This window comes from Grimontia sp. SpTr1, assembly GCF_947387585.1.
GTDB classification, from domain to species: domain Bacteria; phylum Pseudomonadota; class Gammaproteobacteria; order Enterobacterales; family Vibrionaceae; genus Enterovibrio; species Enterovibrio indicus.
The window spans coordinates 1-83,174 of sequence record NZ_CANDOD010000021.1 but is presented as its reverse complement, the minus strand read 5'-3'; the positions used below and the strand labels follow the sequence as shown (position 1 = coordinate 83,174).

General features: G+C 49.2%; 73 protein-coding genes and 1 rRNA gene. 41 read left to right on the top strand and 33 right to left on the bottom strand.

From position 1 onward, the window contains the following. Window positions 1-120: 120 nt before the first annotated feature. Window positions 121-236, top strand: a 5S ribosomal RNA gene (gene rrf / locus QL223_RS22725). 162 nt (window positions 237-398) lie between these two features. Continuing rightward, the gene (locus QL223_RS22720) at window positions 399-767 is read left to right on the top strand and encodes a DUF2799 domain-containing protein (RefSeq protein ID WP_281546050.1); all 369 of its coding nucleotides are present in this window, start codon (window positions 399-401) and stop codon (window positions 765-767) included. Between the two features lie 78 nt (window positions 768-845). Here QL223_RS22720 and dapD read toward each other — a convergent pair whose 3' ends face one another. Both dapD and QL223_RS22710 read right to left on the bottom strand, forming a co-directional pair. Further along, window positions 846-1,877, bottom strand: coding sequence for a 2,3,4,5-tetrahydropyridine-2,6-dicarboxylate N-succinyltransferase (gene dapD / locus QL223_RS22715; RefSeq protein WP_281546049.1), 1,032 nt, complete (start codon window positions 1,875-1,877; stop codon window positions 846-848). 227 nt (window positions 1,878-2,104) lie between these two features. Next, on the bottom strand, window positions 2,105-2,401 hold the full coding sequence (locus QL223_RS22710) for a YebG family protein (protein WP_002536299.1): 297 nt from the start codon (window positions 2,399-2,401) through the stop codon (window positions 2,105-2,107). Between the two features lie 81 nt (window positions 2,402-2,482). Between QL223_RS22710 and QL223_RS22705 the strand changes: the two genes are divergently transcribed. Beyond that, window positions 2,483-3,169, top strand: a complete 687-nt coding sequence (locus QL223_RS22705; RefSeq protein WP_281546048.1) for a DNA-3-methyladenine glycosylase I — start codon at window positions 2,483-2,485, stop codon at window positions 3,167-3,169. Here QL223_RS22705 and QL223_RS22700 read toward each other — a convergent pair. Then, the gene (locus tag QL223_RS22700; RefSeq protein ID WP_002536302.1) at window positions 3,166-4,074 is read right to left on the bottom strand and encodes a LysR substrate-binding domain-containing protein; all 909 of its coding nucleotides are present in this window, start codon (window positions 4,072-4,074) and stop codon (window positions 3,166-3,168) included. The genes QL223_RS22705 and QL223_RS22700 overlap by 4 nt on opposite strands. A gap of 166 nt (window positions 4,075-4,240) precedes the next feature. On the opposite strand from QL223_RS22700, the gene QL223_RS22695 reads away from it, so the two are divergent. Both QL223_RS22695 and recC read left to right on the top strand, forming a co-directional pair. After that, entirely contained in the window at window positions 4,241-5,164 is a 924-nt protein-coding gene (locus QL223_RS22695; RefSeq protein ID WP_281546052.1) for a TDT family transporter, read from the top strand. Between the two features lie 126 nt (window positions 5,165-5,290). Continuing rightward, complete coding sequence (gene recC, locus QL223_RS22690; protein WP_281546047.1) at window positions 5,291-8,686, top strand: exodeoxyribonuclease V subunit gamma; 3,396 nt, start codon at window positions 5,291-5,293, stop codon at window positions 8,684-8,686. 26 nt (window positions 8,687-8,712) lie between these two features. Here the strand turns inward: recC and QL223_RS22685 are convergent, their stop codons facing one another. After that, window positions 8,713-10,326 (bottom strand): methyl-accepting chemotaxis protein, encoded by a 1,614-nt coding sequence (locus QL223_RS22685; RefSeq protein ID WP_281546046.1) that lies wholly within the window; start codon window positions 10,324-10,326, stop codon window positions 8,713-8,715. Between the two features lie 444 nt (window positions 10,327-10,770). Between QL223_RS22685 and recB the strand changes: the two genes are divergently transcribed. Then, the gene (gene recB / locus QL223_RS22680) at window positions 10,771-14,352 is read left to right on the top strand and encodes an exodeoxyribonuclease V subunit beta (RefSeq protein WP_281546051.1); all 3,582 of its coding nucleotides are present in this window, start codon (window positions 10,771-10,773) and stop codon (window positions 14,350-14,352) included. Beyond that, window positions 14,339-16,336, top strand: a complete 1,998-nt coding sequence (gene recD, locus QL223_RS22675; RefSeq protein WP_281546045.1) for an exodeoxyribonuclease V subunit alpha — start codon at window positions 14,339-14,341, stop codon at window positions 16,334-16,336. Before recB ends, recD begins: the two co-directional genes overlap by 14 nt. On the opposite strand, the gene argA is transcribed toward recD, so the two are convergent. Continuing rightward, a complete protein-coding gene (argA, locus tag QL223_RS22670; protein WP_281546044.1) occupies window positions 16,302-17,657 on the bottom strand; it encodes an amino-acid N-acetyltransferase in 1,356 nt (451 codons plus the stop codon). The genes recD and argA overlap by 35 nt on opposite strands. Before the next feature lie 176 nt (window positions 17,658-17,833). Here argA and QL223_RS22665 point away from each other — a divergent pair, with 176 nt between their 5' ends. Next, the gene (locus tag QL223_RS22665; protein WP_002536313.1) at window positions 17,834-18,178 is read left to right on the top strand and encodes a DUF2850 domain-containing protein; all 345 of its coding nucleotides are present in this window, start codon (window positions 17,834-17,836) and stop codon (window positions 18,176-18,178) included. A gap of 7 nt (window positions 18,179-18,185) precedes the next feature. On the opposite strand, the gene QL223_RS22660 is transcribed toward QL223_RS22665, so the two are convergent. Continuing rightward, window positions 18,186-18,407, bottom strand: coding sequence for a hypothetical protein (locus QL223_RS22660; RefSeq protein ID WP_002536314.1), 222 nt, complete (start codon window positions 18,405-18,407; stop codon window positions 18,186-18,188). Window positions 18,408-18,643: 236 nt separating this feature from the next. Between QL223_RS22660 and mltA the strand changes: the two genes are divergently transcribed. Further along, entirely contained in the window at window positions 18,644-19,726 is a 1,083-nt protein-coding gene (gene mltA / locus QL223_RS22655; protein WP_281546043.1) for a murein transglycosylase A, read from the top strand. Between the two features lie 343 nt (window positions 19,727-20,069). On the opposite strand, the gene QL223_RS22650 is transcribed toward mltA, so the two are convergent. The 3 genes from QL223_RS22650 to QL223_RS22640 form a co-directional block, all read right to left on the bottom strand. Next, window positions 20,070-21,008, bottom strand: a complete 939-nt coding sequence (locus QL223_RS22650; protein ID WP_231590834.1) for a TAXI family TRAP transporter solute-binding subunit — start codon at window positions 21,006-21,008, stop codon at window positions 20,070-20,072. A gap of 151 nt (window positions 21,009-21,159) precedes the next feature. After that, complete coding sequence (locus QL223_RS22645) at window positions 21,160-21,993, bottom strand: 3-keto-5-aminohexanoate cleavage protein (RefSeq protein ID WP_281546042.1); 834 nt, start codon at window positions 21,991-21,993, stop codon at window positions 21,160-21,162. Between the two features lie 9 nt (window positions 21,994-22,002). Continuing rightward, window positions 22,003-23,322, bottom strand: coding sequence for an aspartate aminotransferase family protein (locus QL223_RS22640; protein ID WP_281546041.1), 1,320 nt, complete (start codon window positions 23,320-23,322; stop codon window positions 22,003-22,005). Window positions 23,323-23,436: 114 nt separating this feature from the next. Here QL223_RS22640 and QL223_RS22635 point away from each other — a divergent pair, with 114 nt between their 5' ends. After that, window positions 23,437-24,336 (top strand): LysR substrate-binding domain-containing protein, encoded by a 900-nt coding sequence (locus tag QL223_RS22635; protein ID WP_002536325.1) that lies wholly within the window; start codon window positions 23,437-23,439, stop codon window positions 24,334-24,336. Between the two features lie 88 nt (window positions 24,337-24,424). Next, window positions 24,425-25,225 carry a tRNA cyclic N6-threonylcarbamoyladenosine(37) synthase TcdA gene (tcdA, locus tag QL223_RS22630; protein WP_002536327.1) on the top strand — a complete coding sequence of 267 codons (801 nt, stop codon included), beginning with the start codon at window positions 24,425-24,427 and terminating at the stop codon, window positions 25,223-25,225. 60 nt (window positions 25,226-25,285) lie between these two features. On the opposite strand, the gene phaC is transcribed toward tcdA, so the two are convergent. From phaC to csdA, 6 genes are all read right to left on the bottom strand, one after another. Then, window positions 25,286-27,109, bottom strand: a complete 1,824-nt coding sequence (phaC, locus tag QL223_RS22625; protein WP_281546040.1) for a class I poly(R)-hydroxyalkanoic acid synthase — start codon at window positions 27,107-27,109, stop codon at window positions 25,286-25,288. Between the two features lie 64 nt (window positions 27,110-27,173). Then, window positions 27,174-27,521: a phasin family protein gene (locus QL223_RS22620; protein ID WP_002536332.1), complete on the bottom strand. Its 348-nt coding sequence runs from the start codon at window positions 27,519-27,521 to the stop codon at window positions 27,174-27,176. Between the two features lie 48 nt (window positions 27,522-27,569). Beyond that, window positions 27,570-28,781: an acetyl-CoA C-acetyltransferase gene (locus QL223_RS22615; RefSeq protein WP_281546039.1), complete on the bottom strand. Its 1,212-nt coding sequence runs from the start codon at window positions 28,779-28,781 to the stop codon at window positions 27,570-27,572. Window positions 28,782-28,798: 17 nt separating this feature from the next. Then, complete coding sequence (locus QL223_RS22610; RefSeq protein WP_046303005.1) at window positions 28,799-29,539, bottom strand: SDR family oxidoreductase; 741 nt, start codon at window positions 29,537-29,539, stop codon at window positions 28,799-28,801. Window positions 29,540-30,090: 551 nt separating this feature from the next. Beyond that, the gene (csdE, locus tag QL223_RS22605) at window positions 30,091-30,516 is read right to left on the bottom strand and encodes a cysteine desulfurase sulfur acceptor subunit CsdE (protein WP_281546038.1); all 426 of its coding nucleotides are present in this window, start codon (window positions 30,514-30,516) and stop codon (window positions 30,091-30,093) included. 40 nt (window positions 30,517-30,556) lie between these two features. After that, window positions 30,557-31,780 carry a cysteine desulfurase CsdA gene (gene csdA / locus QL223_RS22600; protein ID WP_281546037.1) on the bottom strand — a complete coding sequence of 408 codons (1,224 nt, stop codon included), beginning with the start codon at window positions 31,778-31,780 and terminating at the stop codon, window positions 30,557-30,559. A 384-nt stretch (window positions 31,781-32,164) separates the two neighbouring features. On the opposite strand from csdA, the gene QL223_RS22595 reads away from it, so the two are divergent. Genes QL223_RS22595 through rlmM form a run of 4 tightly spaced genes read left to right on the top strand, consistent with a single transcriptional unit; the run spans window position 32,165 to window position 35,198 of the window. Beyond that, entirely contained in the window at window positions 32,165-33,070 is a 906-nt protein-coding gene (locus QL223_RS22595) for a transcriptional regulator GcvA (protein WP_002536340.1), read from the top strand. Next, complete coding sequence (locus QL223_RS22590; RefSeq protein ID WP_281546036.1) at window positions 33,067-33,699, top strand: alpha/beta family hydrolase; 633 nt, start codon at window positions 33,067-33,069, stop codon at window positions 33,697-33,699. Before QL223_RS22595 ends, QL223_RS22590 begins: the two co-directional genes overlap by 4 nt. Continuing rightward, window positions 33,699-34,073: a DUF423 domain-containing protein gene (locus QL223_RS22585; RefSeq protein ID WP_281546035.1), complete on the top strand. Its 375-nt coding sequence runs from the start codon at window positions 33,699-33,701 to the stop codon at window positions 34,071-34,073. The genes QL223_RS22590 and QL223_RS22585 overlap by 1 nt, the downstream gene beginning before the upstream one ends. Window positions 34,074-34,130: 57 nt before the next feature. Next, the gene (rlmM, locus tag QL223_RS22580) at window positions 34,131-35,198 is read left to right on the top strand and encodes a 23S rRNA (cytidine(2498)-2'-O)-methyltransferase RlmM (RefSeq protein ID WP_281546034.1); all 1,068 of its coding nucleotides are present in this window, start codon (window positions 34,131-34,133) and stop codon (window positions 35,196-35,198) included. A 50-nt stretch (window positions 35,199-35,248) separates the two neighbouring features. Here rlmM and xni read toward each other — a convergent pair whose 3' ends face one another. The 5 genes from xni to queF all read right to left on the bottom strand — a co-directional run bounded on the left by xni (window position 35,249) and on the right by queF (window position 42,550). Beyond that, complete coding sequence (xni, locus tag QL223_RS22575; protein ID WP_281546033.1) at window positions 35,249-36,019, bottom strand: flap endonuclease Xni; 771 nt, start codon at window positions 36,017-36,019, stop codon at window positions 35,249-35,251. A gap of 63 nt (window positions 36,020-36,082) precedes the next feature. Beyond that, complete coding sequence (gene ppnN, locus QL223_RS22570; RefSeq protein ID WP_002536348.1) at window positions 36,083-37,453, bottom strand: nucleotide 5'-monophosphate nucleosidase PpnN; 1,371 nt, start codon at window positions 37,451-37,453, stop codon at window positions 36,083-36,085. A 209-nt stretch (window positions 37,454-37,662) separates the two neighbouring features. After that, window positions 37,663-39,219 (bottom strand): GGDEF domain-containing protein, encoded by a 1,557-nt coding sequence (locus QL223_RS22565; protein ID WP_281546032.1) that lies wholly within the window; start codon window positions 39,217-39,219, stop codon window positions 37,663-37,665. Window positions 39,220-39,350: 131 nt separating this feature from the next. Continuing rightward, window positions 39,351-41,621, bottom strand: a complete 2,271-nt coding sequence (locus tag QL223_RS22560) for a GGDEF domain-containing protein (RefSeq protein WP_281546031.1) — start codon at window positions 41,619-41,621, stop codon at window positions 39,351-39,353. Window positions 41,622-41,704: 83 nt separating this feature from the next. Continuing rightward, entirely contained in the window at window positions 41,705-42,550 is an 846-nt protein-coding gene (gene queF / locus QL223_RS22555) for an NADPH-dependent 7-cyano-7-deazaguanine reductase QueF (protein WP_281546030.1), read from the bottom strand. Between the two features lie 62 nt (window positions 42,551-42,612). Here queF and syd point away from each other — a divergent pair, with 62 nt between their 5' ends. Then, a complete protein-coding gene (gene syd, locus QL223_RS22550) occupies window positions 42,613-43,158 on the top strand; it encodes a SecY-interacting protein (RefSeq protein ID WP_281546029.1) in 546 nt (181 codons plus the stop codon). Between the two features lie 6 nt (window positions 43,159-43,164). Then, window positions 43,165-43,938: a Zn-ribbon-containing protein gene (locus tag QL223_RS22545; protein ID WP_281546028.1), complete on the top strand. Its 774-nt coding sequence runs from the start codon at window positions 43,165-43,167 to the stop codon at window positions 43,936-43,938. 16 nt (window positions 43,939-43,954) lie between these two features. On the opposite strand, the gene QL223_RS22540 is transcribed toward QL223_RS22545, so the two are convergent. From QL223_RS22540 to QL223_RS22525, 4 genes are all read right to left on the bottom strand, one after another. Further along, window positions 43,955-44,233: a hypothetical protein gene (locus QL223_RS22540; RefSeq protein WP_281546027.1), complete on the bottom strand. Its 279-nt coding sequence runs from the start codon at window positions 44,231-44,233 to the stop codon at window positions 43,955-43,957. Between the two features lie 57 nt (window positions 44,234-44,290). Further along, window positions 44,291-44,524, bottom strand: coding sequence for a DUF2789 family protein (locus QL223_RS22535; protein ID WP_165017678.1), 234 nt, complete (start codon window positions 44,522-44,524; stop codon window positions 44,291-44,293). Window positions 44,525-46,071: 1,547 nt separating this feature from the next. Further along, window positions 46,072-46,380 (bottom strand): DUF3301 domain-containing protein, encoded by a 309-nt coding sequence (locus QL223_RS22530; RefSeq protein WP_002536363.1) that lies wholly within the window; start codon window positions 46,378-46,380, stop codon window positions 46,072-46,074. Between the two features lies 1 nt (window position 46,381). Next, window positions 46,382-47,419 (bottom strand): DUF3549 family protein, encoded by a 1,038-nt coding sequence (locus QL223_RS22525; RefSeq protein WP_002536365.1) that lies wholly within the window; start codon window positions 47,417-47,419, stop codon window positions 46,382-46,384. A 229-nt stretch (window positions 47,420-47,648) separates the two neighbouring features. Between QL223_RS22525 and QL223_RS22520 the strand changes: the two genes are divergently transcribed. Together QL223_RS22520 and truC are read left to right on the top strand one after the other, a co-directional pair. After that, window positions 47,649-47,969, top strand: a complete 321-nt coding sequence (locus QL223_RS22520; RefSeq protein WP_281546026.1) for a YqcC family protein — start codon at window positions 47,649-47,651, stop codon at window positions 47,967-47,969. A gap of 11 nt (window positions 47,970-47,980) precedes the next feature. Next, a complete protein-coding gene (gene truC, locus QL223_RS22515) occupies window positions 47,981-48,712 on the top strand; it encodes a tRNA pseudouridine(65) synthase TruC (RefSeq protein ID WP_281546025.1) in 732 nt (243 codons plus the stop codon). Window positions 48,713-48,754: 42 nt separating this feature from the next. Here truC and QL223_RS22510 read toward each other — a convergent pair whose 3' ends face one another. From QL223_RS22510 to map, 3 genes are all read right to left on the bottom strand, one after another. Further along, on the bottom strand, window positions 48,755-49,132 hold the full coding sequence (locus QL223_RS22510) for a DUF3461 family protein (RefSeq protein ID WP_002536371.1): 378 nt from the start codon (window positions 49,130-49,132) through the stop codon (window positions 48,755-48,757). Between the two features lie 166 nt (window positions 49,133-49,298). Continuing rightward, window positions 49,299-51,920, bottom strand: coding sequence for a bifunctional uridylyltransferase/uridylyl-removing protein GlnD (gene glnD / locus QL223_RS22505; RefSeq protein WP_002536373.1), 2,622 nt, complete (start codon window positions 51,918-51,920; stop codon window positions 49,299-49,301). A 52-nt stretch (window positions 51,921-51,972) separates the two neighbouring features. Continuing rightward, window positions 51,973-52,770 (bottom strand): type I methionyl aminopeptidase, encoded by a 798-nt coding sequence (gene map, locus QL223_RS22500; RefSeq protein WP_002536375.1) that lies wholly within the window; start codon window positions 52,768-52,770, stop codon window positions 51,973-51,975. A 322-nt stretch (window positions 52,771-53,092) separates the two neighbouring features. Between map and rpsB the strand changes: the two genes are divergently transcribed. From rpsB to QL223_RS22400, 20 genes are all read left to right on the top strand, one after another. After that, on the top strand, window positions 53,093-53,821 hold the full coding sequence (gene rpsB, locus QL223_RS22495; protein WP_002536376.1) for a 30S ribosomal protein S2: 729 nt from the start codon (window positions 53,093-53,095) through the stop codon (window positions 53,819-53,821). 131 nt (window positions 53,822-53,952) lie between these two features. After that, the gene (gene tsf / locus QL223_RS22490) at window positions 53,953-54,795 is read left to right on the top strand and encodes a translation elongation factor Ts (RefSeq protein WP_002536377.1); all 843 of its coding nucleotides are present in this window, start codon (window positions 53,953-53,955) and stop codon (window positions 54,793-54,795) included. An 86-nt stretch (window positions 54,796-54,881) separates the two neighbouring features. Then, window positions 54,882-55,610 (top strand): UMP kinase, encoded by a 729-nt coding sequence (gene pyrH / locus QL223_RS22485; protein WP_002536378.1) that lies wholly within the window; start codon window positions 54,882-54,884, stop codon window positions 55,608-55,610. Between the two features lie 57 nt (window positions 55,611-55,667). Continuing rightward, window positions 55,668-56,225 (top strand): ribosome recycling factor, encoded by a 558-nt coding sequence (gene frr, locus QL223_RS22480; protein ID WP_002536380.1) that lies wholly within the window; start codon window positions 55,668-55,670, stop codon window positions 56,223-56,225. Between the two features lie 75 nt (window positions 56,226-56,300). Continuing rightward, window positions 56,301-57,071, top strand: coding sequence for an isoprenyl transferase (locus QL223_RS22475; RefSeq protein ID WP_002536381.1), 771 nt, complete (start codon window positions 56,301-56,303; stop codon window positions 57,069-57,071). 10 nt (window positions 57,072-57,081) lie between these two features. After that, a complete protein-coding gene (locus QL223_RS22470) occupies window positions 57,082-57,930 on the top strand; it encodes a phosphatidate cytidylyltransferase (RefSeq protein WP_281546024.1) in 849 nt (282 codons plus the stop codon). A 67-nt stretch (window positions 57,931-57,997) separates the two neighbouring features. Then, window positions 57,998-59,194, top strand: coding sequence for a 1-deoxy-D-xylulose-5-phosphate reductoisomerase (ispC, locus tag QL223_RS22465; RefSeq protein WP_002536384.1), 1,197 nt, complete (start codon window positions 57,998-58,000; stop codon window positions 59,192-59,194). After that, the gene (gene rseP, locus QL223_RS22460) at window positions 59,191-60,546 is read left to right on the top strand and encodes a sigma E protease regulator RseP (protein WP_281546023.1); all 1,356 of its coding nucleotides are present in this window, start codon (window positions 59,191-59,193) and stop codon (window positions 60,544-60,546) included. The genes ispC and rseP overlap by 4 nt, the downstream gene beginning before the upstream one ends. 37 nt (window positions 60,547-60,583) lie before the next feature. Beyond that, entirely contained in the window at window positions 60,584-62,983 is a 2,400-nt protein-coding gene (gene bamA / locus QL223_RS22455) for an outer membrane protein assembly factor BamA (RefSeq protein WP_039849606.1), read from the top strand. A gap of 21 nt (window positions 62,984-63,004) precedes the next feature. After that, window positions 63,005-63,514 (top strand): OmpH family outer membrane protein, encoded by a 510-nt coding sequence (locus tag QL223_RS22450; protein ID WP_002536390.1) that lies wholly within the window; start codon window positions 63,005-63,007, stop codon window positions 63,512-63,514. Window positions 63,515-63,526: 12 nt separating this feature from the next. Next, the gene (gene lpxD, locus QL223_RS22445) at window positions 63,527-64,552 is read left to right on the top strand and encodes a UDP-3-O-(3-hydroxymyristoyl)glucosamine N-acyltransferase (protein ID WP_002536397.1); all 1,026 of its coding nucleotides are present in this window, start codon (window positions 63,527-63,529) and stop codon (window positions 64,550-64,552) included. A 130-nt stretch (window positions 64,553-64,682) separates the two neighbouring features. After that, window positions 64,683-65,135, top strand: coding sequence for a 3-hydroxyacyl-ACP dehydratase FabZ (gene fabZ, locus QL223_RS22440; protein WP_002536399.1), 453 nt, complete (start codon window positions 64,683-64,685; stop codon window positions 65,133-65,135). Between the two features lie 2 nt (window positions 65,136-65,137). Further along, window positions 65,138-65,926, top strand: a complete 789-nt coding sequence (gene lpxA, locus QL223_RS22435; protein ID WP_002536401.1) for an acyl-ACP--UDP-N-acetylglucosamine O-acyltransferase — start codon at window positions 65,138-65,140, stop codon at window positions 65,924-65,926. After that, window positions 65,926-67,065 carry a lipid-A-disaccharide synthase gene (lpxB, locus tag QL223_RS22430; RefSeq protein ID WP_002536402.1) on the top strand — a complete coding sequence of 380 codons (1,140 nt, stop codon included), beginning with the start codon at window positions 65,926-65,928 and terminating at the stop codon, window positions 67,063-67,065. The genes lpxA and lpxB overlap by 1 nt, the downstream gene beginning before the upstream one ends. Window positions 67,066-67,068: 3 nt before the next feature. Beyond that, window positions 67,069-67,671, top strand: coding sequence for a ribonuclease HII (gene rnhB / locus QL223_RS22425; RefSeq protein WP_281546022.1), 603 nt, complete (start codon window positions 67,069-67,071; stop codon window positions 67,669-67,671). Between the two features lie 66 nt (window positions 67,672-67,737). Further along, window positions 67,738-71,217: a DNA polymerase III subunit alpha gene (dnaE, locus tag QL223_RS22420; protein ID WP_002536406.1), complete on the top strand. Its 3,480-nt coding sequence runs from the start codon at window positions 67,738-67,740 to the stop codon at window positions 71,215-71,217. Between the two features lie 60 nt (window positions 71,218-71,277). Beyond that, entirely contained in the window at window positions 71,278-72,240 is a 963-nt protein-coding gene (gene accA, locus QL223_RS22415) for an acetyl-CoA carboxylase carboxyl transferase subunit alpha (RefSeq protein WP_002536409.1), read from the top strand. Window positions 72,241-72,328: 88 nt separating this feature from the next. Continuing rightward, on the top strand, window positions 72,329-73,660 hold the full coding sequence (tilS, locus tag QL223_RS22410; protein ID WP_281546021.1) for a tRNA lysidine(34) synthetase TilS: 1,332 nt from the start codon (window positions 72,329-72,331) through the stop codon (window positions 73,658-73,660). Window positions 73,661-73,716: 56 nt separating this feature from the next. Further along, entirely contained in the window at window positions 73,717-74,028 is a 312-nt protein-coding gene (locus QL223_RS22405) for a c-type cytochrome (RefSeq protein ID WP_002536413.1), read from the top strand. 211 nt (window positions 74,029-74,239) lie between these two features. Beyond that, on the top strand, window positions 74,240-75,589 hold the full coding sequence (locus QL223_RS22400) for a sodium-dependent transporter (protein ID WP_281546020.1): 1,350 nt from the start codon (window positions 74,240-74,242) through the stop codon (window positions 75,587-75,589). A gap of 235 nt (window positions 75,590-75,824) precedes the next feature. On the opposite strand, the gene QL223_RS22395 is transcribed toward QL223_RS22400, so the two are convergent. The 4 genes from QL223_RS22395 to QL223_RS22380 form a co-directional block, all read right to left on the bottom strand. Next, window positions 75,825-76,013, bottom strand: a complete 189-nt coding sequence (locus QL223_RS22395) for a DUF4250 domain-containing protein (protein ID WP_002536416.1) — start codon at window positions 76,011-76,013, stop codon at window positions 75,825-75,827. Then, window positions 76,013-76,219, bottom strand: a complete 207-nt coding sequence (locus tag QL223_RS22390) for a YaeP family protein (protein ID WP_002536417.1) — start codon at window positions 76,217-76,219, stop codon at window positions 76,013-76,015. The genes QL223_RS22395 and QL223_RS22390 overlap by 1 nt, the downstream gene beginning before the upstream one ends. Before the next feature lie 81 nt (window positions 76,220-76,300). Further along, on the bottom strand, window positions 76,301-77,161 hold the full coding sequence (locus QL223_RS22385) for a GGDEF domain-containing protein (RefSeq protein WP_002536418.1): 861 nt from the start codon (window positions 77,159-77,161) through the stop codon (window positions 76,301-76,303). A gap of 102 nt (window positions 77,162-77,263) precedes the next feature. Then, on the bottom strand, window positions 77,264-78,415 hold the full coding sequence (locus tag QL223_RS22380) for a patatin-like phospholipase family protein (RefSeq protein WP_002536419.1): 1,152 nt from the start codon (window positions 78,413-78,415) through the stop codon (window positions 77,264-77,266). 201 nt (window positions 78,416-78,616) lie between these two features. Here QL223_RS22380 and QL223_RS22375 point away from each other — a divergent pair, with 201 nt between their 5' ends. After that, window positions 78,617-79,549: a diguanylate cyclase gene (locus tag QL223_RS22375; protein ID WP_281546019.1), complete on the top strand. Its 933-nt coding sequence runs from the start codon at window positions 78,617-78,619 to the stop codon at window positions 79,547-79,549. A 45-nt stretch (window positions 79,550-79,594) separates the two neighbouring features. Here the strand turns inward: QL223_RS22375 and QL223_RS22370 are convergent, their stop codons facing one another. Next, window positions 79,595-81,310, bottom strand: a complete 1,716-nt coding sequence (locus QL223_RS22370; protein ID WP_281546018.1) for a proline--tRNA ligase — start codon at window positions 81,308-81,310, stop codon at window positions 79,595-79,597. Between the two features lie 66 nt (window positions 81,311-81,376). Continuing rightward, window positions 81,377-82,081 carry a tRNA (N6-threonylcarbamoyladenosine(37)-N6)-methyltransferase TrmO gene (gene tsaA / locus QL223_RS22365; RefSeq protein WP_002536422.1) on the bottom strand — a complete coding sequence of 235 codons (705 nt, stop codon included), beginning with the start codon at window positions 82,079-82,081 and terminating at the stop codon, window positions 81,377-81,379. A gap of 128 nt (window positions 82,082-82,209) precedes the next feature. Between tsaA and gmhB the strand changes: the two genes are divergently transcribed. Continuing rightward, entirely contained in the window at window positions 82,210-82,761 is a 552-nt protein-coding gene (gene gmhB, locus QL223_RS22360; protein WP_281546017.1) for a D-glycero-beta-D-manno-heptose 1,7-bisphosphate 7-phosphatase, read from the top strand. Window positions 82,762-83,174: the final 413 nt, after the last annotated feature.

Sequence of the window (83,174 nt, the reverse complement as noted above, 5' to 3'; positions counted from 1 at the left end):
ATACTAATTGCCCGTGAGGCTTAACCATACAACACCCAAGGGGTTTTGACGGACTCGAATAGAACGTTGAATGTGTAGAACGAGCATTAAAAACAGCTTTCCAAGATTTTAACGAATTTGCTTGGCGACCATAGCGTTATGGACCCACCTGACTCCATGCCGAACTCAGTAGTGAAACGTAACAGCGCCGATGGTAGTGTGGGGTCTCCCCATGTGAGAGTAGGACATCGCCAGGCTTCCAATTTAGAAAAAGCCCTGACCTGACGGTCAGGGCTTTTTTGCGTTTTGGCGGTAATGAAATCTCTTTGGCTATATACTACGTAACCTATTGCTTAAGTGTTCAGCAACCGTTCATAAAAGTGTGTTAGATTAAATCTTTAGCGGAGAGGAGAGTTGTTATGAAAAAGCTGATAGTACTTTTGCCCGTTTTACTCGCGGCTGGGTGCACCAGCACTTCGACGCTTGATCTCGCACAAAACCAAGATTGGACTGGCCTAGCTGAAAGAGACGTTTCATTGCAATTGCCAAAGCGCTCCAATGAGTCTTTAGCAGAGCTTGGAGCTAACGATATGGGCGAAAAAGAAGTCTATTTAACTTCATACGAATCTTCAAAAGAGAAGTTCTGTGACCCATCCCGTGCATTCAAAATGGGATTTATGGGTGAGCGATATGACGGATTTTGTGATGATAGAAATGACGGCTGGATTTTCTATCAAAACTGGAACATCGGGCGCGGTTCATCGCAAATGGATCATTTTCCTTTCTAAGCTCTCGAACAACATAGATAGATATAAAAAAGGCTGACGAGAATGTCAGCCTTTGTTGTTAGTGCATATCTCAAAGCATTAGTTATTCGCGTGTAGCTCAGCGTTTAACTCAACCGCAGATTTGTTAGTCAGGCACTCAATCTTACCGGTCACTGAGTTGCGACGGAACAGAAGGTCTGTTTTGCATGCCAGGTCACGTGCTTTTACAGTTTCCACTTCTTGGCCGTTTGCATCCAGCATGGAGACTTTTGTACCTGCAGTCACGTACAGACCTGATTCGATGGTACAGCGATCACCCAGTGGGAAACCAAGACCCGCGTTCGCACCCAACAGGCTGTTTTCGCCGATAGAGATAACGATTTGGCCGCCACCGCTCAAGGTGCCCATGATTGAAGCACCACCACCGATGTCACTGCCGTTACCGACCATCACACCTGCAGAAATACGGCCTTCCACCATGCTGACGCCTTCAGTGCCTGCATTGAAGTTGATGAAGCCTTCGTGCATAACAGTGGTGCCTTCACCCACATGCGCACCCAGACGAACACGTGCGGTGTCTGCAATACGGACGCCTGCAGGAACCACGTAATCAACCATCTTAGGAAACTTGTCTACGCAATCTACTGTCAGGGTTTCACCTTTCAGGCGAGCTTCCATTTGACGTTCAGCAAGCTCTGGTAGATCGATTGGTCCTTGGTTAGTCCAAGCGATGTTGTGCAGTAGACCAAAAATGCCATCCAGCACTATGCCATGAGGCTTAGCAAGACGGTGAGAAATGAGTTGAAGCTTAAGGAAGCCCTCTGCCACGCTTGCTGGCTTTTCGTCAGTCGCAAGAATAGTCAGAACGAGTGGTTGGTTAGACTCCGCTGCTTTGGTCGCAAATGATGCTGCTGCTTGTTCGTCAGCTGCTGCGAAAGCAGAAGCGATAGCTGCGCATTGTGCTGCTTCCACTTCAAACGCTTCGTTACTGCCCTGGTAACCCACAACGTCAGCAAGAGCTGAAACCAGAGAATCTGAAGGGTTAAGAACTGGGGTTGGGAAAAATGCTTCGATGATTTTTCCGTCTTTGTTTTTGGTCGCGGTGCCAAACGCTAAAGCAAAACTGGCCATGATCCGGGAGTCTCCTTGTCTCTTACACCAGCATCGGTTGATATCAGATGCTGCATGATAATTGTGATAGCTGGAGACATCTTAAAGTGAAGTGCATCAAGATTGAAGGGTGAGTGGAGAGAATCCTTTAGATTAACGGCTCTTGCAGTGAATATGGGTTAAATAGACCGAAAATTAGGACAATGTTGAAATAAAAAACGCTCCGTATGGGAGCGTTTATTGAGAAGTTAAGCCGCTTCGGCGTCATCTTCCTTTGGGGCTTCAGCCTTTTTCTTTACTGGTTTTGGGGTGGGCTTGCGTTTAGCTCCCAGAGCATAGAGTACTTCTTCACGATTTTGCGCAAGGAAAAGGGACAGTTCTTCGCGTTGCGCTTCATCGCCTGTGACTTCGCTTTTACCCAGCAGCTCAAATAACTCATCTGCCATGTCGAGCATTTTGTCATACGCGTCAGCTTCCGCTTTAGAGGTAAAAGTCATCTTCTCTTCTCCGTTGCGTTCAACCACATATTTGACGATAACGGCCATGGTTAACCTCTCTTAATTTGTTTACTGTCTGTTTATACAGTAGAGTAAAGTTACCTGTCTAGTTTAACCGTGATTACTGTGATGGCATTGGAAAAATTCTCAGATATTTATCATCGAGCAGCAACAAGAAAGGGAAGTAACAGCGATCTGGAGCAGCGTCTGGCACACCCTAAGAGCGTAAAAGAGCTTAGCGAGATCCCGGATGATCGATGGCTAGCGACATTCAGTCAGAAGATCTTCCAGTCGGGAATGAATTGGCAGGTTGTGAGAAACAAGTGGCCAGGTTTTGAAGAAGTCTTCTGGGGCTTTGATATTGAAAAAATGTGCCTAACTCCGCCCGAAATGTGGGAGGAGAAAGCCACAAACCCTGCGATCATTCGCCATCTGGGTAAAGTCATGACTATTCCCCACAATGCCCAGATGATGAAAAGTGCAGCGAAGCAGCACGGCAGCTTTGCCAAGTTTGTCGCGGAGTGGCCGGAAAATGACATCATTGGCTTATGGGCACACCTGAAAAAGCATGGGAGTCGCTTGGGAGGTAATACCGGGCCTTATTCACTTCGTATGATGGGTAAAGATACTTTTATCCTGTCTGGCGATGTTGAGGGATATCTGCGGGCTCACAAGATCATTGATGGTGGCCGGGATACCCGAAAATCTTTGAATGCGGCGCAGGAAGCGTTTAATCAATGGCAGGAAGAAAGTGGACGTCCACTTTGCCAAATTAGCCAGATTATCGCTTTCAGCGTGGGTGATAACAGCTATTAATCGTTAACTTGCCACTCGCTGGTAAAGGTTAGAAAACGTTCAAACAGCAGCGAGTGGTGTTTGCTTTTGTGGTGTGCCAACCAGTACTGACGGCGCAGATCGAGTGGCAATGTCAGCTTATGAAGTCTTTTATTGCTGATGGCATGCCTGGCAGCCAGCGTTGAAAGGTAAGCCAAACCAAGCCCTGCAGCAGCACAATTGATGATGGCTTCAGTGGTTCGAAGCTCAAAAGCTACCGTCCAGTTCTCCAATCTAGGGGCAATTCGTGAGAGGAAATGCTCACGGGTGCCGGAGCCTGTTTCCCTCAACAACCATGCGTGATTTTCCAAATCAAACAGCGTAATACCTTCTTTTTGCGCCAAAGGATGGTCGATGGCGCAAACAATACACATTTCGTCAGAGAGCCAAGGCTGCATGTGTAAATCATCGTTTCCCAAATGGTGCTTACTTTCACCTTGTCCTTCAATCAGTCCGATATCGAGTTCAAATGCGAGCAATCTGTCGATGATCGACTGACTGTTAGATATCACCAGCTCCTGGTCAATATGATTGCTTTGTGCCCTGAAGTCCCTCAGCAAAAATGGCACCAGTTGGTTTCCTATTGTATCGCTTGCGCCCAACCTAAGGTGGCCAGAGAGCTCGCCATCAGAGTTCAGTACTTTCGTGATTTCATCACTTCGGGTAAGCAGTTCGTCTGCCATAGGGAGGAGTCGACGACCTTGATCGTTGAGTATCAAACGGTTGTTAACCCGTTCAAACAGTTTGTGTCCTAGCTGACTTTCCAGCTCTGTTATAGCCATGCTGACAGCAGGTTTGGAGAGGAAAAGTAGACTGGATGCAGCCGTGATGGTTTTTTCCTGCGCAACGGCGACAAAAACCTGTAGCTGGCGAAGAGACAATGACATCTAGCTATCTACCCATAGATTTAACCTGGTTTAAGTTTAACTTAACTTTAGGTTAAAGATATTCAGATATACTAAATCATGATGTCGTTCTATCATATTTTATGTGTTTTTCTTCTAAAGATGTGACAGAGCAATGCGTAGACGTCTCAACTTACTTCCTACTCCAATGGCTGGCCTCGCGCTGGCAATCGCAAGCCTCGGTTGGAGCTGGGAAAATGTCGGTAATTTCGGTGGGAATGCTCAGGTTTTAGGGGCGGTGATCGGTGGTGTGATGCTATTGATGATCGCACTGAAATTTACTTTTTCTCCCAAAGGTCTTTGGTGCGATTTGCAGCACCCTGTTGTCGGCAGTGTGGTGCCTACTTTTGCTATGGGCGTGATGATTGTTTCTGCTTCTGTTGGCAAAGTGTCTCCTCTTGCGGGCGATTCTCTTTGGATGCTGGCCGTGGTCGCCCACGTCGCGTTCCTCGTTTCTTTTGTTTATCACCGTGCCCGTGATTTCTCACTCACACACATGGTACCAAGCTGGTTTGTGCCACCTGTGGGCCTGATAGTTGCGGATGTTGCTTTCTCGGGTAACCCTGCGCTGCGTCCCGTGGCGGATGGCATTATGCTATTTGGTTTACTGGCTTATGCTGTGTTGTTGCCACTCATGCTTTACCGCCTGATTTTCTGTGGTGAGGTGCCAGATGCGGCAAAGCCAACCATTGCGATTCTGGCTGCACCAGCAAGCCTGTCTTTGGCTGGCTACCTAACCGTGAGCCAATCACCCTCACCTGTCATTGTGGCAGTGCTTCTGGGGATTGCCTTGCTGATGACACTGGTGATTTACGTGTCATTTGCCAAGTTGTTGCGTTTGCCATTCTCACCGGGTTATGCCGCTTTTACCTTCCCAATGGTGATCGGCGCGACAGCATTGTTTAAAACTGCGGCTTGGTTAGAGTCGGTTGGCGTTGCGGCAACTTACGTGAATCAGGTTTATGTGCTGGGTATCATCGAATTGGTGGTCGCGACCATCGTGGTTGGGTATGTGGCCATGCATTACCGCCGCTTCATTTCACTGCAATGGAAAACGCCAGCCACAGTATAATTTTCGCGAAATCGTTAAAAATAGCCTGCATCTTGTGCAGGCTTTTTCATTTCTAACTGCATGAAATTGCACTCTTGAGGGCATTCCGCCACAATCTCTCCAATAACGTTCTCAAGAGTCTTGCCCGTGTTCACTGTCTATCACTCTAACCAGTTGGATCTTTTGAAAAGTCTGCTGGTCGCCATCATTCAGAAAAAGCCGTTGGATAATCCTTTCCAAAAGGAATTAATCCTGGTGCAAAGCCCGGGTATGGCGCAGTGGCTCAAGCTGGAAATGGCCAAAGAGCAAGGGATTGTTGCGAATGTTGAGTTCCCACTTCCCGCCACTTTCATTTGGCAGATGTTCACTCAGATTCTGGATGATGTGCCGCAGCGAAGCTTTTTCAACAAAGAAGCGATGACCTGGAAGTTGATGACTGTCCTGCCAGAGCTCCTAAACCAACCAGACTTTGATGAACTGAAACGTTACCTCGAAGGCGATGACGACAATCAGAAGCTTTACCAACTGGCAGGTAAGATTGCCGATATCTATGACCAATATCTGGTGTACCGACCAGAGTGGATAAAGGCATGGGAAAACGAGCAGACTGTTGATGAGTTGGCTGAGGAGAAAAGCTGGCAACCCACGCTTTGGCAGGCGCTTTACGATTACACCCTTCAGCAGGAGCAGTCGCCTTTTCACCGTGCCAATCTTTATGAAGAGTTTATTGAGGCACTAGCGTCTCATAAAGGGAAACCAGACGGTCTGAAAGGCATTGAGCGCGTTTTTGTGTTTGGCATTTCTGCTTTGCCTCCTCGTTATCTTGATGCCCTTAAAGCATTGGGTGAGAATGTTGATGTCCACTATATGTTCACCAACCCCTGTCGTTATTACTGGGGGGATATCCGCGACAAACGTTATCTGGCGAGACGTGCAGCCAGCATGGAGTCACGCATCAGCCGTGCCAGTGATACTCAAGAGCCGGCGCAGTTTGCCCTGCCATTAGTCAGTGAAGATGACTCGGCCGAAGTCGGTAATAGCCTGCTGGCGTCTATGGGTAAGCTTGGCCGAGACAACCTACTGCTGATTTCTGACCTCCAATGTAATGAGGTCGATCAGGGCTTTGTCGATGTGCAGCGTGACAGCCTACTTCATCATATTCAGGCTGATATTCTTGATTTAATTGAACCGGGTAACATCCAGGAAACCCTTACCAGTGAGAGCAAGGTGGGTATTTCTGCTGAAGATCGCTCTGTCGTGGTGGAGGTTTGCCACAGTCCGATGCGTGAAGTGGAAGTGCTGCATGACAGGCTGCTTGAGATGCTCGAACAAGACCCGAACCTGTCGCCGCGGGATATTATCGTGATGGTCGCCGACATTAATGCCTACAGCCCGGCGATTCAGGCAGTATTTGGCAATGCGCCCGGTGAGCGCTTTATTCCGTTCTCGATTTCTGACCGCACCGCGGATCAGGAAAGCCCAATCCTAACAACGTTCTTGCGATTATTGGGGCTACCGGACAGCCGTTGTAGCGCAGCGGAGCTTCTGGAAATCCTCGAAGTTCCTTCCGTGATGCGTCAATTTGGTTTTGATAACCGCCAGTTCGAGAAGGTTAAATTCTGGGTAGAAGAATCAGGCATTCGCTGGGGACTCGATGATTCGACGGCGGAACATTTCTCCTTGCCTCATCAACATCAGAACACCTGGTTGTTTGGTCTTAACCGCATGTTGCTGGGTTACGCCATGCCGAGCGACGTCGGGCTTTACAACGATGTGTTGGCGTATGACGAAGTACAAGGATTGGAAGCAGAGCTGGCAGGTAAGTTAGGTGAGTTCTTCCGTGTGATGTCGGCGACGCAAAAAGTGCTGCTGGGCGCGAAAGACGGACATGCCTGGGTGCAGGCACTGACAGCACTCTTTGACGATATGTTTGCGCTGGATACAGACGAAGAATTAGCAGGGCAGCTTATCCGCACCCAATTGGATAACTGGCTGACCCAACTGGATGACGCTGGCTTCAACCAAACATTGGCGCTCCCGATCGTGCGTGATTATCTGAAAGAAAAGCTCGGGGGCGAGCGTGTCAGTCAGCGCTTCCTTGCCGGTCAGGTGAACTTCTGTACCCTGATGCCAATGCGTTCTATCCCGTTTCAGGTGGTGTGCCTGCTTGGTATGAACGACGGCGATTATCCGCGCACCATCGCGCCGGTTGGCTTTGATTTGATGGCGGGTCGTACCCGCGCTGGTGACCGTTCCCGTCGGGATGATGACAGATACCTGTTCCTCGAAGCGCTGCAATCAGCACAGCAACGTTTATACATCAGCTATGTAGGCCGTTCCGTTCAGGACAACACAGAAAAAGTGCCTTCTGTATTGGTGACTGAATTACTCGATTATTGCCGTTTGGGATACTGCCTTGAAGGCGACCAAGCTCTGCCGGAGCATGAATCCGGCGCGCGTCTGCTCAACGCCTTGAATCATCATAATCCACTCGTCCCTTTCAGCCGACAGGCCTTTACTGAAAGTCGTCAAAGTTACGCGGCGGAATGGTTACCAGCAGCGCGTGGCGAAGGGCAACTTGCATCGCCTTTCCTTGATGGTAAAGCTCTGAGTGAAGAGCCTGATCTGCAATCCGGTGTGGTCGAACTTGCAGAGCTTCAGCGATTTTGGCGCTTACCTGTTCAGTACTTTTTCAACCGCCGCTTAAAGGTATTCTTTGAGTCGCCGGAAGGGGCAATGGAAGATGCTGAACCCTTTGCGCTCGATAATCTTCACCGTTACCAGTTACGCGATGCGCTCCTTTCCCATGTTATTGCCCATGATGACAGTGAAGCCTCGCTGGAAGCCTTCTTCAGGCAGCAAAAAGCGAGCGGCAGCTTGCCACTCAATCATTTTGGTGAGTTGACACTTGAGACAGAACAAGCCGGAATTTTGGCTCAGTACGCGCAGTTGAAACCATTGTTGAGCGACAAACGACAAGCGTTGGAGATTAATCTTTCTGTCGCCACCTCCCGTGGCGCGGTCAAACTTCAAGGCTGGCTGGATGAGCGTTACCGCGCTGGTCGCATTCTGTATCGAAGCGGAAAAGTCAGGGCGAGAGACAAGCTGGCAGCATGGATTGATCACCTTTGCCAGTGCGCGGCAGGCGAGCAACTGGAAACACGCTTCATCGGAGTGGATGACGATGTGGTGTGGAGTTCTATTGCCAAAGAAGACGCTTTATCGAGCCTTGGGGTTTACATCGAATACTATCTTGCGGGGACGGAAGCACCACTGCCTTATCTACCAAATACTGCGCAGGCGGGCTTAGCGACTTGTATTGATAAGAAAGGTCATTGGTCGGAAGACGACGCCACGTTGGATAAAGCGCGCAGCAAAATGCGCTCAGCCTTTGAAGGGGGCTATATGGTCTCTGGAGAAGGAGAAAATACTTATGTGGCTCGGGTCTGGCCACAGGGAGAAGATGAGCTGCTCGATCAGGTTTTTGAACTGGGTAAGACTTTGTTGCTACCTGCGCTAAATGGCGAGAAAAAAGAAGACTGACTGAGGAGTCAGTCTTCTTAGTAAACTCAAGCGTTGATCTTGAACTTCGACAATTGACTGCGTCCGGTGTCGCTCAGAGATTTCACCTTGTCGCTCAGTCCCAGTGTATCTTCCGATGCTTCGCGGTTGGTGTGAGAAATATCGCTGACATTGACCACACTGCGTGCAACTTCCTGCGAAGCGCTGGCTTGCTGTGAGGTGGATGCTGCCACAGCAGTGTTCATTTGCTCCAATTCATTGATCAGCTGAGATAGCGCCGTCAGCTGAGTTTGGGCAAGTCTTGCCTGCTCAAGGCTTTGTGCGGTTTTGTCTGTACCGCTGCTCATGATTTTCGCGGCGACTTGGGCACGCTCCTGCAGCCTTTCGATGATGGCGTTGATTTGAGTTGTCGACTCCTTCGTGGAGTGCGCAAGCTTACGTACCTCATCTGCTACCACCGCAAACCCTCGGCCTGCGCTGCCTGCACGTGCTGCTTCAATCGCGGCATTTAGCGCCAACAGGTTAGTTTGCTCAGAGATATCGTTAATCACAGTGACCACATCGCTGATTTGGTCGCTTGATGCGGCCAGCTCACGGATGCTCTTTTCAGCATCAATTACATCGTCATTCACCTGCTCAAACTTACCCAGAGAGGCAGATAGTGATGCTTCAGCTTCAGTCACCAGTTTACGGGAGTGACGCGTACTCTCTTGTGCATTGAGTGTGCTGGACTCAACATCTTTGATGGCAGAGGACATTTCTTCCATCGCACTGGCCACTAAATCCAGCTCCTGGCTTTGGTTGCGAATGCCATCCGTAGAGCGGTTCGCCAAATCAGCCATGGTTTTGCTGTCGCAATCTAGCTGAAGCAGCGTGGAATCCACGTTGGAAAGCAGGCCTTGCAATTGCTCACAAGCAGCGTTGAGGTTACGTGACATTTCGCCCAGCTCGTCAGTGCTGTTGACATTGGCGCGGGCGGTCAAATCACCACTAGCTACCACGCTCAGTGCGCGCTGAATTTCACGTACTGCATTGACCAGCATGCGAGAGAGCATGGTTGCCAGCAGCACCAGAATAGCGGTGACACACAGTGCAAAAAATGCAGCCTGTGAGGTTTCTTTCCATACCAGTGTCTCTAAGTCATCAACGTAGAGGCCAGTACCAATCAGCAACCCCCAAGGTTCATAGCGTTTTACGGCGCTGACTTTTTCCAATGGCTCTTTACCGCCCGGTTTTGGGAACCAGTAGCTGGTAAAGCCGCCCTCTACTGGCTGGGCAACACGACGGAAATCTCTGAGAAGCAGGTTTCCCTTGCTGTCTCGGAAGCTATTGAAATCTTTACCGAGCAGACTTTTTGCGCCTGCTAACATGATGCCTTTTTTATCGATAGCGAAGAAATAACCGTCTGCACCAAAAGTTAACGGTTGGATAGCGGCCATCGCTTTATCACGACCGGCTTCGGAGGGATCACTCTGATAATGACTGTCGATTATTTGCGTCGCCAGCTCGATGGTTTGCATTAAGCTAGATTTTCTCTCCAATAGGAGGTCTTTATGCAGGCTTCTCGCTTGGAAAGCTGTCAGCAGGACAATGCTAATCACTGAGATGCATACAATAAGTAGCAACTTATATCGCACAGATAGATTTTCAACAAATTTCATACTCAGTATATCCGTGTATTTAGATGTCCGTAACGAAAATGAAACACGAAGGGTTACTCAATTGGAGCAAACTATCAATAGATAGACTCGTAATGATAATTGTTTTTGATTGATCTGCTTCGCAGACTTATTTTTCATTGCATAAAATGTCCAGTTTTTGCAACGTGATTGTAAAGGAAGTAGATGATTTCAGCGTCTGCAGTCCAATGACAAAATGTCACAGTATTAATATCTCTACACAAACTGCGTGTTTTTGACTCAGATAACTCGCTTAAAGAGAGAGTTTCAACGCTTGTATTCCTTCATTCGCCTCTATGGAAATGGAATGACTATTTATCGTGAAATTAGCCTCGAATTGAACCGAACAATGAACTCTGAAAGCGAGCATTTTCAGGTGGTTTGGGTATAAACTAGGGACATTATTCCCCTTTGAGCCAACAGTGCATGCCTACCCAACTTCTTGACCCCATGTCATTTCCTCTTCACGGACAGAGGCTGATTGAAGCGTCTGCTGGTACGGGGAAAACCTTCACCATTGCGGGTCTGTATTTGCGACTACTGTTGGGGCATGGCGCCGAAGATTCAGCGCACGCTTCGCCGCTGAGTGTTGATCAGATTCTGGTGGTGACCTTTACCGAAGCGGCCACTCAGGAGCTTCGTGATCGTATCCGCGCGCGTATCCATGATGCCCGTCTCGCGTTCAGTCGAGGGCACAGCGAAGATCCGGTGATCAAACCGCTACTGGAAGAGGTGCAGGATTATTCACACGCAGAGCGTTTGCTTCTGCAAGCCGAGCGCCAGATGGATGAAGCGGCGATCTACACCATTCACGGTTTCTGTCAGCGTATGCTGACCCAAAATGCTTTCGAGTCGGGCAGCCTGTTTACCAATGAGTTCATTACTGATGAGAGCGCTTTACGCGAACGTGCGGTTTCGGATTACTGGCGACGCCAGTTCTATCCATTGCCCAAATCGCTCGCGGGTGTCGTGCGGGGTTACTGGGAAGCACCACTGTCACTGCTGAAAGACATTAGCACTTATCTCTCTGGACCGCTGGTCACCATCAAAGCGCCGGATATGCCGGAAAACCTCGATGACTTGCATCAGGAGAACCTGGCCAAAATCGAAGAGGTGAAAGGACTGTGGCGAGAAGCTGCCGCTGATCTTGAAGCTTTGATCTCAGGATCAGGCGTTGATAAACGCAGCTACAGTAAAAAATCGCTGCCAAACTGGCTTTCTGAAGTCACGGACTGGGCGTCTCGTTCAACAACCAGCTATGAATTGCCGAAAAACCTTGAGCGCTTTTCTGCGTCAATGCTGGCAGAGAAAACCAAGAAAGGCGAAGTGCCGACGCATCCGGTTTTTGAGGCAATTGATATGCTGGTGGCCAACCCACCAACACTGAAAGATGCGTTGACGGCACACGCCATTCGTCAGGTGAGAACATTACTGGCTCAAGAAAAACGACGCTTTGGTTGGTTGTCATTCGATGACTTACTGTCACAGCTTTCATCGGCACTGGAAAGTGACAGTGAAGGCATTCTGGCTGAACGTATCCGCACATTGTATCCGGTCGCCATGATTGACGAATTCCAGGATACCGACCCTCAGCAATACCAAATATTCAGCGATATTTATGCCGAGCAGCCTGAATGTGGCCTCTTTATGATTGGGGACCCTAAGCAGGCGATTTATGCTTTCCGTGGTGCTGATATTTTCACTTACATCCATGCACGCCGTCAGGTGGCCGACCATTACAACCTTGGCACCAACTGGCGTTCGACGGCAGGGGTGGTAAAAGCGGTCAATCATGTCTTTCAAAATGCGGAATCGCCTTTTATCTATAACGAAGATATTCCTTTTACTGCTGTCGCTTACTCGCCGGGGGCTGATGAACGCTATTGGGAGGTCAATGGTAATCAACAAGCCTCGATGACCCTTTGGCTGGATGAAACGGCAGATCTGGTTTCGAAAGCGGATTACGAAAAGCAAATGGCCCATGCCACGGCGAGCAGTATCCGAGAGTTGCTGACGAAAGCACAGGAAGGTAACGCGCATTTCTGCAAACGTGAAAAACGCAAGCTTATTCAGGCAGGAGATATTGCAGTTCTGGTGAGAACTGGTAGCGAGGCCGCCAAAGTAAAGATTGCATTGGCAAGGCAGGGCATTGCTTCCGTTTACCTCTCGAATCGCGACAGCGTGTTCTCAAGCCATCTGGCAGCGGATGTTCAAAGGCTACTTGCTGCGGTACTGACTCCTGATAGTGAGCGAACACTTCGTGCTGCACTGGCAAGCGGCCTATTTGCGCTGACGGCCAGTGAAATCGATACCTTGAACCATGACGAAAAAGCGTGGGAGAGGGCGGTGATGGAGTTTTCTACCTACCAAACGGTATGGTTTACCCGAGGCGTGATGCCCATGCTCCGTCAGGTGATGCAACGCCGTGGTATCGCGGAACGCTTACTTTGTGAAGACAATGGTGAGCGGGCACTCACTGACCTGATGCATCTAGGCGAACTTTTGCAGCAGGCAAGCCAGACATTGGATAGCCATCATGCCCTTATCCGTTGGCTGGCTGACCATATCGATAACCCTAACGGTAACAGTGAAGAGCAGCAGGTGCGTTTGGAGTCTGAGCGTGACTTGGTGCAAATCGTCACCATCCACAAATCTAAAGGTCTGGAATACGATCTGGTTTACTTACCGTTCGCCTGCAATTTCCGTCCGTCAGACAGACCATTTTTCCATGATGAAGACCATAAGCCAGTGCTGTCGTTGACTGAACCTGACTTTGCTATTGAACAGGCAGATAAAGAGCGTTTGGCCGAAGATCTCCGACTCGTTTACGTTGCTCTGACCCGTGCCGTCTACGGCTGCTTTATTGGTCTGGCACCGCTCAAAGATGGGAGAAAATCTTCCGGTGATACCGGGCTTCATAAATCGGCACTGGGTTACCTGATTCAAAAAGGTGAGGCATCAGATGCAGCGGGGTTGGTTGCTGCGGTTGATTTCTTGGCAGAGAGTTGCGACGGCATTGAGAAAACCTCACCGCCTAAAGTGGTGGACGGCAAATTGGAGCCAGAGTTGGCGGATGATGACGTCATTGAAGCGCGAACCTTCGAAGGGCGTATCCGCCGCGATTGGCGCTTGACCAGCTATTCCGGTTTAGTCAAGCAAGGCCACAGCAGTGCGCTACCCGATTTACCTGCCTTTGATATTGATGCTGCAGAAGAGCAGCACGAAGAAAGCGAGACGGAGACCGACAGCGCGCCTACCATATTCCAGTTTCCGAAAGGTGCGCGTCCGGGAACTTTCCTGCACACCTTGTTTGAGAACGTCGAGTTTGGGCAAGACATGTTCAGCGAGGAAGTGGCCGAGATGATCCGCCATCACCTGCTGCTCGAAAACTACGACGAAAGCTGGATACCTGTATTGCAGAAATTGTTGTCTGATGTCGTATCTCAACCTCTTAATGACGAAGGATTGATGCTGTCTGAGGTCGATGAACCCGCAAGATTGACCGAGATGGAATTCGTGATGCCGGTGGAAAGGCTTGATAGTGGCCGTGTGAACCGGTTAATTGCCGAACACGATCCTCTTTCAGCGCAGGCTGGTGAGCTTCACTTTGATACCGCCAGTGGCATGCTGAAAGGTTTTATCGACTTAGTGTTCTGCTGGCAGGGGCGTTATTACGTGTTGGACTGGAAGTCCAACTATCTTGGAGATTCGCCTGCCGATTACACTGAGGAGGCGCTGGCAGATGCCATGGCGGATCACCGCTACGATTTCCAATACCAGATTTACTCACTCGCCCTGCATCGATTCCTGCGACAGCGTATACCTGATTACTCACCTGAACGCCATCTTGGCGGTGTTTTCTATCTCTTTGTTCGTGGTATTGAAGCGGGTACTCGCCATGGCATTTTTTACACCTCACCTTCCCTTGAGCTTCTCGATGGTCTTGATGCCATTTTTTCCGGCGAAGGACAGCTTTCTGATGGAGAGTGCCTAAATGGCGATAAGTGAAAAACTCAACGCGCTGTATAAACGTAAAGCCATCAGAGCTATCGACCGTCAGTTTTCCCAGTTTATCGGTGAGCAGCTTGGGGACGTTGAATCTCCCATGGTGGGCTGGGCGGCTTTGGTCAGCTTTGAGCTGGGTAAAGGTAATGTCTGTGTTGATCTTGCAGCATTAGACAGCGCTAGACTTTTTGACGTGATGCCCGCGGAATCCGCGGAACTTGCCATCTTGATGACACGTGAAAATGCGCTCGCGTTGGTGTCCGCATCTCCGGTTGTCGGTGATGGAAGTGTACCGACACCTATGGTGCTGAGTGGTTCCCGCCTCTACCTTCATCGTTATTGGGCTGCAGAACGTCTGGTGACTAACGAAATTACAGCACGTGCCACTGAGCTTCCTGTGCCGATGACGCTGCGTGGCGTGTTGAACGATCTTTTCCTACCGGATATGGCTTTGCTTCGTCAGTTCTACAGCACATGGGAAGACAACGAAAAGGCGGAGAAACTGGCCGACTTCTTCGACATCAACGATCTGACACAGGTCGATATAGACGCGCTGAAAAAGGCGTTAGATGCAAAAGCCACGGATGCTGAGGTGCTGAGTCTAGTGCCAGACTCGGCACGATTGAACTGGCAGAAAGTCGCGGCTGCCGTGGCGCTAAGTTATCGCTTCGCAGTGATTTCTGGCGGCCCTGGAACGGGTAAGACGACAACAGTGGCGAAGCTTCTGGCGGCGATCGTCAGCAGTAGCGACAACCCGAATGGCCCTGAAATCAAGCTGGTGGCACCGACGGGGAAAGCGGCCAACCGTCTGACCGAATCCATCGGAAAAGCCGTTGCGGCATTGCCGGTGAGCAATGAGGTGAGAGACAAAATTCCGACTCAGGCATCAACCATTCACCGATTGCTTGGTGCCATTCCAAACCGTGTTGAGTTTCGACATCATGCTGGCAACCGTCTTCACCTTGATGTGCTGGTGGTAGATGAAGCATCCATGGTTGATTTGCCTATGATGGCCCGATTGCTCGCGGCATTGCCTCAGCATGCCAGAGTGATTCTTCTGGGAGATCGCGACCAGTTAGCTTCTGTTGAGGCGGGTGCTGTGTTGGGTGATATCTGTCTGCATGCCGGAAGTGGTTTTAGTGCTGAACGCGCAAAGACCTTAGCGTCACTGACAGGCTTTTGTTTACCGCAGGAAGCTTCTGTACCTGCTGTGTCTGATGGCGTATGTTTGCTGCGCAAAAGCTACCGCTTCCATGCTAAATCCGGTGTTGGCCAACTGGCCTATGCCATTAACGCCGGCGAAACACGCTGGGTTGAAAGGGTGCTGCAACAAGGCTTTAGTGATATAGCCCTTCATGATCTTGATGGCGATGTGTATGGCGAAGCCATTGCTATGGTGGTCAACGGGTACCGCTGCTATCTCTCGGCATTATCAGAGGGTGCAGATAACCGCACCTTGCTGAAACATTTCTCTGATATCCGCCTGCTATGTGCGCTTTCAGACGGCCCGTTTGGGGTGAAAGGCTTGAACACAGCAATTGAAAAAGCGCTGACCAAAACGGGTTTGATCGCACCAGGGGAAGAGATTTTTTATCCCGGAAGACCCATTATGGTGACGCAAAATGACCATGGTCTTGGCCTCTACAATGGTGATATCGGCATTGTGGTGAAACAGGAAGAAGGGCTTCGTGTGGTGTTTGAAATGGCGGACGGTTCAGTAAAGGCCTTTCTGCCAAGCCGTCTTCCTGAGCATCAAACGGCATATGCAATGACAATTCACAAATCCCAGGGGTCTGAATTCAGTCATACCATTTTGATGTTGCCACCTACCCCGACCCCCGTCATGACAAGAGAGCTGGTGTATACCGGTGTGACACGGGCAAAAGACAGATTGGATGTTTATGCCACCCGCACCAGTTTGGCGCGGGCGGTGAAACGGAAAACGCAGCGGTTTAGCGGCTTGGCAGACGCATTACACGTCCGTTAAGTGCGAGGGTCAGTATCTTGGAGCGGCGCTGCAGGTTGTAAAGTTCTTGCTTGGCATCCGGCAGTGCAGTGACATCGGCTTCTACAAACCCGTGCTCACGGAACCAGTGAATACTGCGGGTGGTCAGCACAAAAATCGTTTTGATACCCGATTGCACCGCCTGCTGCTGGATATATTGAAGCAGGTTGGTGCCGCGGTCGCTATCACGGTATTCAGGATGAACGGCAACACAGGCCATTTCTGCTGTTTGTGACTCGGGATACGGGTAAAGCGCTGCACAACCGATAATCCTTTCATCTCGGTCGATCACAGTAAAACGGGGAATTTCCTGTTCAAGCTGCTCCCGTGAGCGTCTCACCAGAATACCTTGCTCTTCTAAAGGGCGGATAAGTTCCAAAATACCGCCGATATCATCAATGGTTGCTTGACGAATACGCTCGGCACTTTCGGTCACAATCTGGGTACCGATGCCTTCAACCGAGAAGAGCTCCTGAATCAAGGAACCATCAACCTTATAGCTGAGAAGGTGACTTCTTGGCACGCCTGAACGGCATGCCGCGACCGCACCACGCAGGAATCTGACTGTGCCTGAGTTTTCATCACCTGCAGTCGCTCGTTGACGCAGTATTTCTTCGGCCTGATGAGGGAAAAGTTCTGAAAGCACATTGCCATTAGGGCCAATCACACCTTGCAGCGAACAAAAGCCAATCAACTTGTCAGCATTAAGGCGAATCGCAAGCTGGGTAGCCACTTCTTCAGAAGTGAGGTTAAAGCACTCGCCAGTTACCGAACTGGCGACTGGACCGAGTAGAACGATCGAGTGTTGATCGAGCTGTCGATGAATGCCATCAATATCGATCCGGCGGATCCGCCCGCTATGGCAGTAATCTATACCCTCATCCACGCCAAGTGGTTGTGCAATCACAAAGTTCCCGCTGACCACGTTGATCTGCGCGCCAGCCATGGGCGTGTTATTTAGACTCATGGAAAGGCGGGCAGTGATATCGAGTTGGAGCTGACCTGCAGCTTGTTTTACCACTTCGAGTGCAGCAGAATCTGTGACACGAACACCTTTATGGTAAGGCGTCTCAACCCCTTGCTTAGCAAGGTTCTGACTGATTTGAGGGCGGGCGCCATACACCAATACCAGCCGCAAACCCAGGCTGTTAAGAAGAGCTATATCATTGACAATATTGCTGAAATTGGGGTCTGCAATCGCTTCACCACCTAGCATGACAACGATGGTTTTGTTCTGGTGTGCGTTCACATAAGGCGCTGATTGCCTAAATCCATTTACGAGTGCTGTACTGCGAAGTTTCAACACCTTACTCCATGATTGTGACTTTATATGCTGTGATAGTGACTAATTATTCTAGATTTGGCAAGGGGCGTGACACGGATTCAAACATTGGATGCCTGATTTGGTCGGCAGTGATGTCCTTTTTATAATATTATTGTTAGTAATTGAGAGTTTGTCTCTTATTTGAGAGTTTATTTGTGGGTATCGTCGGACAATCTTTAACGCTTTTCGTCGTGTTGATTTCGGGGGCCATTGGCTACCTGGTGGCAAATGATATTCCTATCTTCACTGAAGTGGACCAAACAATCATATACGGTGAATGGGTTGAGCAGGGTGTGCCGTCGTACGCTGCGGACAAGTTCGAAGTGCGAAAAGATGGTATCTATATAAAAGGTGCCCGCACGACCAGTTACTATGAGTTTACTGGCAGCAAACTCATTTATACGGTGGGAAATAATACCTACCTTTACACCGTGGAAGATAAAAATACGTTACAAAGAGAAAAGCCTTACCACTACAGCACACCATTTACGAAGCGTTGACGCTCAATCAATAGTTTGCGGGTAATACTCTCAATAGTTCAGTCACGGGGCACAAGCCAAGTGCCACACGGCGAATCCGATCTGCGATATCTTCATTCCCACCGAGGCACCGGCGAATGCTGTTATTAATCATTTCATCGCTGCTACCGTCACTGGCTAACGTGCGAATCCATTGATACTCGATAGAGTCAGTGTCGAGCAGCGTCTTACGTCCTACTTTTAAGTCCATACCGTACTCCTTTACGAATGTGTTTAGTTTTTAAGACATTTTCTTTTCATCGGATTTAAACGAATTTCTATGACAGAAATGTGACAAAGTGTTTCAAAGTTCGGCGCATATGCTTTCGATCGCATTATATCTCCCAGTAATTTTGAGGGTTTATGCGGTCTATCTCGCCTTTTGATTGCAGAAAAGACAGGGTTCTGTCACCCTCTTTTTCATTGTTTTCTGATTCAGGATGACCTGTGAAAAAGGCACTTTCTGTTGTCGGCATTTCCCTACTCCTTGCCGCGTGTGCGCGTCCCACTGACCGAGGTCAGCAATATGTTGATGGGCGTTTTAATCAAGTTCTTAATCCGGTCGAGCAAGTTGCCTCGGATAAATCCCGAGACTACTCTTTGTTTCCGGCTCAACTGGAGAAGGTTGAGTCTCGCTCTCCTTCATTGACGAAAGCGAATCAGGCCGTTTATGAAAGTGTGAAAGCCTGGTTGGCAGAAAGTGGAGAGCCAACGGCATTGAGCGACTACGGTTTGTCTCTTGAGCAGATGGGCGGCGGTGACGGTTATGGCAATGTGCTGTTTACCGGCTACTTCTCTCCAGTGATTGAAATGCGCCACGAGCCGGATGCCTTGTTCCGTTATCCGGTATACGCCATGCCTCAGTGCGATGAAAAGTGTCCGACACGTGAAGAGATCTACAACGGCGCGCTCGATGGTTTGGGTTTGGAACTGGGTTACAGTGCATCGTTGATCGACAACTTCATCATGGAAGTGCAGGGCAGTGGTTTCATTCACTTTGGCGATAACGACCAGCTTGAGTACTTTGCCTACGGTGGTAAAAACGGCCACCCTTATGTCAGCATTGGCAAAGTGTTGATCGAACGTGATGAAGTGCCGCGTGAAAAAATGTCACTGAAAGCCATTAAAGACTGGGTCGCACAGCAAGACGAACCCACAGTGATTGAGTTGCTCAATCAGAATCCATCATTTGTTTTCTTCGCCCCTAAAGCGGCGCATCCCGTGACAGGGACTGCGGGTATTCCGTTGTTGTCCGGTGCGTCAGTGGCTGCTGACCGTGAATTTTTGCCAATGGGCACAGTGTTACTGGCAGAAGTGCCTCAGCTCAATGAGGAAGGTAACTGGAACGGTCAGCATGTACTGAAATTGCTGATGGCACTGGATACAGGTGGCGCTGTGAAGAAAAATCACCTCGATCTTTACCATGGTATGGGGGAAGAAGCGGGTATTAAAGCCGGCCATCACAAACACTTCGGGCGTGTGTGGAAGCTGACAAAGCCAGTTGAGACTGAAGATTCTGTTCAGCAGTAACATAGGGGCTGTTGACCTTCGGTGGTGATTTTTGCAGCAGTTTGTGGGGATTTTATGCAAGGCAGAGGCTTCGATGTGTAGCTAGCCTACATGAGACGCTGATAACGCAGCAGAAATTCCCCACAAACGCTGCCCGAAGGGTTCGACTGCGCGTCCCGTACTCTAAGCGTTTTATGCTTTGTTGAGGTGTATTTGCTTAGAATGACTATGCGGCACACAACTCGCCGCGCCTAAAACGCTTATAGCGAGAACAAAATTTAACCACCAAAGGTCAACAGCCCCTAACCAATAGAGACAAAAAAGGCGGGTTTGAAACCCGCCTTTTTCATTTGGAAAGAGTGGCTTATTTGATCAGGCCAACTTCTTTGTAGTATTTCGCTGCGCCAGGGTGCAGAGGTGCAGACAGACCGTCAGAAACCATTTCTTCTTTCTTCAGGTTTGCGAATGCTGGGTGCAGACGACGGAAGTCATCAAAGTTCTCAAATACCGCTTTGGTTACGTTGTAGATAACGTCTTCTGGTACTTCAGCTGAAGAAACAAAAGTTGCACCAACACCGAAGGTTTGAACGTCACCGTCGTTACCACGGTACATGCCGCCTGGGATAGTCGCAGTACGGTAGTAGTCGTTGTCAGAAACCAGCTTGTTAGATGCTGCGTTGTTCACTTCAACAATCACGCTATCACACGCAGTGGTTGCTTCTTGAATTGCACCACTTGGGTGACCCACGGTGTAAACCATTGCGTCGATTTTGTTATCACACAGCGCTTTAGACTGCTCAGCGGCTTTCAGCTCAGAAACCTGCTTGAAGTCGTCCATGGTCCAGCCCATTTCACCCATCAGTACTTCGATAGTACCGCGCTGGCCTGAACCAGGGTTACCCACGTTGACACGCTTGCCTTTCAGGTCATCAAATGTTTTGATGCCTGAGTCTGCACGTGCAACAACAGTGAACGGTTCTGGGTGAACAGAGAAGACTGCGCGCAGGTCTTTGTAAGCACCTTGGTCTTGGAATTTGCTTGAGCCATTGTAAGCGTGGAATTGCCAGTCAGACTGGGCGATACCCATGTCCAGCTCGCCAGCGCGGATGGTGTTGATGTTGTAGATAGAACCACCGGTAGACTCAACCGAACAACGGATGCCGTGTTCTTTCTTGGTTTTGTTTACCAGACGGCAGATTGCACCACCTGTTGGATAGTAAACACCAGTGACACCACCAGTACCGATAGTAACGAATTGATTAGCTTGTGCGGGTACGGCAGTTAAAGCAGCTGCAAAGCTCATTGCGGCCAAAGTTGGTTTTAACGCTTTCATGCTTTAGTCCTTGTCGATGATGTGATTGCTAACGCGGTGAGAGTCCGCTGTTAATAATTTGTGAGCCCATATTGCGCCGAAATTATCTGATAGTTAGTTTTTCGATCGCAAGAGATGCGCCTCACGGTTCAAAGCTACAGGAGATATTTTTTCTTAAATCTTCTGCAGAGTTGATATATAAACCCATGTTTTGAGACATAACGGCGATTTGCTGTACAAGTTCTGCATTATTATCCGCACACTGTCCCATTAAATTCATTAGATTATTTTCGAAACCAACGCGTACATCTCCTCCCAATGACATCGCTGCACTTAGACATTGATGCTCATGTTCTCCAAATGCACAGGTCGCCCACGAAATTCCCTCGCTGGTTATGCGTTTAATATCAAATTCGAGCAAATCAGTTGGTGCTGACAACATGTCTTTTTTGTACTTGCCTAGTACCAATAGTAGGTGATGACCACTATTAGGCAACGTCTTGTCATTAACCATTTGAAAGTAAAGCGACAAATCTGCAGCGTCATACAAAATGTACTGCACATAGATACGTCGCTCATTGAGCTCGTAAAAGAAACGGCTGGCGTCTTTTTCAAACGCAGCGTTGGGGCGAAGTTCGCGAAGGGCGAGGGAGACAGCTTCCGGCTCGGTGCCTCGTACCAAAGCCATTTGTTCTTCGGGTTGATACAGTCCAACTGCCTCGGTCGTCAGTTGGATGACCATGTCAGAATCAAAACGGGCCCGTGTTTCCACGAGCCACTCTTTATTCAGCCCAACATCCAGTGAATGCTTGCCCTGTCCATCACGCACATGCATGTGAGCCATCGCAGCACCAGCTTGGTGACACTGCGTTAAGCATACGGCCATTTCGTCAATGGTCATTGGCAATTGTTGATGGTCTTCCTTGCCACGTCTTGCACCATTCGGCGCAACAATAATGGTTCTTCCTTTTTGCACCCGACGTTCCTATGCGAATACGTTGTCTAATGTGACGGCCAAACGTTTTACCAGCTCGTCAATTTCGTTCTCTGTGATGATAAATGGTGGAGCCAACAGAATGTGATGACCGCGTTTACCATCAATGGTACCGCCCATGGGGTAGCACATCAGGCCATTCGCCATCGCAGTCTTTTTCACCTGTGCGTGGAGTGGGCGCGAAGGGTCAAACGGTGTTTTTGACGCTTTGTCTTGCACAAACTCCAGGCCGATGAACATGCCACGTCCGCGGATGTCCCCGACAAAAGGGTGATCGCCCAATGTATTGTTTAACTGTTTGACCAGATAACGACCCCGTTCAGTCACTTCACTGAGCACGCCGTCTTCCAGTGCATCAAGCGTGGCACACGCTGCGGCACATGCCAAAGGATGAGCCATAAAAGTGTGCCCATGCTGGAAATATCCCGTGCCATGGAAAATCGCTTCATAGATTTTGTCGTGGATCATCACCGCGCCAATAGGCTGGTAACCTGCAGCGAGTCCTTTTGCCATGGTCACCAGATCAGGAACGATATCTTCCTGCTCATAGGCAAAATAAGTGCCAGTGCGGCCACACCCACACATCACTTCATCGAGGATGAGCAAGACACCGTACTTGTCACAAATTTCGCGGATGCGTTTGAAGTAACCTTTCTCAGCGACCAGAGCGCCAGCGGTCGCGCCAACCACGGGTTCGGCCACAAACGCAATCACAGTTTCTGGGCCGACAGCCAATAATCTCTCTTCAAGTTCATTGGCCACGCGTTGTCCGTAATCAAAGTCGGTTTCATCGTCACGCTTATCCCGATAGGCATAGCATGGTGCAATCAACTCACCATTTTGCATCAGAGGCGCGAAGGGCTTTTTGCGCCACATGTTCCCCCCAACCCCCAGCGCACCAAGCGTATTACCGTGGTAGCTCTGGCGGCGCGCGATGAATCGTGTTCGAGAGGTTTCGCCTTTCTCAAGGAAGTATTGGCGCGCCATTTTAAGTGCGGCTTCTACGGCTTCAGAGCCACCGCTGACCAAATAAACATGGTTTAAAGGGCCTGGCGCTTTGTCTGCCAAACGTGCAGCCAATTCTTCCGCTGCTGGCGAGGTGAAAAATCCAGTATGAGCATATGGAATAGTGTGCAATTGATTTTCTATCGCACCTAGTACGCCGCGATGGCTGTGTCCGAGGCAAGATACAGCAGCACCGCCGCATCCATCGAGGTATTGACGTCCTTCACTATCAACAAGAAATACACCTCTGCCGCCTGCGACGACAGGTAAGTCAGAGTGACAGTGTCTTTGTAGTATGTGTGTCATGGTTTTCCTGAGCAAAATGTATCGTTGTTATAATGCTCAGTATGAACAGGTTGGAAATTGAACAGCAAACGATATAAATTCGGAGGGTATGCCTAAAATTCATAGGGTAGCTATATGGCAATGCCTATTCCGCCAATGAAAACCTTGCGAACCTTTACGGTGGTGGCGCAAACATTGAGTTTTTCAAAAGCGGCGAAACTGTTAAACCTGACACAAAGTGCTATCAGTAAACAAATCCTTCATTTGGAAGAATTGATGGGGTGTTCACTGTTTGAACGTACTGGCGGAAAGGTCGAGCTGACAGACGCGGGAAGACGCTATTTGCCTTCCGTGGTCGAAGCGCTGGAAAACCTCCAGCACGCTACATCGACCGTCATGCAGACATCAGAAACCAAGAACCGTATCGAAATATCGGTACCACCTTCGATGGCGAGTATGTGGTTGATCCCTCGCTTGGCGGCATTTAGGCAAGCTTATCCGAACATTGAACTGGCGGTCCGTGCTAGTGTGACGTCGGACAGCCATAACCGATATCAAAGCGATATCGCGATTCATTGTTTGCCCTTGTCGACCCATGAAGAAGAAGCGGAGCTTTTAGTGAGAGAAAGGCTGATGCTGGTGGCTTCCTCATTCTTGGTTTCTGATGCAGAGTCACTGGAAGATCTTTTGCCGCTCAATGCCATCAGCCATATTACCCGTCCCCAAATATGGAACCAGTTCTGGCATGAGCTAAAAGTCGCACCTAACGGCCCCAACTATGGCGCTGGCTTTGAGCACTTTTACATGGCACTGGAGGCTGTGAAGCATCATGAAGGAATGGCGCTGATACCCCAGTTTTTGATTCAAGATGCGTTAGATTGCCAGGAAGTGAGCAACCCACTTTCATTGAGCTTCGACAGTTTGTATGGCTACTTTCTGTTTAGCCATGGCTATAAACGACGATTGGGGCCAGTGAAACAGGTAATAGACTGGTTGAAACAAGAGTTGATGCCAGTGCGCATTAATCACTCGTGACTGCGGTTTTGGGAGTCATGGACATTTTGCGTCCAAGCGAGTATAAACCGCAGTCCACGTCGAAAATCGAGCAACAGAGCGAACTACTATGACAACAACTCAACCTGCATCGGAAAGCTATCAGCAACGCTTCGGCGGTACTCGCCGTCTGTATGGCGCCACTGAGCTTGAGATTTTGCGCCAGTCGCACGTTTGCGTGATCGGTATTGGTGGAGTGGGATCATGGGCAGTTGAAGCGCTGGCTCGAAGCGGTATTGGCGAGTTGACACTGATTGATATGGATGACGTGTGTGTTACCAACATCAATCGTCAAATTCACGCTATGTCTGGCACTGTGGGTCAAAGCAAAATCGAGGTGATGGCTGAGCGTGTTCGGGCAATCAACCCGGATTGTAAAATCAACCTGATTGACGACTTTATCTCTGAAGACAACATTCCAGAATACATCACCAAAGACTATGACTACGTGCTTGATGCCATCGATAGCATCAAGCCAAAAACGGCATTGTTGGCCTACTGTAAGCGCAATAAGATCAAAATCATCACAGTAGGTGGTGCTGGTGGGCAGATTGATCCGACCCAAATTCAGGTCGCGGATCTGACTAAAACGATTCAAGATCCACTGGCGGCAAAACTTCGCAATAACCTTCGCCGTTTCCATAACTTCACCAAAACTCAAGGGCGCAAGTTTGGTATTGATTGCGTGTTCTCGACCGAGCAGTTGAAGTATCCTCAGCCAGACGGCTCTGTATGTGAGACCAAAGCGACGGCAGAAGGACCAAAGCGAATGGATTGTGCCAGCGGTTTCGGAGCGGCAACCATGGTCACCGCGACGTTTGGCTTTGTCGCCGTTTCACGCATCATCACCAAACTGACAGCGAAAAAATAGCTGCTTTAAAAAGCACAAAAAAAGGCCGCGAACGTTCGCGGCCATTTTGGTTTTGGAGCATTAAGCGTCAGCTTTAGCGCGTGCTTTTTTTGCAGCAGGTTTGGCTTCAGTTTCAGGCTGAATCGGAAGCACTTGCTTCACGTAGTTACCTGGTGCAACACCGAGTACAGGGAAGTTCTCTGAACCTTGTGCATAAGGCTCGATCTTTTCCTTCGGATTGTAAGCAGATAGCCACTCATCCCAATGAGTCCACCAAGAACCGGCAGTGTGTTCCGCAGATTCAAACCACTCGTCTGCAGACTCACTCAGTTCATCGTTCACCCAGTAACCGTACTTGCCTTTCGCTGGATGGTTCACAATGCCAGCAATGTGGCCGGACTCACCCAATACAAAGGTCTTGTTGCCGCCCACATTCAGTGCGCCACGGTAAGTCCCTTGCCAAAGTGCAATATGGTCTTCTTTGGTTGAGATGAAGTAGGTAGGGATTTTGATTTTGTTCAAATCAATCCAAACGCCACCCACTTTCACGCTTTTGTCCTGAACCAGTTTGTTGTTCAGGTACAGCTCGCGAAGCATAAAGTTATGTGTTGCTGCTGCGACGTTGGTGCTGTCACTGTTCCAGTACAGAAGATCGAAGTCTACCGGGCTGTTGCCCTTGAGGTAGTTATCGATGTAGTAGTTCCAGTACAGGCTGTTTTCGCGCAGCAAGCTGAAGGTCACGCTCAGTGAGCGGCCATCCATATAACCACGTGCCGTGTTTTGCAGCTCAATCGCACTGATCACGCTGTCATTGATGTAAGCACCTACTTCACCTGGTTGCGCGAAATCGAGCAGAGTTGTGAAGAAAGAGGCCGACTTGATGCGTGCTTTCATGCGTTTTGCAGCGTAGTACGCAATAGTGCTTGCCAGCACAGTACCACCGATACAGTAACCGGCAGCGTTGATTTGTGATTGGCCTGTGATGTCCTCAATCGCAGACACCGCCTTCACAACACCTTCAGTCACGTAGTCACCGAATTCAACGTCTTTTTGCTCAACACCTGGGTTGCGCCAAGACATCATGAATACAGTGTGGCCTTGCTCAACTAACCAGCGCACCATCGAATTCTTCTCGCGAAGATCGAGGATGTAGTACTTGTTGATGAACGGCGGCACGATCAGCAGTGGCGTTGCATTGACAGTTTTCGTCAATGGACGGTACTGGATAAGTTCGAACAGTTCGTTCTGGAACACAACATCACCCTGAGTATTGGCAATGTCTTCGCCAATACGGAATGCGTTGTTGTTGGTCATGCGAACCTTCAGGATATCTGAGCTGGACTCAATATCTTCCTGTAGGCTTTGCAGACCTTTCACTAGATTCTCGCCGTTCTTTTCCATGGTCAGCTTAAGCAGTTCAGGGTTTGTGCCCACGAAGTTGCTTGGTGACATGGCATTAATAGCCTGACGAGAAAAGAAGTTCAGGCGCTCTTTGGCTTTGTCATCTAATCCTTCCACCGCGTTAATGGTTTCGAGATAAGTGCGGCCAAACAGCAGATAAGATTGTTTGATGAAGTTGTAGAACACTTCATCCTGCCAGCCTTTGTCCTGGAAACGTTTGTCGTCTTTTTCCGGCGTAACGATTTCTTCTTTGTTTGCCGCAAGCGCAACGTTTTGCCAGATTTGCATTTGCTGTTCCCACCACTGCATTTGAATTTGCAGCATCGCGGCGGGTTGATTTGCAGCACCCTCAAGAAGTTTGGCTGTGTCTTCGAGACTCTGCTCTTGGATGGCTTTGTTCAGGGGGGTGTTTACGGCTGCCTTGCCTTGCTCAAGATCCTTCCACCATTGCTGGTTACTCTCTTGGAGTTTTACAAGGTAGTCCGAGAAGAAGTTCTGATACATGTGTAAACCCTCTTGATCGGAAACAACACCGCCCTCTGCAGCGAGAGGGCGGGTCTACCTAAAATTAAGCTGGTTGAGCAGCTTTCAGGTTTTCAGTAGTCAGTTGTTCCAGATCGTCTTTGAACTCTTTCGCGATAGATTGCAGCTTCGCGCTGTCGTCCATCATTTGCTGAGACAATTTAGTCAGCGCTGCCAGCTGTTGGCTGCTGTATGCAGTCATAGAAGTCACGTCAGTCACTTCGCTTGCTGCTTTAACTTGCGCTAGACCCATTTCGCTGTAAGTTTTAACAGCGCTCAGTTGGAGTTCAGTCAGAGTTTCAACGTTCTTAGCAACCAGTTTGTTGAACTTAACGTAAGGTGCCAGCGTTTTTTCTGTTTGCTCAGAGAATGCTTTAAACATATCGGTGTACATGGTGTTTCTCCTAAGTGTATTAATTAGATCCAAGGGGGTTTAACGTTCTTAGCTATCAGCACGTTTCACGACAACTGCCGTACCCATGCCGCCGCCGATGCAAAGCGAAGCAACACCATATGTGCCTTCGCGTTTTTCCAACTCGTGGATCAGTGAAACCAGAACGCGGTTACCTGATGCGCCGAGCGGGTGACCCAATGCAATTGCGCCACCATTGACGTTTGCCTTCTCCAGAATGCTGTCAGGGCTAACGCTATGGTTGTCCGCCAATTGGTGAACAACACCCAGAGCCTGAGCAGCGAAGGCTTCGTTGAGCTCAAACAGATCCACATCGGAAATAGACAGCTCTGCTTTTTTCAGAGCTTCTGTTACAGCACCTACAGGGCCAAGGCCCATGATTTTTGGATCTAACCCAACTTGCGCATAGCTGGTGATTTCAGCCAACGGTTTCAGACCAAGGCGCTGAACCGCTGCTTCTGAAGCGACGATCACAGCACTGGCACCATCGTTAAGACCAGACGCGTTACCAGCCGTGACTGTACCTTCGCGGTCAAAGGCTGGGCGAAGCTTCGCCAGACCTTCTTGTGTGCAGTCTGCTTTAGGGTATTCGTCAGTATCGAAAGTGACAGTTTGGCGACGTTGCTTTACTTCAACAGGCACGATTTCATCTTTGAATCGACCGGCTTCAACAGCAGCAACGGCTTTTTGTTGGCTCTGCTGCGCGTACGCGTCTTGTTGCTCGCGGCTTAGGCCGACGAGCTCAGCAACGTTCTCAGCAGTAACGCCCATGTGGTATTGGTTGTAGACGTCAGTCAGACCGTCGTTGATCAAAAGATCTTTGAGGCTGATGTCGCCCATTTTCTGTCCGCCGCGCAGAGAGCCAGACGCTGCGAACGGAATTTGAGACATGTTCTCGACACCTGCTGCAACCACGACCTCTGCGTCGCCGCAGCGGATGTGTGCAACCGCGTCCATGACCGCTTTCATGCCGCTGCCACAAACCATGTTGATGGCATAAGCTGGAACGGTTTCTGGCAATTCAGCATAGATGGCGGCCTGGCGACCAATACCCATGCCTTGGCCTGCACTGACTACGTTGCCGAGAATCACTTCGTTGATGGCGTCTGGGGAAACATTACCTGCTTCCAGAGCGCCTTTGATTGCAAATGCTGCCAGCTTTCCTGCTGGAACATCTTTCAGAGAACCTGTGAATGCGCCGATCGCGGTACGCTTGGCCGCGACAATATACACTTTTTCCATGTGTCGTCTTTTCCCGTTTAGTTCATGTACAAGCCGCCGTTGACCGACAGCGTTTCCCCGGTGATATAAGCGCCTGCGTCACTTGCAAGATACGCAACCGCTTCTGCAATTTCTTCTGGACGAGCCAGACGCTTCATTGGAATCTCACCTTTGATAGACTCCAGCACTTCATCGCGCATGGCTTCTACCATTGGGGTTGCTGTATAGCCAGGGGCTACAACATTGGCGGTCACTCCGGATCTTGCACCTTCAAATGCCAGTGACTTGGTGAAGCCAATCATGCCTGCTTTTGCAGCTGCATAGTTGGTTTGACCAAATTGACCTTTTAGGCCGTTAACAGATGAGATATTGATGACACGGCCGCCGCCTTTTTCGCACATAGCGGCAAAAAGAGGTTGGGTTACGTTAAAAAGACTATTGAGGTTAGTATCGATAACTGCATGCCAGTTATCGGCTGCCATTTTCTTGAAGAGACCATCACGTGTGATACCGGCGTTGTTGACTACAACATCGATAGTGCCTTCTTCTTCAAGAAGCTTGGGGAGACGCTCTGCACAGTCAGCTGTGCTGGTCACGTCCAGTTCGAACAGGCGTACCTGGTCTGAGTTGAATTTCTTCTCTTCAAACCATTCCTCGGCACATTGCAGGTTCCCGGTGAAGTAGGTAGCAATCACGCGATAGCCCTGACTTACCAATTTTTCTGTGATCGCCGAGCCGATACCACCTTTTGAACCGGTGATGAGCGCGAGTTTCTTCATTGTTGACTCCATTCTTAACAACAAGCAATTGAACGTTTGACCCCTGTAACTGCATTTGGTTATCCAAAAATACAGGCACCTGTAATTTATTAGTTTTAGCGCGTAAGGGTTGAGACTAAGGAAACTCATCTAGTCTCGAATTTAGAATAGTTATTATGTGTGATGGTTTTATGACCACCGAAATTAAAGATATACAATCTTATGAGTAAGGCAAAAGGAATTAGGAGAGAATTACAGAAACAAGATCTTGATCTACAACAAAACACCATAAGTTAACAGTGTGTTAAATTATGGTTTTCATTTGGATCTTTTGGAGTGTTTTTTGTGTTTAATAAACGATTTTCTTTTTTATTCACCATTTATTGATGCACTAAATAGGTATTCGTGCTGCTTAAAAATACACCAGATGAATTTAAGGAAGAAACCTCCGTTTTCGCAACTATAAACGCAGAATAATTGACCAGCCTCTCAGCTTTAAAGTGATTCTTGTACGGTAAAGTGGTCAGTTAAAACAGTGAATTTATAACGAAAACGGGGCTGTTAGGCAGGTTTTATAAGGCTTTTAGCTGATTGATGATCGCCCGGACGCCGTTACTTCTTGATTGGCTGATATGAGCAAGAAGATCCAAGGCTTCAAGGTAGCTTTCGAAATTAAAAGTGAGGATATCTTCTTTTGATTTCATTTCGACGGCAGCAAGAATGATAGCCAACAATCCTTTAACAATTCTTGCGTCTGAGTCGGCAGAAAAATAGTAGACTCCCTCGCAAATTTTCCATGTAAGCCAAACTTTACTTTCACAGCCAGGCACGGAAATACTTTCTTCTTTTAATGTTTCGTCCATGTTTGGCAGCTTTTTTCCCATCTGAATAACCAGACGGTATTTATCTTCCCAGCTTTTGCATTGAGACATTTCGTTTAAGATGTCTTCGGTCGAAATATCGGTACCAAAAGGATGGGTTGGCTGAATGTTTGTCATGGTTCGGCTCAATGGTCAGCGAAAAGAGGTTGTCGGTATTTTAAAGCAAATCACAGGCTTTCTGAATGGCAGCAACACATCGGGCGATATCTTCTTCTGTGTTGTAAAGGGCGATTGATATACGGACACAGCCATTGATGCCAAGCGCATCCATTAAAGGATGAGCGCAATGATGTCCTGATCGCACCGCAATGCCTTGTTGATCCAACAAGGTGGCAATGTCGGAGTGATGAACGCCATCGACAGTAAATGCGACGACACTGGCTCCGCGTTGTAAGCCGATAATGCGTACATCCTCAATGTGTTGGATACCTTCAACCAGCAAGCTTTGAAGCGTACCGATATGAGCTTCTGCATCTGTGTGGTCAATATTGCCAAGCCAGTGAATGGCCTCACCGAGCGCTATGGCACCTGCGACGTTGGGAGTACCTGCCTCAAATTTTGCTGGCGACTCGGCATACTGAGTGCCGGAAAAACTGACCTTCTCGACCATTTTCCCACCGCCATGCCACGGAGGCATCGCTTCGAGCAGTGAAGGCTTACCGTATAGCGCCCCTATGCCTGCTGGAGCAAACAGCTTATGACCGGAAAAAACATAGAAGTCTGCGTCCATAGCTGTCACATCAACATTCTCATGTACCACTGCCTGCGCGCCATCAACCACGACTACCGCACCTGACTGATGGGCTTTTTCGATAACCGCTTCTATCGGGTTTCTGGTACCTGTCACATTGCTGATATGTGCAATGCACACCATGCGGGTTTTGGCGTTTAGCAAGTTATCCAACGCGGCCAGTTCTAATTGGCAGGTAGTGGGATTAACAGGCCATTTCACCACTTTTGCGCCCGTTTGTTCGGCGACTAACTGCCAGGGAACAATATTGGCGTGGTGTTCCATTTCGGTCACGATGATTTCGTCGCCCGGCTTCAGGTTCTGGCGGGCATAACTTTGCGCGATAAGGTTTAAGGCTTCTGTCGCGCCACGGGTCCAGACAATACCTTCAACAGGGGCATTCAGGAAATCTGCGACAGTTTGACGTGCCGCTTCAAAGCGGTTAGTTGCTGAAGCCGTTAGTGAGTGGGAACCGCGATGCACGTTGGCATTGGCACCTGAGTAGTATTGGCTAATGCTCTCGATCACCGCCCGAGGTTTTTGCGACGTGGCTGCACTGTCCAGATAAACCAGTGGCTGGCTATGGATGTGCTGATCCAGCGATGGGAAATCGCGTCGGATGATATCTACATCAAAAGGGCGGTTGGTCATGGTTTCGGTTTCGCTTCACTGACTCAGTTAATGGAGGCGAATGATCGCTTTTTCGTAATATTAACTCAAGAGAAAGTAATGGATGTGAAATGGTTTCAAAGCGAAACGAAGGGCAAAAAAAAGCACCGGGCAATCTGCTCAGTGCTACGACAAATTTTTTGATTGATAGGATTCAAAAAATACAGCAAGTATGAAAGGTAGAAGTCTCTACCGAATTTCGGCGATGCCGAAATATGCAAACACAACATCGCAACCACAAAATCTGTCGTACGTAGGGAACGAGAATCCCGTGGTGCGCGCAAACTATAGGTTTTCTCTGGAGCCAGAACAATCGACATTTTATAATACTGTTCATTAGAAAAACTTATTTATTAAGGACGCACCATGGCCCGACGTCTTCCCCCTCTCAATTCGCTCCGCGTGTTTGAAGCCGCAGCCCGTCATCTAAGCTTTACCCGTGCCGCTGAAGAGCTATTTGTAACCCAAGCTGCCGTGAGCCATCAGATAAAAGCGCTGGAAGAATTCCTTGGTTTAAAGTTGTTCCGACGTCGTAACCGCTCTCTCCTGCTGACAGAAGAAGGACAGAGCTATTTCCTTGATATAAAAGATATATTTACTTCTTTGGCGGATGCCACGGATCGGGTGTTAGAGCGAGGGGCGAAAGGGGCTCTGACCATCAGTTTACCGCCAAGTTTTGCGATTCAGTGGCTGGTACCTCGCTTGGCGGACTTTAACCAGCAACACCCAGAGATTGATGTGCGCATTAAAGCGGTAGACATGGAAGATGGCTCCCTGACGGACGATGTCGACGTAGCAATTTATTACGGAAGAGGAAATTGGCCTGGGCTGCGCTGTGATGAGCTTTATCCGGAGTTTCTGCTGCCAGTGTGCAGTCCAGCAGTACTCAATGGGCCTAAGCCACTGCATAGTCTCGAAGATTTGAAGCATCACACTTTGCTTCATGACAGAACAAGAAAGGACTGGAAGACTTACGCCAAGTACTATCAGATTAGTGACATTAATCTAAATTATGGCCCGATTTTTAGTCACTCCACCATGGTGCTTCAGGCTGCCGCACTGGGGCAGGGCATCGCATTGAGTAACAATGTACTTGCACAGCCAGAGTTGGAATCTGGCAGACTGGTGTGCCCGTTTGAGCATTTCTTGATGAGTAAGAATGCGTTTTATCTTGTCAGCCAACAAAAAGATGCGGATTCAGGCCGTATCGCAGCATTTAGGGAATGGGTATTGGCGAAAGCTGCTGCCGAACAGGAGAGTATTTCTGCATGAGTGAGTTTTCAGAAAAGAGTGTGTTGATTGATGGCCCGACGTCGGCCGAACATACTTTTATTTTTGCGCATGGTGCCGGAGCAGGCATGGAGCACGACTTTATGGAGGAAGTCGCAGGAATGATAGCCGCTCATGGCATCCGGGTTGTGCGTTTTAACTTCCCTTACATGGTCAAACGTGCTGAAGATGGAAAAAAGCGTCCGCCAGACCGCGCGCCCAAACTGCTGGAAGCATTCAAAGAAGTGATTGCGGAATATGGCACAGATAAAACGGTCATTGGCGGAAAGTCCATGGGGGGGCGAATGGCGAGTCACCTCGCTGATGTCGAGGGGGTGAAAGGCGTAACTTGTTTAGGCTTTCCTTTTCACCCACCAGGTAAGCCAGAAAAAGACAAGGGCGAGCATCTTGCCGATTTGTCACTTTCCACACTGATCTTGCAGGGAGAGCGTGACACTTTCGGTAACCGCGCTGAGCTGGAAGGCTACCCATTGTCAGATAAGGTCACCCTGACGTTCATTCCTGATGGTGACCACAGTTTTAAACCGCGAAAAGCATCGGGCCACACCGAAACCGGTAACCGTCAGATGGCAGCTGACCACATCGCGGCGTTTATCAAAGAGGTGTGCTAATGAATGGTCGCCAATACGCTTCACTTGGCTGTATCTTCGCGGGTATTGCAGTGGCACTCGGGGCGTTTGCAGCTCACGCCTTAAAAGCGCAGCTTCCCGCCTATGAGCTCTCTATTATCGAAAAAGGTGTGCAGTATCAGTTCTTGCATGCGCTGGCATTAATCGCCTTGGGGTTTTGGAATCATATCCAGCCACAGCGTATGCTTTCGCTTGCTTGCGGGTTTATTGCCATCGGCATGCTTTGTTTTAGTGGCAGCTTGTATGGTTTGGCGCTGACAGATTGGCGATGGCTTTGGCCTGTCACGCCACTTGGCGGCACCAGCTTTTTGGTGGGATGGCTTCTCGCTGCGGTAACACTCTGGCGCAAAGCTTGAGTTCAGCACCTTGCTTCATCATAATGTCGCGTCATTTTTATAGGTAACAGGCCCGAGATGAACCAGATTTTATTGTATTGCCGCCAGGGCTTTGAAAAAGAGTGTGCGGGTGAGATTCAGGACAAAGCGACAGGAGTCGAAGTGTACGGTTTTCCACGTGTGGAAAAAAACACTGGCTACGTGCTGTTTGAGTGTTACCAGCAAGGCGATGCAGAAAAACTGCTTCAGACGCTGCCGCTGACCTCACTGATTTTTGCGCGTCAGATGATTGCGGTAGTGGATACCCTGAACGATTTGGATCCAGGCGACCGCATCTCGCCAATTCTGGCGCTCGGCGGGGAACTGCCAAAATGCGGTGATATCCGCGTGGAAACGCCAGATACCGCGCAGGCAAAAGAGTTACTGAAATTCTGCCGAAAATTTACTGTGCCATTGCGTCAGGCGCTGCGTAAACGTGGCGTATTGCTGGCAAAAGACAACCCGAAAAAGCCAGTGCTGCATGTGTGTTTCACTGCGCCGGGCTGCTGTTTCGTCGGCTACTCACTGTCGAATAACAACTCACCACACTACATGGGTATCCATCGTTTGAAGTTCCCAGCGGATGCGCCAAGCCGTTCGACGTTAAAGCTGGAAGAAGCCTTCCACGCATTTATTCCTCGTGAAGAGTGGGATGAACGATTGGCACCGGGAATGTGGGCGGTTGACCTTGGCGCTTGTCCGGGTGGCTGGACGTATCAACTGGTGAAGCGCTCAATGTTCGTTCACGCGGTGGATAACGGTGCGATGGCGGAGAGCCTGATGGAAACCGGCCAGGTGAAATACCATGCTGCTGACGGCTTTAAGTTCGAGCCTCCACGTAAGAACGTGACCTGGTTGGTATGTGACATGATTGAAAAGCCTTACCGTGTGGCACAATTGATGGGTGAGTGGCTGATTGAAGGCTGGGCGAAAGAGACCATCTTTAACCTGAAATTGCCGATGAATCGTCGCTTCGAGCAAGTGAAAGACGATCTACAGAATCTGAAAAAGTTCCTGATTGAAAACGGTGTGAAATTTGAAATGCAGGCGAAGCATCTTTATCACGACCGGGAAGAAATCACGGTTCATATTCGTGTACTGAAATAACAAGAAGGCAGCCAATCGGCTGCCTTCTTCGCATTTGGGCTTTGCAAGAGTTAGGGGGCGGTGTAGCGGATATCCTGAAGGTTAAAACCCAGCGTTATATCTGTTTTCAACGTCGCGACTTGCTTACAGCGAAGTGCCAGTTCTTTTGTCCCGTCTAACTTTTTCTGCCATTTGGGCTCAACATCTTCAGCGGCATAAAGTTGTTCCAAGTTGCCATAACGCTGCAGGAGGGTAGAAGCGGTTTTAGGGCCAATACCCGGTACACCAGAAACACCGCTAGAGCTAATGCCCGTCAGCCCCCAGTAATCAGTCAGTTGCTGAGGCTGAACGGCAAACTCTTTTTCAATAAACGGACTGTCGAGCCAGCGTTGCTGGAAATAATCGCGTATGCGCAGCGTTGGTTGCAGTAACTGGCAATAGCCTTTGTCGGTTGACACTATGGTGACTTGACCGTCGTGGCTGGCCACTTTGACCGCGAGTGTCGCAATCATGTCATCCGCTTCATCGCCGGACGAAAGCAGCGAGTCAATGCCCATATCCCAAAGCGCATCCTGAATCTTATCCAGTCCGGCTTGCAGAGCTTCTGGCATGGGTTTGCGGCCTTGCTTGTATTCGGGGACCAGCCCAGCCCGCCAGCCTCTGTCCTGCTCCGTATGGTCGAACACCGCGACAATGTGGGTAGGTTCTGAAGAGCGGATAATCTTGGTCAAAGCGCGGTTGCAGACTTGAATCGTCGAAGCGATATCTTCCGGATCTGGCTGCGCAGCGTGCACCCGGCGGATGAGGTTCATGGCATCAATGATGACAAGATGAATTGACATGGATTACCCAAATAAAAATGGCCCGTTGGGGCCATTCTAATTGCTTGAGAGATAAATGAAAGCCTATCGCCCATCAGAGCCCTGAACGATCTCGTAACAGGGAATATATTCTGAGCCGGGCAGCTTCATACGTTGCTGCTCCACAAACCCGCGAAGGAGCTTGTCCATCTTCTTCATCAGCACAGCATCGCCATTGATCTTGAACGGGCCATTACGCTCAATTTCCCTGATACCTTCCTCTTTCACGTTGCCAGCAACGATGCCTGAGAAGGCTTGGCGAAGCGCCGAAGCCAGTAGTTCCGGACGCTGATTCATGTGCAGGTCGAGGTTTGCCATGTTTTCATGGGTCGGCTCGAACGGCAGTTGGAATTCAGGCGCAATTTTCAGTGACCAGTTAAATGAGTAGGCATCACCCGTTGATTGGCGGTGCTCTTTTACCGCAGGCATACCTTGCTTGATGATACGCGCCGCTTTTGCCGGATCGCCGATCACGATTTGGTAGTACTTGGTGGCTTCCTCACCAATCACATCACGGATGAACTCATCAATAACGCGGAAATAATTGGCGCTTTCTTTTGGTCCCGTCAGAACCACAGGCATAGGTTGATCAGCATTGTCTGGATGCATCAAGATGCCAAGAAGATACAGTAGCTCTTCAGCGGTACCCGCACCGCCAGGGAAGATAATGATGCCATGCCCAACACGCACAAACGCTTCAAGACGTTTTTCGATATCCGGCAGGATCACCAGTTCATTCACAATAGGATTGGGTGGTTCAGCAGCAATGATGGAAGGTTCAGTCAAACCAAGGAATCGACTGCCTTTGACGCGTTGTTTTGCATGGCCAATGGCCGCCCCTTTCATTGGGCCTTCCATCGCGCCGGGTCCACAACCGGTGCAGATGTTGAGTTCGCGTAAACCAAGTTCGTGACCGACCTCGCGGGTGTATTGGTACTCGATCGGATTAATTGAGTGACCTCCCCAACATACCACCAGGTTCGGATCTTTCCCCGGCACCAGGGTTTTGGCATTCCGGAGAATATCGAAAATCAGGTTGGTCACATGGTTTGAATTGGTAAGGTTGAACACTTTGGCATGCTCAAGCTGGACGTTAACGTGAATGATGTCGCGCAACACCGAGAACATATGCTCTTGAATACCACGAATGATACGGCCATCAACGAAGGCATGTTCAGGCGGATTAATCAGCTCTAGCTTCACGCCACGCTCGCGGCGCATCACGCGGATGTCAAAAGACTTATATTGTTCCAGCAACTCTTTGGAGCTGTCTGTGTGGCTGCCGGAATTCAGCACCGCTAACGAACAGTTGCGATACAGGCGATAAAGGTCGCTTTTAGCAGTGTCTTTCAGTCTGTCTACTTCAAGCTGGGAAAGAAGATCCATGGCCCCGACTGGGCTGATGTGAGTGATCATAATCACCTCCTGTGTAGAGAAAACACACTGTATTAGAGGGAGGGTGTAGGTGACACCATTTCGTTTTTATCAGAATTTATTTTCAATGGTTTAAAAATCAGTGTGTTAATTAACCATACACACAGAAAAGCGGTTTATCCAGTTCAGGTATTAAAAAACCAAAACGCTGTAGGGTAAGAAAAGGGGGTAGGTGATTGATTGCTTGAGGGTTAAGCCCAGACCAGCTTGTTGCGACCGTTGTGTTTGGCGTTGTACAGGGCGTTATCAGCACGTTCCAGTACATCCACTGTGCTGTCATTGTCTTTGAAAAGACTGCCACCGATAGAAACCGTGATGGTCAGGCGGGTGTCTTTGAATTTGAAGGGCAAACGTGAAACCGTTTCGCGAACATTGTTCAGAAGGGCTTTGCGGGTTTCTTCATCCGCATCCGGTAGCAGGACCACAAACTCTTCACCGCCAAACCGCGCAATAAAGTCTGTATCACGCAGGCATTGGTGAATGGTTCGGGCAACCACTTTCAGCACTTTGTCACCGACCAAATGGCCGTACTGGTCATTCACGCTCTTGAAATGGTCAATATCGATCATCGCCAGACAGAAAGGCGTTTGGTAGCGAATCCAGCAACGGTATTCATGTTCCAGGCGGTCATCGAGCGCGGCACGGTTATACACCTTGGTGAGAGGGTCAAGCAGCAGCTTGCGCTCCTGATCGCCAAGGCGGCGACGGTAATCCATGGTTTGTTGATACAGCGCTTCCAGCTTTTGCTCGTTGTGCTGCAGCTGCTCCATCAACTGTTGCTCTCGTTCTTCCAACTCGCGGTTACGAGCGACAAGAGAAGCAAGGTTGACGGCGACCTGTGACAGATTAGGGCGTAGCTCTTCCAGTGATTCTGCGTCTTGAAGATGGGTATGAATCGAATCCACCGACGCTGCCAGTTCTTCATTGAGCGAACTGCGCTGGGTAGCAATGGCCTGCGAGCTGTCGATTGATCGGCCATTGTGGCGCTGCAGAATCGACAAATCCTCATTGAGCTGGGAAAGAAACGCTTGAGATGCTTTGCGCTCATTGCGCGTTCCATCGAGGATCAGCTGAACAGATTCCAGAGTGAGTTCAAGCAGGGTCTGTGCATCCGGTGATAGCAACAAGCGGCTACGGATATCCAACAAGCGGTCACCAACTTCGCCGTCAAAGTCGAGTTCGGTGATCAGGTGTTGGAGTTCGCTGCATAGCTGGTTGATGCGATCGATGTTCAGCAGATCGCGGGCACTGAGGCCGTTGGATGGCAGAGAAAGTAATTTGAGGGCGCGTTCATAGAGCTGAAGCAGTGCCACAATTTTTTCAGTGCTGCCTTTTTGTTCTGCGGCAGGACTGGTCAACAGAGTACGCAGGTCGCGTTTTAATTGCGCAGGCAAGCCGGGCAGACACTTAAGCGTTTCCCCGCTTTGCTGGAATTGGCATTCCAGCGAGTCTTTGGCACGTTCCGTTGCCTGATTGTGTCTGTTGACCATGCGCTCTACCAATGCAAGTTGCGGGATCAATCTACTGACATCTTCCTGAGAGTCAAGCTCACGTCTGATTTGTGAGAGGCGCTCGTTGAGAAGAGGGTCATCATGAGCCTGGGAGGCGGCAATTAATCGTGAAATAAGACGTTTCAGGATCGTCGCTTCGCGCCGCGATTTAAGGGCTAAATCACGGAAAACCAGCTGGGATTGCTGCAACTTTTCTTTCAATACAATGACATCGTCATCTGACGAGAAGTTGGACATAAAACGCGACTACATCTCCGAACTTCAATGCAGCACGAAAAAAGTCTGCAAGAGAAGTTACTATTTCACCATTACATGTGGGCAACGGTTAGCTATAACGGTTTATTACTAGGGCTATCAATAGATTGGCGTCAGTTTTTATCAGATTCGTGAACCGTCTGCCAGTTAATTCCGCTGAGTGCCGAAGTTTTGACCTTGATAAGACCTGTGTTGATGCCGTCCAGACAAGCCTGACGAACATTGTTGTCAGCAAAACAGGCGGCAGGTGTCGAATCTATGGCGCTTAAATGCACCCATTGGCTGGTGTGTTCGAGTTTGCTGGCCTGACGTGCTGCACTCGTTGCCATCAGTAGGATGTCTATCAATTCCTTGTCGTTTATTGAGGTAAAAGCGCGTGGTAGGAAGGGGTAATCCGCCATACCGATACGAAGACGGTCATCGACGTCTTCCAGTCTGCTTTCCTGGACAAAATCATCAATGAGCGACTGGATTTTTCCGGCCAGCTTTTCAGGTTCATTCAGCGTTTCTGCATTTGGCTCAATGTAAATGAACATGGCGTCAGAGAAGTGATAAAGGCGCGTTGGCTTCTCGATATGGGATTGCAGGTAGTCCCCGAGTTTTCGTTCTAGCTCTAACCCTTGGTGGTAACCGTGTTGAAGATAAACCACCTTAAGGAACGGTACTTCAAACATCGCGAAGCTGAGTTTGTCGCTCAAGGGCTCATGGATCATCTCGCCGAGATACCATTGTTCGAAGTGAGCACTACTTTTCGCCAGAGAATTTGAGAGTCTGTCGTTCAGCATACGCAGGTTTCTGAGCCCACTTCTTGGGTGGGTGTAGAGCTCTTTTTGCAGGTCTTCCAGCTGATGCTGGCGAAGATTCGCAGCACGATGTCGCAGCACCAGAACCAGCAACAGCACGGCCAGCCCCCCCAACAGAAACAGGTTGATTTTCTTCTGTTCGACAATGATTTCTTCGTCGGCAGCCTGTTTTCGCTGCATATCTTCAAGCTGCAGTTGGCGTTCAATCACACGCTGACGATGTTTGAACGATTCCGCTTCGAGTATCTGCTTTTGGCTTTCATTGCGTTTTTCGAGCATGTCGAAGCGGCGCTGGATGTTCAGTGCCTGCTTGAAATCGCCTTTTTGCTCATAAGCCTGCGATAGACGGGCTAGACATTCGATCATCAATCCCCGGTTTTTCAATGCTTCTGCGTTTGTCATTGCTTGTTTCAGCGCATCAATAGCAACATCAGGCTCTTTGTTTATCACCGCCAACTCACCTTTGAGGATGAGAGCCTGTGCCAGTGGCAGGTTTAATTCGTGTTCACTGGCCACCTTGACGGCACGGGTCGCGTATTCTTCAGCTTGACCAAAGCGCAGTAGCTTGAGGTAGGTTCGTGCAATCGAGACGTTGATATCGGCAATGTTCGTTGCTCTGGAGAGCAAGTTTTCCAGGTCCAGTGCGTTGAAGTAATGGACCAGTGCGAAGTTGTAGCGACCCTGTTGGCTGTATATGTTGGCCAGAAGGGTTTGGGTTTCGGACAGTCCGCGGCTCAGATCGTATTGTTCGTAGAATTCAGCGGCCTGATTAGCGTGTTGCAACGCTTTATCCATTGCCCCTTGTTGCTGGTAGAGTTTGGTCAAGGAAAGACTGGCGCTGGCAATCTGCGAAGCAAAGTCATTTTCGCTGGCAAGCCAGTACGCGCTGAGAAGCTCAGAAAGCGCACGCTCGTAAGATTCAATTCCAAGGTAATAATTGCCAATGGCAATTTGGTAACGCACCTTCTGTTCCAGATCAGGCTGCTCACCCAGTGCCTGTTCCACCTGAGAAAACTGCGCGAGGCTTTCTGTTTCTGTCTCGTCGCTGGTGGTGATCATCGCGTTAAGTAGTTTGGCTTCGAAATCGATTCGCTCAACGCCAGTCGTTTTCAGGCCTTTTTGGGCTGCGATAGTGTTCAGCAGCGCTTGTAAGAGGGCGACAGCGTCGTCGGGCTTGTCATCGAGATAATAAAGTATGCTGGCCTGCGTGAGCATGATTTCAAGCTTGGCTTGCTTCATGCCGTGCCCTTCGACCGTGCTTTTTGCGTTATCCAATGCCTCCCATGCCGCTTCCTGATTGCCAAGGGCGCTGTGTGCTTTGGCGGTGATAAGGTAGGCGTGCACTGTGTTCAACGGCGTGCGGATAGAGCGGTCGGATTCATTGTTGCTGTGGGGGCGGTTGGTCGATTCGGCCAAACGACGTTGCAACAGGTAGCGCTCTGTGACTGCCAGCGCTTTCTCTGGTGCGGTGGGGATCAATGCTTCTGCTTCCGCCAAAATCGGTGTGGAATAGAGTTTGGCATCGGCATAGACACTAAAGAACAAAGAGAAAGAAAACAGTGCGGCTAGCAAGAATCGCATGGCAGATTAATGTCGTTTCCGGGTCAACAGACCCTCATAGGATAAAGAAAAACAGGCTCTGAAGTCAGAGCCTGCTCGTGAGGTTATTGACGCGCCAATCGATTGTTTTCGCTTGGCGTTTTACCCATATTAGTACGGTATGGGTTGATGTCTAGGCCACCACGACGGGTGTAACGTGCATAAACGGTCAAAAGTTCTGGTTGGCAGTACTTAATCAGGTCAGTGAAGATGCGCTCAACACACTGCTCATGGAACTCATTATGGCGGCGGAATGACACAATGTAGCGCAGCAATTTTTCACGGTCGATGCGCTTGCCTTTATAAGCAATGCGTACAGAGCCCCAATCTGGCTGGCTGGTGATCAGGCAGTTAGATTTGAGCAGATTACTGTTCAGGGTTTCAGTCACTACTGGCCCTTCAGCCGCGCCTTCGAGCAGTGATGAATCGAACTCATAGTTGTCGATTTCGATGTCTTGCTCGTCAATGTTCTCGCCACCAAAAGCAATCACTGGGGTATTGGTGAACTCTTCCAGAGGGGAAAGCGTTACGTCCACATCAGCACCCGCACACGCTGATAGGTCTTTCGCCAGCGCGTCTACCACTTCCTGCCAGCTTTCAAACTTGGTCTGGTTAAAGCTGTTCAGATAAAGCTTGAAAGACTTGGATTCAATCAGGTTTGGCGTCGTGGCTGGCAGGCGAACTTCACCAATCGCCACCTGCGGTAGCCCTTTTTTGTTCAGCCAAGACAGTTCGTAGAGCGTCCAGATATCGTACCCGGTAAATGGCAGCGAATCGCCCAAATCAAGGTCATCGCGGTTAAGGCTTCGTGGTACGGGTTGCAGCAGCTCAGGGGCATAGTGCTCCTGATAGTCCGTTTTCTGACCCAACGTCAGGCCAGCAAGTTCTTTTGCATCTTGATATTTGCTCATACGGTTTTGCCACGGATCGATTAGAATGCGCAAAGTTTACTGAATCTTGAGGAATCTTGCTAATGAATCACTCTGTCTCCCGTGCGCTTTGGTCTTTCAGCGAGCGCTTTGTGGACGCCTGGCACAAGAAACACGGTTCTAAGCCACAAAGCGACGCCTATCTTGGCCTGGAATCGCCATGTGTGGTACAGGAAACAGACGAGGTGGTGATTTGGCAACCGGTTCAACGTGAAGAGCTGGCGGATTTCTCTAACGTTGAAGAAGGCATTGGTATTTCGCTGCATGAGGACATTAAGTCGTTTTATGCGGGACAATATTGCGGTGACATGACAGCAAGGTTTGACGGACACTCTCTGGAGCTCATCCAGGTGTGGAGCGAAGAAGACTTACCGCGTCTTCAAGAGAACATGCTGGGCCATCTTCTGATGCAAAAACGCCTTAAACACAACCCGACCATTTTTATTGCGGCGACGGATGATGAACTGGATGTGATTTCGACTTGTAATGTCAGCGGTGAAGTGATCAAGGAGCGTATTGGCACCAAACAGCGAATGGTGCTGGCACCAAACATTGAAGCGTTTCTTGAGCAGTTAGAGCCAGAGGTGTGATAGTCTATGTATGTGGTTGAACTGACGTTTGAGTGCTTCGACGATACAACCATTTCTGCGGTAGACCGCGCAGTAAATGGCCTGATGGATGCCCTTCGCTACAATGGTCAGGTGCTGGGGCGCGAATTTCCGATGGTACTGGGCAATGGGCAATTCCATGTCCGAGCGGTGTGTCCTGAAAAAGACAGCCTGAACCCTAAGAACAATAGCCCACAGGTTAAACAGAAGTTGAACCAACTGGCGGATGCGAGCCTTTTATCACCCAAGGTGAAGGTGTTGGGGCGTGATATTAATTCGGAAGAGAGCGCACCAGAGATTGAGCGCAGCTGGCAGGTGATGTACACCACTTATGTTCATACCTGTTCACCGTTGCGTTGCGGTGAAACCTTACTGCCCATACCGCTTTACCATATTCCTGCGACCTTTAACGGCGATCATAAAGCGGAAGTGAAGTGGCAAACTGAATGGCAAGCGTGTGATGAAATTCAGATGGCTGGGGCGTTCAAAGCCGAACACGCGGCGCTAGCAGAAATCCAGGATGCAGAGAGTCTGCTGTTCCGAAAAGGCTGGGACATTCGCGGACGTATCGAGTATCTGACCAAAGTGCCCACCTATTACTATCAGTACCGAGTTGGCGGGAAGGATGCGGAATCGGAGTTGGCTCGAAAATGCCCGAAATGCGGTGGCGACTGGTTACTTGAGTCACCACTGCACGATGTATTCCACTTCAAATGCGACGATTGTCGGTTGGTATCGAACTTATCCTGGGATTTTCAGTAATCCCACTTTAAGCCAATTAAGGAAGGCGTTGCTCAAGGGCTTCAAGACGTTCTGTCAACGCCTTCACCTGAACTTCTAAATCTTTAATGCGGGCTTCCGCACTGTCATCCTTTTTCACCAGCTCGACTTTTGGCACTGTACCGCTTTTCTTCCAACGCTGAAGCGCGCTGATGATAAGCGGCATAGGCACCGGGCTGGCAAGGCGACTTTTAATTAACGCGACAGTCGGCTCCTTCCCCTCACTCACCAAAGATTGAATGGCTTGCTCAAGCAAAGGGGTAAAATCTGTACTCATTGTCTCTTCCCTAACATCTTTTCAAAATCCGTGGAGAGGGCAATGAATACCGCAACTTCAGTCCTTACGCAATAAAGTATCGAGAGTGTCAATTTGCTCAACCCAATCGGCATCCTGCAACTTTGCCTCTTCGAGAAACTGTTTTTGACTCGCAGACCAAAAAGCAGCTGAGGTTAGATTCTCACCTGATTCTAAATGGTGGTCAGCAATAAAGGAGCTGATAGCTTCTCTATCAGAGGGGAGCCCCAATTGCTGAAACAGGTTTTCAAGATTGTGGTTAAACACTTCCATCAATGTTTCCTCCATCGGCCCAACGACTTCTTAGTGTTTCGAAAGTATAGAAGCTCGTGTTCAATCCAGTCTCAATCGCTTGTGAGAGATCTCTTACAAATCGGTAGGACTATCCTGTTATCTTACGAGGAAATGTCTTTTTTCTTTTTATTAAATGATTTAAAAACAATGAGTTACTATTTGTGTTTTGCTGAGGGACTAATTTTGTGACTGCAGTCTGGCTTGGGTGGGTTGCTTAGGAAACTGTTTCGCGTAATCTTTGCGGTGTCGGAAGGATACTGACACACGGAACAGGAACTAACGCCACGGAACTTGGCAGCTCAGGAAGAGCAGGTGATGCAAGGATTGTATTGCCAGCAAGGAAAGCGGATTAGGGACACGGAAGGAACCGTACAGTAGACAGGAAGTTTGCTGGTCAGGAAGACACTTAGGACAACCCGGGATTGGGGGCTTAAGGAACCACTTCAGGATGAAGTAAAGGACACCCTCAGGACGAGGATGAGAGTCGAGACTGGGACAGCTCGATGGGTCAAGGTAAGACCGAAGGACACCTCCAGGACGGAGAGATAAGGATAACGCTGAAGGAATCAGCCACTGATCAAGGATTGATGCAGGGAGCAAATTTCGTAGCCGGATAGCTGCAAGTAAGACCTTAAGGGCGCGACGAAAGTCGCGCCCGTTCTTTTTTTGGGGATTAACAGCCAGTTCTAGGAAGAGCCAAGAGCTTGGCTCTATATTCCGATACCTCCCAAACCATGCAGTACCCAGTTACCTCTCATCTCATAACGCATTAGGATATTCTCCTCTTTTCTCTACAAACTCGTAAAAATGACTACATGCCGATAACAATTTAGAGATATATACTGCTCTTTCTTGTTTCTGCTTTACAGAACAGTATGTTTATTCCGTGGCGATGACTTACAAGCTTGTGAGAGATCTCTTACAAGTGCGTGGGATTGCGCTGTTTTACCGTGAGATTTTCAGAAAGTTCAATTTTTTAATTCTTTTAAAAACAATAAGATAACGATATCGAATCTAACTCTGTATAAAAGTGTGAGTTTAATCACCTTGGGGTTGGTTGTTTTGGAAATTGGTTCGCGTAATCTTTGCGGTGTCGGAAGGATACTGACACACGGAACAGGAACTAACGCCACGGAACTTGGCAGCTCAGGAAGAGCAGGTGATGCAAGGATTGTATTACCAGCAAGGAATGCGGATTAGGGACACGGAAGGAACCGTACAGTAGACAGGAAGTTTGCTGGTCAGGAAGACACTTAGGACAACCCGGGATTGGGGGCTTAAGGAATCACTTCAGGACGAAGTAAAGGACACCCTCAGGACGAGGATGAGAGTCGAGACTGGGACAGCTCGATGGGTCAAGGTAAGACCGAAGGACACCTCCAGGACGGAGAGATAAGGATAACGCTGAAGGAATCAGCTACTGATCAAGGATTGATGCAGGGAGCAAATTTCGTAGCCGGATAGCTGCAAGTAAGACCTTAAGGGCGCGACGAAAGTCGCGCCCGTTCTTTTTTGTGCGATTGGTATTACTCCTCCAACACCGGATATGCCGGCATATAAATCTCTTTGATTCGCATCCCTTTCATCACGGCATAGCCCTGGTAGCAATCCAGACCATTCACAGAAAACTCAAAGTAGTAGCGGGTTTGAATATCCAATGGGCCTTTTGGCCAACCAAAGGAATGACTGCCCCGCGCAATTGAAATCAACTGCACGTTAGTTTGCTGGCATCGACGGACGATATAGTTTTTCGCCAGTTCACTCTGCCGGCGTTGTTGCCAGAACAAGCTGGCAACGATAGCGATAAGTAATATCCAAAACAGATCAGCAGTCATTTTAAGCCTTCACGGATTGCTGGAGTTGCTTCACGGCATCAAGCAAAGCTGGCGATGCGGAGCCGTGCAGTAAAGCTAACACCTGTGGACGAAGCGCTGGGATCATCACCAGATCAGCGACCATCTGCTGGAAGAAAGCCTGATCTTTTTGATCAGCAACGGCGATAAGAAAGGCGTCTAATAGTGGTTCATTTGATAGTGCTTGCCAACAGCGCCCTGCAATCGCAATCAACATTTCACGGTGACGGAGCGCTTCAGTTGCCAGCATACGTTCAATGACACCGTGCACAACGTCCGGCTTGGCGCCAGCCAATGCCCTAACATGAGCAGTGAGAAGGAACAGGTCTGTTTCGTCACCAGACAGCATGGCCTGAATGTCTTCCTCAAGACGTGCAGCCAGTGAGTCCGGAATATCGCAATGCTCGAGACAGCCCAGTAATGCATATTTGGGTGGCTGCGGCATGTTCGAGAGGGCTTTACGCAAACGGGTAAGGTTGTTGTGCTTGTCCATGCGCGCGCACAGATCGGCAATTCCCTGAAGCCCTACTCCTTGCCACTCCTCCCAGCCAAGCTCACCTGAAGCGTAATGTTGTGCATGGTCATAATACTGGCTGGCAGGCTGGTTCAGCTTAGCGGTGAGGAAAGCATGGAAAATGGCTTTCTTATCATCCTGCGGATTGAAGGTATATGGGTTTGCAGCAAGCTTTTCCTGTTCTTCTTCCGTCGGGGTTTTATCCAGTGTCGCGCCCATGGCTTGCGCCACATATTGGATGAAATCGCCAAGTGCTGCCTGGTTGAGAAGGCCACGTTCATCCAGAGGCATTTTTAAAAACCAGATCCATGGGGCTTGATTCGGTTGCCAGAATGCAATGCCGATTTGCGCATGTTGCTGCGCAGGAAAAGGATAGGGCATGCGGTTTTCTTCAATCGCCACAAAATCTTTGTTACTAATAGGCGTGACGCGTCGGCTGAGATCGAATACCAGAAATTCGCAGTTTGCCTGACTCAATATGGCGTTAAGAGAGAGCGTATTTTCCATGATGACTTCTAATTCGTGTTGCCTTCATTGGCGGAGAGTGAAACAGCGGTGAGTGTACCATTCTCGCGGCTTTGGGCGGCGATGGATTCGTAACAGCGCTTTTCACTGAATGTTGCTGAACGATGGGAGTGTGGATTTCAGATCGCTCGGCATTGATTAGTGATATGCTTGCGCCAGTTTGATATTTCAACCCATTGGACGCAAAAGCGGGTAAAAGAGAGCAATTTCTATGAGCAAACACGAAAAAGTCGGTGCCTTGCTGTTGGCACTCAAAGACACGCTAGAAGTGCATGGTCACTGGCAAAGTGAGCCACCCTCGAGCGAGGCTCTTTCAAGTGTCGAGCCTTTCGCGGTTGATACTTTGGGTTGTGCCGAATGGCTTCAATGGATTTTTATCCCGAAAATGGCGTTCCTGTTACAACACGGCCAACCTTTGCCAGAGTCATTTTCTATTGCTCCTTATGTGGAAGAAGCCATGCGTGGTCAGGAAGGGCATGCAGACATTACCCGTGTTTCGATGGACATTGATGCTCTGTTTATACCGCAATAACCGTTTTTAAGATGCAAACTGAACTAGAAATAACTTATCGCGATGAGTGGCTGATCGCCGTTAACAAGCCTTCAGGTATGTTGGTGCACCGCTCTTGGCTCGACAAAGGCGAAACCCGCTTTGTCATGCAAACGTTGCGAGACCAGATTGGCCAGCATGTTTTTCCACTTCATCGATTGGACCGCCCAACCTCCGGTGTTTTGCTTTTTGCGCTTTCGTCCGAAATGGCTTCACAAATGATGCCAAAGTTCGCCGGGCGCGACATTCACAAAACCTATCATGCGGTTGTTCGTGGCTGGATTAAAGAAGGTGCAACGCTCGATTATCCACTCAAAGAAGAACTGGATAAGGTGGCTGATAAATTCGCGACGGCTGAGCCAGAAGCCAAAGAGGCGGTCACTGAATACCGACCGGTTGCGCATGCGGAGTTACCGATCCCTATGGGGCGCTACCAAAGCTGCCGTTACACGCTGGTGGAAATGAAACCGCATACTGGCCGTAAGCACCAGCTCCGCCGTCACATGCATCACTTGAGTCACCATATCGTGGGCGATGTGAATCATGGAGACGGGCGACACAATCGCCTGTTCCGTCAGGAATTTGAATGTCATCAACTGCTGCTTCATGCGTCACGAACGGAATTTCAGCATCCGGTAACCGGTGAAAACCTGGTGATTGAGGCCAAGGTTGATGAAGTTTGGCGAAGGGTGCTTGAAGGTTTGGGATGGGGCAGAGCGCTCTGAGGAAGAGCAAGTCTCAGGATCCTAGATCCTGAGACCTTTTTTCTAGAGTTTTTCCAGATCGGCTTCGATCTCGGCGATCTTGCTGGCAACCACTTTTTCTAAGTGACGTAGGTCGCGAAGGATTTTCTTCTTGGTATCCTGCTCGCTTTTCTCGTGGCGCACGATTTTATCCAGTTCATCTACGACCAGCGACAAACTGCGGTTGATCTCCGTGACTTCACGGAAGCGGCCGCTGCCACTGTCAACCACCACATTCTTTCTCTGGCGTGGGTATTTGAACTTAACGCTCTTGGCAAACAGCTCGCCTTTGGCTTTGTGAAAGTAGATTTTCAGCGTGTCTGAATTGGCTTCTTGACGCAGGGTGTAACGCTCGATGTTCTCTGGATGTTCGATACCGATGTTTTTCAGATTCTGATACATGTTTTACCCCTTCTATCGTCAGAACAGACTACGGTTCAATCACTTATTGTTCACTTTAGCAGCATCCTTTCTTCAGCCCCAACCATTGTTATGATCAATGTCTGAGACTTGTGGTCGAGATCGCCCAATATGCTGACTGATCGAAATTCTCCAGTTTCATTCACCACTAATTTGCATCATTCAAGGCATCAAATAGTGCTTCTTTCAGCGTTTTCTGAACTTCGTCAGAAAGCGCCTGGCGTTCACCATCAGTCACAATGAAAAAGTCTTCTGCACGCTCACCAATGGTGGTAATTTTTGCCGCTTGCAGAGACACACCTTCGCGGGCGAATACTGCACCTACACGTGCCAAGAGTCCCGGTGTGTCCAGGGCGACCAGTTCAAGGAGTGTGCGACGTCCCGTGCGAGTCGGCAGGAAAGAGACCTGCGTTTTCACATTAAAGGCCATCAACTTACGGGACGCACGTTTGACCGGAATCGTGATCGGCCCATCCTGAGTAAGTGCCAATGTGACACCCTCGCGGATTTTCTCGTGCCGGTCGGGTTGAATCGCTTCGTTATGTGAGTCCAACACCATAAAAGTGTCCAGTGCGAAACCATCTTTACTGGTCATGATTTGTGCGTCGTGGACGCTGAGATTTTTCTTATCAAGCGCGGCGACCACACGGGCAAACAGGCTTGGTCTATCCTGACTGTAAACGAAAATCTCGGTGCCACCACGGGTGGCATTCTTGCTGACCAGTACCAAAGGCTCATCACCTTCGTGGCTCAGAATGTGCTCACTGTGCCAGGCGATTTGCTTGTGGGTGTGGCGCAGGAAGTAATCGGCTTTAAAACGCTGCCAAAGCAGCTCAATTTCCCGTGGCGTGTGACCGTGTTTACGCAGCAGGGCTGACGCCAAATGTTGGTTATGGCGGATACGTTCACGAATATCTGGCGGGTTTTCCAACCCACGACGCAACGCTTTCTGGGTGGAGTAGTAAAGCTCTGCCAGAAGGGTTCGTTTCCAGCTGTTCCAAAGCTCTGGGTTGGTGGCGTTGATATCGGCCACGGTGAGGCAAATCAGGTAGTCGAGGCGTTCTTCATCACGTACTTTCTGCGCGAATTCAGTAATGACTTCCGGATCATAAATATCGCGGCGCTGAGCGGTGACAGACATCAGGAGGTGATTGCCGACCAGCCAGCTGACAAGGTTCGCCTCAGGGCGAGAGAAACCGTGATCGATACAGAAGCTATAGGCTTCTTCTGCGCCAATTTCTGAGTGATCGCCACCGCGGCCTTTGCCGATGTCATGGAAAATCGCTGCCAGTAAGAGAAGCTCCGGTTTCGCCAAGCGAGGGTAAACATCACAACAGATAGGGTGCTTGTCGCGGTTTTCTTCGTAGCTATAGCCATTAATGTGTTTGAGCAGGCGGATAGTGTGCTCGTCCACGGTATAGGCGTGGAAAAGGTCAAACTGCATCTGGCCAACTATTTGGCTCCATTGCGGCAGGTAGGCTGACAACACGCCGTGCTTATGCATCAAAGGGAAAGCTTTGTGCAGCGCATTTGGGTGGCGGGTCAGGGCGATAAATTTCTCTTTCGCTTCTGGCACATCGCACAGGAAGCGGTTCAAACGTCGGCGCGCGGTGCGGAGCTGTCTTAGCGTTGGTGCTGAAATGGATTCAATCGATTTGTCGTTAGCGATGTGCAGGAACATGTCGATGATGGTGTCGGGACGTGCCTGGAACAATGCTGGCTTGCGCGCTTCAATCTGGCGGCCATGACGCTGGAAATCATCGCTCAGCACTTCAATGGTTTTGCTGTCGGGCTCGTTTTCAATCGCCTGTGCAAACAGGCGGATCAGCATTTTGTTGAGCTCAGACACTCTTCCCAGTGTGCGGTAGAAGTCTTTCATCATGAGCTCTATGCCACGGTTTCCTTCGCCTTGGTAACCGAGAGTTTCAGCAACAGAAGGTTGATGGGCGAAGGTGAGGCGGTTGTCATAACGACGAAGTTCAAGGTGCAGGGCAAAACGGATGCGCCACAGCATCGTTTGGCATTCATCTAACTCGCGGAATTCAGCGTCAGTCAGAAAGCCGTATTTACTCATTTCACGTAGGCTGGTGGCACCGAAGTGACGGCGGGCAATCCAACTCAGGGTATGGATATCACGAAGACCGCCCGGACTGGATTTGATGTCTGGTTCCAGGTTGTAGGCCGTGTCATGGTATCGGGCATGACGCTCTTTTTGCTCTTTAACTTTGGCTTTGAAGAATCTTTCGCTGGGCCAAAACTGCTCAGAGTGAATGCGGTTTTTCAATTCATGGAAGATTCGTTCACTGCCGCAAAGCAATCGGGATTCCTGTAAATTGGTGGCGACGGTCAAATCGTCGAGGCCGACATCCATGCACTCAGCGAGGGTACGCACGGAATGACCAACTTCCAGTTTTAAATCCCATAACAGTGTTACGAACTCACTGAGACGCGTTTGGTAGTTTTTATCTATGCCGTTTTCAGAGAGGATCAAAAGGTCGATATCAGAAAGAGGGTGAAGCTCTCTGCGTCCGTAACCGCCTACGGCAATCAGCGAAAGGTTGGGATGATGATGAAATTCGAAATGTTGCCACAGCCTTTCCAGCAAGGCGTCAATGTAATCTGAACGCTGGTAAACCAAATCCGTGACGGGCTTGCGTTCAAGAAAAGCGGCTTTCTGTTGTTCACCGAACAGTGACAGCTGATTTTTAAGCTCAGTAAGATTCAGCTGCTCAGCGGTCAGTTCATTGGGTGAGAGCAAAACGTTGTTCATTGTCATCCTTGATAAAAAAAGTCGGCGCATTGGCCGACTTCTGTTTTTTGAATTATGCGTTGTTCAAAATGCGAGGCAGTTTTTCCTCACTGCGCAGAGTCAGGATTTCACAACCGGTGTCCGTGACCAGAATCGTGTGTTCCCATTGCGCGGATTTCTTGCCATCAACGGTATATACCGTCCAGCCATCATCATCATCCAGCAGAGTGCCAAATTTACCTGCGTTGATCATTGGCTCAATGGTAAAGCACATACCCGCTTTAATGACGGTGCGGTCACTGTTCTTGTAGTGCACCACTTGCGGCTCTTCATGGAATTCAGCACCAATACCGTGACCACAGTAATCTTTCACGATTGAGTAACGCTTTGGACGGTTTTTGATGAACTTTTGGATTTCCGTACCGATGTCACCAATGCGCGCGCCAGGTTTCACTTTTTTCAGGGCTTGGTAGAGGCTTTCCTGTGCGACGTGACACAGTGCTTTGTCTTCCGCTGACACTTCACCTACCAGGAACATTTTTGACGTGTCGCCGTGGTAGCCGTCTTTAATCACTGTGATGTCGATGTTGATGACATCACCATCTTTCAACACGTCAGTTTTACTCGGGATACCGTGACATACAACGTGGTTAATTGATGTACAAATAGACTTTGGAAAGCCGTGGTAGTTGAGCGGTGCTGGGATCGCTTGCTGTGTCTCTGTGATGTATTTGTGGCAAATATCATCTAGCTCTTCAGTCGTCACACCCGCTTTTACGTGCGGTTCGATCATCTCAAGCACTTCTGCCGCAAGGCGACCGGCCTCACGCATTTTTTCGATTTCTTCAGCCGATTTAATAGTGGCGCTCATTGCTTTCTCTCAGTTGGCTCCCTTAACTGAAACAGCAAGGGAGGAATTGACTGCTATTACTACATATTATCAATCGCATCGCCATGTGGGAACCTTACCCGGCGACTCACTGACTTTTTTATGCTGGATTCTAAGGCGCTTTTTATGGTATAAAGCGCGCCGAAATACGCCTTAATGGTTAATCGGGTCTTCCGGTTCTGTTTAGGTGGTTTCGACAAACACTTATTTTTTAACACACACACATATCGGCACATGCTCCGGGGTGCCCTTTGAGGGTCGGATGTATGGGATATGTGGAGGCCTAACCCCAAGAGGAATTAAAATGGCTACTGTTTCAATGCGCGACATGCTGAAAGCTGGTGTTCACTTCGGTCACCAGACTCGTTACTGGAACCCTAAGATGAAGCCGTTCATCTTCGGTGCACGTAACAAGGTTCACATCATTAACCTAGAAAAAACTGTACCAATGTTCAACGACGTACTGGCTGAGCTGACCAAAGTTGGTGAGCGTAAGGGTAAAGTACTGTTCGTTGGTACTAAGCGTGCCGCTAGCGAATCTGTTAAAGCAGCAGCAGAAAGCTGTGATCAGTACTACGTGAACAACCGTTGGTTGGGCGGTATGCTGACTAACTGGAAAACTGTTCGCCAGTCAATCAAACGTCTGAAAGATCTGGAAACTCAGTCAACTGACGGTACTTTCGAGAAGCTGACTAAGAAAGAAGCTCTGATGCGCACCCGTGAAATGGAGAAACTTGAGAAGTCTCTGGGCGGTATCAAAAACATGGGCGGTCTGCCAGACGCACTGTTCGTAATCGACGCTGATCACGAGCACATTGCTATTAAAGAAGCAAACAACCTGGGTATCCCAGTGTACGCGGTAGTTGATACCAACTCTGACCCAGACGGCGTTGACTTCGTTATCCCAGGTAACGACGACGCGATTCGCGCAGTTCAACTGTACCTGAACGCTGCAGCTCAGTCATACACTGAAGGCCGTAGCCAGGACATCGTAGCTCAAGCAGAAGACGAGCTGGTTGAAGTCGCTGAATAAGACACTTGCTCCTTGTGAGCGTTCTTAGCCATCAGACTGTCACAGACAGCACTGTAAGCTAAGTAGGTTAGCAGGGGCCAACTATGGGCCCCTGATTTTTACCCAAATAGTTTCGAATCGAGGAATGAACAATGGCTGTTACCGCTGCCCTGGTAAAAGAACTGCGCGAACGCACTGGCGCAGGCATGATGGAATGTAAAAAAGCGCTGGTAGAAACTAACGGCGACATCGAGCTGGCGATTGAAAACATGCGTAAGTCAGGCGCTGCTAAAGCTGCTAAGAAAGCAGGTAACGTAGCTGCTGAAGGCGCAATCATCATCAAAGAAGTTGATGGTGTTTCTGCTCTGGTTGAAGTTAACTGTCAGACTGACTTCGTTGCTAAAGACGGCAACTTCACTGCTTTCGCAAACGCAGTTGCTGATGAAGCAGCGGCAACCAAAGCGACTGTAGAAGAGCTGCAAGCGAAATTCGAAGATGACCGCGTAGCGCTGGTTGCTAAAATCGGTGAAAACATCTCTATCCGTCGCGTAGCTTACGTTGAAGGTTCAGCGATGGCTTCTTACCGTCACGGCGAGCGCATCGGTGTTGTTGTTGCTGGTGAAGGCGACGCAGAAACTCTGAAGCACATCGCAATGCACGTTGCTGCATCACGTCCAGAGTACGTAACTCCTGACGACGTACCAGCTGACGTAGTCGCTAAAGAGCGCGAAGTTCAAGTAGAAATCGCGATGAACGAAGGCAAGCCTAAAGAAATCGCAGAGAAAATGGTTGAAGGCCGCATGAAGAAATTCACCGGCGAAGTTTCTCTGACTGGTCAACCTTTCATCATGGAGCCTAAGAAATCTGTAGGTGACATCCTGAAAGAGAAAGGCGCTTCTGTTTCTACTTTCATCCGCCTGGAAGTGGGTGAAGGTATCGAGAAAGCAGCTGGCATGAGCTTCGCAGAAGAAGTTGCAGCCGCTCAGAAAGGTTAATTCCTCTTTGAGACCCAAAAGACCGCAGAACCCTGCGGTCTTTTCACAATCCCATCCGTAGAAGTTAGTGCCTAAAGGTAGTGAGAATGACTACAAACCCAAAACCAGCTTATCAACGAATTTTGCTTAAATTGAGTGGCGAAGCGCTGCAAGGTAAAGAAGGCTTCGGTATCGATCCGGCTGTGCTTGACCGCATGGCACAAGAAATCAAAGAACTGGTTGAACTTGGAGTACAAGTTGGCTTGGTTATCGGTGGTGGTAACCTATTCCGTGGTGCAGGCCTTGCAGAAGCGGGTATGAACCGGGTTGTGGGCGACCACATGGGTATGTTGGCGACTGTAATGAACGGTCTGGCTATGCGTGATGCACTGCACCGTGCCTATGTGAACGCGCGGGTTATGTCTGCTATCCCTCTGAACGGTGTGTGTGACAGCTACAACTGGGCGGAAGCTATCAGTCAACTGCGCAACGGCCGTGTGGTAATTTTCTCTGCAGGTACAGGCAACCCATTCTTCACCACAGATTCAGCAGCATGTCTGCGCGGCATTGAAATCGAATCTGATGTTGTGATTAAAGCCACCAAGGTTGATGGCGTTTACACTGACGACCCAGCGAAAAACCCGGATGCAGAACTTTACAGCCACCTGGCTTACCAGGACGTGCTGGAAAAAGAATTGAAAGTGATGGACCTTGCTGCCTTTACTCTGGCTCGCGATCACAAGATGCCGATTCGTGTTTTCAACATGAATAAGCCAGGTGCACTGCGCCGAGTTGTGATGGGTGAGCAAGAAGGCACACTAATTAATAACGGTTAATCAATTTTAGTGGCATAATCTCCGTCGTTAGAAAAAAGAATCTTCAAGGATATTCTCGTGATCAATGAAATTAACGCAGATGCGAAAGAGCGCATGCAGAAAAGCGTTGAAGCGCTGAAGAACACTCTATCTAAAATCCGCACTGGTCGTGCGCATCCAGCACTGCTTGATGGCCTGTCTGTCGATTACTATGGCTCTGCAACTCCGCTGAAGCAATTGGCTTCAATCGTTGCAGAAGATGCACGTACTCTGGCTATCACTGTATTCGATAAGTCTGTGACGCAAGCTATCGAAAAAGCGATCATGACTTCAGATCTGGGTCTGAACCCAATGTCTGCGGGTACCGTTATCCGCGTTCCATTGCCACCGTTGACCGAAGAGCGTCGTCGCGATTTGGTTAAGATTGTTCGTGGTGAAGCTGAAGGTGGCCGAGTTGCTGTTCGTAACATCCGCCGTGACGCCAACAGCGATCTGAAAGGTTTGCTGAAAGAGAAAGAAATTTCTGAAGACGAAGAGCGTCGTGGTCAGGACGATATCCAAAAACTGACTGACGCGGCTGTTAAAGAAATTGACACAATTCTTGAAGCCAAAGAAAAAGAGTTGATGGAAGTTTAATTCCGGCTACACTCTGATTCCATTGCCGAAGCGCCGTGCTAGCAGTACAGCGCTTTTTATTTGCGAAGGATAATGATGAGCTCCCAATCTTTCCATCAAGAAATCGATCCCAGCCTACTTCCCAAACACATCGCCGTCATCATGGACGGAAATGGCCGTTGGGCCAAAGCGCGTGGCAAAGCGCGTATGTTTGGCCACAAAGCCGGTGTTGACGCCGTTCGAAAAACTGTTTCAGCTGCTAATCGTCTTGGTATTCAGGTTTTAACCCTGTTTGCATTCAGCAGTGAAAACTGGCGTCGTCCAGAGGAAGAAGTCAGCCTGTTGATGGAGCTTTTTGTCACTGTGCTGGGACGTGAAGTGAAACGTCTTCACAAAAATGGTGTAAAGCTCAAGGTAATTGGCGATACCACGCGCTTTAGCCAGTCGTTACAAGATAAAATTGCCGCGGCGGAAGCTTTAACGGCCAACAATACCGGATTGGTATTGAACGTGGCTGCCAACTATGGCGGTCAGTGGGATATTATGCAGGCTGTCAAAAAGCTTGCGGCTCAGGTAGAGCGTGGCGAAATTCCTGCAGAGCAACTCACTGAAGGTGATCTTCAGGTGCACCTGTCTTGTTCTGGTCTACCAGACGTAGATTTGATGATACGCACCAGCGGCGAATGCCGCATTAGCAACTTTATGCTGTGGCAAGCGGCCTATGCAGAGTTGTATTTCACCGAACAATTCTGGCCTGATTTCGACGAGACAAGTCTCACCGATGCTATTGCTTGGTTTATCAACCGTGAACGCCGATTTGGGTGTACCGGTGAGCAGATCAAGGCCATGTTACAAGTAGAAAAATAGAGGGTTTCGTTTGCTGAAACAACGTGTCTTAACGGCACTGGTACTGGCACCGCTTGTTATCGCCGGTATTTTCTTTTTGCCGTTACAACTTTTCGTGATTGCTGTGGCAGGTGTCACTTTACTTGGCCACTGGGAGTGGACCAAGTTTGTGGCTGCCTCGTCCCGTTTTAGCGCATTTGTTTTCCCTGCAATCATTCTTGTCGGTTCACTGTTTGCGTTACCTGTGACTCAAGATGGCCTTCAACTCGCCACTACAAGTGGCAGTGTGTTGGCGATTGCTGGTGCATTATGGTGGCTGGCTGCTACTGTGATGGTGCTGCGCTATCCAAGAGGGACTAGCTGGTGGGGTGATAGCAACGCAGTGCAGCAAGGATTTGGCGTACTGACGCTGCTTCCATTCCTTTGGAGCGTTATTCTTCTCCGTGCCTACCACTTCGATGTTTCCCCTTACCTTGGCGCGAAGATGGTGCTTTTGGTTTGTTTGTTGGTTTGGTCTGCTGATACTGGTGCGTATTTTGCGGGTAAGACCTTCGGTAAGCGCAAAATGGCACCTTCAGTGAGCCCAAATAAAACGGTTGAAGGTCTGATTGGCGGGTTGATTGCAGCCGTTGCTGTCACCTTGACCGCTGCCCAGTATTTCTCTATTCCTTTCTCCTCTCTTGCTATGTTAGGTCTTGTTGCTTTGATCACTTCCTTCGCTTCAGTTTTGGGCGATCTTGCGGAAAGCATGTTTAAGCGTGTCGCGGGTGTGAAAGACAGTGGCAGCATTTTGCCTGGACATGGCGGTATACTGGATAGAATAGATAGCCTGACGGCCGCATTCCCAGTTTTCACCGTATTGTATTTCTGGCTTGCGTAACTCTCTCACCGGCGTTTCGCCGGTGAGTTGTATTCAGGCTTTATGGAACAAAAATTCAGAGTTTCCTATGCGTAAGATAACGATTCTTGGTGCAACCGGCTCAATTGGTACCAGCACGCTTTCTGTGATTGAAAAGAATCCTCACGCCTACGAGGTTTTCGCGCTCGCGGCGAATGCCAACGTCAATGAAATGCTTCTTTTGTGTCTGAAGTGGCGTCCAAAGTTTGCCGCTATGGCGAATGCTGAAGCTGCTGCAAGTTTACGTCTGGCATTGAAAAATCAAGGCTGTGCGACAGAAGTGCTCAGCGGGATTGAAGGTCTTTCTGCGATTTCTGAGCACACTGATGTTGATACTGTCATGGCTGCAGTGGTGGGGGCGGCGGGGCTTATTCCTACTATGGCAGCAGTGAAGGCTGGGAAACGCATACTGTTAGCAAATAAAGAAGCGCTGGTGATGTCTGGGCAATTCTTTATCGATGCGGTTCACCAATACGGCGCTGAGCTCCTGCCCGTCGACAGTGAACACAATGCGATTTTCCAGTGTCTTCCTGCAAGTATTCAATCGCGTCCGGGTGTTTGTGATTTGGCCTCAGAAGGGGTTAGCAAAATCCTTCTTACAGGTTCTGGTGGTCCGTTCCGTTACACTGATTTGGCCCTTCTTCAGGAAGTGACACCAGCTCAAGCTATTGCGCATCCGAACTGGTCGATGGGGCCTAAAATTTCCGTCGATTCTGCCACTATGATGAACAAAGGCCTCGAATATATTGAGGCGCGCTGGCTGTTTAATGCCAGTCGTGAACAGTTGGATGTCATCATTCATCCTCAGTCGGTGATCCATTCGATGGTACAGTACCGTGACGGTTCTGTACTGGCACAAATGGGTTTGCCTGACATGTGTACACCTATCGCTTACGCAATGGCTTATCCGGACCGTATTGAAGCGGGTGTGAAGCCTTTGGATTTCAGTGAAGTGGGTGAATTCACTTTCCTTAAACCTGATTTCAACCGCTATCCATGTTTGAAGCTGGCGATTGATGCCTGTTACGTGGGTCAGGCTGCAACAACGACTCTAAATGCAGCTAACGAAGTCGCGGTTGAAGCATTCTTGCAAGGGCAAATTGGCTTCATGCAGATTGCTGAGGTGAATGATGCTGTGTTACAACGGGCGGAGTTATCGGAACCATCCTGCATTCAAAGCCTCTTAGAGATAGATGACAAAGCACGTGTCATGGCTCAGAAAAGGATTACGGAGTTAACACAATGAGCGCCATTCTTTGGAACCTGCTGTTTTTCCTCATTGCACTCGGCATTTTGATTGCGGTACATGAGTACGGCCATTTTTGGGTTGCGCGTAAATGTGGTGTGAAAGTTGAGCGCTTTTCGATTGGCTTTGGTAAGTCGATTTGGAAGAAAGTGGGCAAAGATGGCACCGAATATACGTTAGCGATGATCCCGCTGGGTGGCTACGTCAAAATGCTCGACGAGCGTGTTGACGATGTCCCTGAATCCCAGAAAGAGCAAGCATTCAATAATCGTCCACTGTGGCAGCGCAGTGCGATTGTTGCTGCAGGGCCAGCAGCAAACTTTTTGTTTGCTATTGCCGCTTATTGGCTGGTGATGATCATTGGTGTACCAGCAGTAAAACCGATTATTGGTGATGTCGCTCCCCATTCTATTGCTGCACAAGCGGGCATTGAACCGGGAATGGAACTAACTGAAATCTCCGGTATCAAAACGCCAGATTGGGAATCGGTCAATTTTCAGTTGATTGCCCACATTGGTGACAGTGAGATGACGCTGGCAGTCAAACCTGATGAGAATGCTGCCTATGCGATTGAGAAGAAGTTGGACTTAGCGACATGGTCTTTCGATCCTGAATCTCAGTCAGCACTGCGCACTCTGGGAATGACGCCTTACCGCCCGGAAATCACCAATGTGCTTTCCAATGTAATGGAAGGCAGTGCGGCAGAAAGAGCCGGGTTACTGGTAAACGATAGACTACTGTCTCTGGGTGATAAGCCCGTTACGGAGTGGTCTGGGGTGGTAGAAACTATCCGTGCAAACCCTGGACAAGCTCTGTCTGTTCTTGTCGAGCGTGACGGTGCTGAGGTGTCTTTGACCCTGACCCCTGACGTGAATGAACAAGATGGTAAGGCAACTGGCTACGCTGGTTTTGCGCCGCATGTTGAGCCTTGGCCCGAGTCGCATCAGCTGACACTTCAGCATGGTCCTTTGGATGCGGTTCCGGCTGCGATGGACAAAACCTGGCAGGTGGTATCACTGACTGCTGGGATGATTAAGAAGCTGTTCACAGGTGATGTGGCAGTAAAGAATTTGAGTGGACCTATCTCAATTGCAAAAGGTGCAGGGATGACCGCAGACTTCGGTCTGGTATACTTTCTCGGCTTTCTCGCACTGATCAGCGTTAATTTAGGCATTATTAACCTGTTACCGTTACCGGTTCTTGATGGCGGACACCTGTTGTTTTTTGGTATTGAAGCCGTGACACGTCGCCCCGTCTCTGAACGAGTGCAGGATATGGGATATCGGGTAGGTACAGCAATCATCATGGCGTTGATGGCTGTAGCGATATTTAACGATTTCGCCCGACTATAAACATTCAGCGTTTAGCAAGGAAATGTCAGAGCAAGCAATGGCGATGAAAAAACTTCTTATAGCCTCTCTTTTATTCTCAAGTTCTGTTACGGCCGATGAGTTCGTAGTAGAAGATATTCGTTTTGAGGGGCTTCAGCGCGTCAGCCTCGGTGCTGCGTTGCTCGCAATGCCGGTACGGGTTGGCGACAACATCGACGAAGGCGATGTTTCCGGGATCATCAAATCCCTGTTTTCCACCGGCAACTTTGAAAACGTGCGCGTCTTCCGTGATGGCGATGATCTGTTGGTCAAAGTGATTGAACGCCCAACGATTGCCAGCGTGTCTTTCTCAGGCAATAAAGCCATTAAAGAAGAACAACTGGAAGAAAATCTTTCCGCTTCTGGCCTTCGCGTGGGCGAGTCACTGGACCGCACCAAGCTTTCCAACATCGAAAAAGGTTTGGAAGATTTCTACTACAGCGTGGGTAAATACAATGCTGTCGTGGATACGGTGATCACCCCGCTTCCGCGAAACCGTGCTGATGTGAAATTTGTCTTCACTGAAGGCGTTTCAGCAAAAATCCAACAAATTAACTTTATTGGTAATGAAGTCTTCTCTGACGATGAACTCAAGTCCAACTTCGAGTTGCGCGCTGATGTGCCTTGGTGGAACTTCCTTGCCAACGAACAGTATCAGAAACAGGCGTTGGCAGGAGATCTAGAAAACCTGCGTTCATTTTACCTCAATCGCGGTTATCTGAAATTCCGTGTTGAGTCCGCCAATGTTTCTATCTCACCGGATAAAAAAGGCGTCTATATCACCCTGAACATTGATGAGGGCGAACCTTACACGGTGGCAGATGTCAGCTTCCGAGGCGGTAAAAACAGTGCTGAATTTGCCGCCCTGGTGCCTTTCGAAGACGGTGAGACTTACAACGGTCAAAAAGTGACGCGCCTTGAAGATGAAATCAAGCGTAAACTGGGTGAACAAGGCTATGCCTATCCTCAGGTTTCCACTATTCCTGAGTTTGATGACGAAGCGAAGACCGTTGCTCTTAACGTGAACGTAGAGCCGGGTAAGCGTATTTATGTTCGTAACATCAAGTTCTCTGGTAACCAAATCACCAAAGACGAAGTGCTGCGCCGCGAAATGCGCCAGATGGAAGGCTCTTGGCTGAACTCTAAATCTGTAGAGACCAGTAAAGATCGTCTGAATCGTCTGGGCTTTTTTGAAACCGTTGATGTTCGCACTTCCCGTGTGCCGGGTACGGATGATCAGGTAGACGTTGAGTATGTGGTTAAGGAGACCAACTCCGGTAGCGTGAACTTTGGTATCGGTTACGGTACCGAGTCGGGAATCAGCTTCCAGGCAGGTCTTCAGCAGGATAACTTTGCGGGTACAGGTAACCGCTTTGGTGTCAATGCAATGATCAATGACTACCAAAAGAACCTGACGCTGGATTATCGTGACCCTTACTTTACCTTGGATGGTATTAGCCTTGGTGGCCGTATTTTCTTCAACGAGTTTGAAGCCTCTGATGCAAACATTGTCGACTATACCGACAAGAGCTACGGTACCAGCCTGACCTGGGGTTTCCCATTCGACGAAATTAACTATTTCGACTTCTCTGTGGGTTACACTCACCGCCAGATCGAAAATCTGGGCGGTTATTACCAGATTCAAAAGTTCCTCGATTCGATGGGCGACAGCGTGACTGATGATGGTGGTCTCGTGGTCGATGACTTTGACTGGTCGGTAAGCTGGACGCGAAACAACCTGAACCGTGGTTTCTTCCCAACAGCGGGCAACTACCAGCGTGCGTCATTCCGTATGACAGTGCCAGGCTCTGATGCCCAGTACTTCAAAGCGCAATATGATGTTCGCCAATATTTCCCACTCGATGAAGGACACAACTTCTCCTTCCTGATGAGAGGACGTTTGGGTTACGGCAACGGCTATGGCAGTAACGACGAGAATGATTACCTGCTTCCGTTTTATGAAAATTTCTATGCAGGTGGTTACTCAACGCTTCGTGGTTTCCGCTCGAATACAGCAGGTCCAAAAGCCGTTTATGACCAGGGGGCAGGCAACAACCCAGCGCTTGTAGGCAGTAACGACTCTGTCGGTGGTAATGCGATTGCATTGGCCAGTGCCGAACTGATTTTCCCGATGCCATTTGTTTCTGAAGAGGCGAGAAGTGCGATTCGAACCAGTGTGTTCGTGGATGCAGCTTCAGTATGGGATACCGAATACGACCTGAATGATGCGCGTGTCATCAGTGGGCAGGAATACATTTACGACTATAGCGATCCATCGAACTACCGGGCATCGTATGGTGCAGCGATTCAATGGCGCTCCCCAATGGGACCGCTGGTTTTCTCGCTGGCTAAACCAATCAAGAAATACGAGGGTGATGATGAGGAATTCTTCACCTTTACCATTGGCCGTACGTTCTGATTTCAACATTAGGAGAAAAGTTTGAAACCTATTATCAAAGCGGCAGGCCTGAGCCTCGCCATTGTTACTGCTTCTTTTTACGCAACAGCGGCAGAAGCTGCACAGAAAATCGGTTATGTTGCGACTGGCCCGGTGTTGGCGCAAATGGCGAAGAAAAGTAATGTTAATGATCAGCTTCGTAAAGAGTTCAAAGATCGCATCGCGGAAGTGGATCGTCTGAGAGATCGTCTGGAAAAAGGTGTCGATAAGCTTCAGCGTAATGGCGAATTGATGAGCGAAGCAGAGCGCACCAAGCTTCAGCGTGAGCTGCAGGCTTTGGACGCAGATTTCAAACTGAAAGCGAAAAACCTTCAGGAAGACCAGCGTAAGCGTGGAGCAGAAGAAGAGCGTAAGCTTGTTCAGAAGCTACAGAAAACCATTGAAACAATTGCCAAGAAAGAAGGCTATGACATGGTCATCAATAGCCAGGCTGTGATGTACGCAAGCCCGAAAGACGACCTGTCAGAAAAAGTACTGAAAGCAGTGAAATAAGTAAGGTAGAAAATGGCTTCTATTACGCTCGCTGAATTAGCGGAAAAACTGGGTGCAGAACTGCACGGTGATGGCAGTGTGCAAATCACTGCCATCGCGGGTATGGATAAAGCTGGCGAAGGAGAGATCACCTTCCTTTCCAGCAGCAAATACCGCAAACATCTTGCTGAGTGTCAGGCAAGTGCTGTGATGGTTAAGGAAGCCGACCTGTCATACTGCACCGGAAATGCACTAGTGTTGAAAGACCCGTATCTGGGATATGCATTAACCGCACAATTGCTGGACACCACACCTGCCTGTGCGGTTGATATTGCCCCAAGTGCCTATGTTTCACCGACAGCGAAGCTGGGGAATGGCGTCGCCGTTGGCCATAACGCTGTGGTAGAAGACGGCGTAGAGCTCGGCGACAACGTGCAAGTCGGTGCTGGCTGCTTTGTAGGCAAAGATACCAAGTTAGGTGCCAATACCCGTCTCTGGGCAAACGTGACGGTTTACCACAATGTGGTGATAGGAGAGTCTTGCCTTGTGCAGTCGGGTACCGTTATCGGTTCTGATGGCTTCGGTTACGCAAACGACAAAGGCCGCTGGGTGAAAATTCCTCAAGTGGGTCGCGTCGTCATTGGCGATCGCGTTGAGATTGGTGCTTGTACCACCATCGACCGTGGCGCGATTGAGGATACCGTGATTGCTGATGGTGTGATTATCGACAACCAGTGTCAGATCGCTCATAATGTTTCGATCGGTGAAAATACCGCCGTTGCAGGGGCAACCACAATGGCTGGTAGCCTTAAGATCGGCAAGCATTGCATTATTGGTGGTGCGACCGTCATTAACGGCCATATGGAAATTACAGATGGTGTCACGATCACTGGTATGGCGATGGTGATGCGACCTATCACTGAACCGGGCATGTATTCTTCGGGTATTCCACTTCAGACCAACAGAGAGTGGCGCAAGACCGCTGCACGAGTGCTGAAAATCGAAGACATGCATAAACGATTGAAAGCCGTTGAAAAACAGCTAGAAGACAGCGAGTAATAGCCGTCCGCGATGGCCTGCTCTGGTGGTTCATTTCGATAAATTGTCGGAACGAACCTGCAGTGTGGGCCATTTGTGTTATCAGCCAATTCAACGACATATAATAAGTATTTCATACAGGAATAAAACTTTGAGTCGCGAAAATAAAATCCTGACAGTTAACGAAATTAAAGAACTGCTGCCACACCGCTATCCATTTCTGCTGATTGACCGTGTTACTGATTTCGAAGAAGGCAAATACCTTCACGCGATCAAAAATGTCTCTGTGAATGAACCACAGTTCACGGGTCATTTCCCTCAGCTGCCTGTATTTCCGGGTGTATTGATCCTCGAAGCGATGGCGCAGGCGACCGGCCTTCTGGCATTTAAGACCTTCGGTCAGCCAAAAGAGAATGAACTGTATTACTTTGCCAGTATCGATAACGCAAAATTCCGCGCGCCGGTAACCCCTGGTGACCAGATGGTTCTGGAAGTGGAATTCCTGAAAGAGCGTCGCGGTATTGCTGCGTTCACAGGCGTTGCTAAAGTTGATGGTAAGGTTGTTTGCTCAGCTGAGCTGAAGTGTGCCAGAAGAGAGTTTTAATCGTGATTCATGAAACCGCACAAATCCACCCAACGGCTGTTGTGGAAGAAGGCGTAACCCTTGGCGCAAACGTCAAGATCGGTGCCTTTTCTTTCATCGGCACCGGTGTGGAAATCGGTGAAGGCACCGAAGTCAAAACGCATGTTGTGATCAAAGGGCCAACCAAAATTGGCTGTGAAAACAAAATCTATCAATTCGCTTCTATTGGCGAAGAGTGTCAGGATCTCAAATACGCGGGTGAACCTACCACGTTGATCATCGGTGATCGCAACACCATCCGTGAAAGCGTGACCATGCACCGTGGCACTATTCAGGATGAAGGCACCACGAAAGTGGGCAGTGACAACCTGTTCATGATCAATGCTCATGTTGCACATGATTGTGTGATTGGCGATCGCTGTATCTTTGCGAACAATGCAACGCTGGCTGGCCACGTAACAGTGGGTGATTACGCGATTGTTGGTGGTATGACCGCGATTCACCAATTCTGCACTATCGGCAGCCATTGCATGCTGGGCGGTGGTTCGATTGTGGTTCAGGATGTTCCTCCTTATGTGATGGCTCAGGGTAACCACTGCGCACCATTCGGTATCAATGTGGAAGGTCTGAAGCGCCGTGGCTTTGAAAAGAGTGCGATTAAAGCAATCCGAGCTGTTTACAAAGAGCTTTATCGCTCGGGTAAGACTCTGGAAGAAGCCAAGAAACAGATCCTTGAAATGTCGAAAGACGAGCAGGCTTTGCAGCTGTTTGTAGAGTTTTTCGAGAACTCAAGCCGAGGCATTATTCGCTAATGGCTAAGCCACTTCGAATTGGAATTGTCGCCGGGGAAATCTCCGGCGATATTTTAGGTGCCGGTTTTATCAAGGCAATCAAAGCCAAATATCCAGACGCGGAATTTGTGGGCATTGCTGGCCCTCGCATGAAGGCATTGGGCTGCGAAACACTGTTCGACATGGAAGAGTTAGCCGTGATGGGCATTGTTGAAGTGCTCGGCCGCTTATCGCGTTTGCTAAAAGTGAAGCGTGAGCTTGTCGACTATTTCACGGCTAATCCGCCTGATGTGTTTGTCGGTATCGACGCGCCAGATTTCAATCTGCGGCTCGAAAAAGATCTCAAAGACAATGGCATCAAAACCGTTCACTACGTCAGCCCGAGTGTATGGGCGTGGCGTCAGAAGCGCATTTTTAAAATTGCTGCAGCCACTGATTTAGTCTTGGCACTTCTGCCTTTCGAAAAAGCCTTTTACGACAAGTTTGACGTTCCCTGTGCATTCGTTGGTCACACCATGGCAGATGACATCCCGATGGTGAGTGACAAAGCTGCGGCAAAAAAACTGTTGGGTTTAGAGCAGGACAAGCGCTATCTCGCCGTATTACCGGGCAGCCGTGGTGGTGAAATGAAGTTGCTGGCACCAACCTTCATCAAAACCTGCAAACTGCTCAAAGCAAAATATCCGGATATCGGCTTTGCCGTTGCGCTGGTGAATGAAAAACGCCGGGCCCAATTTGAAGAAGCATGGCAACAAACGGCACCAGAACTGGATTTTGTGCTGGTGGATGATACTGCGCGCAACGTGATCATTGCTTCTGACGCGGTGCTGCTGGCCTCTGGCACCGTCGCGCTTGAGTGCATGCTGGTCAAACGTCCAATGGTGGTGGGTTACGAAGTGAATGCGATCACTGCCTGGATAGCCAAGCGCATGGTTAAGACTGAGTTCGTTTCTCTGCCGAATATCCTCGCAGGTCGTGAACTGGTGCCAGAACGTCTTCAGGAGGCCTGCACGCCAGAAACCTTGGCGAATGATGTTTCCCGTTTTCTCGACAGTGACAACACCGCTTTGATGGCGGAATTCACCCGCTTGCATGAAATTATCCGCTGCGATGCTGACAAAACATCTGCTGATGCAGTGCTGAATCTGATAGGACGTTAGTCAATGGACTTCGAACCTTTTGTATATCCTGACGCTAGGCTTATCGCTGGTGTTGATGAAGTCGGACGGGGCCCTTTGGTGGGGGCAGTGGTAACGGCTGCTGTTATTCTCGATCCCAATAAGCCAATTGAAGGGCTGACCGACTCCAAAAAACTGACTGACAAAAAACGCGCAGTGCTCTTTGAGGAAATCAAAGAAAAAGCACTGGCTTGGTCATTAGGCCGTGCTGAGCCGGAAGAGATTGATGACATCAATATTCTTTCTGCCACCATGCTGGCTATGGAGCGAGCAGTGGCTGGCTTAAACATCAAGCCGGATTTTGTCTTGATTGATGGCAACCGTGTGCCGAAGGGACTCAATATCCCTGCAGAGGCGGTTATTAAAGGTGATTTGCGTGTGGCGGAAATCAGTGCAGCTTCCATTCTGGCCAAGGTTGTTCGAGACCGGGAAATGGAAGAGTTGGACGCGCAATACCCGCAATACGGCTTTGCCAAGCACAAAGGTTATCCAACTAAGGCGCATTTTGAAGCGCTTGCTGAACATGGTGCTATCCCCGAGCACCGAAAGAGCTTTAAACCTGTTAAGAACGCGCTCGGCATTGCATAATGTTTCGGGAGGGATTATCTCATTCCTCCCACATTCACAACAATAAATCAGTAACGTAAGAGTACTATGTCAGACCCACGCTTTATTCACCTTCGTGTTCACAGTGATTTTTCTATGGTCGATGGCCTCGGCAAGGTGCCTCCATTGGTCAAGAAAGTGGCAGAGCTAGGCATGCCGGCGATGGCATTGACGGACTTTACCAACCTATGTGGCTTGGTGAAGTTCTACAACACGGCGCAGAGTACGGGTGTGAAACCGATTATCGGCGCTGACTTTAAAATGCAGACGGACGCTTTTGGTGAAGATCTCTGCCAAATTACCGTACTGGCTGCCAACAACATCGGTTATAAAAACCTTACGTTACTGATTTCAAAAGCCTACCTTCGTGGTCATATCCAGCATCAACCTGTTATCGATCAGGATTGGCTGGTTGAGTTGAAAGAAGGCCTTATCATCCTTTCGGGTGGACGTCGGGGCGATCTGGGCAAAGCCCTACTCAAAGGTAACGCAGGTCTGGCTAATCAGTGCGCAGCCTTCTATCAAACTCATTTCCCTGATGCGTATTACATCGAATTAATGCGAACAGGGCGCCCGGATGAAGAGGCTTACCTTCACTTTGCGCTCGACTTTGCGGCCGAACATGATCTTCCCGTTGTTGCGACCAATGAGGTGTGCTTCCTGACTGCGGATTTGTTTGATGCCCATGAAATCCGCGTCGCGATCCATGATGGCTACACACTAGAAGATCCCCGCCGCCCGAAAAACTACAGTCCTCAGCAGCATCTTCGCTCAGAAGAAGAAATGTGTGAGCTGTTCCATGACATTCCTGAGGCGTTGGCAAACACAGTAGAAATTGCCAAACGCTGTAACGTCACTGTTCGCCTCAACGAATACTTCCTGCCCGCCTTCCCGACTGAAGGCATGGAAGAAACCGAATTTTTGGTGATGAAGTCGCGGGAAGGTTTGGAAGAACGTCTGGAATTCCTGTTCCCGGATGAAGAAGAGCGCCTGAAACGTCGACCTGAATACGATGAGCGTCTTGAAGTCGAACTGGAAGTGATCAACAACATGGGTTTCCCCGGTTACTTCCTCATCGTTATGGAGTTCATCCAGTGGTCGAAAGACAACGCGATTCCTGTGGGGCCAGGCCGTGGTTCCGGTGCGGGCTCGCTGGTGGCCTATGCGCTTAAAATCACCGACCTTGATCCACTGGAATACGATCTGCTGTTCGAACGATTCCTGAACCCTGAACGTGTTTCCATGCCCGACTTTGACGTCGACTTCTGTATGGATAAACGCGATCAGGTGATTGACCACGTTGCTGAGATGTATGGACGTGATGCGGTATCCCAGATCATTACCTTCGGTACCATGGCTGCCAAAGCGGTAATCCGTGATGTGGGGCGTGTACTTGGTCACCCTTATGGTTTTGTTGACCGTATCTCTAAGCTGGTGCCACCTGATCCGGGGATGACGCTGGAAAAAGCCTTTGTGGCAGAGCCACAGCTGGGTGAAATTTACGAAGCGGATGAAGAAGTCCGCGAGCTTATCGATACCTGTCGCATTCTGGAAGGCTGTACACGAAATGCCGGTAAGCACGCGGGTGGTGTGGTTATCTCGCCAACCACCATTACCGATTTTGCTCCTATCTATGCTGATGCTGAAGGTCACTTCCCGGTTACCCAGTTCGATAAGAATGACGTAGAAACTGCGGGCCTCGTGAAGTTTGACTTCTTGGGTCTGCGTACCCTGACCATCATCGACTGGGCGTTGGGACTGATTAACCCGCGCCTAGAGCGTAGCGGTCAGGAGCCGGTGCGTATTGAGTCTATTCCGCTCGAAGATGCAGCTTCATTCCGCGTATTGCAGAACTCAGAAACCACGGCGGTATTCCAGCTCGAATCACGGGGTATGAAAGAGCTGATCAAACGCCTTCAACCTGACTGTTTCGAAGATATCATCGCACTGGTAGCCCTTTTCCGTCCCGGCCCGTTGCAATCAGGCATGGTAGATAACTTTATCGACCGTAAGCACGGACGAGAAGAGATCTCTTACCCTGATGCGACTTGGCAGCATGAGTCACTGAAAGAAATTCTGGATCCAACCTACGGCATCATTCTTTACCAAGAGCAGGTGATGCAGATTGCTCAGGTGCTGTCTGGCTATACCCTGGGTGGAGCAGACATGCTCCGCCGTGCAATGGGTAAGAAAAAGCCAGAAGAGATGGCGAAGCAGCGCGCAACCTTTGAGAGCGGTGCAATCGCAAACGGTGTGGACGGCGAGTTGTCGATGAAGATCTTCGACTTGGTGGAGAAATTCGCAGGTTATGGCTTCAACAAATCGCACTCTGCAGCCTACGCTTTGGTTTCCTATCAAACACTTTGGCTGAAAACACACTATCCGGCGGAATTCATGGCAGCGGTAATGACCGCGGATATGGATAACACCGATAAGATCGTTGGCTTGGTAGAAGAGTGTCGCCGCATGAAACTCACCATGCTGCCACCGGATGTGAATGCGGGTCTATATCGATTCAACGTCAATGAAAAAGGCGAAATTGTTTACGGTATCGGTGCAATCAAAGGTGTGGGTGAAGCGCCAATCGAAAACATCATCAAAGCCCGTCAAGAAGGCGGTTACTTCCGCGATCTGTTCGACTTCTGTGCCCGCATCGACACCAAGAAGGTAAACAAGCGTGTGATTGAAAAGCTAATTCAGTCAGGCGCCATGGACCGATTAGGCCCTCACCGTGCAGCTATGACGGCTTCTTTGGATGATGCACTGAAATCAGCGAGCCAACACCACCAGGCAGAAGCGTTTGGTCAAACTGATATGTTCGGTGTACTCACTGATGCACCGGAAGAGGTGGAGCACAAATACGCGAAAGTGCCGCCATGGCCTGACAAAGTCTGGCTGGAAGGTGAGCGTGAAACGCTAGGGCTTTACTTAACAGGACACCCAATCAACAGCTATGTGAAGGAGCTGAAGCATTACATCACTTGGCGCCTTGAAGATGCTCATGCCACCAAACGTGATGTGGTTTCAACGGTGGCTGGTCTTGTTATCGCCGCGCGTGTTATGACCACTAAGCGGGGCACACGTATCGGTATCCTGACATTGGATGATCGTTCAGGCCGCATGGAAGTGATGCTGTTCTCAGATGCGCTAGAAAAGTATCTGGATCTCATAGAAAAAGACAGAATTTTGGTGGTATCGGGACAGGTCAGCTTTGATGACTTCAACGGTGGCCTTAAAATGTCGGCACGAGAAGTGCTTGATATATCCCAAGCGCGTGAAAAGTACCTGCGCGGTCTTGCTATCTCAGTGACCGACAGGCAAATTGATAACAAATTTTTTGAACGATTCAGTGAGATCTTGGAACCGCACCGTGCAGGAACGGTTCCGGTCAACCTTTACTACCAGCGTGACGATGCTCGCGCCAAGTTGGTCTTAGGTACAGAGTGGCGTATTACGCCAGACGACAAACTGATCGATGATTTAAAAACGCTGCTCGGCGATAAACAGGTCGAGCTGGAATTTGATTGATACTTCGGCCCTGCCAGGAATGTGCGGGGCTATGTTATTACTTAACAGGATTCTTTCTCTATGAGTCTTAATTTCCTTGAATTTGAACAGCCAATCGCGGAATTGGAAGCAAAAATCGAAGCCTTGCGTGTAGTGTCCAAGCGTGGCGACGAAGCTGAGGCTGTCAACCTGGACAAAGAAATCGAGCAATTGGAGACCAAAAGCACTGAGCTGACGAAGAAAATCTTCAGCGATCTGGGTGCTTGGCAGGTTGCACAGCTGGCACGTCATCCACGTCGTCCATATACACTGGACTACGCAGATCTGATCTTCACTGAATTTGAAGAGCTGGCAGGCGATCGCGCATATGCAGATGACAAAGCAATTGTTGGTGGTATGGCGCGTATTGATGGCCGTCCAGTGATGATTATCGGCCATCAGAAAGGCCGTGAAACCCGCGAAAAAGTGATTCGTAACTTTGGTATGCCAAAGCCGGAAGGTTACCGCAAAGCGCTGCGCCTGATGAAAATGGCAGAGCGTTTCAAGATGCCTATCATTACCTTCATTGACACCGCAGGGGCATATCCTGGCGTTGGTGCTGAAGAACGTGGCCAGTCTGAAGCGATTGCACGCAACCTGAAAGAGATGGCTGGCCTGACGGTGCCGGTTATCGTTAACGTGGTTGGTGAAGGTGGCTCGGGTGGTGCACTGGCGATTGGTGTGGGCGATTACGTGAACATGCTGCAGTACTCCACCTACTCGGTGATTTCGCCGGAAGGTTGTGCATCAATCCTGTGGCGTGATTCAGACAAAGCGCCACAAGCCGCTGAAGCAATGGGCATGACTGCACCTCGCCTGAAAGAGCTGGGTCTTATCGATAACATCATCGAAGAGCCGATGGGCGGTGCACACCGTGATTTCGCGAAAACCGCAGAAAGCATCAAAGCACTGCTGGTGGGTCAGTTGGAAGAACTGGCACAGTTAGATGCAGATAATCTGCGCGAGCGTCGTTATCAGCGTCTACTGAGCTACGGTTACTGCTAAGCAAACCGATTGATTTAAAAAGGGCCAAATGGCCCTTTTTTCGTATCTGATGCTATGATTCGAAAAAATCGTCTTTCTCGAAGTGTCTATGCTGTTCTCTCTATTTGAAAATGTCCTCGATAGATACACGCCAGTACCCCGCCAGATCGTGCTGGCTTTCAGTGGCGGCGTGGATTCACGCGTAATGCTCGATTTGCTCGCCACTTATCGGGACATTCATCCCCAGCACGCCTATTTGGTGGTTCATGTTCATCATGGTTTGAGCCCAAATGCAGATGATTGGATGGCACAATGTGAACGTTGGGCCAGTGACGCTGACTTTGCGTTTAAGGGAATTCGGGTGACCTTGAACCATCGAGGCGAAAGCCTTGAGAAAGCTGCCAGAGAGGCACGCTACCAGGCCATTTTGAACTCAGTAGATGACAATGCACTGGTATTGACCGGTCAGCATGCCGATGATCAGGCCGAAACTTTTTTACTGGCGCTTAAGCGTGGTAGTGGCCCTGCAGGGTTGGCTGCCATGCCAGAAACCCGTCCAATGCAACATGCCGTGTTATGCCGTCCCTTACTTGAGGCAAACAGAAAAGCCATTGAGGAATATGCTGAATCTCAGGGGCTTATCTGGATAGAAGACGAAAGCAATCTGGATCGTCGGTTTGACCGTAATTTTATCAGACAAGAATGGCTCCCCATGGCTTCTGAGCGATGGCCGGGTTTAGTTAAAGCCATCAACCGTACAGCTCTGCATTGTGCTGAACAGGAAACCCTGCTTGATGAACTGTTGGTTCAATACGATGCTGAAGTGATGGGAACTGACGGCAGTTTGAACATCGGCAAGACAAAAGAATACTCTCCGATATTACAAAGTGCGTTGGTCAGGCGCTGGTTAAAGTATGTAGGAAGGCTCTCTTTGTCAAAAGCACAGCTTGAGCAAGTGTTTTCATCAGTGATAGAAGCTGGGCCTGACGCCAATCCAGTTCTCAAAGTGGCTCAAGGCGAAGTGCGGAGATATCAAGGGAAACTCTGGTTTGTCGCACCTTATCAGGATGTCTCAGACTGGACAGCGTCATTGGTGGTGAACAGAAAGATTTCACTGCCCGATAACATTGGGGAGCTGGAGATAGTGTCTGTACCGAGCAATGACCGGGGTATCAGGATTCGTGCGCCCAGAAAGGATGAAGAAATAAGTGTTGGCTTTGACCCTGAAGGCTGGTTTGCCCGACCTGCCGGCAGGCAAGGGAAGCGGAAACTCAAAAAGCTTTTTCAGGAATATGGGGTACCGAGCTGGCTTCGTCGCAGAACGCCTATCTTGTTATATGGAGAGACGATAGCTGCTGTCGGTGACCTGTTTGTTTGTGAAGACTATGTGGGCGATGAGTGTGAGCTTGTCTGGCACAAATGCCATACATTAAATGCGTGAATAGCTTTTACGTGCAACAATTTAACAAAACTGGAAAACAATAAAGCGAGGAAGCGATGAAACAACTGTTACCTTTAGGTCTGGCTGCCATGATGATGGCTGCGCCTTCATTTGCTGCAGGAGATGCAGAAGCCGGCAAAGCCAAAGCAGCGATTTGTGCAGCATGCCATGGAGCAAATGGTATTGCGATGATCCCAGGCTACCCAAATCTTGCAGGCCAGAATGAGCAATATCTGGTTTCTGCGTTGAAAGCATACAAAAGCGGCGAACGTACCGGCGCGCAGGCGATGATCATGAAGCCGCAGGCTGACATGTTGAGTGATGCTGACATGGCGAATTTGGCTGCGTACTTTGCGCAGATGAAATAGTCGCTCCGACAAATATAAATTGAAAGCCACGGACGATGCCGTGGCTTTTTTATGCCTGACAGTTGGTTGAAGAAGATAATTGCCTAACGACAGATCGCAATATTTTATTTTGCCTGATTGTTTTTTGCTCGATCAAACTTTCTGCTATTGCAGGAAAATTCAGGTTTTACTATTGTACTAGCTCACTGATACATTGTGAGAGGTTAAAACAATGGCAGCAGGACGCGAGCACTTTAGTTCCAGACTCGGTTTCGTTTTAGCAGCAGCCGGTGCTGCAGTGGGGCTGGGTAATATCTGGGGATTCCCAACACAAGCAGCAAGTAACGGTGGTGGTGCCTTTCTTTTAGTCTACCTTTTGATGATCCTCATCGTTGCCTACCCTATGCTGGTGGTTGAAATGGCGATTGGGCGTCATGGTCAGGCAAACCCGATCGACAGCATGAGAAAGCTGGGACGATCTTCGTTATCAAAAACGCTCGGGGGTGGTGTAGGTCTTATCGGCCTGATGGTGCCTTGTCTGGTTTTGGCTTTTTATAGCATCGTCGGTGGCTGGCTAATTTCTTACTTGCTTGCCGCAGGTGCAGAGCTTATTGGGCTTCATGACACTGCAATCTGGTTGAAGGGCTTCTCGGTTGAACGAAATCTTTTGGGTGCGGGTCTTTTCTATCTGCTGACCATCTTGATAGTTCAGGCGGGTGTGAAAGAAGGTATCGAGAAATGGTCAACACGCCTGATGCCAGCACTTTTCATTCTGTTCGCTGTGCTTTTCATTTATGTGATGACATTGCCAGGGGCGACTGAAGGCTTGGTACATTACCTCATCCCTGACTTTTCCAAAGTGATGGATAGCGATCTTGTTCTGGCCGCGATGGGGCAAGGCTTCTTCTCTCTGACCATTGGCGGCTGTTCCATGTTGATTTACGGTTCGTACCTTAGCCGCAAAGAGAACCTGCCAAAAATGGCGCTGAATGTCACCCTAGTGGATACCGCAGTGGCGGTGATTGCTGGTCTGGTGATCCTGCCTGCTATGTTTGCAGCCATGCGTCAGGGCGTAGAGATCTACGATGCCAACGGTGCATTGCTGAGCTCTTCAACACTGGTGTTTGATGTGCTGCCGATGCTGTTTCAAGGGCTTGGTGTCGTCGGGACATTGGTTGCCTTTGTCTTCTTCTTGCTGATGACGATTGCGGCGCTAACCTCCTCAATCTCTATGCTTGAATGTCCTGTTGCGCTAATGAGTGAACGCCTTGGTACTCAACGCTCAACTGCCAGCTGGTTGTTGGGTGGTGTTATCGCTGCTTTCAGTGCGGTGATAGTGTTTAACTTTGGCGAGCTGTTTGGTCTGGTTGCGACGATCGCGACACAATACTTCCAGCCAATAGCGGCACTGTTGTTCTGTCTGTATGGCGGTTGGGTGTGGAAGCGTACCCAGAAGCTCAAGGAGCTTCGTCAGGGCTATGACGATATCGAGCTAGGTCTGTTCTGGAAAGTTTGGCCTTTGTACGTGAAGTTTGTCTGTCCAGTTCTGGTTATTGCTGTGATTTGGATGTCATTGGTTTAATACCAATCGTAGTAAATATCTGCTCATCCTAGCTTGTTAAAATGCTCGATAACTGCGTTGAAAAATTTGATTGTAGAATAACTACTTATCGAAGTTTTCCGCCTTGTTCTCGAGCATTTTTCCTGCGCTATCTCTGATCACCTACTTACTGTGATTGGTATAAAGGCGTTGAGTAAAACGCAGGGATAAAAAACGGAAGCCATCGCGCTTCCGTTTCCATTGAGTGTTGATGCTATTAGCGGAACTGGTTTTGATCAGCCATGTACTCGAAACCAGCAGTCGCAAGTTTTGCTTTCAGGGCTTCGGCATCAATATCGAAGTACTTCACCAACTCTTCCAAAGAAGAAAAATCGTCTCGTAACTTCATGTTCACGATACTCATCAGCATGATGGTATCCATACCTTCAAAGTTCTTGAGATCCATTATGCGTCCTCGTGGTCACTGATCAGCAGGTTAGCAGCGGCGAAAGCGGCTTGCTCACGCTTTTCTTCGGGAATCGTTTCATCAGACGCCACAGCGTCCAATGCGCGAACAGCACATGCGATAGCGCTAGGAATATAACCTTGTTCGCCACTGCCAATTTCTGAATAACGCTGACGGATCAAATCGCAACAATCGTAGACTTTCATAGCCACTCCTTGAAAAAAACTGCTGCCAATATAACGCAAAAAGGCTCCGCAATGGAGCCTGAAAGCATGATGAAACGTGGCTTAGCGGCGTTTATGTTTATTACGGTACATACCGCGGTCAGCGCGTTCAAACATGGATACATTGCTGTCACCCTGACGATATGCCGAGCACCCCACAGAGCTGGAAATATTGTGCGCAGTCAGCAGTGGATCTTTTGCTATGAGGGATTTCAAACGCTCATTGACCAACTGTGCCGATTCGCGTGTTGCCGGCGTCAGGATAACCGCGAATTCGTCACCGCCTAATCGGTAACAACGATCTGAGGCACGAATAGCTTCTTTAAGTAGCAGTGAGAAACGGCGCAGCACTTTATCACCATCAAGATGGCCGTACGTGTCGTTGACCTGCTTGAAGTTATCCATATCGAATATCATCAGGATGAGGCCGTGATCATTTCGCTCTGTCATCGCAATCGACTGGCGAAGATCCTGCTCAAAACTGGTTCGGTTGTTTAATCCGGTTAAGCTATCAAGCAACGCGAGGTTACGAACACGGTTGTATTCAATGGCGTTGCTTAGAGGGCCTGCAAGCAGACGGTGGTAGGTATGAATAAGCGCTATTTCATCATCATCAAGTTTATAAGGTGTGCTGTATTGGAGCATACCCAAAGAGTTATTTGCGAACTTGAGTGAGAAGGTTTGTCGATAGTCAGAGGTTCCACCTCGGCGGACGATGTGGGAGATTTCGTCATGCTCCCAAATCAGGCGGGTGATATCGATTTGCTTTTCCAGTTCCCGGGTGAACACTTCGAATAAGGGATCAATTTCCAGGCGTCCCTGAAGCTTCTGCAACACCATTAAGCGCTGATCAGCACCCAGCGGAACACGGCGAGATTGAATCGCCGCTTTTTTAATCTGTTCCAGTTGAGTGCTCGTCGACATTGCTTCAGAAACCTATAACTATCACTGTTTATGCTTTAAACAACAAAAGCAAAAAGCGTTCCAGTTTTGGTGGTGCTTCTGTGCTTCTTCAGTGAGCAGGGATTACTCGTCAGAGAGAAAGGCTGCTAAATCGGATCGACGATTCTGAGCGTCTTGGTAGCCCATGTCAATTAAGTGGTTGATATATTTCGGCTCAAACAGCAGATAACTGGTGATGGCCGCATCTTCAACAGGACTGATGCCTAGAACTCTCATCAGACCTCTTACTGCAGTAGGCATATGACAGTAGTAGCGTTCAACCAAAGGCTCAAAAGGTTCAGAAGGTGAAAGGTGGAAGGCATCGACTTGCCGCAGTGCCAATTTTTCAGCTTTAGATTTTGCCATGGCGCCGACTAGAGCATTCATGCGTTCTAAATGTTCCAGATCAGCGGAAAGCGTGTCAGCAAATATAGCATCCATTAAGTGCCCACCCAGACTCGCTAAGCCTGGCGCTTGTGCAAGGGCATGATTCTTTTGGGAACGTTTAGGGTTCAAGTCGATTATCAAAACCTTATCAGCCCCCATTTTCAATGCAGGTCGGAGCGGCGCGATTTGGTGAACTGAGCCATCACCGTAATAGTTGTGCCCGATTTGCGAAGCAGGGAAAACGATAGGGATGGCAGAAGACGCCAGCAAGTGCTCAGTCGTTATCTGGCAAGGAATACCAATAGCGCGGGAGCGGGCCCAGGGTTCAATGCAAGATTGTCCTTGATAGAAGGTCACGGATTTACTGGTCTGGTAGTTTGAGGCAGTAATGGCGAGCCCTCGTAAATTCCCCGCAAGGATTTGATGCTCTATCTTACTGTAATTTAATACATTATTAAGCAATCCGCGCAGTGGCCGATTATCGAGAAGGCCAAAGGGAGGCGCGCAGTGATACTTGGCTTGCATGCGGGCGAAGCCTTGTCTGCCGATATGATGAAACATGCCAGAAAAGGAGCTTTGGAAGACATCCTTGGTTGTCAGGTTGGCCCAAAGCCAAGACAGTTTTTTGACGCCAAGTCGGAAACATGACGTATGGCAGGCAAGAGAGGTGGCATTCAACGCACCAGCAGACGTACCACAGTAAATGGTAAAGGGGCTGTGATGCACCCTTGGATACCATTCAGCGATCGCCTTCAACACGCCAATCTGATACGCCGCGCGCGCACCGCCACCCGTGAGTAAAAGGGCGGTGGTTTTGCGTGGAGTATTGGAGTGCGCGCTGGACGCCATAATCTTTACCTGCTTGATATCTCGTTATTTAAGTATGAACTAGAAGCCGTGCTTATGACGTTTTGATCTCTCTGATTTACCGGACGTTACCGACCGATTGTGATCTAGAGCTAAAAGACACTGATGGTTTTGTCATCGCTTCTTAGTAAGAGAACGACAGATGGTATATTTCAATTCAACAATATTCATAAAGAGTATGAGATGGCATTTTCTGTTCGCGTCCTTATTGCTGATGATGACAAGGCTTCGGCCAAGCTGGTAGAAGTATTACTTCAAAAGTGGGGCGTTGAGGTTATCGTCGCGCATGACGGTGTTGAAGCGCTTGAGTACATTATGCAGCCAGAGCCGCCTTCTTTATTGCTGCTTGATTGGGAAATGCCTGGGTATAGTGGTATTGAACTCTGTCAGAAAATTCGTCAGATCGACACGTCAAATCCACCTTACATCATTATTTGCACCGCAAGAGACACGGCAGAGCATATCGCTGAAGGTCTAAATCAAGGCGCGAATGACTTCGTAACCAAGCCTTTCAATACTCAGGTGCTGAAAGCCCGAATCGAAGTGGGACGCAGAACGCTCGAGTTACAAGCGAGACTCGTGGATGCTATGACCCGTCTTGACCACCTTGCGAGCTTTGATGAGCTCACCGGGCTTTTAAACCGGCGTGCGTTGTTCGAACGCGTTCATGAAGATTTCTCACGGGCGATGCGAACGGATAGCCGGCTTTGTTTTGCGGTTTGTGATATTGACTGGTTTAAACGCATTAATGACGAGCATGGTCATCCCGCTGGGGATGCGATTTTACGTCAATTAGGCGAGATTTTTAGTCGCCAATTACGCCCCTATGACAGAGTGGGTCGTATTGGAGGGGAGGAGTTCCTGTTACTTTTCAGTGTTAAAGATGCAGGGCGAGCTCATAAAGTACTAGAAAGGATACGGCAGGCGATTGAAGCGCATAGCTTTGAGTATCAAGGACAATTTATCTCTGTCACCATGAGCTTTGGGGTGACCTTTGTTATTCCGGGAGAGAAAGTGGAGCGGGTTGAAGATTATTTTAGCCATGCGGACAAGGCGCTATACCAATCAAAAGAGCGGGGACGGAACCTCGTTACGTTCTTTGATAATTGCGTATAAAAAAAGCGCCTCCAATGGGAGGCGCTTTCAATTCAGTTAGCGGAATTAAGCCAGTTTCGCTTTCACGAACTCAACCATGTTTTCCATCTCAACCGGCACTTTTTCGCCGTCACGACGGTGCTTGTATTCAAACACGCCGTTGTCCATGCTGCGCTCACCGATGATGATAGTGTGTGGCACACCCGTTAGTTCCATGTCAGAGAACATCACACCTGGGCGTTCTTTTCGGTCATCGAACAGAACTTCAACGCCCGCTGCGGTCAGATCAGCGTACAGTTTTTCTGCTGCTTCTTTAACGCGCTCAGATTTGTGCATGTTCATTGGAACAATAGCAACGGTAAACGGTGCAATCGCATCTGGCCAGATGATGCCGTTTTCGTCGTGGTTCTGTTCAATAGCCGCCGCCACAACACGTGAAACGCCGATGCCGTAACAACCCATTTCCAAAATGGTGTTCTTACCGTCAGCACCCAGTACGCCACAGTTCATCTTCTCAGAGTAGTTAGTACCTAACTGGAAGATGTGACCCACTTCGATGCCACGCTTCAAAAGGATAGTGCCTTGACCACATGGGCTAGGGTCACCTTCAACCACGTTACGGATATCAGCCACTTCACCCAGTTCAACGTCACGACCCCAGTTAATACCGAAGTAGTGTTTGTCGTCGATGTTCGCGCCTGCGCCGAAATCACTCATTGCTGCAACACTGCGGTCAACAATGAAAGGAACGGTCAGGTTAACTGGACCCAGTGAACCAGGGCCTGCATTTACAAGCGCACGAATTTCTTCTTCGGTCGCGAATTGCAGCGGCATCTCAACTTGTGGAAGCTTCTCAGCTTTGATTTCGTTAAGTTCGTGGTCGCCACGAACCAGCAGCGCAACCAGAGCAGCATCAACAGCGTCAGAGGCTTTCACAAACAGTGTCTTAACGGTTTTCTCGATTGGCAGGTCAAACTGCTCCACAAGCTGAGCGATGGTTTTCGCATCAGGTGTATCTACCAGCGTCATTTCCTGAGTTGGGGCAGCGCGTTCACCAGAAGGCGCAACGGCTTCTGCCATTTCAACATTCGCAGCGTAATCAGACTCAGTAGAGAATGCGATGGTATCTTCACCGCTGTTTGCCAGAACGTGGAATTCGTGAGAAGCAGAACCACCAATCGCACCAGTGTCAGCCAACACTGGACGGTAATCCAGACCCATACGGTCAAATGCCGCACAGTAAGCAACGTGCATCGCTTCGTATGACTTTTGCAAGCCTTCTTTGTCGATGTCGAAGCTGTACGCGTCCATCATTGAGAATTCACGTGCGCGCATCACACCGAAACGTGGACGTACTTCATCACGGAATTTAGTCTGGATCTGATACAGGTTCAGAGGCAGTTGCTTGTATGAGTTCACTTCGTTGCGAACAAGAGAAGTGATCACTTCTTCTGCCGTCGGGCTCAGAACAAACGGACGCTCGTGGCGGTCAGTGAAGCGAAGTAGTTCAGGACCCATCTTTTCAGAGCGGCCTGTCTCTTCCCATAGCTCAAACGGCTGAACTACGGGCATCAGAGTTTCAATCGCACCTGCGTTGTTGATTTCCTGACGAACGATGTTTTCAACCTTTTGCAGTACGCGCAAACCGGTTGGCAGCCAGGTGTACAGACCTGAAGCCAGTTTGCGGATCATACCGGCACGCAGCATCAGCTGGTGGCTGATCACTTCTGCGTCGTTTGGCGTTTCCTTCAAAGTAGAAAGAAGGTATTTACTGGTACGCATCTAAGCTATCCGTTTATCTAATTACAGTATGGAGGGTATAAGGGCGTCATATTAACAGCGAGAACCCTATTCGCCAAAGGCTTCTATTGCTGTCACGGTGATTACAGGTTCAGCGACGGTAAACTTCACATTTAGGTCAAAGAGGTGGACCGCATACTCCTTGGTATCGGCTTTTCCTTTTTTATAGGCTGGGCGTGGATCCTGTGCAAGTACTTCACTAATCACCTGCAGCTTATTTTGGCCGTCTTTATCTTTGGCTAAAAATGCTAAAGGTTGAGCGTCAAACTGGATATCGAGTGTTTGAGGCGCTTCTGCAGCATATCCACCCGCAGCTTCTTCTATGGAATCCGAATAAGGGATATAAGGCTTGATGTCGACGACTGGCGTACCATCAACAAGATCGCAACTCCCAATATCAATAATTATTTTGCCACCTTCTTTACGAACCCCTTTCAAAGGCACGACCGACATACCGATACCGTTCGGTCTGAAGGTTGCGCGGCTGGCAAATACGCCAATACGCTCATTGCCACCCAAGCGGGGAGGACGGACTGTTGGTGTCCAACCTTGCTCGAGGTTTTGGTCAAACAAGAAAAGAACCCAAAGGTGCGAGAATTGTTCAATACCACGCACTGTGTCTTCATTGCATGCTTCGCCTTCTAAAACGATAGATGCCAAAGCACTTGGCGCAAGTCCTGGTTGACGGGGGACGGCGAATTTCTCTTTATAAGGGGATTCAATATGACCGACAGGCGTCAGGGAATATTTCATGTTGGTTTTACTCATTAGGCTATCGGTGGAACTTTACCATACTCGTCAAGGTGGCCTAACAATCGTGGATGCTTGCGTTGGCAATGCGTGTCATAATCGCAGCGTAATAGTGTATAGAGGGTAGCGTTTTGGCTAGACCAGCGGTTTTTGTCGATAGAGATGGTGTGATCAACGTTGATCACGGTTATGTCAGTACAACAGATGACTTTGAATATATAGATGGCGTTTTCGATGCTTGCCGAGCATTGAAAGAAATGGGCTATCTCCTTGTGCTCGTGACCAATCAGTCTGGTATCGCCCGTGGCTACTATACGGAAGATGAATTTCTCAACCTGACGGAATGGATGGATTGGAACTTCGCTGACAAAGGTGTGGACTTTGACGGTATCTACTACTGCCCGCACCACCCTGAATATGGTGATGACAAATACAAGCAAGATTGTGATTGCCGTAAACCGAAACCCGGTATGTTTTTCTCTGCGCGAGACTTCCTCAAGATCGACATGGAAAACTCTGTCATGATTGGGGACAAGGCGGACGACATGCGTGCTGCAGAAGCGGCAGGTATTTCAACCAAGATTCTGGTTCGCACTGGAAAGACAGTATCAGAAGAAGGTGAAAAGCTGGCAACAGCGGTACTTGATAGCATTGCTGATGTGCCTGAATACCTGGAAAAGTGATATCTGAAATTAAAATCTGATTAAAAAAAACAGAAAAAGCAGCCAAAATTGGCTGCTTTTTTGCCTCTTTGGTTGTCTTTTGAGCGCTTGAGCGGTTTTTTAGAAAAAAAGCCACTTTTTCATAAGAAAGGTATTGCCAACAAGAAATCTCTCCCTATAATGCGCTCCTCGTTGGCACGGCAAAGTTCGCAGCTAACACGAGGAAAGCAAAAGTGCTTGACTCGAAAAAAGAGTTGAGTTTAAATCTCACTCCGCTCAGCAAGGCTGAGCACGTTCTTTAACAATTTGACCTATGCAATCTGTGTGGGCACTCGTGATTGATAGACAAAAGATTTATCGATGTTTACTGAGTGACCAAACGAAAACTCTTCGGAGTTATCGGCACAGTCAATTCGTTCTGCTCTTTCTTTACT

Coding starts and splice junctions, on each gene's coding strand:
- QL223_RS22395 (WP_002536416.1), bottom strand. CDS start 76,013: ATGGATCTCAAGAACTTTGAAGGTATGGATACCATCATGCTGATGAGT.
- QL223_RS22375 (WP_281546019.1), top strand. CDS start 78,617: ATGGCATTTTCTGTTCGCGTCCTTATTGCTGATGATGACAAGGCTTCG.
- ppnN (WP_002536348.1), bottom strand. CDS start 37,453: ATGATCACTCACATCAGCCCAGTCGGGGCCATGGATCTTCTTTCCCAG.
- dnaE (WP_002536406.1), top strand. CDS start 67,738: ATGTCAGACCCACGCTTTATTCACCTTCGTGTTCACAGTGATTTTTCT.
- rseP (WP_281546023.1), top strand. CDS start 59,191: ATGAGCGCCATTCTTTGGAACCTGCTGTTTTTCCTCATTGCACTCGGC.
- QL223_RS22640 (WP_281546041.1), bottom strand. CDS start 23,322: ATGACACACATACTACAAAGACACTGTCACTCTGACTTACCTGTCGTC.
- accA (WP_002536409.1), top strand. CDS start 71,278: ATGAGTCTTAATTTCCTTGAATTTGAACAGCCAATCGCGGAATTGGAA.
- xni (WP_281546033.1), bottom strand. CDS start 36,019: ATGTCAATTCATCTTGTCATCATTGATGCCATGAACCTCATCCGCCGG.
- QL223_RS22595 (WP_002536340.1), top strand. CDS start 32,165: ATGGCCCGACGTCTTCCCCCTCTCAATTCGCTCCGCGTGTTTGAAGCC.
- rnhB (WP_281546022.1), top strand. CDS start 67,069: ATGGACTTCGAACCTTTTGTATATCCTGACGCTAGGCTTATCGCTGGT.
- csdE (WP_281546038.1), bottom strand. CDS start 30,516: ATGACAAACATTCAGCCAACCCATCCTTTTGGTACCGATATTTCGACC.
- QL223_RS22525 (WP_002536365.1), bottom strand. CDS start 47,419: ATGGAAAATACGCTCTCTCTTAACGCCATATTGAGTCAGGCAAACTGC.
- QL223_RS22685 (WP_281546046.1), bottom strand. CDS start 10,326: ATGAAATTTGTTGAAAATCTATCTGTGCGATATAAGTTGCTACTTATT.
- tsaA (WP_002536422.1), bottom strand. CDS start 82,081: ATGAAATATTCCCTGACGCCTGTCGGTCATATTGAATCCCCTTATAAA.
- QL223_RS22405 (WP_002536413.1), top strand. CDS start 73,717: ATGAAACAACTGTTACCTTTAGGTCTGGCTGCCATGATGATGGCTGCG.
- tilS (WP_281546021.1), top strand. CDS start 72,329: ATGCTGTTCTCTCTATTTGAAAATGTCCTCGATAGATACACGCCAGTA.
- QL223_RS22700 (WP_002536302.1), bottom strand. CDS start 4,074: ATGTCATTGTCTCTTCGCCAGCTACAGGTTTTTGTCGCCGTTGCGCAG.
- tcdA (WP_002536327.1), top strand. CDS start 24,425: ATGACAACAACTCAACCTGCATCGGAAAGCTATCAGCAACGCTTCGGC.
- QL223_RS22615 (WP_281546039.1), bottom strand. CDS start 28,781: ATGGAAAAAGTGTATATTGTCGCGGCCAAGCGTACCGCGATCGGCGCA.
- glnD (WP_002536373.1), bottom strand. CDS start 51,920: ATGAACAACGTTTTGCTCTCACCCAATGAACTGACCGCTGAGCAGCTG.
- recD (WP_281546045.1), top strand. CDS start 14,339: ATGGCGATAAGTGAAAAACTCAACGCGCTGTATAAACGTAAAGCCATC.
- csdA (WP_281546037.1), bottom strand. CDS start 31,780: ATGACCAACCGCCCTTTTGATGTAGATATCATCCGACGCGATTTCCCA.
- map (WP_002536375.1), bottom strand. CDS start 52,770: ATGAGCGCCACTATTAAATCGGCTGAAGAAATCGAAAAAATGCGTGAG.
- QL223_RS22510 (WP_002536371.1), bottom strand. CDS start 49,132: ATGTATCAGAATCTGAAAAACATCGGTATCGAACATCCAGAGAACATC.
- QL223_RS22620 (WP_002536332.1), bottom strand. CDS start 27,521: ATGTACACCGATATGTTTAAAGCATTCTCTGAGCAAACAGAAAAAACG.
- QL223_RS22565 (WP_281546032.1), bottom strand. CDS start 39,219: ATGTCCAACTTCTCGTCAGATGACGATGTCATTGTATTGAAAGAAAAG.
- QL223_RS22660 (WP_002536314.1), bottom strand. CDS start 18,407: ATGGACTTAAAAGTAGGACGTAAGACGCTGCTCGACACTGACTCTATC.
- QL223_RS22650 (WP_231590834.1), bottom strand. CDS start 21,008: ATGAGCTTTGCAGCTGCTTTAACTGCCGTACCCGCACAAGCTAATCAA.
- rlmM (WP_281546034.1), top strand. CDS start 34,131: ATGAACCAGATTTTATTGTATTGCCGCCAGGGCTTTGAAAAAGAGTGT.
- QL223_RS22385 (WP_002536418.1), bottom strand. CDS start 77,161: ATGTCGACGAGCACTCAACTGGAACAGATTAAAAAAGCGGCGATTCAA.
- dapD (WP_281546049.1), bottom strand. CDS start 1,877: ATGGCCAGTTTTGCTTTAGCGTTTGGCACCGCGACCAAAAACAAAGAC.
- truC (WP_281546025.1), top strand. CDS start 47,981: ATGCAAACTGAACTAGAAATAACTTATCGCGATGAGTGGCTGATCGCC.
- QL223_RS22370 (WP_281546018.1), bottom strand. CDS start 81,310: ATGCGTACCAGTAAATACCTTCTTTCTACTTTGAAGGAAACGCCAAAC.
- phaC (WP_281546040.1), bottom strand. CDS start 27,109: ATGTATCAGAACTTCTTCTCGGACTACCTTGTAAAACTCCAAGAGAGT.
- ispC (WP_002536384.1), top strand. CDS start 57,998: ATGCGTAAGATAACGATTCTTGGTGCAACCGGCTCAATTGGTACCAGC.
- QL223_RS22705 (WP_281546048.1), top strand. CDS start 2,483: ATGGCATTGGAAAAATTCTCAGATATTTATCATCGAGCAGCAACAAGA.
- QL223_RS22530 (WP_002536363.1), bottom strand. CDS start 46,380: ATGACTGCTGATCTGTTTTGGATATTACTTATCGCTATCGTTGCCAGC.
- syd (WP_281546029.1), top strand. CDS start 42,613: ATGAATCACTCTGTCTCCCGTGCGCTTTGGTCTTTCAGCGAGCGCTTT.
- QL223_RS22590 (WP_281546036.1), top strand. CDS start 33,067: ATGAGTGAGTTTTCAGAAAAGAGTGTGTTGATTGATGGCCCGACGTCG.
- QL223_RS22475 (WP_002536381.1), top strand. CDS start 56,301: ATGAGCTCCCAATCTTTCCATCAAGAAATCGATCCCAGCCTACTTCCC.
- recB (WP_281546051.1), top strand. CDS start 10,771: ATGCCTACCCAACTTCTTGACCCCATGTCATTTCCTCTTCACGGACAG.
- queF (WP_281546030.1), bottom strand. CDS start 42,550: ATGAGCAAATATCAAGATGCAAAAGAACTTGCTGGCCTGACGTTGGGT.
- QL223_RS22400 (WP_281546020.1), top strand. CDS start 74,240: ATGGCAGCAGGACGCGAGCACTTTAGTTCCAGACTCGGTTTCGTTTTA.
- QL223_RS22585 (WP_281546035.1), top strand. CDS start 33,699: ATGAATGGTCGCCAATACGCTTCACTTGGCTGTATCTTCGCGGGTATT.
- QL223_RS22540 (WP_281546027.1), bottom strand. CDS start 44,233: ATGAGTACAGATTTTACCCCTTTGCTTGAGCAAGCCATTCAATCTTTG.
- tsf (WP_002536377.1), top strand. CDS start 53,953: ATGGCTGTTACCGCTGCCCTGGTAAAAGAACTGCGCGAACGCACTGGC.
- QL223_RS22720 (WP_281546050.1), top strand. CDS start 399: ATGAAAAAGCTGATAGTACTTTTGCCCGTTTTACTCGCGGCTGGGTGC.
- QL223_RS22560 (WP_281546031.1), bottom strand. CDS start 41,621: ATGCGATTCTTGCTAGCCGCACTGTTTTCTTTCTCTTTGTTCTTTAGT.
- QL223_RS22610 (WP_046303005.1), bottom strand. CDS start 29,539: ATGAAGAAACTCGCGCTCATCACCGGTTCAAAAGGTGGTATCGGCTCG.
- QL223_RS22635 (WP_002536325.1), top strand. CDS start 23,437: ATGGCAATGCCTATTCCGCCAATGAAAACCTTGCGAACCTTTACGGTG.
- QL223_RS22695 (WP_281546052.1), top strand. CDS start 4,241: ATGGCTGGCCTCGCGCTGGCAATCGCAAGCCTCGGTTGGAGCTGGGAA.
- pyrH (WP_002536378.1), top strand. CDS start 54,882: ATGACTACAAACCCAAAACCAGCTTATCAACGAATTTTGCTTAAATTG.
- QL223_RS22390 (WP_002536417.1), bottom strand. CDS start 76,219: ATGAAAGTCTACGATTGTTGCGATTTGATCCGTCAGCGTTATTCAGAA.
- QL223_RS22545 (WP_281546028.1), top strand. CDS start 43,165: ATGTATGTGGTTGAACTGACGTTTGAGTGCTTCGACGATACAACCATT.
- rpsB (WP_002536376.1), top strand. CDS start 53,093: ATGGCTACTGTTTCAATGCGCGACATGCTGAAAGCTGGTGTTCACTTC.
- QL223_RS22520 (WP_281546026.1), top strand. CDS start 47,649: ATGAGCAAACACGAAAAAGTCGGTGCCTTGCTGTTGGCACTCAAAGAC.
- QL223_RS22710 (WP_002536299.1), bottom strand. CDS start 2,401: ATGGCCGTTATCGTCAAATATGTGGTTGAACGCAACGGAGAAGAGAAG.
- bamA (WP_039849606.1), top strand. CDS start 60,584: ATGGCGATGAAAAAACTTCTTATAGCCTCTCTTTTATTCTCAAGTTCT.
- QL223_RS22380 (WP_002536419.1), bottom strand. CDS start 78,415: ATGGCGTCCAGCGCGCACTCCAATACTCCACGCAAAACCACCGCCCTT.
- QL223_RS22535 (WP_165017678.1), bottom strand. CDS start 44,524: ATGGAAGTGTTTAACCACAATCTTGAAAACCTGTTTCAGCAATTGGGG.
- lpxB (WP_002536402.1), top strand. CDS start 65,926: ATGGCTAAGCCACTTCGAATTGGAATTGTCGCCGGGGAAATCTCCGGC.
- lpxD (WP_002536397.1), top strand. CDS start 63,527: ATGGCTTCTATTACGCTCGCTGAATTAGCGGAAAAACTGGGTGCAGAA.